General features: G+C 70.7%; 82 protein-coding genes, 1 tRNA gene and 3 pseudogenes. 44 read left to right on the plus strand and 42 right to left on the minus strand.

Annotated elements, in window-relative coordinates; translation table 11 throughout:
* Positions 1-112 precede the first annotated feature (112 nt).
* Positions 113-1,732: an ABC-F family ATP-binding cassette domain-containing protein gene (locus tag ABT137_RS39395; RefSeq protein ID WP_351716454.1), complete on the plus strand. Its 1,620-nt coding sequence runs from the start codon at positions 113-115 to the stop codon at positions 1,730-1,732.
* Positions 1,733-1,856: 124 nt separating this feature from the next.
* Positions 1,857-2,114: a DUF6158 family protein gene (locus ABT137_RS39400; RefSeq protein WP_351716456.1), complete on the plus strand. Its 258-nt coding sequence runs from the start codon at positions 1,857-1,859 to the stop codon at positions 2,112-2,114.
* Between the two features lie 48 nt (positions 2,115-2,162).
* Here ABT137_RS39400 and ABT137_RS39405 read toward each other — a convergent pair whose 3' ends face one another.
* Entirely contained in the window at positions 2,163-2,711 is a 549-nt protein-coding gene (locus ABT137_RS39405; RefSeq protein ID WP_351716458.1) for a type 1 glutamine amidotransferase domain-containing protein, read from the minus strand.
* Positions 2,712-2,792: 81 nt separating this feature from the next.
* Positions 2,793-3,173, minus strand: a complete 381-nt coding sequence (locus ABT137_RS39410; protein ID WP_351716460.1) for a DUF2795 domain-containing protein — start codon at positions 3,171-3,173, stop codon at positions 2,793-2,795.
* Between the two features lie 238 nt (positions 3,174-3,411).
* Between ABT137_RS39410 and ABT137_RS39415 the strand changes: the two genes are divergently transcribed.
* From ABT137_RS39415 to ABT137_RS39425, 3 genes are all read left to right on the plus strand, one after another.
* Complete coding sequence (locus ABT137_RS39415; RefSeq protein WP_351716462.1) at positions 3,412-4,635, plus strand: hypothetical protein; 1,224 nt, start codon at positions 3,412-3,414, stop codon at positions 4,633-4,635.
* Between the two features lie 98 nt (positions 4,636-4,733).
* Complete coding sequence (locus ABT137_RS39420) at positions 4,734-6,038, plus strand: aminotransferase class I/II-fold pyridoxal phosphate-dependent enzyme (RefSeq protein WP_351716464.1); 1,305 nt, start codon at positions 4,734-4,736, stop codon at positions 6,036-6,038.
* On the plus strand, positions 6,035-7,117 hold the full coding sequence (locus tag ABT137_RS39425; RefSeq protein WP_351716466.1) for an MBL fold metallo-hydrolase: 1,083 nt from the start codon (positions 6,035-6,037) through the stop codon (positions 7,115-7,117). The genes ABT137_RS39420 and ABT137_RS39425 overlap by 4 nt, the downstream gene beginning before the upstream one ends.
* 60 nt (positions 7,118-7,177) lie before the next feature.
* On the opposite strand, the gene ABT137_RS39430 is transcribed toward ABT137_RS39425, so the two are convergent.
* A complete protein-coding gene (locus ABT137_RS39430; protein ID WP_351716607.1) occupies positions 7,178-7,804 on the minus strand; it encodes a DedA family protein in 627 nt (208 codons plus the stop codon).
* Between the two features lie 14 nt (positions 7,805-7,818).
* Entirely contained in the window at positions 7,819-8,592 is a 774-nt protein-coding gene (locus ABT137_RS39435) for an MBL fold metallo-hydrolase (protein WP_351716468.1), read from the minus strand.
* 84 nt (positions 8,593-8,676) lie between these two features.
* Between ABT137_RS39435 and ABT137_RS39440 the strand changes: the two genes are divergently transcribed.
* The 6 genes from ABT137_RS39440 to dnaK all read left to right on the plus strand — a co-directional run bounded on the left by ABT137_RS39440 (position 8,677) and on the right by dnaK (position 16,984).
* Positions 8,677-9,108: a hypothetical protein gene (locus ABT137_RS39440; RefSeq protein WP_351716471.1), complete on the plus strand. Its 432-nt coding sequence runs from the start codon at positions 8,677-8,679 to the stop codon at positions 9,106-9,108.
* Between the two features lie 346 nt (positions 9,109-9,454).
* On the plus strand, positions 9,455-11,458 hold the full coding sequence (locus ABT137_RS39445; protein WP_351716609.1) for an alkaline phosphatase family protein: 2,004 nt from the start codon (positions 9,455-9,457) through the stop codon (positions 11,456-11,458).
* 184 nt (positions 11,459-11,642) lie between these two features.
* Positions 11,643-12,704: an ATP-binding protein gene (locus tag ABT137_RS39450; protein WP_351716473.1), complete on the plus strand. Its 1,062-nt coding sequence runs from the start codon at positions 11,643-11,645 to the stop codon at positions 12,702-12,704.
* Positions 12,701-14,497: a vWA domain-containing protein gene (locus tag ABT137_RS39455; RefSeq protein ID WP_351716475.1), complete on the plus strand. Its 1,797-nt coding sequence runs from the start codon at positions 12,701-12,703 to the stop codon at positions 14,495-14,497. Before ABT137_RS39450 ends, ABT137_RS39455 begins: the two co-directional genes overlap by 4 nt.
* A gap of 67 nt (positions 14,498-14,564) precedes the next feature.
* Positions 14,565-14,990: an OsmC family protein gene (locus ABT137_RS39460; protein WP_351716477.1), complete on the plus strand. Its 426-nt coding sequence runs from the start codon at positions 14,565-14,567 to the stop codon at positions 14,988-14,990.
* 140 nt (positions 14,991-15,130) lie between these two features.
* On the plus strand, positions 15,131-16,984 hold the full coding sequence (dnaK, locus tag ABT137_RS39465) for a molecular chaperone DnaK (RefSeq protein ID WP_351716478.1): 1,854 nt from the start codon (positions 15,131-15,133) through the stop codon (positions 16,982-16,984).
* Between the two features lie 98 nt (positions 16,985-17,082).
* Here dnaK and narI read toward each other — a convergent pair whose 3' ends face one another.
* From narI to ABT137_RS39495, 6 genes are all read right to left on the minus strand, one after another.
* Positions 17,083-17,805, minus strand: a complete 723-nt coding sequence (gene narI, locus ABT137_RS39470; RefSeq protein ID WP_351716480.1) for a respiratory nitrate reductase subunit gamma — start codon at positions 17,803-17,805, stop codon at positions 17,083-17,085.
* Positions 17,802-18,296: a nitrate reductase molybdenum cofactor assembly chaperone gene (gene narJ / locus ABT137_RS39475; protein WP_351716482.1), complete on the minus strand. Its 495-nt coding sequence runs from the start codon at positions 18,294-18,296 to the stop codon at positions 17,802-17,804. Before narJ ends, narI begins: the two co-directional genes overlap by 4 nt.
* Positions 18,296-19,900, minus strand: a complete 1,605-nt coding sequence (narH, locus tag ABT137_RS39480; RefSeq protein WP_351716484.1) for a nitrate reductase subunit beta — start codon at positions 19,898-19,900, stop codon at positions 18,296-18,298. Before narH ends, narJ begins: the two co-directional genes overlap by 1 nt.
* Positions 19,900-23,583, minus strand: coding sequence for a nitrate reductase subunit alpha (locus ABT137_RS39485; RefSeq protein ID WP_351716485.1), 3,684 nt, complete (start codon positions 23,581-23,583; stop codon positions 19,900-19,902). Before ABT137_RS39485 ends, narH begins: the two co-directional genes overlap by 1 nt.
* Positions 23,584-23,661: 78 nt before the next feature.
* Positions 23,662-24,477, minus strand: coding sequence for an SAM-dependent methyltransferase (locus ABT137_RS39490; protein ID WP_351716487.1), 816 nt, complete (start codon positions 24,475-24,477; stop codon positions 23,662-23,664).
* Positions 24,478-24,544: 67 nt separating this feature from the next.
* Positions 24,545-25,408: a Sco1979 family transcriptional regulator gene (locus ABT137_RS39495; protein ID WP_351716489.1), complete on the minus strand. Its 864-nt coding sequence runs from the start codon at positions 25,406-25,408 to the stop codon at positions 24,545-24,547.
* A 281-nt stretch (positions 25,409-25,689) separates the two neighbouring features.
* Here ABT137_RS39495 and ABT137_RS39500 point away from each other — a divergent pair, with 281 nt between their 5' ends.
* Together ABT137_RS39500 and ABT137_RS39505 are read left to right on the plus strand one after the other, a co-directional pair.
* Entirely contained in the window at positions 25,690-25,995 is a 306-nt protein-coding gene (locus ABT137_RS39500; protein WP_351716491.1) for a 4a-hydroxytetrahydrobiopterin dehydratase, read from the plus strand.
* A gap of 5 nt (positions 25,996-26,000) precedes the next feature.
* Complete coding sequence (locus ABT137_RS39505; RefSeq protein ID WP_351716493.1) at positions 26,001-26,822, plus strand: class I SAM-dependent methyltransferase; 822 nt, start codon at positions 26,001-26,003, stop codon at positions 26,820-26,822.
* Here ABT137_RS39505 and ABT137_RS39510 read toward each other — a convergent pair.
* Positions 26,800-27,183: pseudogene (locus tag ABT137_RS39510) on the minus strand (hypothetical protein); the annotation flags it as partial. The gene ABT137_RS39505 and the pseudogene ABT137_RS39510 sit on opposite strands and share 23 nt — an antisense overlap.
* On the opposite strand from ABT137_RS39510, the pseudogene ABT137_RS39515 reads away from it, so the two are divergent.
* Positions 27,183-27,290: pseudogene (locus ABT137_RS39515) on the plus strand (rhamnogalacturonan lyase family protein); the annotation flags it as partial. The pseudogenes ABT137_RS39510 and ABT137_RS39515 sit on opposite strands and share 1 nt — an antisense overlap.
* A gap of 69 nt (positions 27,291-27,359) precedes the next feature.
* Here ABT137_RS39515 and ABT137_RS39520 read toward each other — a convergent pair.
* From ABT137_RS39520 to ABT137_RS39535, 4 genes are all read right to left on the minus strand, one after another.
* The gene (locus ABT137_RS39520; protein WP_351716494.1) at positions 27,360-27,728 is read right to left on the minus strand and encodes a DUF2335 domain-containing protein; all 369 of its coding nucleotides are present in this window, start codon (positions 27,726-27,728) and stop codon (positions 27,360-27,362) included.
* Positions 27,725-29,629, minus strand: coding sequence for an NAD-binding protein (locus tag ABT137_RS39525; RefSeq protein WP_351716496.1), 1,905 nt, complete (start codon positions 29,627-29,629; stop codon positions 27,725-27,727). The genes ABT137_RS39520 and ABT137_RS39525 overlap by 4 nt, the downstream gene beginning before the upstream one ends.
* 95 nt (positions 29,630-29,724) lie before the next feature.
* Positions 29,725-32,379, minus strand: a complete 2,655-nt coding sequence (locus ABT137_RS39530; protein WP_351716498.1) for a cellulose binding domain-containing protein — start codon at positions 32,377-32,379, stop codon at positions 29,725-29,727.
* Positions 32,380-32,549: 170 nt separating this feature from the next.
* Positions 32,550-35,468, minus strand: coding sequence for a glycoside hydrolase family 48 protein (locus ABT137_RS39535; RefSeq protein ID WP_351716611.1), 2,919 nt, complete (start codon positions 35,466-35,468; stop codon positions 32,550-32,552).
* 279 nt (positions 35,469-35,747) lie between these two features.
* Here ABT137_RS39535 and ABT137_RS39540 point away from each other — a divergent pair, with 279 nt between their 5' ends.
* Positions 35,748-37,235 (plus strand): cellulose binding domain-containing protein, encoded by a 1,488-nt coding sequence (locus tag ABT137_RS39540; protein ID WP_351716501.1) that lies wholly within the window; start codon positions 35,748-35,750, stop codon positions 37,233-37,235.
* Between the two features lie 48 nt (positions 37,236-37,283).
* Entirely contained in the window at positions 37,284-39,005 is a 1,722-nt protein-coding gene (locus ABT137_RS39545) for a glycoside hydrolase family 6 protein (RefSeq protein WP_351716503.1), read from the plus strand.
* A gap of 90 nt (positions 39,006-39,095) precedes the next feature.
* Here the strand turns inward: ABT137_RS39545 and ABT137_RS39550 are convergent, their stop codons facing one another.
* On the minus strand, positions 39,096-39,908 hold the full coding sequence (locus ABT137_RS39550; RefSeq protein WP_351716505.1) for a phytanoyl-CoA dioxygenase family protein: 813 nt from the start codon (positions 39,906-39,908) through the stop codon (positions 39,096-39,098).
* A gap of 87 nt (positions 39,909-39,995) precedes the next feature.
* Between ABT137_RS39550 and ABT137_RS39555 the strand changes: the two genes are divergently transcribed.
* Positions 39,996-40,913 (plus strand): class I SAM-dependent methyltransferase, encoded by a 918-nt coding sequence (locus ABT137_RS39555; protein WP_351716507.1) that lies wholly within the window; start codon positions 39,996-39,998, stop codon positions 40,911-40,913.
* Between the two features lie 340 nt (positions 40,914-41,253).
* On the opposite strand, the gene ABT137_RS39560 is transcribed toward ABT137_RS39555, so the two are convergent.
* Positions 41,254-41,949 carry a glycoside hydrolase family 75 protein gene (locus ABT137_RS39560; protein ID WP_351716509.1) on the minus strand — a complete coding sequence of 232 codons (696 nt, stop codon included), beginning with the start codon at positions 41,947-41,949 and terminating at the stop codon, positions 41,254-41,256.
* Between the two features lie 227 nt (positions 41,950-42,176).
* Between ABT137_RS39560 and ABT137_RS39565 the strand changes: the two genes are divergently transcribed.
* On the plus strand, positions 42,177-42,788 hold the full coding sequence (locus ABT137_RS39565; protein ID WP_351716511.1) for a hypothetical protein: 612 nt from the start codon (positions 42,177-42,179) through the stop codon (positions 42,786-42,788).
* 155 nt (positions 42,789-42,943) lie between these two features.
* Here ABT137_RS39565 and ABT137_RS39570 read toward each other — a convergent pair whose 3' ends face one another.
* The gene (locus tag ABT137_RS39570) at positions 42,944-43,780 is read right to left on the minus strand and encodes an aldo/keto reductase (protein WP_351716513.1); all 837 of its coding nucleotides are present in this window, start codon (positions 43,778-43,780) and stop codon (positions 42,944-42,946) included.
* Between the two features lie 334 nt (positions 43,781-44,114).
* Here ABT137_RS39570 and ABT137_RS39575 point away from each other — a divergent pair, with 334 nt between their 5' ends.
* The 9 genes from ABT137_RS39575 to ABT137_RS39615 are packed head-to-tail and all read left to right on the plus strand — an operon-like array spanning position 44,115 to position 55,045.
* Positions 44,115-44,255, plus strand: coding sequence for a pyrroloquinoline quinone precursor peptide PqqA (locus tag ABT137_RS39575; RefSeq protein ID WP_351716515.1), 141 nt, complete (start codon positions 44,115-44,117; stop codon positions 44,253-44,255).
* A gap of 20 nt (positions 44,256-44,275) precedes the next feature.
* Positions 44,276-45,064, plus strand: coding sequence for a pyrroloquinoline-quinone synthase PqqC (pqqC, locus tag ABT137_RS39580; protein WP_351716517.1), 789 nt, complete (start codon positions 44,276-44,278; stop codon positions 45,062-45,064).
* A complete protein-coding gene (gene pqqD / locus ABT137_RS39585) occupies positions 45,061-45,315 on the plus strand; it encodes a pyrroloquinoline quinone biosynthesis peptide chaperone PqqD (RefSeq protein ID WP_351716518.1) in 255 nt (84 codons plus the stop codon). Before pqqC ends, pqqD begins: the two co-directional genes overlap by 4 nt.
* On the plus strand, positions 45,312-46,403 hold the full coding sequence (gene pqqE, locus ABT137_RS39590; RefSeq protein WP_351716520.1) for a pyrroloquinoline quinone biosynthesis protein PqqE: 1,092 nt from the start codon (positions 45,312-45,314) through the stop codon (positions 46,401-46,403). The genes pqqD and pqqE overlap by 4 nt, the downstream gene beginning before the upstream one ends.
* Positions 46,400-47,605 (plus strand): glycoside hydrolase family 88/105 protein, encoded by a 1,206-nt coding sequence (locus ABT137_RS39595; RefSeq protein WP_351716522.1) that lies wholly within the window; start codon positions 46,400-46,402, stop codon positions 47,603-47,605. The genes pqqE and ABT137_RS39595 overlap by 4 nt, the downstream gene beginning before the upstream one ends.
* Positions 47,602-48,390 (plus strand): Tat pathway signal sequence domain protein, encoded by a 789-nt coding sequence (locus tag ABT137_RS39600; protein ID WP_351716524.1) that lies wholly within the window; start codon positions 47,602-47,604, stop codon positions 48,388-48,390. Before ABT137_RS39595 ends, ABT137_RS39600 begins: the two co-directional genes overlap by 4 nt.
* Before the next feature lie 12 nt (positions 48,391-48,402).
* Positions 48,403-51,663: a glycosyl hydrolase family 28 protein gene (locus ABT137_RS39605; RefSeq protein ID WP_351716526.1), complete on the plus strand. Its 3,261-nt coding sequence runs from the start codon at positions 48,403-48,405 to the stop codon at positions 51,661-51,663.
* Positions 51,660-53,003, plus strand: coding sequence for a glycoside hydrolase family 27 protein (locus ABT137_RS39610; protein ID WP_351716528.1), 1,344 nt, complete (start codon positions 51,660-51,662; stop codon positions 53,001-53,003). Before ABT137_RS39605 ends, ABT137_RS39610 begins: the two co-directional genes overlap by 4 nt.
* Positions 53,004-53,014: 11 nt before the next feature.
* Positions 53,015-55,045: a PQQ-dependent sugar dehydrogenase gene (locus ABT137_RS39615; RefSeq protein WP_351716530.1), complete on the plus strand. Its 2,031-nt coding sequence runs from the start codon at positions 53,015-53,017 to the stop codon at positions 55,043-55,045.
* 7 nt (positions 55,046-55,052) lie between these two features.
* Here the strand turns inward: ABT137_RS39615 and ABT137_RS39620 are convergent, their stop codons facing one another.
* A complete protein-coding gene (locus tag ABT137_RS39620; RefSeq protein ID WP_351716532.1) occupies positions 55,053-56,879 on the minus strand; it encodes an AMP-dependent synthetase/ligase in 1,827 nt (608 codons plus the stop codon).
* Between the two features lie 394 nt (positions 56,880-57,273).
* On the opposite strand from ABT137_RS39620, the gene ABT137_RS39625 reads away from it, so the two are divergent.
* A complete protein-coding gene (locus ABT137_RS39625; protein WP_351716535.1) occupies positions 57,274-58,254 on the plus strand; it encodes an Lrp/AsnC family transcriptional regulator in 981 nt (326 codons plus the stop codon).
* A gap of 87 nt (positions 58,255-58,341) precedes the next feature.
* Here the strand turns inward: ABT137_RS39625 and ABT137_RS39630 are convergent, their stop codons facing one another.
* On the minus strand, positions 58,342-59,205 hold the full coding sequence (locus ABT137_RS39630) for a LysR substrate-binding domain-containing protein (RefSeq protein ID WP_351716537.1): 864 nt from the start codon (positions 59,203-59,205) through the stop codon (positions 58,342-58,344).
* A gap of 186 nt (positions 59,206-59,391) precedes the next feature.
* Here ABT137_RS39630 and ABT137_RS39635 point away from each other — a divergent pair, with 186 nt between their 5' ends.
* Together ABT137_RS39635 and ABT137_RS39640 are read left to right on the plus strand one after the other, a co-directional pair.
* Positions 59,392-60,414, plus strand: coding sequence for a bile acid:sodium symporter family protein (locus ABT137_RS39635; protein WP_351716613.1), 1,023 nt, complete (start codon positions 59,392-59,394; stop codon positions 60,412-60,414).
* Positions 60,415-60,531: 117 nt separating this feature from the next.
* Complete coding sequence (locus ABT137_RS39640; protein WP_351716539.1) at positions 60,532-61,059, plus strand: isochorismatase family protein; 528 nt, start codon at positions 60,532-60,534, stop codon at positions 61,057-61,059.
* Positions 61,060-61,071: 12 nt separating this feature from the next.
* Here ABT137_RS39640 and ABT137_RS39645 read toward each other — a convergent pair whose 3' ends face one another.
* A complete protein-coding gene (locus ABT137_RS39645) occupies positions 61,072-61,791 on the minus strand; it encodes an SDR family oxidoreductase (protein WP_351716541.1) in 720 nt (239 codons plus the stop codon).
* Between the two features lie 138 nt (positions 61,792-61,929).
* Between ABT137_RS39645 and ABT137_RS39650 the strand changes: the two genes are divergently transcribed.
* Positions 61,930-62,760: a LysR family transcriptional regulator gene (locus ABT137_RS39650; protein WP_351716543.1), complete on the plus strand. Its 831-nt coding sequence runs from the start codon at positions 61,930-61,932 to the stop codon at positions 62,758-62,760.
* A gap of 72 nt (positions 62,761-62,832) precedes the next feature.
* On the opposite strand, the gene fdhD is transcribed toward ABT137_RS39650, so the two are convergent.
* From fdhD to ABT137_RS39675, 5 genes are read right to left on the minus strand one after another with little or no spacing between them, the layout of a single operon-like run.
* Positions 62,833-63,681: a formate dehydrogenase accessory sulfurtransferase FdhD gene (fdhD, locus tag ABT137_RS39655; RefSeq protein WP_351716545.1), complete on the minus strand. Its 849-nt coding sequence runs from the start codon at positions 63,679-63,681 to the stop codon at positions 62,833-62,835.
* Positions 63,682-63,688: 7 nt separating this feature from the next.
* The gene (locus ABT137_RS39660; RefSeq protein WP_351716547.1) at positions 63,689-64,549 is read right to left on the minus strand and encodes a 2Fe-2S iron-sulfur cluster-binding protein; all 861 of its coding nucleotides are present in this window, start codon (positions 64,547-64,549) and stop codon (positions 63,689-63,691) included.
* Positions 64,546-66,363: an NADH-ubiquinone oxidoreductase-F iron-sulfur binding region domain-containing protein gene (locus ABT137_RS39665; protein WP_351716549.1), complete on the minus strand. Its 1,818-nt coding sequence runs from the start codon at positions 66,361-66,363 to the stop codon at positions 64,546-64,548. The genes ABT137_RS39660 and ABT137_RS39665 overlap by 4 nt, the downstream gene beginning before the upstream one ends.
* A gap of 4 nt (positions 66,364-66,367) precedes the next feature.
* Complete coding sequence (locus tag ABT137_RS39670) at positions 66,368-68,287, minus strand: molybdopterin oxidoreductase family protein (RefSeq protein WP_351716615.1); 1,920 nt, start codon at positions 68,285-68,287, stop codon at positions 66,368-66,370.
* A 5-nt stretch (positions 68,288-68,292) separates the two neighbouring features.
* On the minus strand, positions 68,293-69,264 hold the full coding sequence (locus ABT137_RS39675; protein ID WP_351716551.1) for a 2-dehydropantoate 2-reductase: 972 nt from the start codon (positions 69,262-69,264) through the stop codon (positions 68,293-68,295).
* Positions 69,265-69,503: 239 nt separating this feature from the next.
* Between ABT137_RS39675 and ABT137_RS39680 the strand changes: the two genes are divergently transcribed.
* The 4 genes from ABT137_RS39680 to ABT137_RS39695 all read left to right on the plus strand — a co-directional run bounded on the left by ABT137_RS39680 (position 69,504) and on the right by ABT137_RS39695 (position 72,844).
* Complete coding sequence (locus ABT137_RS39680) at positions 69,504-70,832, plus strand: OFA family MFS transporter (RefSeq protein WP_351716554.1); 1,329 nt, start codon at positions 69,504-69,506, stop codon at positions 70,830-70,832.
* On the plus strand, positions 70,807-70,941 hold the full coding sequence (locus ABT137_RS39685) for an MFS transporter small subunit (RefSeq protein WP_351716556.1): 135 nt from the start codon (positions 70,807-70,809) through the stop codon (positions 70,939-70,941). Before ABT137_RS39680 ends, ABT137_RS39685 begins: the two co-directional genes overlap by 26 nt.
* A 147-nt stretch (positions 70,942-71,088) precedes the next feature.
* Positions 71,089-72,036: a beta-ketoacyl-ACP synthase III gene (locus ABT137_RS39690; RefSeq protein WP_351716559.1), complete on the plus strand. Its 948-nt coding sequence runs from the start codon at positions 71,089-71,091 to the stop codon at positions 72,034-72,036.
* Positions 72,037-72,166: 130 nt separating this feature from the next.
* Entirely contained in the window at positions 72,167-72,844 is a 678-nt protein-coding gene (locus ABT137_RS39695; RefSeq protein ID WP_351716561.1) for a GntR family transcriptional regulator, read from the plus strand.
* A gap of 87 nt (positions 72,845-72,931) precedes the next feature.
* On the opposite strand, the gene ABT137_RS39700 is transcribed toward ABT137_RS39695, so the two are convergent.
* The 6 genes from ABT137_RS39700 to ABT137_RS39725 form a co-directional block, all read right to left on the minus strand.
* On the minus strand, positions 72,932-73,921 hold the full coding sequence (locus ABT137_RS39700; RefSeq protein ID WP_351716563.1) for a WD40 repeat domain-containing protein: 990 nt from the start codon (positions 73,919-73,921) through the stop codon (positions 72,932-72,934).
* A 104-nt stretch (positions 73,922-74,025) separates the two neighbouring features.
* Positions 74,026-74,409 (minus strand): VOC family protein, encoded by a 384-nt coding sequence (locus ABT137_RS39705; RefSeq protein WP_351716565.1) that lies wholly within the window; start codon positions 74,407-74,409, stop codon positions 74,026-74,028.
* A gap of 224 nt (positions 74,410-74,633) precedes the next feature.
* Positions 74,634-74,867 (minus strand): hypothetical protein, encoded by a 234-nt coding sequence (locus ABT137_RS39710; protein ID WP_351716567.1) that lies wholly within the window; start codon positions 74,865-74,867, stop codon positions 74,634-74,636.
* A 389-nt stretch (positions 74,868-75,256) separates the two neighbouring features.
* Positions 75,257-75,442 carry a hypothetical protein gene (locus ABT137_RS39715; RefSeq protein ID WP_351716569.1) on the minus strand — a complete coding sequence of 62 codons (186 nt, stop codon included), beginning with the start codon at positions 75,440-75,442 and terminating at the stop codon, positions 75,257-75,259.
* Entirely contained in the window at positions 75,439-75,681 is a 243-nt protein-coding gene (locus ABT137_RS39720; RefSeq protein WP_351716617.1) for a hypothetical protein, read from the minus strand. Before ABT137_RS39720 ends, ABT137_RS39715 begins: the two co-directional genes overlap by 4 nt.
* The gene (locus ABT137_RS39725; RefSeq protein ID WP_351716571.1) at positions 75,678-75,884 is read right to left on the minus strand and encodes a hypothetical protein; all 207 of its coding nucleotides are present in this window, start codon (positions 75,882-75,884) and stop codon (positions 75,678-75,680) included. The genes ABT137_RS39720 and ABT137_RS39725 overlap by 4 nt, the downstream gene beginning before the upstream one ends.
* Positions 75,885-76,057: 173 nt before the next feature.
* Between ABT137_RS39725 and ABT137_RS39730 the strand changes: the two genes are divergently transcribed.
* Entirely contained in the window at positions 76,058-76,813 is a 756-nt protein-coding gene (locus ABT137_RS39730; protein ID WP_351716573.1) for a DUF6879 family protein, read from the plus strand.
* A gap of 15 nt (positions 76,814-76,828) precedes the next feature.
* Positions 76,829-77,680: a helix-turn-helix domain-containing protein gene (locus tag ABT137_RS39735; RefSeq protein ID WP_351716576.1), complete on the plus strand. Its 852-nt coding sequence runs from the start codon at positions 76,829-76,831 to the stop codon at positions 77,678-77,680.
* A 437-nt stretch (positions 77,681-78,117) separates the two neighbouring features.
* On the opposite strand, the gene ABT137_RS39740 is transcribed toward ABT137_RS39735, so the two are convergent.
* The 6 genes from ABT137_RS39740 to ABT137_RS39765 all read right to left on the minus strand — a co-directional run bounded on the left by ABT137_RS39740 (position 78,118) and on the right by ABT137_RS39765 (position 87,020).
* Positions 78,118-78,315, minus strand: coding sequence for a hypothetical protein (locus ABT137_RS39740; protein WP_351716578.1), 198 nt, complete (start codon positions 78,313-78,315; stop codon positions 78,118-78,120).
* 714 nt (positions 78,316-79,029) lie between these two features.
* Complete coding sequence (locus ABT137_RS39745; RefSeq protein ID WP_351716580.1) at positions 79,030-80,427, minus strand: OFA family MFS transporter; 1,398 nt, start codon at positions 80,425-80,427, stop codon at positions 79,030-79,032.
* Between the two features lies 1 nt (position 80,428).
* Positions 80,429-81,817, minus strand: coding sequence for an OFA family MFS transporter (locus ABT137_RS39750; RefSeq protein ID WP_351716582.1), 1,389 nt, complete (start codon positions 81,815-81,817; stop codon positions 80,429-80,431).
* Positions 81,818-81,943: 126 nt separating this feature from the next.
* Complete coding sequence (locus ABT137_RS39755; RefSeq protein ID WP_351716583.1) at positions 81,944-84,088, minus strand: acetate--CoA ligase family protein; 2,145 nt, start codon at positions 84,086-84,088, stop codon at positions 81,944-81,946.
* A gap of 4 nt (positions 84,089-84,092) precedes the next feature.
* The gene (frc, locus tag ABT137_RS39760) at positions 84,093-85,325 is read right to left on the minus strand and encodes a formyl-CoA transferase (RefSeq protein ID WP_351716585.1); all 1,233 of its coding nucleotides are present in this window, start codon (positions 85,323-85,325) and stop codon (positions 84,093-84,095) included.
* Positions 85,326-85,337: 12 nt separating this feature from the next.
* A complete protein-coding gene (locus ABT137_RS39765) occupies positions 85,338-87,020 on the minus strand; it encodes a thiamine pyrophosphate-binding protein (protein ID WP_351716587.1) in 1,683 nt (560 codons plus the stop codon).
* A 143-nt stretch (positions 87,021-87,163) separates the two neighbouring features.
* Here ABT137_RS39765 and sucC point away from each other — a divergent pair, with 143 nt between their 5' ends.
* The 3 genes from sucC to ABT137_RS39780 are packed head-to-tail and all read left to right on the plus strand — an operon-like array spanning position 87,164 to position 90,761.
* Positions 87,164-88,294: an ADP-forming succinate--CoA ligase subunit beta gene (gene sucC / locus ABT137_RS39770; protein ID WP_351716589.1), complete on the plus strand. Its 1,131-nt coding sequence runs from the start codon at positions 87,164-87,166 to the stop codon at positions 88,292-88,294.
* 11 nt (positions 88,295-88,305) lie between these two features.
* Positions 88,306-89,223 (plus strand): succinate--CoA ligase subunit alpha, encoded by a 918-nt coding sequence (gene sucD / locus ABT137_RS39775; protein ID WP_351716591.1) that lies wholly within the window; start codon positions 88,306-88,308, stop codon positions 89,221-89,223.
* Positions 89,224-89,225: 2 nt separating this feature from the next.
* On the plus strand, positions 89,226-90,761 hold the full coding sequence (locus ABT137_RS39780) for an aldehyde dehydrogenase family protein (protein ID WP_351716593.1): 1,536 nt from the start codon (positions 89,226-89,228) through the stop codon (positions 90,759-90,761).
* On the opposite strand, the gene ABT137_RS39785 is transcribed toward ABT137_RS39780, so the two are convergent.
* Entirely contained in the window at positions 90,751-91,668 is a 918-nt protein-coding gene (locus ABT137_RS39785; protein WP_351716595.1) for an LLM class flavin-dependent oxidoreductase, read from the minus strand. The genes ABT137_RS39780 and ABT137_RS39785 overlap by 11 nt on opposite strands.
* Positions 91,669-91,729: 61 nt before the next feature.
* On the opposite strand from ABT137_RS39785, the gene ABT137_RS39790 reads away from it, so the two are divergent.
* Both ABT137_RS39790 and ABT137_RS39795 read left to right on the plus strand, forming a co-directional pair.
* Positions 91,730-92,155: a MarR family winged helix-turn-helix transcriptional regulator gene (locus ABT137_RS39790; protein ID WP_351716597.1), complete on the plus strand. Its 426-nt coding sequence runs from the start codon at positions 91,730-91,732 to the stop codon at positions 92,153-92,155.
* A 137-nt stretch (positions 92,156-92,292) separates the two neighbouring features.
* Positions 92,293-92,377 (plus strand) — tRNA-Leu (locus ABT137_RS39795).
* Between the two features lie 153 nt (positions 92,378-92,530).
* Here the strand turns inward: ABT137_RS39795 and ABT137_RS39800 are convergent.
* Positions 92,531-93,292, minus strand: coding sequence for a recombinase family protein (locus tag ABT137_RS39800; RefSeq protein ID WP_351716599.1), 762 nt, complete (start codon positions 93,290-93,292; stop codon positions 92,531-92,533).
* A 173-nt stretch (positions 93,293-93,465) separates the two neighbouring features.
* Between ABT137_RS39800 and ABT137_RS39805 the strand changes: the two genes are divergently transcribed.
* Positions 93,466-94,119 (plus strand): hypothetical protein, encoded by a 654-nt coding sequence (locus ABT137_RS39805; protein WP_351716601.1) that lies wholly within the window; start codon positions 93,466-93,468, stop codon positions 94,117-94,119.
* Positions 94,120-94,306: 187 nt separating this feature from the next.
* On the opposite strand, the gene ABT137_RS39810 is transcribed toward ABT137_RS39805, so the two are convergent.
* Together ABT137_RS39810 and ABT137_RS39815 are read right to left on the minus strand one after the other, a co-directional pair.
* Positions 94,307-95,548, minus strand: coding sequence for a cytochrome P450 family protein (locus tag ABT137_RS39810; RefSeq protein ID WP_351716603.1), 1,242 nt, complete (start codon positions 95,546-95,548; stop codon positions 94,307-94,309).
* Complete coding sequence (locus ABT137_RS39815; protein ID WP_351716605.1) at positions 95,545-95,766, minus strand: amidohydrolase family protein; 222 nt, start codon at positions 95,764-95,766, stop codon at positions 95,545-95,547. Before ABT137_RS39815 ends, ABT137_RS39810 begins: the two co-directional genes overlap by 4 nt.
* Positions 95,767-95,873: 107 nt before the next feature.
* Here ABT137_RS39815 and ABT137_RS39820 point away from each other — a divergent pair.
* Positions 95,874-95,943 (plus strand): annotated as a pseudogene (locus tag ABT137_RS39820) (LCP family glycopolymer transferase); the annotation flags it as partial.

Genomic DNA, 95,943 nt, shown 5'->3' on the forward strand with positions numbered 1-95,943 from the left:
CCCCTGAAAGGGGCGCGGGGAACTGCGCGACCAGCCCCCACCGGGCCGCAGCCGTAGAACCACTCGATAACGGTTTGCCCCATCGCGGGCACGGCACGCAGAATCCCTGACCATGGGACATCTGGAAGCCGCGCATCTCGAGTACTACCTCCCCGACGGGAGGGCGCTGCTCGGCGATGTGTCGTTCCGGGTGGGCGAGGGGGCCGCCGTCGCCCTCGTCGGACCCAACGGCGCCGGCAAGACCACCCTCCTTCGGCTGATCTCCGGCGAGCTGAAACCGCACGGCGGGACGGTGGCCGTGAGCGGCGGTCTCGGGGTGATGCGCCAGTTCGTGGGTTCCGTACGGGACGAGACGACCGTGCGTGACCTGCTGGTGTCCGTCGCACCGCCCGGGATCCGGGAGGCCGCGCAGGCCGTCGACAAGGCCGAGCACGCGATCATGACCGTCGACGACGAGGCGGCCCAGCTGCGGTACGCGCAGGCCCTCGCCGACTGGGCCGAGGTACGCGGCTACGAGCACGAGACGCTCTGGGACATGTGCACCACGGCCGCGCTCGGGGTGCCGTACGAGAAGGCCCAGTGGCGGCAGGTGCGCACCCTGTCCGGCGGTGAGCAGAAGCGGCTGGTGCTGGAGGCGCTGTTCCGGGGCACCGACGAGGTGCTGCTGCTCGACGAGCCGGACAACTACCTCGACGTGCCCGGCAAGCGCTGGCTGGAACAGCAGCTGAAGGAGACCCGCAAGACGGTTCTGTTCGTCTCCCACGACCGCGAACTCCTCTCCCGCTCCGCCGAGAAGATCGTCTCCGTGGAGCCCTCACCGACCGGCGCCGACGCCTGGGTGCACGGTGGCGGCTTCGCCACCTACCACGAGGCCCGGCGCGAACGCTTCGCCCGCTTCGAGGAGTTGCGCCGCCGCTGGGACGAGAAGCACGCCCAGCTGAAGAAGCTGGTACTGAGCCTCCGTCAGGCCGCCTCCATCTCACACGAGTTGGCGTCCCGGTACGCGGCCGCCCAGACCCGGCTGCGCAAGTTCGAGGAGGCCGGCCCGCCGCCCGAGCCGCCGCGCGAGCAGGACATCAGGATGCGGATCAAGGGCGGCCGTACCGGCGTACGGGCCGTGACCTGCGCGCAGCTCGAACTCACCGGCCTGATGAAACCCTTCGACCTGGAGGTCTTCTACGGCGAACGGGTCGCCGTCCTCGGCTCCAACGGCTCCGGCAAGTCGCACTTCCTGCGGCTGCTGGCCGGCGAGGACGTCGCGCACGCGGGGCAGTGGAAGCTGGGCGCGCGGGTGGTGCCCGGGCACTTCGCGCAGACCCACGCGCATCCCGAGCTGGAGGGCCGGACCCTCCTGGACATCCTGTGGACGGAGCACTCCCAGGACCGTGGCGCGGCGATGTCCCGGCTGCGCCGCTACGAACTCACCCAGCAGTCCGAGCAGAACTTCGACCGGTTGTCGGGCGGCCAGCAGGCCCGGTTCCAGATCCTGTTGCTGGAGCTGCAGGGTGTGACGGCACTGCTCCTGGACGAGCCGACCGACAACCTGGACCTGGAGTCGGCCGAGGCCCTCCAGGAGGGTCTGGAGGCCTTCGACGGCACGGTGCTCGCCGTCACCCACGACCGCTGGTTCGCCCGCTCCTTCGACCGCTATCTGGTCTTCGGCAGCGACGGCCGGGTCCGCGAGACCGCGGAGCCGGTGTGGGACGAGCGCCGGGTGGAGCGGGTGCGGTAGGGCGGCGGGGTGGAGGGCGGCGGGGTGGAGGCGGTGGCCCAGGGAGGCCCGCGCGCCCGGATGTTCGTACAGTGGAGGCAGGAATCCGGACCGCCGGGACCCACACGACGAGCGGGGTACCACCATGACCGGAGTAGACCCCAGCCGGCTGGACGACCAGCAGCTCATGAAGGAGCTGGAGACCATCCACCGGACGCGCCACGACACCCTGCTGTACGGCTCGAACGACGCGCTGCGGGCCCACAACGAGCGCATGGCCCAGCTGGAGGGCGAGTACCTGCGGCGCAACCCGCGCCGTCTCGTCGCCGCCGGCCGTACCCGGGAGGGCGCCCGGGAGCGGAACTGCGCCGAGACGGCGACGCCGGGCGCCACCGCGAGCTGAGGCCGTCGCCGATCGACTGCGCGGGGGCCCGGCCGGGGCATTGCGGTCTCAGCCGGCCGCCGTGGACTCGGCGAGCACGTCGAGGAAGGCCTCGCAGAACGCCTTGAGATCGTCCGGGTTACGGCTGGTGACCAGCTTGTTCGGGCCCCTGTCGCAGACCTCGACCTGCTCGTCGACCCAGGTGCCGCCCGCGTTGCGGATGTCGGTCCGCAGACTCGGCCAGGAGGTCAGCGTCCGGCCGCCCAGGACATCGGCCTCCACCAGCGTCCAGGGCGCGTGACAGATCGCCGCGACCGGCCGGCCGCCGTCGAAGAAGCCCTTCACGAACGTGACGGCCTTGTCGTCCGTTCGCAGGATGTCCGGGTTGGCCACCCCGCCCGGCAGCACGAGCGCCCCGAACGAGTCCGCCGACGCATCGCCGACCACCTCGTCCACCGGAAACGTCTCCGCCTTGTCCAGGTGGTCGAAGGCCTGGATCCGCCCCGGCTCCGTCGACACCAGCACCGGCTCGTGCCCGGCGTCGGAGACCGCCTTCCACGGCTCGGTCAGCTCCACCTGCTCGACGCCCTCGGGCGCGGCCAGAAACGCGATACGCATGATGCTCACTCCCTTCCGAGGCGCGCCGACGGACCGGGCGGCCCGTCGCGCGCGGCTTCGTCCGTTCTCTGCGCCCCCGGCTCACTCCCCGCCGGTCACCGCCTCGGCCAGCGCCAGCAGGCTGCCGTAGCGTGCCGAACGCGGCAGCCGGGAAACCCGCTCGACCAGCGTCTCGGGAGCGTTCTTGCGCCGCAACACGCCGGCCAGCTCCCGCGGCGCCGCGGGGAAGTCGTGCCGGGTCAGGGACCGGTACAACTCCAGCCGTACGCTCTCCGGTGCCGGCCGCCCACCGGTCCCCGCCACCATCGCACCGCGGTACACCTCCGGATCGTCCTCGGCCGGCGGCTCGGGGTCGGTCCACTCCTCGGTACGCGTCGGATGCCCGGACCTGAGCAGGCCCTGGAGCTCGTGCTTCATCTGGTCGTCCCGGTGCACGTTCAGCCGGTCACTGCCTCGCTGCATGTTCTCCCTCCAGGTACGTCAGGGGGTGCGGACCGCGTACCCCGGGGACACGGGGCCGACACGGGGATCCACCCGGGCGTTCCCGACACGCCGGAACCGGGCCGTGACGTCACCCGAAAGGCGGCGCGTGTCCCGCGAATGGGGCCCGGCCGCGCGCGGCGGGGCGGGGGCCGGGCTGTGATGGCTGCGGGGGTACGGGCCCCGTGCCTCCGAGTCGTCCGTGCAAGGAGTTCCTCCCATGCGCCGCACCGTTCGCACCCTGTCCGTCGCCGTCCTGGCGGGTGCCGGGTTCGGCGCCGCCGGCACAGCCGCCGCGGCCACCGGCCCCGCCGCCGGGATCAGCCCCGGCAGTGCCCGGCCGGGCACCGTCGTCACCGTCTCCGTGACCTGCGCTAAGGCCCTCGACGGGCGGGGCGGTGGGCAGGTGCCCGCGGCCATCGACGCCACGTCGTCGGCGTTCGCCGGGCGCACCGTACGGCTGGCCAGGGTCGAGCAGGAGAGCGGCCTCGTCTATCGGGGGACCGCCCGGGTCGTCTCCGGCGACCAGCCGGTGAGTTACACGGAGGGGGACGCGGCGGCGGGTGAGGTGGCCGGGGACGCGGCGGGCGCCGGGCGGGACGGTACCCGGACCGTCGACGGGACCTGCCCGGCGGCGAGCGGTCAGCAGGGACGGCCCTGGAGCACGCACCTGGCCGTCGCGGGGGGCGACGGCGGTACGGCTTCCGTGGGGGACGGCGGCACGTTCCTCCAGGGCGACGGTGGGGCGATGCCGCAGGTCGGCGGTGCGGCCGTGCCGCAGACCGGCAGCGGCGCGGCGCCCCAGGTGGACGGCGGCGCGGCGCCCCAGGTGGACGGCGGGACGGTCACCGGCGGGGACGGCGGGACGGTCACTGGCGGGGACGGCGGGACGGTCACTGGCGGGGACGACGGAACGGGCTTGCGCGGGGACGACGGCATGGTCGCCCGTGGTGACGAGGGCACGGCTCCTCGCGGTGACGCGGGCACCGGCGCCCGTGGTGACGAGGGCACCGGTGCCCGTGGGGACGCGGGCATCGCCGGCCGTGGGGACGACGGCACGGCCTCCCTCGGTGATCGCGGTGACGGTGACGCGGCTTCCCGCGGTGACGTCGGTGCCGTGGACCCTCGGGGAGAGGACGGTGACGTCTCTCACGGGTCTCACGGGAGCGGCGAGCGGCCCTGCTCCGGAGGGCAGCAGTCGTGCGGTGGCGGTGGCGGTGGCGCGCAGGAGTGCGGCGACGCCCGCGACGGTGACGGCTCCTGCGCCGCGGCGGGCGTGCAGCACGGGGTGGCGGCCGGGGACGGCGGCGCCTACAACACGTCCGTACCGGCGCTGGTCGCGGGCGGGATGCTGATCGCGGCGGCCTGCTGCGGCGCCGCGTACCGGCTGTGGGGCGGACGGCCGTACCGGCTGTGGGGCGGGAGGTCCGGCGCGGACGGGTGACCGGGCGGCCGCCGGGTACCCCGGAGCGACCACTCCGGCACCGTACGCACGACCCGGACCGGACAGCACACGGCACCACGGACTGCGCGGAGGCGGACATGCGGCGGACGGATCCCGAGGGCCACGGACCGGCGGCCGGCACCTCCCCGGAGGAGAACGCTCCCGCCTCGCCCGAAGGCCACGGGCCCGTCCGTTACGGGCCGCCCCTGCCCGACGACGGGCTGCCCGTCCTGCCCGAGCTCGCCGCCGTGCTGGCCGCCGCCGCGAACCGGGGCGCGGAGGAGCCCGTCGGCGGCGGACCGGCGCTGCTGGACGCGGCCCGCGGCTACTGGGAACGCCGTGGGCTGCCCGCCCCGCCCGACCGGGTGACCGCAGGACCCGGCGCCCCCGCCCTGCTGCTGGCGTTCACCGCAGCCCTCGGCGGCGACGTCCTGGTGCCGCGCCCCTGCGCCGCCTGGTGGGCGCCGTACGCCCGACTCCTCGGCCGGCCCGTCTTCCACGTGCCCACCCCGGCCGAGTCCGGCGGCGCCCCCGACCCGTACGCGCTGCTGGAGACCGTGCGCCGGGTCCGGGACGAGGGCGGCGACCCCCGGCTGCTCGTGCTCTCCGTCGCCGACGACCCCACCGCCACCGTCGCCCCGCCCGAACTGCTGCACGAGACCGTGGAGGCCGCGACCGGCGCGGGACTGCACCTGGTCAGCGACGAGACCTGGCGCGACACCCTGCACGCCCCGGACGCCACGGTGCTGCTCAGCCCCGCCGAGATGCTCCCGGACCGGGTCACCGTCGTCACCGACCTGGCCGGTGCCCTGCTGCCGGCCGGCTGGCCCGCCGCAGTCGCCCGGTTCCCGGAGGGCGCCACCGGCAGGGTCCTGCACGCGCGCGTGCTCGACATCCTCACGGCACTGGGCGCCCGCCTCGCCGGACCGGTCGCGGTCGCCGCGGGGTACGCGCTCGACGAGCCCGCGCCCGTCACCGCACGCCGCGAGGCCGTCGTACGGCTGCACGCGCGCGTGGCCGCCGCCGCGTACACCGCGGTCGTCGCCGGCGGTGCCCTGGCCCGGCCCCCGCAGGCCGGCCGTCACCTGTACGCCGACCTGGAACCGCTGCGCGCCGCGCTCGGCGTCCACGGGGTCGGCGACGCACAGGAGTTGGAGGACTTCCTCACCGCCCGGCTCGGCATGCCGGCGCCCGGCGGCCACCGCTTCGGCGACGACCTCGGCGCGCTGCGCGTCCGGCTCGCCACCGGCCCGCTGCTCGGCGGCACCGACGCGGAACGCCTGGAATGCCTCACGTCACCCGCACCGTTGGAACTGCCACACGTGCAACGCGCGTTGATGTCCTTGGGGTCGGTACTCGACGATCTCCGCGACGACGCTCAGCGATGGGAGCCTCCTCGATGACGCAGCAGACGCATGAGTCAGGGTCCACGACGACTGCCACCACGACGCCTGCCACGACGACCAGTGAAGCCGATACCGCTACCTGCACGCCGCCGTTCCCGCCGCTCGCCGCCCCCCGGCCGCTGGGCGAACTCCGGGTCTGGCCACGGACCTTCCACGACCGCCTGACCGCCCCGCTGCCCGGCCTCAAGGCCATGGCCCGGTTCGCCCGCGAGGGCTCCGTCCGCCCCGGCCGCGAGGGCCTCGCCGACGTCGGCCGGCTGCCCTGTGAACCCGGCCCGCTGCCCCGCGCGGACACCGACACCGTCGCCGTCACCTGGGCGGGACACGCCAGTTGGGTCGTCCGCCTCGGCGGTCTGACCGTCCTCACCGACCCGGTCTGGTCCCGCCGCATCCTCGGCACCCCCGCCCGCGTCACCCCGGTCGGTGTCCCCTGGGAGACGTTGCCGCGCGTCGACGCGGTCGTCATAAGCCACAACCACTACGACCACCTCGACGCCCCCACCCTGCGCCGTCTCCCGCGCGACACCCCGGTGTTCGTGCCGGCCGGGCTGGGCCGCTGGTTCCGGCGCCGCCGCTTCACCACCGTGACCGAGCTGGACTGGTGGGAGGCGGCCGAACTGTCCGGGGTCCGCTTCGACTTCGTCCCCGCCCACCACTGGTCCAAGCGCACCCTCACCGACACCTGCCACAGCCTCTGGGGCGGCTGGGTCCTCACCGCACCCGACGGCGGCCGCGTCTACTTCGCCGGTGACACGGGCTACGGCCACTGGTTCTCCCGCATCGGCCGCCGCTACCCCGGCATCGACCTCGCCCTGATGCCCATCGGTGCCTACGACCCCCGCTGGTGGCTCAGCGACGTCCACCTGGACCCGGAGGAGGCGGTACGGGCCACGGAGGACCTGAGGGCGAGGCGGATGGCCCCGATGCACTGGGGGACCTTCATCCTCTCGGCGGAACCGGTCCTGGAACCGCTGATGCGGGCACGGGCGGCTTGGGAGAGGGCGGGGCGGGAGCGGGAGGATCTGTGGGACCTGCCGGTGGGAGGTTCGAGGGTTCTGGAGCGGACTCTGTTCTGAGGCATCGTCGATCGGAGCGCCGCGACCGACCCTCACGCACCCGCGCCCCGCAACGCACCGTCACACGGCAGATCGAACCCGCCGCCACGCACTCGGCGCCACACTGATGACGACCGTCAGCCCCACCGCAGCCACCACCCCTTCCCACGGCTCCGGAAACAGCGACCCGCCCAGAATCCCGATCACCTGATACGTCACCGCCCACGCCAGACAGGCCGGCGCATTCCCCCGCGCGAACCGCCGCAAGGGCCACTCCGCCAGCAGACACGCCAGCATCACGGGAATGCGACCGGCCGGCACCAGCCGGGACAGCACCAGCACGGCAACCCCGTGCTCGGCCAACTTCCCCTGCGCCTGCTCCAGCCGCTCCTCCGGCGCCCGCGCCCGTATCGCCTCCAGCCACCGCGACCCGTTCTTCGACCGCAGCCCCCGCCGCCCCAGCCAGTACAGCGCCGCATCCCCCAGGAAGGCCGCCAGCGACGCCGTCACGAACACCAGCGCCAGCGCGAACGGCGCCGTCTGATGGAACGCCACCACCGCGGCCGAACTCACCAGCGCCCCCGTCGGTACCACCGGCACCAACGCCCCGATCAGCACCAGCAGGAACAGCGTCGGATACCCGATCGCCTGCCGCGTGGACTCGGTCGAGGTGGAGGTCGCCGCCGTGGAGCCGGCGGCGGCCGCCATGACCACCAGCAGCCTCACCGCGCGGCCTCCAGCCGCACGCTCTCCCCGTGGCCGAGCTTGTGCACCGCCACCTGCGGCGCGTACTCGGCCGCGAGGCGCACGAACTCGTCACCGGGCGCATGGAACTCGTGCGGCCGTACCCCGTCCATGCCGATCGGCCAGTACGTCCCGTAGTGCACCGGCACCGCGCTGCGCGGCGCCAGCCGCGCCAGTGCCCGCGCCGCCCGTCCGGCGTCCAGGTGGCCCTCCCCGAGGTACGGGCCCCAACCGCCGACCGGCAGCAGGGCCACGTCCACCGGCCCGACCGCCTCGGCCATCTCGTCGAACAGCCCGGTGTCTCCGGCGAAGTACGTCCGCGCCGCGCCCTCGACGACGTATCCCAGGGCGGGCGAGCGGTGCGGTCCGACGGGCAGCCGGCGGCCGTCGTGCCGTGCGGGTACGGCCCGTACGAGGAGGGGACCGACGGGTATCTCGTCCCCGGCCTCGACCTCGGTGATCAACAGCCGGCGGAGGCGCCGGAGCGCGGGGACCGCCCGTGGTGCGCCCCGGGGCACCAGCAGGCGCGTGCCCGGGGCGAGACCGGCGAGCGAGGGGACGTGCAGATGGTCCGCGTGCAGGTGGGAGACGAGCGCCAGGTCCGCGCGGCGGGCCTCGGGCGGTGGCGGGGCGCCCCGGCGGCGGCGCAGGTGCGCGAGCCGGCGCGCGAACAGAGGATCGGTGAGCAGGCGTATGCCCGAATCCTCGATCGTGCAGGTGGCGTGACCCCACCAGGTGATCTCCACCGGCACCTCTTTGCCTCCTTCGCGCGACTCCCCGAAGCCTACGTGCAGGAGTAGGGTCGGCGGCGAAACCCGGAGGTGAGGGGGGACGCCATGGGACAGGTGCGGGGTGCCTCCGGCGGGCTCGCGTTGGTGCGGGTGACCGCGATCGCGAGTCTGACGCCCCTGGAGGAACTGGAGATCGACCCCTTCCTGGTCGACTCCCGCAGCCAGCACGCGATGTGTGCGCGCTGGGCCGTGGAACACGGCTACGTCATCGCCCGCGAACTCCTGGTCCGCGGCCTGCGCCCCGACCACAGCGCCCTGTGGACCGGCGTCCGGCCCGGCCTCGACGTCTTCGTCGCCCCGAGCAGACGGGTCCTGGAGAGCGCGCTGTCGTCGGTCGAGGACTTCATGGCGGAGTGCGCGAGACGCGGGGTCCGGGTGGAGACGGTGGGCCGTGCGGAACCGCGCTACGACGCCCGGATGAAGGCCATGATCCACCGCAGGCTGTCCATGCCGACGGCGGGGTACGACGGGCGGTAGGGCCGGGGCCGTCGAGCAGCGGAGCTGTGCCCCGCCGGTCGGGCAGCCGCGGGCACGGCACCGCCGGACACCGCCGTCGTGGCGGGCCACCGCTGCGGCGGACTCGGAGAACCGACCCCGCACAGGCTCTTTGCGGGCATCGGCTCCCCTGCATCCGCCGCCACGGCGCCCAGCTCCCGCAGCCGTGTCCGGCGGTGCCGACCCCACCGTGACCGACCGCTTCCGGCCCGCCCGCATGTGACAGTGTTGGCGCGAGCAGACCCGCATCCGGCGCGGGTCGCGGACGTGAGGTCGGTGGGGCGTGCGGTGGCGGCGGGTCGTCAGTCAGGTCGGGCGGAGCGTCACGGTGTGGGCGGTGTCCACCGTCACCATGCTGGTCCTCGCCGGCATCCTGCCCGACTTCCAGCTCCAGTCACCCGACGGTGACAGCGCCACCCGCGTCGCCGTGACCGCCGCCCTCGGCGCCGGCGCCTTCGGTGTGCTCTCGGCCGTCGTCTGGCCCCTCCTCGTACGGCTGCTGCTGCTCGTGCCCGCCCTCGTCCTAGGCCTGCTGGTCTTCTTCCTCAACGGCTCCCTCCTTCTCGTCGCCCTGCGCATCAACCCCTCCGGGCAGAGCGAGGCCGCGCCGGAGACCGCCGTGATCGTGGCCGCCGTGATGTCCGCCGTCGCCTCCGCCACCGGCGGTGCCCTCGCCGTCCGCGACGACGACGCCTACGGCCACCGGCTCTCCCGGCTCGCCATCCGCCGCCGCAGATCCCACCCGCCCTGCCCGGCCACCCCCGGCACCGTCTTCCTCCAGCTCGACGGAGTCGGGCACGACGTCCTGACCGCCGCGGTCGCCAAGGGCCTGATGCCGACCGTCGCCGGATGGCTCGCCACCACCCACCGGCTCACCCCCTGGCGCACCGACTGGTCCAGCCAGACCGGCGCCAGCCAGCTCGGCATCCTGCACGGCTCCAATGTCGACGTCCCGGCCTTCCGCTGGTACGAGAAGGACAGCCGCGAGGTGATGGTCTGCAACCGGCCGACCAGCGCCGCCGAACTCCAGCGCCGGGCGGTCGAGCGCACCGCCGACGGGGGACTGCTCACCCTGGACGGCGCCAGCCGCGGCAACCTGTTCGGCGGCGGCGCCGACGAACAGGCCCTCGTCCTGTCGATAGCCACCCGCCGCCGCGGCCGGGAGAACCGTTCCCGCGCCGGTTACTTCGCGTACTTCGCGGACCCGGCCAACGCCGTCCGCACCGCGCTCTCCTTCTTCGCCGAGGTCGGCCGGGAGATCGGCCAGTCCACCGTGGCCCGGCTCCGCAAGCAGCGCCCGCGCGTCAGCCGCGGCGGCCTCTACCCCTTCGTCCGCGCCTTCGCGACCGTCGTGGAACGGGACGTCGTCGTCGCCGCCGTCATGGGCGACCTGCTCGTCGGCCGCACCGCCGTCTACGCCGACCTGGTCGCCTACGACGAGGTCGCCCACCACTCAGGCCCGCACAGCCGGGACGCCGAGAAGGTGCTGCAACGCCTGGACCGCGCCCTCGCCCTGATCGAGAAGGCCGCCGAACACGCCCCACGGCAGTACCGGATCGTCGTCCTGTCCGACCACGGCCAGAGCCCCGGAGAGACCTTCCACACCCGCTACGGCCTCGGCCTCGGCGACCTGGTCCGGGCCGGCTGCGGACTGCACGTGCCGCGCAAGGCCGAGCGAACCCACAGCGGTACGGAGGCGCGGGCCGCCGTCCGCGCGGCGCTGCGCAGGCCCGTCGAGGAGGGCGGCGAGAAGCACCGGCCGACGCGGGACTCGGAGCCGATCGTGCTCGCCTCCGGCAACCTCGGCCTGGTCTCCTTCCCGGACGTGCCGCACCGCATGACCAAGGAGGAGCTGGACGCCCGTCATCCCGCGCTGCTCACCACCCTCGCCAACCATCCCGGCATCGGGTTCCTGCTGGTGCGCAGCGAGGAGCACGGCGGGGTGGTGCTCGGCGCGTACGGCGCGGAGATCCCGCTCGACCGGCTCGACGGCCTCGCGGGGCCGCTGGCGGTCTTCGGGGCGGGCGCGGCCGACGCCGTACGGCGGACGCACTCCTTTCCGCACACCGCCGACATCATGGTCAACTCCTGGTACGACGCGGAGAGCGGCGAGGTGCTGGCGTTCGAGGAGCAGATCGGGTCGCACGGGGGGTTGGGGGGCGCTCAGGGGCGGCCGTTCCTGTTGTCGCCGGTCTGCGTCTCCGCTCCGGTGGGGGAGGGGGAGGAGCTTGCGGGGGCCGAGGCCGTGCATGGGGTGCTGCGGCGGTGGCTTCGGGAGGCGGACGGGCCGCAGGTTCCCTTGCCTGCGGAGGAGGGGGAGAGGGCCGCGTAGTTCGTTGGCTGCGGGCCGGTGGGGGGTGTTCGCGCCCGCGCGGCGGAGCCGAAAATCGATACAGCCCCGCGCCCCTCAAGGGGCGCTCCAGCTCGGCCCCGGATAAATCGGCTGCGTTCCTCTCGCTCCCGGCTCACACTGTTCGAGTCGCAAACCTCTCGAACACCCCCCAAGGAGCAGCCTCTTGCAGGCAGCCGTGACCGTCACGCCCTCCCGTATCCCCGAACTCCTCCTCGGACTCGCCACCGTCCGGCCCGTCTTCATCTGGGGCGCCCCCGGCATCGGGAAGTCCTCCCTGGTGCGGGAGTTCGCCGAATCGCTCGGGCTGGAGTGCGTGAGCCTGCTGGGTACGCAGCTCGCGCCCGAGGACCTGATCGGGGTTCCGCAGATCCGGGACGGGCGGTCGGTGTTCTGTCCGCCCGAGTCGATCGCCCGGGACGAGCCGTACTGCCTCTTCCTCGACGAGCTGAACGCGGCCACCCCCGATGTGCAGAAGGCGTTCTACTCGCTGATCCTCGACCGGCGCATCGGCACCTACGAGTTGCCCAAGGGGTCGATCGTCATCGGCGCCGGCAACCGGGCCACCGACAACGCCCTCGCCCGGCCCATCGCCTCCGCGCTCGTCAACCGGCTGGCCCACGTCCATCTGGAGGCCTCCGCGCACGACTGGCTCGCCTGGGCCGCGGCCAACGGCATCCACCCGTGGATCCTGGACCACCTCACCGACCGGCCCGACCACCTGTGGTCCAAGCCGCCGAAGACCGAGGAGCCCTTCTCCACCCCGCGCTCCTGGCACATGCTCTCCGACGCCCTGCACTCCTTCGGACGCGATCTGGACGAGGAGACGCTGAAGGTGCTGGCGCACGGCACGCTGACCCCTGCGCACGCCACCGCCTTCTGCGGATACGTCAAGATCGTGCGCAGCCGGTTCGGGATCGAGGCCATCCTGAAGGGGGACGCGGGCTGGCCGCCCCGGACCGAGGACCGCGACCTGCTCTACTACCTCGCCGAGTCGTTCCGGGGGCGGCTCGTCAAGGAACTGCCCGCCGACAAGGAGCACATGTCGGCGAACGGACGGCAGACCGCGTACCGCGCCAAGTCGCTGCTGGTGCAGCTCGCCGAGATCTCCGTCGAGGTCGCCCAGACCGTCATCGCCTCCGACGCCGACGGCAACCCGGTCCTGCCCGCCTGGTTCCTGATCGAGGCGGCCCGGGACATGCCCCGGCTGGTGGAGGCCCGGCGATGAGCCGGGCCGCCGCCCGCAAGAAGCAGGACCCGGCCGCAGAGAACTTCGCGGCCGGCGTCGAGCTGCTCCGGGCCAACCCCGCCCTGCGGGCGGTGGAGTTCACGATCTGCCGGCACGAGAAGTGTGAACTCGCCCCCCGGGAGGGGCTGGTGCGCGCGGACTCCGACGGGGTGCTGCACGCGCACGCCACCCGGCGGGCCGAACCCGCAGAGTGGGCCTGGGCGTTGGCGCACTGCACCATCCACCTCGGCTTCGGCCACCTGCCGGCCACCACCGGACCGCGTACCCAGCCCGACCGCTACGACCTCGCCGCCCGCTGCACCGTCGTCAACCGCTTCCTGGAGACCTTCCCGATCGGCGAGGCCCCCGACCACCTGCCCGCCTCCTACCCGGAGGGCGACGAGGAACGGCTCGCCGCCGGCTGGCGCCGGACCGGCGGCATTCCGACCGCGTACGAGCACGGTGGCACGAGCGGCGGTGAGCCCGACCAGCTCCTCCTCTCCTGGAACAAGTGGGCCGGCCAGGTCCCCGACTGGCAGGTCGGGTTCGCGCACGCGCTGACCCGCACCATGTCGCGGGCGATGGACCTGGCCGGCGGCCGCCGCACCTCCATGACCGGCCCGCCCACCCCGCTGCGCCCCTGGGAACAGGCACTGAGCTGGTTCGTCTCCTCGTACCCGCTGCTCGGCGGCATCGCGGCCGGCATCAAACTGGTCGCCGACGCCGAACTGGCCCGCGCCCACGACATCGCCGTCGCCGCGGTCAACCCCGAGGCCGGCGAGATCTACGTCAACCCGCTGCGGACCATGGACGACGAGGAGTGGCGGTTCGTCCTCGCCCACGAGATGCTGCACGCCGCCCTGCGCCACGGCGACCGCCTCGGCAGCCGCGACCCCTACCTCTTCAACATCGCCTGCGACTACGTCATCAACGGCTGGCTGGTCGAGATGCGCGTCGGCACCATGCCCGAAGGGCTGCTGTACGACGCCGAGTTGAAGGGGCTGTCGGCCGAGGAGGTGTACGACCGGATCGCCGTCGACCTGAGGAGGATGCGGCGGCTCGCCACGCTGCGCGGCAAGGGGCGCGGTGACGTGCTGGGCGCGCCGCTCGGGCCGCCCGGCGCGTATGTCGACCTCGACGAGTTCTACCGGCGCGGACTGTGCCAGGGGCTCGACCTGCACCAGACACAGGACCGGGGCCTGCTGCCCGGCGGCCTGGTCGAGGAGATCCGCGCACTCAGCCATCCGCCGCTGCCCTGGGACGCCCGACTGGCCCGGTGGTTCGACGAGTTCGTGCCGCGCCCGGAGGCCGTACGGTCGTACGCCCGCCCCTCGCGCCGGCAGTCGTCCACCCCGGACATCCCGCGCGCCGGCCGGTACTTCCCGCCCGAGGAGGTCGCCCGGTGCACCTTCGGCGTGGTCCTCGACACCTCCGGCTCCATGGACCGCACCCTGCTCGGCAAGGCCCTCGGCGCGATCGCCTCCTACGCCGAGGCCCGTGACGTACCGGCCGCGCGTGTCGTCTTCTGCGACGCGGCCCCGCACGACGCCGGCTACCTCCCGACCACCGAGATCGCCGGCCGGGTCCGGGTGCACGGCCGCGGCGGTACGGTCCTGCAGCCCGGCATCGACCTGCTCCAGCGCGCCGACGACTTTCCGCCCACCGCGCCGGTCCTCGTGATCACCGACGGCTGGTGCGACGTCCTGCGGGTGCGCCGCGAGCACGCCTATCTGATCCCGGACGGACGTCGCCTGCCGTTCACCCCCCGTGGGCCGGTCTTCCGGGTGCGGTGAGCCCTGATGTGATCGGATGGGGGCGAGCGAACCGGTTCATTCGCCTTCATCGCCGAAAGGAACAACCGTGGCTACCACGCGCACCGCACACACCGTCTGGGAAGGCAGCCTGACCGAGGGCAACGGTGTCATCACCTTCGACTCCTCCGGTATCGGCGAGCAGCCCGTCACGTGGGCCTCGCGCTCCCAGGAGGCGAACGGCAGGACCAGCCCCGAGGAGCTGATCGCGGCCGCCCACTCCAGCTGCTTCTCCATGGCGCTGTCGCACGCCCTGACCGGTGCCGGCACCCCGCCCACCAAGCTGGTCACCAACGCCGACGTCACCTTCCAGCCGGGCACCGGCATCACCGGCATCCACCTGACCGTCGAGGGCACCGTCCCCGGCCTGGACGCGGACGGCTTCGTCGCCGCCGCCGAGGACGCCAAGAAGAACTGCCCGGTCAGCCAGGCCCTGACCGGCACCACCATCACCCTGGACGCGAAGCTCGCCTGACCGCCGTACCCGCCGCGATGCCGCGCCCCCCTTCCGCGGGGGGCGCGGCATCGTCGTTTACGGGGTACCCGGCATTGACAACAGCTCGCTCAAGTTTTGTGCTGGAGTCGAGGAAGCGCCCGGGCGGAAAGGGGACGGACATGGCACGTGCGGTCGGTATCGACCTCGGTACGACGAACTCGGTGGTGGCCCTGCTGGAGGGCGGTGAGCCCACCGTCGTCGCCAATGCCGAGGGGGCGCGCACCACCCCGTCGGTCGTGGCCTTCGCGAAGAACGGCGACGTGCTGGTCGGCGAGGTCGCCAAGCGGCAGGCGGTGACCAACGTGGACCGCACCGCGCGCTCGGTCAAGCGGCACATGGGCGACGCGGCCTGGCGGTTCCCGGAGAGCGGGAGCGTCGACGGAACGCGCTTCCGGGCCCAGGAACTGTCGGCGCGGGTGCTGCAGAAGCTCAAGCGGGACACCGAGGCCTACCTCGGCGAGGACGTCACCGATGCGGTGATCACCGTACCCGCGTACTTCGACGACGCCCAGCGGCAGGCCACCAAGGAGGCCGGGGAGATCGCCGGCCTGAAGGTGCTGCGGATCATCAACGAGCCGACCGCCGCCGCGCTCGCCTACGGCCTGGACCGGGGCGAGGAGCAGACGGTCCTCGTCTTCGACCTCGGGGGCGGCACCTTCGACGTGTCGCTCCTGGAGATCGGCGACGGAGTGATCGAGGTGAAGGCCACCAACGGTGACACGCATCTGGGTGGCGACGACTGGGACCAGCGGATCGTCGAGCATCTCGTGAAGCGGTTCAAGGGGCAGTACGGCATCGACCTGAGCAACGACAAGATGGCCGTGCAGCGGCTGCGCGAGGGCGCCGAGAAGGCGAAGATCGAGCTGTCCTCGTCGACGGAGACGTCGATCAACCTGCCGTACATCACCGCCTCCGCGGAGGGGCCGCTCCACCTGGAGGAGAAGCTGACGCGGGCTCAGTTCCAGGAGCTCACGGCCGACTTGCTGGACCGCTGCAAGAAACCCTTCCACCAGGCCGTCAAGGACGCGGGCGTGCAGGTGTCGGTGATCGACCACGTCATCCTGGTCGGCGGCTCCACCCGGATGCCCGCCGTCACCGACCTGGTCCGCGAACTCACCGGCAAGGACCCGCACAAGGGCGTCAACCCGGACGAGGTGGTCGCGGTCGGCGCCGCCCTCCAGGCGGGTGTCATCCGCGGCGACGTCAAGGACGTGCTGCTGCTCGACGTCACCCCGCTGTCCCTGGGGATCGAGACCAAGGGCGGCATCATGACCAGGCTCATCGAGCGCAACACCACGATCCCCACCCGGCGTTCGGAGATCTTCACGACCGCGGCCGACAACCAGTCCTCCGTCGGCATCCAGGTCTACCAGGGCGAACGTGAGATCGCCGCGTACAACAAGAAGCTGGGCGTCTTCGACCTCACCGGCCTGCCGCCCGCACCGCGCGGGGTGCCGCAGATCGAGGTGGCCTTCGACATCGACGCGAACGGGATCATGCACGTCTCGGCGAAGGACCTGGCGACCGGCCGCGAGCAGAAGATGACCGTGACCGGCGGCTCCGCCCTCCCCAAGGACGACATCGACCGCATGATGCGGGAGGCCGAGCAGTACGCCGAGGAGGACCGCAAGCGCCGCGAGGCGGCGGAGACCCGGAACCAGGCCGAGCAGCTCGTCTACCAGACCGAGAAGTTCCTCCGGGAGAACGAGGAGCGGGTGCCGGGCGGCACGAAGACCGACGTGGAGGCGGCGATCACCGAGCTGAAGGCGCTGCTGGAGCGGGACGCCGACACCGGCGAGCTGCGGCAGGGGGTGGAGAAGCTGGCGACCGTGAGCCAGCAGATGGGGCAGGCCATGTACGCGAACGCCTCCGCCTCCGGCGGTTCGGCCGAGGAACAGCGGGCGCCGGAGGGCGAGGAGGAGGGTGTGGTGGACGCCGAGATCGTGGACGACGAGAGGGGTGCGGCTGGGTGAGGCACCGCCGGATTCCGCCGTCGTGGCTGAGCGCCGTTGCGGCGGAAAAAGGATTGGTCGCGGGCGGGGCAAGAGATTGGTTGCGGGCGGAGAAGAGATCAGTTGCGGGTGGTCTCCCAGCCCCGGCGTTCCGGGCGGGGGCCCAACTGCCTCGGGTCCCTCGACCGGTACACCACGTACGGGCGGAACAGGTACAGCACCGGGGCGCTGAACATGTGGACCAGGCGGGTGTAGGGGACCAGGGCGATGAGGAGCATGCCGATGACCGTGTGGATCCGGTAGAGGAGCGGGACGCCCGCCATCAGCGCCGTCTTCGGCTGGAGGGTGAAGAGGCTGCGGGCCCAGGGGGCGATCGTGGCGCGGTAGTCGTAGCCGTCGCCGGAGGTGTGGCTCAGCTTCGCGGTCATGCCCAGCACGATCGCGGCGACCAGGACCAGGTACATGACCTTGTCGTTCGTCGTCGTGGCGCGCAGGACCGGGGCCCGGGTGCGGCGCCGGTAGAGGAGGAGGGCCAGGCCGGCCACCGTGAGGACGCCCGCGAGCGTGCCGCCGTAGAGGGAGAACAGGTGGTACGTGTGCTCGCCGACACCGAGCGACCGCGTCCAGGACGCCGGGACGAACAGGCCGACGAGGTGGCCGGCCAGGACGAACAGGATGCCGTAGTGGAAGACGGGGGAGGCGATGTCCAGCAGCCTCGACTCGTAGACCTGGGAGGAGCGGCTGGTCCAGCCGTACTTGTCGTAGCGGTAGCGCCAGGCCAGTCCGGCGACGAGCAGGGCGCACGCGGTGTAGGGCAGGGCGCCCCACAGGAGGGTGGTCATGGGCGCACTCCGGTGGGCGCCGTCGGCAGGGTGGCGCAGACCGCGTCCAGGACGCAGGCGTACGGGGTGCCGAAGTCGGTCAGCCGGCAGCGGAGTTGTGACAGGCAGTCGCGGTGCTCGGTGAGCAGGTCGGTGTTGCCGGTGCGGGCCGTGAACTCCAGGACGGCGGGCAGGAAGTCCGGCAGCTCCTCGCCGGTGAACTCCATGCCGTACGCCTTGTAGATGTCCTGGAACCGGACCAGGGACATGCCCCGGCGGCGGGTGTCGCCGTCCCGCCACCAGCTGAGGTAGAGGCTGTGCCGGTTCTTGAAGTCGAAGACCTGCACGTAGTGCGCGGCCAGCTCCTGCGGTGGGGTCACCGTCGCGTGGTCGGTGAACTCCCGCAGTTGCGGGGCGGCTTCGCGCAGCAGCGGCAGCCGGGCGACGAAGTCGTCGTCCGGGTAGGTGAGACAGAGCGCCGCCGCCTGGTAGAACACCGCGTCCGAGGGCATCAGTCCTCCTTCGCCTCGTCGGGAGTGTCGGCGGTCTGCCGTCTGCGCAGACCGTGGAAGTTCTGCACCGACACCACAGGGAGCAGTTTCCGCCCCGAGTCCTGGCCGAAGGGGCCGTCGCCGCCCATGCCGGGGCCGCCGTCGAAGTCGAGGCTGCACCCGTCGGGCAGCGCCGACTCCTCCAGGCGGCGGGCGTCGCCGACGGCCGCCGTCGGGATCACGTACCGGTCCTCGTACTTGGCGATCGCCAGCAGCCGGTACATCGCCTCGATCTCCTCCGGCCGCATCCCGACCGCGGAGCCGACCGCCGGGTCCGGCTCCTCGCCCAGGTTGAGCGCCCGCATGTGGGAGCGCATCGCCGCGAGCTTCTCCAGGCAGGCGCGGACCGGGGCGGGGTCGCCCGCGGTGAACAGCTCGGCCAGGTAGGCGAGGGGAATGCGCAGGGTGTCGATCGCGGCGAACAGGTTGTCGGCGTCCTCGCCGTCGTGTCCGGTCTCGGAGAGCGCGTCCACGACGGGGGACAGCGGTGGGATGTACCAGACCATGGGCAGCGTGCGGTACTCCGGGTGCAGGGGCAGTGCCACCCGGTACCTGCTGATCAGCGCGTGGACCGGCGAGCGCCGGGCCGCCTCCGTCCAGTCGTCCGGGATGCCCGCCGCCGCGCAGGCCAGCCGCACCGCCGGGTCCTCCGGGTCGAGGAAGACGCCCAACTGGGCCTCGTACAGCGCCTTCTCGTCCTCGGTCTCGGCCGCCGCCGTCACCTTGTCGGCGTCGTAGAGGACCACCCCGAGGTAGCGCAGCCGGCCCACGCAGGTCTCCGAGCAGACCGTCGGCAGGCCGACCTCGATCCGCGGGTAGCACAGCGTGCACTTCTCGGCCTTGCCGGTGGCGTGGTTGAAGTAGACCTTCTTGTACGGGCATCCGGTCACGCACATCCGCCAGCCCCGGCACCGGTCCTGGTCGACCAGCACGATGCCGTCCTCGGTCCGCTTGTACATCGCCCCGGACGGACAGGAGGCCACGCACGACGGGTTGAGGCAGTGCTCGCAGATGCGGGGGAGGTAGAACATGAAGGTCTGCTCGAACTCGAACCTCACCTTGTCCGAGGCCTGTTGGCGGGCGCGTTCGATCATGGGGTCCAGGTCGCCGTGGGCGGGGGCGCCGGCCAGGTCGTCGTCCCAGTTCGCGGACCACTCGATCTTCATCGGCTTGCCGTCGAGCTGGGAGACCGGGCGGGCCACCGGGTAGTCGTCGCCGAGCGGGGCGTCGGTGAGGTTGCGGTACTCGTACGTCCAGGGCTCGTAGTAGTCCTTGATCTCCGGGAGCCTGGGGTTGGCGAAGATCCCGGCCAGCTTGTGCAGCCGGCCGCCGGCCTTGAGCTTCAGCGCGCCGCGCCGGTTCAGTTCCCAGCCGCCGCGCCACCTCTCCTGGTCCTCGTAGCGGCGCGGATAGCCCTGGCCCGGCCGGGTCTCGACGTTGTTGAACCAGACGTACTCCATGCCCCGCCGGTTGGTCCACGCCTGCTTGCAGGTGACCGAACAGGTGTGACAGCCGATGCACTTGTCGAGGTTCATGACCATCGCGATCTGGGCCATCGGGCGCATCAGTACTCGACCTCCTGGGCGCGGCGCCGGACGACCGTCACCTCGTCGCGCTGGTTGCCCGTCGGGCCCAGGTAGTTGAAGGCCCAGGACAGCTGGGCGTAACCGCCGATCAGGTGCGAGGGCTTGAGGATCAGCCGGGTGAGCGAGTTGTGGATGCCGCCGCGCATGCCGGTGGTCTCCGTCTTCGGGACGGCCACCGTGCGCTCCTGGGCGTGGTGCATGTAGACCGTGCCGGCCGGCATCCGGTGCGAGACGACCGCCCGCGCCACCACCACGCCGTTGCGGTTGACCGCCTCCACCCAGTCGTTGTCCCCGACCCCGATGGCGTCCGCGTCCTGCGGGGACATCCAGATGTTCTGGCCGCCCCGGGAGAGCGCGAGCATGAACAGGTTGTCCTGGTACTCGGAGTGGATCGACCACTTGCTGTGCGGGGTCAGGTAGCGAACCGTCACCTCCCGTTGTCCGTCCGGGCCGAGGCGCGGTTCGCCGAACAGTTTGTTCATGTCCAGCGGTGGCCGGTAGACGGGCAGCGCCTCGCCGAGTTCGTGCATCCAGTCGTGGTCGAGGAAGAAGTGCTGGCGCCCGGTGAGCGTGTGCCAGGGTTTGAGGTGCTCGGTGTTGAGGGTGAACGCCGTGTACCTGCGGCCGCCGGACTCGCTGCCCGACCACTCCGGCGAGGTGATCACCGGGACCGGCGCGGTCTGCGTGTCGGCGTACGTGATCCGCTTGCCCTCGTGCTCGGCGGCCAGGTGGGCCATCTCCTGCCCGGTGCGCTGCTCCAGGGTGCGGAACCCCTGGGTGGCGAGGCGGCCGTTGGTGGTGCCGGAGAGTGCCAGGATGGCGTTGGCCGCCTTCACCGCCGTGTCGAGGGCGGGCCGGTCCTGATATCCGGTGCCGTTCAACTCCCTCAGACGTACGACCTCTTGATCGGGTCTGAGGGTGATCCCCTTCGCGGGCAGACCCAGTTGCTCCACCAGCGGGCCGAGTGCCGAGAACCTGGCGCCGACCGCCGGGTAGTCCCGCTCGACCACGACCAGGTTCGGCATGGTCCGGCCGGGCACCGGCTCGCACTCCCCGCGCTTCCAGTCCCGCACCACCCCGCCGGGCTGGGCGGTCTCGCCCGGGGTGTCGTGCTGGAGCGGCGCCGCCACCAGGTCCCTGCGCACCCCGAGATGGCGCGCGGCCAGCTCGCTCAGCCGCTCGGCGAGCGCCTTGAAGGTGTCGAAGTCGGTGCGTGCCTGCCAGGGCGGGTCCACGGCCGGGGTGAAGGCGTGCACGTAGGGATGCATGTCGGTCGACGACAGGTCGTGCTTCTCGTACCAGGTGGCGGCCGGCAGGACGACGTCCGACAGCAGGGTGGAGGAGGTCTGCCGGAAGTCCAGGGAGAGCAGGAGGTCGAGTTTGCCCTCGGGCGCCTCGTCCCGCCAGGTCACGTCCCGGGGGCGCTGGTCCGGGGATGCCTCCTCGGCGCGCAGGGAGGAGTGCGTGCCGAGGAGGTGCTTGGTGAAGTACTCGGCGCCCTTCGCCGACGAGCCGAGGAGGTTGGCCCGCCAGAGGGTCAGGACGCGCGGCCAGTTCTCCGGGGCGTCCGGGTCCTCGCACGCGAACTTCAGGGTGCCCGCGCGGAGTTCGGCCACCGCCCTGGCCACGGGGTCGCCGGACACCTCGCCGAGTTCGAGGGGGTTGCGGTCGAAGGTCGGGTACGACGGCATCCAGCCCGAACGGGCCGACAGCGCGAGGCAGTCGGCGCCGGTCATCCCGGCGAACCTGCCCTCGCCGAGCGGCGAGGCGAGGACGTCGGCGCCGAACCGGTCGTAGCGCCACTGGTCGGTGTGGAGGAACCAGTAGGCCGTGCCGATCATCTGGCGCGGCGGCCGGGACCAGTCGTTGGCGGAGGCCAGGCAGGCCCAGCCGGTGACCGGGCGGCACTTCTCCTGGCCGACGTAGTGTGCCCAGCCGCCGCCGTTGCGGCCCTGGCAGCCGGTGAGCTGGAGCAGGGCCAGGAAGGCACGGTAGATGGTCTCGGAGTGGAACCAGTGGTTGGTGCCGGCGCCCATCAGGATCATGCAGCGGCCCTGGGAGCGCTCGGCGGTCCGGGCGAACTCCCGGGCGATCTTCACGCACCTGGCGGCCGGGACCGAGGTGTGCCGCTCCTGCCAGGCGGGGGTGCCCGGGGCGTCGGCGTCCTCGTAGTGGGTGGGCCAGCCGCCCGGCAGCCCGTGCCGCCACACGCCGTACTGGGCGAGCAGGAGGTCGTAGACGGTCGTCACCAGCGGGCCGTTCGCACCGCCGAGGCGGGTCGCCGGCACCCCGCGCCGCAGGACGTCCCCGCTGCCCTGCCCGTGTTCGCCGCCGTCGGTGTCGAAGCGCGGCAACAGCACCTCGACCCCGGCCGCCACCTCACTGCCGTACAGGGTCAACCGAGGTTCGATCGCGCCGAGTTCGAGGTTCCAGCGGCCCTTGCCGGGGTCCGTCCAGCGGAAGCCGAGGGAGCCGTTCGGGACGACGGCGCGGCCGGAGGCGGCGTCCAGGACGACCGTCTTCCACTCGGCGCCCTCGCCGTCCTGACCGAGGTCGGCGGCGCGCAGGAACTTGCCCGGCACGTACGCGCCGTCCCGCTCGGTGAGCGTCACCAGGAACGGCAGGTCGGTGAACCTCCGTACGTAGTCCGCGAAGAACGGGGTCTCGCGGTCGACGAAGAACTCCTTGAGGATCACGTGGCCCATCGCGAGGGCCAGCGCGCCGTCGGTGCCGGGGTGCGGGTGCAGCCACTCGTCGGCGAACTTGGCGCTGTCCGCGTAGTCGGGGGAGACGACCACGACCTTCTGGCCGCGGTAGCGGGCCTCCGCCATCCAGTGCGCGTCCGGGGTGCGGGTCACCGGGACGTTCGAGCCCCACATCATCAGATAGGCCGCGTCCCACCAGTCGCCCGACTCCGGCACGTCCGTCTGGTCGCCGAAGACCTGCGGCGAGGCCACCGGCAGGTCCGCGTACCAGTCGTAGAAGGAGAGCATCGGGGCGCCGATGAGGGAGTGGTAGCGGGCGCCGGCCGCGTGCGACACCATCGACATCGCCGGGATGGGGGAGAAGCCCGCGATACGGTCCGGGCCGTACGTCTTGATCGTGTGCACCTGCGCGGCGGCGACGATCTCCACCGCCTCGTCCCAACTCGCCCGTACCAGGCCGCCTTTCCCGCGCGCCTGCTGGTAACGGCGGCGGCGCCCGGGGTCGTTCTGGATGTCCGCCCAGGCCAGTACCGGGTCCGTGAGCCGCTGCTTCGCCTCCCGGTACATCTCCAGGAGCACGCCCCGGACGTACGGATGACGCACCCGGGTCGGCGAGTACGTGTACCAGGAGAACGCGGCGCCCCGCGGGCAGCCGCGGGGCTCGTACTCCGGGCGGTCGGGGCCGGCCGACGGGTAGTCCGTCTCCTGGGTCTCCCAGGTGATGATCCCGTCCTTGACGTACACCTTCCAGCGGCACGACCCGGTGCAGTTCACCCCGTGCGTGGAGCGCACCACCTTGTCGTGGCTCCAGCGGTCCCGGTAGAAGGCGTCCGCCTCCCGGCCGCCGCTCAGGGCCACACTGTGCAGATCGGGCGCGGGCGTACCGGGCCGGAAGAACCGGCCGGCGCTCAGCAGCGCCGCGCCCGGCTCCTTCGGTGGTGTCCGCGTGTCGGTCACGTCCGCTCCCTCGCTCGCCCTTTGCTTCGACGCTAGGGGCGGGCCGGGGAACGCACCTGTTCAGGGCACCCGGACGGGTCAGACCTTGCGGGCGACCCCGCCGTACACCGGCACGATGCCCTCCGCCTGGACGGCCACGTCCACCGGCTCCGGGCGCCAGCCGGAGACCGGGATCACCCCGGGGCCGAGCAGCTCCAGGCCGTCGAAGAAGCGGGAGAAGGCGGGCAGCGTGCGCGGGTGGAAGGGCGTCCCGCTGCGCCGGAAGTTCGCGGCCGCCTGCTCGACCGCCTCCGGGCTGAGGTCCGGGGTGACCTGGGAGAGGATCAGATGGCTGCCCGGGGCGAGCGCGTCGACGTACCTGCGCAGCAGGCCGTACACGTCGTCGCCGTCCGGGTCGTCGTCGAGGTAGTGGGTCAGCGCCACCAGCGACAGCGACACGGGCTCCTCGAAGTCCAGGCTCTCGGCGGCCCGGGCCAGCAGGGTGTCGACGTCCCGGACGTCCGCGTGCACGTACGCGGTGCTGCCCTCCTCCGTGCCCCGCAGCAGCGCCTCCGCGTGGCGCAGCACGATCGGGTCGTTGTCCGCGTACACCACCTTCGACTCCGCCGCCACACCCTGCGCCACCTGGTGCAGGTTCGGCTCGGTCGGGATGCCCGTGCCGATGTCCAGGAACTGCCGGATACCGGACTCGGCGACGGTCCGCACGGCCCGCTGCATGAACCGGCGGTTGGCACGCGCCCCGCGCAGCACGGTGCCGTCCACGGCGAGGATCCGCCGGGCCAGCTCCTCGTCCACCGGGTAGTTGTCCTTGCCGCCCAGCCACCAGTCGTACACCCGCGCCGGATGCGGCCGGCTCGTGTCGATCGAGGTCGGGGCGGGCTCGGGTGCGGTCACAGTCTGTGCTCCTCTGCTCAGGGTTTGTCGCGGTACTCCCGCTCAGGGTCTGTCGCGGTGCTCCCGCTCAGAGTTTGTCGCGGTACTCGCGCAGCAGGTCCTCGGTCCGCTGCGCCGAGGCCGCCCGGGCCGTCATGTGGTCCAGGACCTCCAGGTGCGCCCCGACCTCGTCGCGGGAGTCCAGGTACAGGGCGCCGGTCAGGTACTCGGTGAAGACCATGTCGGGCAGCTCCGGCTCGCCGAACCGGAACAGGGTGAACGGCGCGTACGTACCCGGGTGCGGGCCGCTCGCGAACTCGGCGAGCTGGAGGGTTATCCGGTCCCGTTCGATGTAGGCGAGGAGCTTGTCGACCTGGTCGCGCATCACCTCGGAGGGGCCGCTGACCGGGCGCCGCAGCACCGTCTCGTCCATGATCACCCACAGGTGGGGCGGATCGTCCTGCTCCAGCAGCCGCTGCCGGGTCATGCGCAGCGCCACATGCCGCTCCACGGCCGTGGGATCGCTGTGGCCGATCGTCCCGGCCTCCATCACGGCCCGCGCGTACGCCTCGGTCTGCAACAGGCCGGGGAGGAAGTGCGGCTCGTAGGAGCGGATGACCCGGGCGGCGCCCTCCAGGCTCACGTACAGGCTGAACCAGTCCGGCAGCACGTCGTGGAACCGCTGCCACCAGCCCGGCTGGTTGGCCTCCTCGGCCAGCCGCACGAACGCGGCCTGCTCCTCCTCGGCCACCCCGTACGTCTCCAGCAGCACCTGGAGGTACGGGATCTTCAGCGCGACCTCGGCCATCTCCATCCGCCGTACGGTCGCCTGGGCCACCCGCAGCACCCGCGCCGCCTCGTCCCGGCCCAGCCCGGCCGCCTCGCGCAGCTCCTGCAGCCGCTTGCCGAGCACGACCTGCCCCACTGTGGGCGCAGCACGCCGCTCACTCACGCCACGCCTCCCCTACGTGCCCAAGTACGGGGAGCAGTGTGTCACGCGATGCCGCGTCGCACACCTGGTCGAGGGAACTACTTCCGTCAACTTACCGACGAGTGTGAGTACTTGGCGGGACCGGGGCCGCGGGCAGGAACGTCCCGACGGCCGGCTCGGCGAAGTCGAAGTGCCGGGCCGGGGACCCGGACACGCGACCGTGCTCGCCGCCCGGAAGGCCTGTCCATGGCAGGCTGAACGCACGTACGTCACTCGCCGGTCCCCGGGAAGGAAGCCGCACCATGGCCGTCGCACCGCTGTCGCAGCAGGAGATCGAGGACCGGCTGGCCGAGCTGCCCGGCTGGTCGCTGGACGGCGACCGGCTCGCCCGCGCCTACCGACTCGACTCGCACTTCGCCGCCGTCGCCCTGGTCGTGCACATCGCCCGCATCCAGGACGAACTCGACCACCACTCCGACCTCACCCTCGGCTACAACACCGTCACCCTGACCGTGAACACCCACAGCGTGGGCGGCGCCGTCACGGCCAAGGACGTCGAACTCGCCCACAGGGTGGAGGACATCGCCCCAGGCCACGGCGCACACTGAGCCATGTGCTCGACTACGACAAGGAAGCCGGCGCCTACGACGCGACCCGTGGCGGCGAGGCCCGCGCCGAGGCGGCCGCGGACGCCGTCCTCGGCCTGATCCCCGACAGCATCGGCAGCATCGGCAGCGCCGGCGGTACGGAAGGCCTCGACCACCGCGATCGCCACGGCAGCCGCGATCGCCCCGGCCGTCTCCTCGACCTCGCCTGCGGCACCGGCATCGTCACCCGCCGGCTCGCCGCCGCCCGCCCCGGGCTCCAGGTGACCGGCGCGGACCGCGCACCCGGCATGGCCCGGATGGCGGCGGCCCGGCTGCCGGGATCGGTCCTGCTCGCCGACAGCCGTCGGCTGCCCTTCCGCGACGCCACGTTCGACGCCGTCACGACGGTCTGGCTGCTCCACCTCATCACGGACAGCACCGAGGTCCGCGGGATCGTCGCCGAGTGCGCGCGGGTGCTGCGGCCCGGTGGGGTGTACGTCACCACCGTCGACAAGGCCGCCGCGCACGACGTCGGCAGCGACATCGACGCCGTCCTCGCCGCCCGCCCGCGCCGCCCGGCATCCGACGCCGCCGCGGACGTGAGCGGGTACGCCCTGGCGAGCGGCCTGCTGCCCGCCGGACAGGCCGCCTTCACCGGCGTCGGCCAGGGCCGAAGCCCCCGCTCCACCCTTGCCGACCTGCGGCGCGGCTGGTTCACGATGCTCCCGCCCGACGACCCCGGCGCCGACGACTTCGCCGGCCGGCTGGCGGCCCTGCCCGACCAGGACCGCCGCCGCCCCGACCCCCGCTTCGCGGTACGGGCGTTCAGGAAACCGGCGGCCCGCTGAAGTCCATCGTCCAGTTGGCCACCCAGGTCTCCCCGCCGTCCACCGAGAACGCCTGCTCCCAGCGCGCGCCGGTGGGGGAGACCCCCGACCACACGAACCGCACCCGTACGTCCTTGCCCTCGTGCGTGTCGTCGCCGTAGAACTCCCCGCGGCCGCCGTCGAACCGTCCGACGACCGGCGGGAACAGCTTCCCGCTCCGGCTCGCCGCCCAGTTCAGCGACCACTGCCCGGTCTCCGGGTCGAAGAGCCGCAAGGTCACGCCCTTCGCGCCCAGATACGGCATGTCGATCTCGTCGACGTTGGCGGCGCCGTCGAACAGCGGCCGGCAGCGGCTGACGGCGGGGAACTCCACCCACGCGCTTCACCCGCCGCTGGACCTTCGACACCAACTCCTCCACCAACACCGGCAAGGGCCACGACGGCCAGGGCAACCACCAGCTGTCCGTCGCGGACGTCGACGGCGACGGCATGACCACGGCACCTCGACCGTCGGTGTACACGCCCTGAGCGGGAACCAGCGCGCGCCCGGTCCGCTCCTCAGCGGCCCGCGCTCCGGCGCACCACGGCCAGGCCGGTGGCGACGACCGACCCGCTGCCGAGCAGTCCCGCGCCCGCCGCGGCCTGACCGTGGTCGAGGAAGTACTTGGCGAGCCACAGACACCCCACCCCGATGAAGGCACCGACCGTGACACTCACCGCGTAGAAGACCAGACTCAGCACCTCGACCCGCCGGCGGTGATCGAACTCCCGCTCCACCTGGGCGAGCATGCGCTCGGCGCTGCCGGGGATGATCTGCTCCCAGCGCTCGGCCTGCTCCACCACGGGCAGTTGCCGCCAACCCGCCGGCCCACCGGCGGATTCCACCGGGGCGGCGGATCCCGTGGGGGTCTCGTCCTGCATGCTCATGCGTGCCGCCCGAGTCGCTCGGTGTGCTGGAACAGGCCGGTCGGCCAGGACAGCTGCGGTGCCGGTCCTGTCCCATCGGGATCAGGCGGAGCGCCCTGACCGTCGTCGGGTTCGGGCGGCGGGCCCAGGGCGGCGTACATCTCCGCCAACCGGGCCAGGACGAGCCGGTCGGGCGGCTCGGCAGCGGGGCGGGGCGGGCGCCGCCGCCGGGCCAGGGCCGCCGTGAGAGAGACCCAGGTCACGAGGAGCGTCACCGGCCACCACAGGCCACGCCCCGACGGCAGGAACTCCAGCACACACCAGAGCGCGGCGGCGAGCCCGAGCATGCCGAGGAAGAGACGGAGCGGCCTGGGCCGGGACGCCGGGACGGCACCTACCGCGGAGCGGTCCCGACCCGCGTCCGTCGCGGCCTGCTCCGACCGATCCGAAGCGGCCGTGGCCTCGGAGGGTTCCGGGACTTCGTCGGCGGCATCGCAGGACGAGCGGGCGCTGCCGTCTCCGAGCAGTTCCAGGACACCCTTGCGGGTGGCGATCACCAGCGCGCGCCTCGCCCCGGACGGCGGCTCGGCGGCCGGAGTCCACGACCAGGTGGCGTTCGACGGATCCCGGTCCCCGTTCAGGGCGACGACCCGCCACTTGCCGGGCCGGAACGCCCGGTCCAGGATCGATCGCGGCGCGTCACCGAAGTCGTCCACGTCGCGTTCCAGGAGCAGCAGCACACGCCGTCCCACAGGGACGGACCCGGCCGCGGTGGAGCCCGCCATGGCCGCCGCGAAGGACGGGGCCGCCAGCATCGGCATGTTGTAGGTGCGGAATTCCTCGGGCAGCGGACGCGGGCGGTCGTGGATCTCGTGGATCTCGTCGGACTCGCGGTCGTCGCGTGCCGCGACCCGAACCAGCGGCCGGCGGCCGTGGACCAACCAGGCCACGTCCATGTTCACGGCGTACCGGCCCGTCAGCGCGATGACCGCGGCACACTGGTCGACGCGTGCCGCCGCCAGCACCTCGGGCTGCCTGGCGTCGCCCACGATCACCGGCACCGACTGCAGTTCGGCGACGTCGAGACCGTCCGCCGACGGGTCGCTGTCCACGGCGACGACCTCAAGGCCGAGGGCGAGCAACTGCTCCAGCACACCCGTGCCGGTACGGCCGAGCCCGACGAGCACGACGTGGCCGTTCGAGGGGAGGTTCCCCCGGTGCGGTGGGCTCGAACGCAGTTCGACCACCGTCCGGTCGGGCGCGGCGGCCGCGACGACGGAGTCCGGTGGCAGCAGGGACACGTCTCCGGCGTCGTCGCGCAGGGCGATCGGTACGCTCGCGGAGCCCCTGTCCGGCGTCGGTTCGGCCGCCGGCCGCTCGGCGACGTAGACGGTGAACCCGGACGGTGCCGAGACGGCTCCGGAGATCCCGAAGAACCTCGTGACGATGTTGACGCCCGCCAGGTGCCAGGGCGCCAGCACGGTGTACGAGGCGGCTCCCGCGCGTGAGAGGCTCTCCTCCAGCACGGAGAACCAGGCCGTGCTCTCGCATCTGAGCACCAGTCTGATCCCGGGGTTCAGCCGCAGGGCCAGGAGCGCGATGGGCAGGACATCTCTGGGGTCGTCCATCAGTACGCCGAAGGCCGAGGCGGACTCCACACCGGCCTCGGTCATCTCCGCCGCCAGCGGATGGCCGTCGGCTTCCCGCGCCGCCCAGTCGGCGCCGTCCGTCCAGGCACCGGCTGCCCGCAGGCCGTGTCCCCGTTCGCGGTCGAAGGGGATGACCCGGACGTCCGCGGCGTAGACCTCTCTGAGGTGGTGCGCGGTCTGCCGGGTGAGCGCCCCGTTTCCGCAGAGGACCATGTGGCCCACGGACCTGGAGTGCTCCGGGGCCTCAAGAACGGACGGCATCGTCTGGACCACGACAGACTCCCCACGCGTCATGAGTGAACCGGGACCCATGATGGCCCATGGGAAGGGGGAGGGCGTGTGCCCGGTGCGGCACGCGCCCTCGGTCCTCAGGCCACCGCGCAGGTCTGGCCACCCAGTTCGAAGGCCGTGGGTCTGCCGTTCGAGCCGCTCCAGGTGCCCGTGAAGCCGAACGACACCGACGAGCCCGCTGCCACTGTGCCGTTCCAACTGACGTTCCTGGCCGTGACGGCCGCACCGGACTGGGTCCAGTCGGCATTCCACAGCTGGCCGATGGTCTGGCCGTTCGGGAAGGACCAGCCCAGAGACCAACCGTTCCACGCCGACGAGCCCGTGTTGGCGAGCTGGACGTCCGCCTGGAAGCCGCCCGTCCACTGGTTGGTGATCTTGTAGGCGATCGTGCAGGCGGCGGTCGGCGTCGGGTCCGTGCCGCCCCCGCCGTCGTCGCTGCCACCCGCGTCGCCGTAGATCACACCCCGGCCGTTGGTCGAGACGTACACCCGGCCGTACACCCGCGGGTCACCCGTGATGGCCGCGCCCGTCCAACCCCACTGGTGGGCGTCGTCGTTGATGCGGGTCCAGGTCGCGCCCCGGTCCGTGGAGCGGAAGATGCCGCGCACTCCGCCGATCTTCGCGCTGGTGTAGAGCGTCTGGTACGAGGCGCCCGGCGCCGCCTTGCCGAAGCCGATCGTGTCGGCCTGGTCGACGTTCGAGAGCTTGGTGAAGCTCGCGCCGCCGTCGGTGGAGTGCCAGAGGCCGTACGCGCTGTCGGTCGAGCCACCGGCCAGCCATACATCGCCCTTCGTTCCGGGCAGCGCCTTGAAGCGCACGCTGTCACCGCTCGGCAGACCCGTCGCGGCGGACGCCGTGAAGGTCGCCCCGCCGTCCGTACTCACGTAGAACTTGCCGGACTTGAAGCCGTAGAAGGTCCTGGGATCGACGCGGTCGGACTCGACGGTCGCGCCCGCCGGGATCCCGCTCGACGCCGACCAGGACGAGCCGAAGCCCGTCGTGTACTGCACGCCGGTACCGGCCGGGCTCCACACGAACCGGCTCCCGTCGGCGGCGGCCGCGACCGTGCCGCCCCCGCTCACCCCCGAAGGGTCCGTCCCCGCGAACCAGTTGGCCCCGTTGTCCGTCGAGAACGCGATGTGCGGGCCGGAGTCGAGATTTCCCACCCGGACCACCGTGTTCGGGTTGGACTCGGCGAAGTCCAGGCTGGTCGTGGTCGTGAAGGTGGGGGACGTATACATCATCGACGGGACCTTGGTGACGTCCGTGTGGCGGAAGCCGCCGATGTCACCGAGCGCGCTGAAGAGCTGGGCACCGCCGGACGGGGGAGCGGCCAGGTCGTCGACCGAGGTCTCCTCCAGGCCCTGCACCATCGGCTTGACCGTGAACTGGCCGCCGCTGTCCCACTTCGTCAGGTCCTCGGTGCCGTACAGCGTCGCCCCCGTCCCGTACATCATCCGGTCCGAGTCGAACGGGTCGATCTCCAGTGCCTCCGTCATCCACCCCAGTTTCGGGCTCTGTTCGGGCGGCGACGGGTTCGCGCCGAAGGCCAGCCAGGGGGAGGACGAGACGTCGATCGTGTAGCGGTTCGAGCGGTTCGGGTACGACGTGTAGTCCCAGGCCTTCGTCCAGGTCGCCCCGCTGTCCGTGGAGCGGAAGATCTGGGTGTCCGGCCACCAGGAGCTGTACGCCGTCGCCATCACCGTGCCGGGGTGCTGCCGGTCGACCGTCAGCCCGGAGAAACCGTAGTACGTGTCGGCCTCCGCGACCGGGCTGATGTCGGTCCAGGTGCCGGTCGCCGTCGCGTACCGCCACAGCTGCCCCTTGCCGCCGTCGTACGGGCCGCCCTTGTCGCTGTAGGCGAGATAGAGATAACCGTTCTTCGCGTCCAGCACGCCCTTGTGGGCGAGGTATCCGGTCGGCTGACCGGCGAGCCTCGTCCAGGTCGCGCCCGCGTCCGTCGAGCGGTACACCGCGTTGTCCTTGTCGGCGACCCCGACGTAGATCGTCTTCGTCGCCGTACCGGCCGTACCCGTCGACTCGTCGAAGGTGACCCACACGATGCCCTGGTTGTCGGAGGCGTAGCCGGTGGTGTCGGTCGGATCCTGCACGTAATTACCGACGTTGGGGAAGGTGGTCACCTGCGACCAGGTCACCCCGGAGTCCGTCGACCGCCACAGCCCCTTGCCGCTCGGCGCGCCCAGGTACAGCACGCTGTCCTTGTTCGGGTCGATCGCCAGCCGCTCGCCCATGCCCCGGCCGGGCATGTTGCCGCCCAGCTTGAACGGCAGGGCGGTCTTCTGCCAGCCGGCGCCCCGGTCGGAGGAGCGCAGCACGGCTCCGTTCGTCGGGTCCCAGCTGTTGGTGTACGTCCCGACGGCCGCGTACACCTTGTCCGGGTCGACGGAGTCGGAGGCGAGGCTGACGACGCCCGTGTGCCCCCACTCGTCCCAGCCGACCGAGTCCAGCAACGGTGTCCAGGTCTTCGTCGACTCCGACCAGCGGTAGGCACCGCCGATGTCGGTACGGGCGTAGGCGAGATTCTTCTCGCTGCGGTTGAAGACGATCCCGGGGACAAAACCGCCGCCGTCGATCCGGGCGTTGTGCCAGGTGTACGTGTCGGCGGCGAGCGTGACGTTCGCGGTTTCGTGGGCGGCGAGCGCGGGCGGGGTACCTGCGAGCAAGCCGGCGGCGAGGGCCATGACGGCGGTGAGGATGCGGGTTCTTCGCACGGGAGAAAGTCCTCTCTAGTAGGGGGGAAGAGCGGCCCCTAGTGCGGGTAGGGGCCGCCCACTGGAGCGCCCCGTCAGGGGCGCTGGGGGTACCCCCAGCCTTCGGCTGGGGGAGGAACTGCGCGACCAGCCACGACGAAACCCGCAGCCGACCACCGCAGTCACCGGAACTACTCCAGCAGCTCCGCATACGACCCCATGGCCAGCGCGATGTCCGCCTGAGCCCAGAACCGGTGATACGTGAACACAGGCGCGGCCCCGCCCGCCAGATAGCTCTGGATCTTCGACCACGCCGGATCGTTCTGGTAGAAGGACCGCAGCGAGGCGAACGTCGACGACGAGTTGATCGCGTCGCCGTTCGGCATCTTCCCGGTCCACCCGCTCGGGACGTACACACCGTCGTCGAAGCGGTTGTAGTCGGCCCGCGTCTCCGGCACCGCGATCCCCAGGCTGTCCTGGTAGTTGTTCCACATGCCGTCGAGCAGCGCCTTGGCCGTGGACTTCGCCGTCGCGTCACCGGACTTCGCGGCGTAGTACGTCAGCGTCTTCGCGTACGCGGCCGCCACGCCCACGTCGTTCGTGTAGTCGGAGACCGTGACGTGAAGTCCGCTGTTGGAGCCCGGATTCGACGCGTTCCAGGTGTCGGGCTGCCCCGACCACTGCAGCGTCGACGGGATCAGGTACGTGCCGTCGGGGTTGATCGTGGTCTTGGACAGCGCCCACGCCACCCACTTGTCGAGGATCGTCTTCGCCGTGGCGTTCCCGGTCTGCTGGTAGTACTCGGCGACCCGCTCCATCGACCAGGCCTGGAAACCGAACCACTGGTTGGACGGCGGGTCGTGGTACACCGGCTCCCAGTCGTAGTACATGCCGTAGAACGTCGACGTACCGGACGGCGGGCTCGCGTACCGCCCCTGCCAGCTGTTGGTCGCACCGCCCGCGATGGCACCCTCGGACGACTGCAGCCAGCGGTAGAACTCCAGCTGCCGGGTCAGGGACGTGCCCCAGTCCGTCGCGCCCGTGGCCGACTTGGGCTTCAGGTCGGCGTACGAGCTCAGCGCGTAGGCGGCCAGCGGGTTCTGGTAGCCGCCGTGCACATGGCTCGACCCGATCCGCCACGCCCAGCCCGCACTCGAATCGGTCGCTCCGCCCCACGCGTAGTACCAGGAGAGCAGATAGTCCGAGGCGTCCTTGCCGGTGCCGGCCGCGCAGGTCGTCGGGCCCACGCAGTTGCCGATTTTCTTGAAGTACTTGTCGTACATCGCGTAGCGGAGATAGTCGCCCATCTTCGCCGCCTTGCCCACGGTGGCGGAGACGTCGGCGCCCTTGCCCTGCTCCTTCGCCCACACGTCCGCCCAGTACGCGGCCTGCACCGCACGCGCGTCGGCGTCCGGGGCGTCCGTGTACTTCCACTGCTTGGCGTAGGACGAGTCACCCGTGAAGAGGTCCAAGTAGCCGTTCGTCCCGCCGTACTTGAAGGCGTCGCAGGTCGGCTGCGGAACCGTCTCCCACACCGACTCCTGCGGACCGCGCTGGAAGGTGTTGATGTAGGAGGGTCCTTCGGCCGTCGGGCCCGCCTCGCACCCGCCGCCCGGAGTGTCGCCGTAGCCGTAGACGTTGTCGACGTCCTGCAGCCAGTGCATGCCGTAGACGTCGTCCGTGCCGTACGCGCTCTTCAGCTCGGCTGCGATCGGGTCCGAGCCCACCGACACCGACGTGTCCAGCTTCGCCGGGTACTCGTTCGGGGTGTCCAGCTCGGGTGCGTACGTCGCCGGTTTGGACGCGTTGTAGAAGGAGTTGGTCGACTGGTCGGCGTGGGTCGGGATCATGTATTTCTCCATGAGGGCCCAGGCACCGTTGAACTTGGACCAGTCACCGGTGACCTTGCCGTACATGGCCTGCAGCCAGAGAAGGTAGCTGTACGCCTCCGACGTGGTCTCGTGGCCCTGGTCCGGGGCCTCGACGATCAGCGTCTCGACCGAGTGGTAGGGGATGCCCTCGGGGGAGAAGTAGCCGTTCGCCGGGTTGGTGATCCTCCCGTAGAGGTCCAGGAAGCGCGCGTCGTAGGCGTTCGACGCGGCCAGTTCGGTCACGGTGACCGTGGCGCCGGTGTGGCCGGTCGCCGACGCCGTGAAGGTCGCGGTGCCGGTGCCCGCGGAGTCCGCGGCCACGGTCACGTTCTGCGCGGTGCTCCAGTTGGACGGCGTGAACGTGAGCGACGATCCGGCGCTCACCGAGAGCCCGGTGTTGCCGGCCGTGCGGGCCACGGACACCGTCACGTTGGCGCTCGGCTGCTTCGACAGGCTCACGCCGAACGTGCCCGTCGCGCCCTGCTGGATGCCCAGCTGGGCCGGCGAGGCCACGACCGCGGGGCCCGAGGCGACCGTGATGCCGACCGGCGTCGAGGACGCGGACGCGCCCAGGCTGTCGTACGCCTTCGCCACCAAGGAATGACTGCCCACGGTCAAGCTGGAGACCGGGAGCGAGTACGGCGACGACGTGTCGGTGCCCAGCAGCGTGGTGTCGTCGTAGAACTCCACCTTGCCGATCGTCGCGCCGTCGGCCGCCGCCGCGGTCGCCGCCAGCGGGATCGCGTCGCCCTGCGTGTAGACCGCGCCCGCGCTCGGGCTGGTCAGCACGGCGATGGGCGGCTGGTGCGCACCGGCGCACGTCGTGCCGTTGATCGCGAAGCTCGTCGGGGCCGCGTTGCTGCCCGTGTACGAGAACTGGGCGCCGGTCGACACCGCCGCGCCGGCCGCGATCGTGCCGTTGTACGACGCGTTCTGCACGGTGACCGAGGTGCCGGACTGGGACCAGGAGCCGTTCCAGCCGCTGACCAGCTTCTGGTTGCCGGTGTACGCGTACGCCAGCGTCCAGCCGTTGATCGCGTCGGTGCCGCGGTTGGTGAGGGTGAGGTCGGCGGTGAAGCCGGTGCCCCAGTCGTTGGTCTTGTAGTCCACGCTGCACTGGACGGTCGCCGCCTGGGCGGGAGTCGTGCCCGTCGCGAGCATGGACAGTGGCAGGGCGAGGGCCGCGACGACGGCCGTCCACAACCGTCGCACGGCTCCGCGCCTCCGCCCGGGATGCAGGGCATATCCGGGTCGCATGTGCTGGTTCCTCCTTGCGCTTGCGGCTCGGGGAGAAGTCAAGGCTTGAACCAGTGGGAGCGCTCCCATAGTGGAGACGTGGCATGGTGCGGTCAAGGCCGTTGAAGAGTCGAAAAGATTCGACGGATCCCGCTGCGGAAAAGTCAAGCAACTCCCCTGTTCTTTGCCCGCACTTGGCGCTACCTTCCTTCGCACCAGTGGGAGCGATTCCGTTCAGTCGACGCGTCCGTCACGACGCGCCCGAGCTGCAAGGAGTCGCTCATGCGACACCCCCCGCGTTCAGTTCTTTTAGCCGTCACCGGTGCGGTCGCCCTCGTCGGGGCCGCACTGGTGCCGGTGGTGTCGGCGTCCGGCGCCACACCCGCGTGCACGGTCGAGTACGCGGTCACGAGTCAGTGGGACACGGGTTTCCAGGGCTCCGTGACCATCACCAACAACATGGCCGCCATGAGCAGTTGGAGCCTGAGCTTCGACTTCGCGAACGGCCAGAAGGTCACCCAGGGCTGGAGCGCCAAGTGGTCCCAGTCCGGTACGACGGTCACCGCCGCCAACGAGAGCTGGAACGGCTCCCTCGCCACCGGTGCGAGCGTCAGCGCCGGGTTCCTCGGCTCCTGGTCGGGGAGCAACGCCGTACCGACGGCGTTCAGGCTCAACGGCACGACGTGCAACGTCGATCCGGAGCCCACGCCCACACCTACGCCGACTCCCACGCCGACCGAGCCGCCCGCCGGCGGTACGGCCCCGGCCCTGCACGTCTCCGGCACCAAGCTCGTGGACGCGAGCGGAACGGCCCGTCGCCTGCTCGGGGTGAACCGCTCCGGCGGCGAGTTCATGTGCGTGCAGGGCTACGGCATCTGGGACGGCCCGGTGGACGACGCGGCGATCAAGGCGATCGCCGACTGGAAGGCCGACGCCGTCCGCATCCCCCTCAACGAGGAGTGCTGGCTCGGCCTGTCCAACGTCAAACCCGAGTACGCGGGCGCCAACTACATCAGCGCCGTGAAGGACCTGGTGGCCCGCGTCGAGTCGTACGGCCTCACACCGATCCTCGAACTCCACTGGTCCTACGGCCAGTACACCGGCAACTCGGCCGGCTGCTCCGACGTGCACGCCACCTGCCAGAAGCCGATGCCGGACGCGCAGTACAGCCCGTCCTTCTGGTCCTCGGTGGCAGGCACCTTCAAGGACGACCAGGCGGCCGTCTTCGACCTGTTCAACGAGCCCTACCCGGACCGGGCGACCTCGACGGCCGCCCAGGCCTGGCAGTGCTGGCGGGACGGCGGCACCTGCCCGGGGATCGGCTACGAGGTCGCCGGGATGCAGGACCTGGTGGACGGCATCCGCGGCGCCGGCGCCAGGAACGTCATCATGATCGGCGGGCTCGCGTACTCCAACGACCTCAGCCAGTGGCTGACGTACAAACCCAGCGACCCGGCCGGCAACCTCGTCGCCGCCTACCACGGCTACAACTTCAACACCTGTGCCAGTGAGAGCTGCTGGAACTCCACCCTCGCCCCGGTCGCGGCCCAGGTGCCGCTGGTCGCCGGGGAGATCGGCGAGAACACCTGCTCGCACGCGTTCGTCGACCAGGTCATGAAGTGGTTCGACGACCGCGGCCTCTCCTACCTGGGCTGGACCTGGAGCACCTGGGACTGCTCCGCCGGCCCGTCCCTGATCTCCGACTACAGCGGTACGCCGACGGCGTACGGCGTCGGGCTGCGCGACCACCTCAAGGCCGTCAATCCGTAAGCACGCCCACCGAAGAAGCACGCCTACCGAAGAAGAAGGAACCCGCTCATGAGTCGTACCAGAACAGCGGTTCTCGCCGCCCTGGCGCTCGTCGCCGGGGTGTCCGGGCCGGCGGTCGCCGTGACCCCGGCCGCCGAGGCGGCGATCTCCGCGATTCCCTGCACCGTCGACTACACGATCCAGAACGACTGGGGATCCGGCTTCACCGCCGCCGTCACCGTCACCAACAACTCGGCGGCGAAGTCGAGTTGGTCGGTGAAGTGGTCGTACGCCGGGAACCAGCAGGTGAGCAGTTACTGGAACACCAGGCTGACCCAGAGCGGCACCGCCGTCACCGCGAACAACGAGACCTACAACGGCACGCTGGCGACCGGCGGCTCGGTCAGCTTCGGCTTCAACGGGTCGTACAGCGGGACGAACGCGGTCCCGACCGCCTTCACCCTCGACGGCGTCACCTGCAATGTCGACGACGGCAGCGGCGGCGGAGGCGGCGGGGACAACGGAGGCGGCTCCGGGACCCGCGTCGACAACCCGTACTCCGGCGCCAAGGTGTACGTGAACCCGGAGTGGTCGGCGAAGGCCGCCGCCGAGACGGGCGGCAGCCGGATCTCCAACCAGCCCACCGGCGTGTGGCTCGACCGGATTGCCGCGATCAACGGCACCAGCACCAGCATGGGCCTGCGCGCGCATCTCGACGCGGCCCTGGCTCAGAAGGGCAGTGGCGAGGAAGTGGTCCAGCTGGTCGTCTACGACCTCCCCGGACGCGACTGCGCGGCCCTCGCGTCCAACGGCGAGCTCGGCCCGACGGAGATCGACAAGTACAAGACGCAGTTCATCGACCCGATCGCGGCGATCCTCTCCGACAGCAAGTACGCCTCGCTGCGGATCGTCACCACCATCGAGATCGACTCGCTGCCCAACCTGGTCACCAACACCGGCAGCCGGGCCACCGCCACCGCCAACTGCAACACCATGCTGGCCAACGGCAACTACGTGAAGGGCGTCGGCTACGCCGTCGCCAAGCTCGGCGCGATCCCCAACGTCTACAACTACCTCGACGCCGGCCACCACGGCTGGCTGGGCTGGGACGACAACTTCGCCCCGGCGGCCAACGTGTTCAAGCAGGCGGCCACCAGCGAGGGCGCGACCGTCGACGACGTGCAGGGCTTCATCACCAACACGGCCAACTACAGCGCCCTGAAGGAGAACAACTTCACCGTCAACGACACGGTGAACGGCACCTCCGTCCGCCAGTCCAAGTGGGTCGACTGGAACCGTTACGTCGACGAGCTGTCCTTCGCCCAGGCCTTCCGCACCGAACTGGTGTCGGTCGGCTTCAACTCCGGCATCGGCATGCTGATCGACACCTCCCGCAACGGCTGGGGCGGCAGCGCGCGGCCGACCGGGCCCGGCGCGACGACCAGCGTGGACACGTACGTCGACGGCGGCCGCTACGACCGCCGGATCCACGTCGGCAACTGGTGCAACCAGTCCGGAGCCGGCCTCGGAGAGCGCCCGCAGGCCGGCCCGGCCGCCGGGATCGACGCCTACGTCTGGATGAAGCCCCCGGGTGAGTCCGACGGTTCCAGCACCGCCATCCCGAACGACGAGGGCAAGGGCTTCGACCAGATGTGCGACCCGACGTACACGGGCAACGCGCGCAACGGCAACAACATGTCCGGCGCCCTGCCGAACGCGCCGCTGTCCGGGCACTGGTTCTCGGCACAGTTCCAGCAGCTGATGGCCAACGCGTATCCGCCGCTGTCGTGATGACCGGTTGAGCTGAACTCGACGCTGCGGGCCGTGTGTGGCTGGTCGCGCCCACGCGGCGGAGCCGCATGTCGAAACTGTCCCGCGCCCCTATGGGGCGCGGGACAGGCCCCGGCGGATCGCGTGCTCCACCGCCGAGTAGTCGCCGTCGGGGCGGTCCAGCTCGTAGGGGACGGCCGGCATCAACGGCGGCTGTGCCATGAAACGGGGGCGGGTGCCGTGGTTCGGCTGGGCCGCATGCACCAGGAAGGGATGGCAGAGGTAGACGTCGCCGGGGCGGCCGGTGGCGTGGGCGAGCGGGCGGTGGGCGGAGGCCTCGACGATCTTCGGGGCGATCTCCAGCATGGAGACGCCCTCCTCGCCGTACGGCTCCAGGACCGCGGGGACGTCGAGGTGCGAGCCGACCCGGATGCGGGTGGGCGCGTCCTGCTCGGTCACCTCGGAGAAGAGGAACAGCATCAACAGGGCACGATCGCGCGAGCGCAGGTTGGCGTAGTACCAACGGGACTCGACGCCCTCGGGGAGATAGCTGCCCTCGATGTGCCAGCCCGCGTCGTCCGGCTCCTCCGTGTGCGGGAACCGCAGCGGAAAACTGCCCAGCGAGTAGCGCGGCACCCAGCGGCCCTCGCCCACCAGCAGGTCGAACGCCGCATGCAGCACAGGGGAGTTGACGGCGGCCGCGAACGGGCCCTGCGCCATCCCCGCCACCCACACCACCGGGTCCGTCCAGGTGCCCGGATCCTCCGGGTCGTACCCTGTCTCCCGCCACAGCAGCCGGGCGCAGTCCTTGGCGACGCGCGGCGGGAAGGCGCCCTCGATCTTCACGAAACCGTTGGTCAGGAAGCGTGTCACCAGCTCGTCGTCCACCGGGCCATCGTGGACCGTCCGCCTTGCCGTCCGCATCCGGTTTTTTGCCGCACCGGCAACAGGACTGGCCTCCGGGCGGTGCGTCGTCGCACCCTGGCGGCACCCGGACGAGAGGCTGATCCCATGGCGCACGACCACCACCACACGGACACCCACAAGCACACCCACTCCCACGGCCACGACCACTCCCACTCGAACACCGACATCGACTGGGGCGAGATGGCCGGTCATCTGGAGTCGCAGGCGGAGCTCTTCGCGCCCCTGTACGAGAGCGCGCTGAGCTGGCTCGGCAAGGAGGTCACCGAGCCGGGGCTGATCGTCGACGTCGGCAGCGGGCCAGGGGTGGTGTCGTGTCTGTTCGCCGAGGTGTTCCCGGGTGCGCGGGTGCTGGCCGTGGACGGCAGCGAGCCGCTCCTCGACCGGGCCCGGGCCCGCGCCGAGCGGCTCGGCGTGGCCGACCGCTTCGGTGTGCTCGCCGGTGAACTCCCCGGTGTGCTGGACGAGTTGGACTACCCGGCAGACCTGCTGTGGGCCGGGCACAGCCTGCACCACCTCGGCGACCAGCGGGCCGCGCTCACCGCCTTCGCCGAGCGGCTGGCGCCCGGTGGCACGCTGGCCATCCTCGAAGGGGGCCTGCCCAGCCGCTTCCTGCCCCGCGACATCGGCATCGGCCGCCCCGGGCTCCAGGCCCGGCTGGACGCGCTGCAGGAGGAGTGGTTCGCGCAGATGCGCGCCGAACTGCCCGGCTCGGTCGCCGAGACCGAGGACTGGCCCACGCTGCTTTCCTCCGGCGGCCTCAAGTACGCCCGTACCCGCAGCTTCCTGCTCGACCTGCCCGCGCCCGCCTCCGACCGGGGCCGCGCCTACGCCGTCGAGATCTTCTCCCGCTTCCGCGACACCCTCACCGACGACCTCCACGCCGACGACCGCGCCACCCTGGACCGCCTCCTCGACCCGGCCGACCCGGCGAGCCTGCACCGCAGGTCCGACCTGTTCGTCCTCGGCGTCCGGACCGTGCACACGGCGGTACGGCCCGCCTGAGCGCTCCGCTGGAAGTGCCGCGATCTGCCGTGTGCCGTGTGCCGTGTGCCTGTGCCGTGTGCCGTGTGCCGTGTGCCGTCTGCCGTCTGCCGTCTGCCGTCTGCGGCGCCGTCGTGGCCGGTCGCGCAGTTCCTCCCCCAGCCTTCGGCCGGGGGTACCCCCAGCGCCTCTTCGGGGCGCTGCCGAACCGCAGCGGACTTCGCCGGACCCGCCCTGGCAGCGGCGCGCCGCCACGCTCTTCGTGACGAGCGCTCGAAGCGATCCGCCGGAGCGGCCCGGCACCGCGCGGTACCGGGCCGTCCGCCCTCCCCGGGCCGATGGCGGAGCGAAGGCGCCTCGGTCAGTTGTTCGCCAGGAACTGCTTGGCCAGCTGGTCGCCGAGGGTCACCGCCGCGCTGTGACTCTCTATGGGGGAGACCTTGGAGTTCTTGAACAGGATGTAGGTCACGCCGGAGTCGGCGCCGCCGGTCGCCGGGTCGGGGTCGATGCCGAGCGCCTTGGCGGTGGCGTACGAGGCCTCACCGATGATGTTCGTGGGGCCGGTGTCGCCGACCACCGCGTACTCGACCTTGTTGTTGTAGATCACGGCGACCACTCCGCCGCCCTTGATGCCGGCGCTGGAGTAGTTCCAGGTGCTGCTGGAGCTGGGGACCACGATGTACGGCAGCGACTCGGCCTTCAGCGGCTTGCCGTCGGACTGGTGGAACGCGGTGTCGTCCTGGTACCAGGGGTCGCGGTCCTCGTTGCAGTTGGTGGTGCGCTGCCCGTCGCAGTCGATGTCCATGTCGGCCTTCCAGAAGACCGCGCCGTTCTTGCCGCAGACGGGGATGGTGGCCGACGTCTCGTCGTCGGTCCGGTACTTGCCGTTGGAGATCTGGGAACAGGAGGTCACCTTGGCGAGCAGGTCCGCCGCGCTGACCGAGCCCTCCTGGGCGGACTTCGGGACGGCGGCGCCCGACGCGCTCGCGGGCAGCACTCCGGCGGCGAGCAGTGCGGCCCCGGAGGCCGCGGCAAGGGTCAGTGTTCGGATGCGCACTGTGGGGGGTCCCCTTCTGTTAGGAAAGTTTCCTGACCGGGTGTCGTACAAGGTGGACCCGGCTGCATGTCCGCGTCAACCCCTGGATGTCAACTCAGTGATTTCTTGCGCATTGCGGTGATATGACCCCCGGGGAACACTGGTGGGGCAGGACATTCCGGATATTTACGCAGGAGCCGTGCGGACGTTCGGCGGTGGCTCCGGTGGCTCCTGGAAGGCGAGGGGTCATGTTCGTACGCACGGTGTACGTCACCGGCGATCCGGCGAAGCTCGAGGCGGCCGTCAGGGCGCTGAACAGCGAGGGGCGCGAACTGCTGGAAGAACGTCCCGAGTACCGGGGCGCGGGCGTCTTCATCGACCGGGAGCTGGGCAAACTGCTCGCGGTGAGCTGGTGGGGCACCGAGGCGGCCCGGAGCAACAGCGACCAGGTCATGCGCGAGCGGCGCAGACCCATGCTGGAACCGTTCGCGGGCACCGTCGCCGTCGAGAACTACGAGGTCGCCGTCTTCCACCCCGTGCAGCCGCCGAGAACGGGCGGCGGCATGCGCTCCACCCGGGTGGAGTTCGACCCCGCCGACACGGACCTGTTCGCCGAGACCTTCCGCTCCTCGGCGATACCCCGGCTGGAAGCGCTGCCGGGCTTCGCCCAGTGCTCTCTGTTCGTCGACCGGCAGGGGGGCCGGGCCATGGTCGGCTCGGTCTTCGTCGACCGCGCCTCGATGGCCGCCTCACGCGCCGGCCAGGCCGCCGCCCGGCGCGCGGACGCCGCCAAGGCGCGCGTGACCGTGGTCGCCCTGGAGGAGTTCGAGGTCCTGCACGCGGACGTACGCCCCGACTGACCCGCCCCGCACGGGAGTCGCCCCGCACGGGAGTCGCCCCGCACGGGAGTCGCCCCGCACGGGATTCGGGGCACGCGAACGGCCGTCCCGGCGTGCGGACGGCGGAACGGCCGGGGTGGACCGGGCTCTCGCCCGGCCTGTGCCGCGGTTCTTGCTCAGCCCATGTCGAAGGTGGCCGGGTCCGGGCCGATGCGCCGGTCCTCGTTGAGCGCGCTGATCGCCGCGAGGTCCTCGGTGTCCAGGCTGAAGTCGAACACCTGGATGTTCTCCTTGATCCGGGACGGGGTCACGGACTTCGGGATCACGACGTTGCCGAGCTGGACGTGCCAGCGCAGCACGACCTGTGCCGGGGTGCGGTTGTGCTTCTGCGCGATCGCGACGATCGCCGGCACCTCCAGCAGGCCCTTGCCCGAGCCCAGCGGCGACCAGGCCTCGGTGGCGATGCCCTGCTCGTCGTGGAACTCCCGGGACGCGTGCTGCTGCAGGTGCGGGTGCAGTTCGATCTGGTTGACCGCGGGGATGACCGACGTCTCCTCGATCAGCCGTTCCAGGTGCTCCGGGAGGAAGTTGGAGACGCCGATCGCCTTGACGAGGCCGTCGGTCAGCAGCTGCTCGAACGCCTTGTACGAGTCGATGTACTTGCCCCGGGCCGGCAGCGGCCAGTGGATGAGGTACAGGTCCAGGTAGTCCAGACCCAGCTTCGCCAGCGACGCGTCGAAGGCACGCAGTGTGGCGTCGTACCCGTGGTCGGCGTTCCAGAGCTTGGTGGTGACGAAGATGTCCTCACGCGGTACGCCGGACGCGGCGATCGCCTTGCCGGTGCCCACTTCGTTGCCGTAGATCGCCGCTGTGTCGATGCTGCGGTACCCGGCCTCCAGCGCCGTGGCGACGGCGCGCTCGGCCTCGTCGTCCGGCACCTGCCACACGCCGAAGCCCAGCTGGGGCATCTCGACGCCGTTGTTGAGGATTTTCGGGGGGACCTTGCTGCTCACGAGCTCTCGATCCTTAGGTTGTCGACAGGTGGTACTCCCATCGTCAACGATCACCGGCCCCGCCGCATTCCTGACCGCGGAATCCGCTGGAACTGACCGGTGGGTCAGCCGTCGCCGGCGGAGATTGGCCGGAAATGCATCCGACGTTATGGGTCCGGACCATTGACCGCGGCCCGTTTCTGCCGAGACTCTGGTGCGCATCGTCGGACGTATCACTGAACCCGGTCCAGGGATGTGAACATCCCTGTGGGTTTCCCGATCGATCCCTGTGAACAGAGAAACCTCTCTCTGCGCTCTGAGACCCCCCAACCTCAGGAAAGCAGGTACCCACGCCATGAACGAGACGACCCCCGAGGACCGTCAGCCGGCACCCGCCGCCCCGCAGACATCGGATGAAAAGGTCTGGCGAAGCCCTGGTTACCAGGTCGTGGAGACCGCCCTGGAAGTGACCGGCTACGCCCTCGGCGACCGCTGATCCGCCCTGGACGGGCCGCCATGACCGTCACTGCCGCGGCCACCGCCGCCGCCACCGCCGCCACCGTCGGCCACGCCGGGACGGCCGCCGACCCCTGGCCGGTCGCGGAGTTCGCCGAACGGCTGCGTGCCGTCACCGCCGACCGCTACCACGACCGCCATCCCTTCAACCAGCGCATGCACCAAGGCGAGTTGACCCCGGCCGAACTGCGCCGCTGGATCACCAACCGCTTCCACTACCAGCGGCACATCCCCGTCAAGGACGCCCTGATCCTCGCCAAACTCGACCGGCCCGCACTGCGCCGTCCGTGGCTGCGCCGCATCGTCGACCACGACGGCACCGCCGACGGCGAGGGCGGCATCGAGCGCTGGCTGCGCCTCGGCGAGGCGGCCGGCGTCCCCCGCGAACAGTTGTGGGACGGCTCCCGGGTGCTGCCCGGGGTGCGCTTCGCGGTCGAGGGGTACGTCACCTTCTGCCGCCTGCGCCCAGCCCTGGACGCGGTCGCCGCCTCCCTCACCGAACTGTCCGCACCCGGTCTGATGCGCACCCGCATCACCGCCTTCGAACGCCACTATCCGTGGATCGACCCGGCCGGCCTCGCCTACTTCCGCACCCGCGTCGACCAGGGCGCCCGGGACGGCGCGGAGGCCCTCGCGCTGGTCCTGTCCTGGGCCCGCACCCGCGAGGAGCAGCACCGCGCCGTCGCCGCGCTCGCCTACAAGTGCGAGGTGCTGTGGGCGCTGCTGGACGCCGTGGACCGGGGGGACACCGGGGGTCGGGGCGGTGCCCGGGACGGAGGCGGGCCATGACCTGGCGGCCCGTCCTCGCCCGCACCGCCGTGCTGCGCCACGACCGGGTCCGCGGCACCGACCTGTTGCTGCTGCCCGAGCGCGTGGTCGTGCTGCACGGCCGGGCGGGCGGCGTGCTCCGGCTGTGCGACGGCAGCCGGGCGGTGGCCGAGATCGTCGCCGAACTGTCCGAGGCGTTCCCGGGCGCCCCGGTCGCGGCCGAGGTCCCGGAGTTCCTGACCGCGTTACGGAAGGAGGGATGGCTGCGATGACGACCGCGGAACCGGGTGGGCCGGCGCCGCCCTGGGCGCTGCTCGCCGAGCTCACCCATGCCTGTCCGCTGCGCTGCGGCTATTGTTCGAACCCGGTCCGACTGATCGGTCGGTCAGTGGAACTGGCGACCGGACAGTGGGCGGAGGTGTTCCGGCAGGCCGGTGAGCTGGGCGTCGTCCAGACCCATCTGTCCGGCGGCGAACCGCTGCTCAGGCGCGACCTGACCGACCTGGTCGCCGCCGCCGACACGGCCGGCCTGCACACCCAGCTCGTCACCAGCGGGGTCGGGCTGAGCGAGCGGCGACTGGCCGGGCTGGTCGGCGCCGGGCTGCGCGGGGTGCAGCTGTCCGTGCAGCACGCGGAGCCGACGGCCGCCGAACGCATCGCCGGTGCCCGTTCGTTCGCGGCCAAGGAGCGCGCGGCCCGGCTGATCCGGGCGGCAGGCCTGCCCTTCGGGCTGAACGTCGTCCTGCACCGGGGCAACCTGGACGCCGTCGAGGACCTGATCGCGCTCGGCGTGGCCTGGGGCGCGGACCGGATCGAGCTGGCCAACACCCAGTACCACGGCTGGGCGGCCCGCAACCGCGCCGCCCTGCTGCCGACGCCCGGACAGGTCGAGCGGGCCCGCGAGGCGGTCCTGCGCTGGCGCCGGCGCCTGGACGAACCGGAGTTGGTGTGGGTCGCCCCCGACCTCCTCACCGGCACCGCGAAACCCTGCATGGGCGGCTGGGGCCGGATCTCGCTCACCGTCACCCCCGACGGCACCGTCCTGCCCTGCCCGGCCGCCGCAACCCTGCCCGGCCTCGACCCGCCCAACGTCAGGGACCATCGACTCGCCTGGATCTGGCGGGAGTCGAAGGCCTTCAACGCCTACCGGGGCGAGTCCTGGATGCGCGAGCCCTGCCGCGGCTGCGCCCTGCGCAGCACCGATTTCGGCGGCTGTCGCTGCCAGGCGTACGCGCTCACCGGAGACGCCCGCAACACCGACCCGGCCTGCCGCCATGCCCCCGACCACCACCTCGTACCCCTGCGGCGGACCTCGGCTGCCGCCGTTCCCAGAGAAGCTCTTGCAGAAGGAGGACCATGAAACGCCTGCGAGCCGCCGTCGCGGCCGTCGCGCTCACCACCGCCACCGTGGCCGCGCTTCCCGCGGCCGTACCCCCGCCCGCCGTCGCCGCCGTACCCCCACCCGCGGCCGCCCCGGTCAGGCCGGCCGCCGCCACCGACTGGTCCACCGCGGTCGTCGACTCCACCATGGCCCGCTACACCCCGAGCACCATCGGCGGCTGGTCCTACCCGGTCGGCCTCTACCTCTACGGCCAGTACCTCACCTACCGGCGCACCCACGACGCCCGCTACCTCACCTACATCAAGAACTACGTCGACCGGTTCGTGAAGAGCGACGGCTCGATCGACCAGTCCTTCAACAGCCTGGACAGCATGCAGGCGGGCCGGCTCCTGGTGATCCTGCACCACGAGACCGGTCAGGACCGCTACCGCAAGGCGGCCAAGAAGATCCGCGACCGCCTCGACACCTATCCGCGCACGAGCGACGGCGGCTTCTGGCACGCCGACACCAGCAGCCGCGCCCATCAACTCTGGGCGGACGGCGTCTACATGGTGAACCCGTTCCTCGTCGAGTACGGCAGGGAGTTCGGCGACAGCGCGTACACCGACGACGAGGCGGCCAGGCAGCTCGCGGTCTACGGCGGTCACCTCCAGGTCGCGAACGGCCTGCTCAAGCATGCCTACGACGAGTCGAAGAGCGCCAGTTGGGCGGATCCACAGACCGGGCTCGCCCCCGAGCACTGGTGCCGGGCCGTCGGCTGGTACGCGATGGCCGTCGTCAACGTGCTGGACGCGATCCCGGCGAACCAGTCCCGCCGCCCGCAACTGCTCGGCATCTTCCAGAGGCTGGCGGCCGGCCTGGAGAAGTACCAGGATCCGGCGACCGGCCGCTGGTTCCAGGTGATCGACAAGGGCGGCCGGAGCGACGACTGGACCGAGACCTCCTGCTCCGGCATGTTCACCTACGCCCTTGCGCGCGGCGCCCAGCAGCACTACCTCGACCCGCACTTCGCGGACGTCGCCCGCCGTGGCTACCGGGGCGTGCTCGCCGAACTGTCCATCGGCGCGGACGGCCGTACCGACCTGGCCGACATCTCGATCGGCACCAACGTCGGCGACTACGCGTACTACGTGGCCCGTACCCGGGCCGTGAACGACTTCCACGGCCTCGGGGCCTTCCTGATCATGAACGAGCAACTGCGAGGTGATTCAGTGTCATGAGCACAACATCCAGAAGGGCGGTTCTCGGAGCCGCGTTCGCCGGAGCCGCCACGGCCGCCGTCGGTCTGCCCGCGACCCCCGCGCACGCGGCGTCCTGGCAGCTCAAGTGGCAGCCGTCGGCGAGCAGTGACGGCCTCGGCGCCTTCGAGACCGTCGAGGACGACCGCGCCGACTCCCACCCGGCCGGGCACCCGCACATCTACGCCACGGGGAACAACTGGCGCTTCACCATGCACACGGTCGACCGCGACACCTCGACCGACCGCCAGCGCCAGGAGGTCACCGGCCTGCGCACGGGTGCCGGCAGCTACCTCAAGTGGAACGAGGGCCAGATCTGGCGGGTGACGTACTCGATGTACATCCCGAGCTCCCTCAAGGCGACCACCACCTTCACGCACATCATGCAGATGAAGCAGCCCGGCACCGGCACCTCGCCGATCGTCGTGCAGTCGCTGCGGCGGGTGAACGGCAAGCAGACCATCGAGCTGAAGCTCGCGATCGACGACATCCTCGTCGGCCGCACCGACCTCGACCCGCTGCACGACACCTGGACCGACGTCGACTTCCAGATCAAGGTCGGCAACGGCTCGGCGGGTTCGGTCCGCTGGATCCTCAAGTCCGGCGGCGCCACCGTGATCGACGCCTCGAAGTCCGGCGTGGACACCTTCCTGGCCGACCGGGTCCGCCCGAAGTGGGGCATCTACCGCTCCCTCGGCGACACCTCGGGCTCCCTGCAGGACACCTACCTCCTGCTCACCAACCTCCGCGGCTACCAACAGGTGTGAGGAACCATCACCATGAAACCCCCCACCGTTCCACGGCGCAGTCCTGCCTCGATGCCACGGCACAGTGCTGCCGCGATCGTCCTCTTCGTCCTCGCCGTCGTCCTCGGCCTCTCCCACCCCGCGGCCCTCGCCGCGCCGCGGACCGCCGCGCCACGCGCCGGCGCCGTCTACGACGTCCGTGACTACGGCGCCAAGGGCGACGGCTCCAGCAACGACAGCCCGGCCATCGACAAGGCCGTCACGGCCGCGAACGCGGCGGGCGGCGGCACCGTCCGCTTCACCGCCGGCACCTACAAGTCCAAGAACACCATCCACATGAAGAGCCATGTGACGCTCCAGCTCGACAGGGGCGCCACCCTCCAGGGCTCCAGCGCGGACACCTACGACAAGGCCGAGTCCAACGCCTACGACGCCTACCAGGACTACGGTCACAGCCACTTCCACGACGCGATGATCTACGGCGACAGGCTGACCGACATCGGCTTCGTCGGCCAGGGCGTCATCGACGGCGCGGGCAACCTGATCACCGGCAACCCGAAGACCGGCGAGGCCGACAAGATCATCTCGTTGACCAGGTGCGACGGCCTCCGGATCGGCGACGGCCTCACCCTCCGCCGCGGCGGCCACTTCGCGGCTCTGATCAACGGCTGCAACGACGTGACGTCCGACCACCTGACCATCGACACCGCGGGCGACCGCGACGGCTGGAACGTCATCTCGACCACGAACGCCACGATCACCAACGCCCACATCGAGGCCAACGACGACGCCCTGGTCTTCAAGAGCGACTACGCTCTCGGCGCCAAGCTCGCCAACGGCCATGTCCGGGTGAGCGGTTCGTATCTGTCGGCCAAGTGCTGCAACGCCCTGATGTTCGGCTCCGAGACCTGCGGCGACTTCTCGGACTACCAGTTCGAGAACATCCGCATCGAGGGCGCCGACAAGTCCGGCCTCGGCATGGTCTCCATGGACGGCGCGAAGATCTCCGACGTCCACTACCGCGACATCACGATGACGAACGTCCACTCGCCGATCATGGAGAGGATCGGCACGCGAAAGCGATGCGGCAACAGCCCCGGTGTCGGATCGATCAGCGATGTCACGTACGACAACATCACCGCCACCGGCAACAGCCCCTCCTTCAGCCCGACCCTGTGGGGCGAGAGCGGTCACCGCATCAGCGGAGTGACCTTCACCAACGTCGACATCACGGTCCCCGGCGGCAACGGCACCATGTCCACCGGGGTGCCGAGCAACGACCCGAACGACTACAACCCCAAGGCCATCGGCACCCGCCCGGCCTACGGCTGGTACCTGCACAACGCCGACCACGTCCAGTTCACGGACAGCAGCGTGAAGTTCGCCGCGAACGACGGCCGTCCTGCGGTCATCGCCAACGCTGCAAGGGACCTGCGCCTCACCCGCTTCACCGCCCAGAAGGGCAGCGACTCCCCGTACGACGTCGGCCTCCAGGACGTCACGGGCGCCTGCCTGACGGACAGTCACACCAGCTCCGGCGGTGCGCTGCGCGTCTCCGGCGGCCAGGACTGCGGTGCGGCGACGCGGCCCCTCGACCTGGAGAACCCCCGCCAGGACTTCCTCCGCAACTCCGTCGGCGGGCTCTTCCTGCACTGGGGCGAGCGCACCGCGCCCGCCCACACCAGTTGCACCGCCTGGGAGAACGACGTCACGAACGGCGGCTGGACCCCGGACTACTGGGTGAAGGAGGCACAGAAGCTGCACACCCAGTACCTGGTCCTCGCCACCTTCCACAGCCGCCTCGGCTACGCTCGCCCCTGGCCGTCGAAGATCCCCGGCTCCTGCTCCACCCGCCGGGACTTCCTCGGCGAGCTGATCACCGCGGCCGAGGCCAAGGGCATGAAGGTCATCCTCTACATGACCAACGACCCCCAGTGGCACGACGAGGGCGGCCACGAGTGGCTCGACTCCGCTGCCTACTCCGCCTACAAGGGCAAGAACATCGACCTGACCACCAACGACGGCTTCGGGCAGTTCAGTTACGACAACTTCTTCGAGGTGATGGACCGCTACCCCGACCTCGGCGGCTTCTGGATCGACAACGACAACGCGTACTGGGAGAGCCACGACCTCTACCGGCAGATCTACGAGAAGCGCCCGAACTACACGCTCAGCAACAACAACGAGGACACGCCGATCATGGACATGATCAGCAATGAGCAGAAGACGGGGATGACACCGGCCTACGACTACCCGCAGGCCGTCTACACCGCCCAACCGCGCCTGACCGAGGCCGACTTCAAGCTGCCCTCGACCGGCGCGTGGTGGTACGACGGCTCCGACCCGTCCGTCGACCGGATGCTCACCCTCGGCCGCCTCGTCACCAACGCGGGCTCCTCGGTGAAGGCCCTGATGGCCGAAACCGCCCAGGTCAACGGCAAGTTCCCGGCGAACCAGGCCGCCTTCAACACCTTCGCGAACTCCTACCTCGACCCCATCTGGGAGTCCCTGCACGGCACCGAGGGCGGCGGCTACCTGTACGGCGGCCTCAAACCCGGCTTCTGGAACGACGGCGCCCACGGCGTGACGACGATCGCCAAGGACGACCCGGACCGCCAGTACGTCCACGTCCTGACCCCGCCGTCGACCAGCACCCTGCGCATCCGCGACAACGGCTACCGCATCGCCTCCGTGACGAACCTCCGTACCGGCAAGGCGGTCTCCTGGTCGCAGTCCGGCGGCGTGCTGACCCTGACCGGGCTCGGCGACTGGGACCCGTACGACACCGTCTTCAAGGTCACCACCGCCGGCCGCCAGGGCATCCTCTCCGGCGTCAAGGTGACCGCGAGCGCGGCGGCGAGCGGCCACGCCGGCTCGGCCGCCGGGGACGGCGACTACCTCACCTACTGGGACAACAACAAGACGCTCCCCGTGAACCTCACCTTCGACCTCGGCTCGGCGAAGAAGGTGCAGTACCTCGGCCTCAACCAGCGCGAGGACTCGGTCGCCTACGCCCGGTCGGACACCGAGCAGTCGGCGCGGATCAAGGACTACAAGGTGTACGTCAGCAACGACGGCACCACCTGGGGGAGCGCGGTCAAGTCCGGGCAGCTGCCCAGCCGGCGCGGCATCCAGGGCATCGACCTCACCGCCACCGCGGCCCGTTACGTCCGCCTGGAGGTGGACTCCACCTGGGCCGCCGCCACCGACACCACCCGCTACCAGCGACTGAGGATCGACGAGGCGTGGATCGGCACCGCCTACGCGACACCCGTCACCGGAGGACGCCCGTGACCAGGACCAGAAACCTCACCGTGGCGGCCGCCGCGCTGCTGGTCGCGGCAGCGGTGCCGCTCCTGCGCCCCGGCCACCCGGCCCCCGCCTCCGACAACGGCCAGGCGGTGCGGCCCGCGATGGGCTGGAGCAGCTGGAGCTATGTGCGCCGGTGGCCCACCCAGGCCAAGATCGAGGCCCAGGCCGACGCGCTCGCCGCGAGCGGCCTGAAGGACCACGGCTTCGTCCAGGTCAACCTCGACGACTTCTGGCAGAAGTGCGACGCGAACGGCTTCACCGTCGACTCCTACGGCCGCTGGGCCGTCGACACCGCCAAGTTCCCCGACGGCATCAAGGCCCTCGCGGACTACGTCCATGCCAAGGGCCTGAAGTTCGGCTTCTACGTCACGCCCGGCATCGCCAAGAACGCCGTCACCAAGAACACCCCGATCGAGGGCACCTCGTACCACGCGCAGGACATCGCGGACACCTCGAAGACCGAGAAGAACTACAACTGCAAGAACATGTACTACATCGACTACTCCAAGCCGGGCGCGCAGGAGTTCGTGAACTCCTGGGCGAAGCAGTTCGCCTCCTGGGGAGTCGACTACCTGAAGATCGACGGGGTGGGCAGCCAGGACATCCCCGACGTCCAGGCCTGGTCCAAGGCCCTGCGCGTCAGCGGCCGCCCCATCACCTTCGCGCTCTCCAACAACCTCGCGATCGCCGACGCCCCGACCTGGCGGTCCCTGGCCAACAGCTGGCGCACCCAGGGCGACGTCGAGTGCTACTGCGGGCCCGGCGACAACGGCAGCGGTTACCCGCTCACCGACTGGTCGCACGTCTCCGCCCGCTTCAACACGGCGGCGAGCTGGCAGCAGTACGCAGGACCCGGCGGCTGGAACGACCTGGACTCGCTGGAGATCGGCAACGGCGACCAGGTGGGCCTCACCGCCGACCAGCGGCGCTCCCACTTCACCCTCTGGGCGATGGCCGCCGCCCCGCTGCTCCTCGGCACCGACCTCACTCACCTCGACACGGTCGACAAGGCCATGCTCAGCAACGACCGGCTCATCGGCGTCGACCAGGACGGGGTGGCCGCGAAACGGATCGTGAACAGCGGCGTCAGGCAGGTCTGGAGCAAGAAGGAGAGCGACGGCCAGTACGTCGTGGCCCTCTTCAACACCGGCACCTCCGGCAGTTCCACGGTGAGCGTGGACTGGTCCCAGGTCGGCTTCACCGGCTCCGGGGACGTCACCGACCTGTGGTCCGGCTCCCACAAGGGCACCGTCGCCACCACCTACAGCGCGACCCTGCGTCCGGGCGAGACCCGGCTGATCCGCGTCCGGCCGCTCGGCTGAGGAGGACCGTCATGACACCCAGAACCCTGCTGGCCCGCGCCCTGCCGCTGGCCCTCGCCCTCCCGCTGGTCACCCTGCTGCCGGGGACCGCGCGGGCGGCCACCGACTACCAGGCCGAGGACGCGACGATCTCCCAGGGCACCGTCGCCACCAACCACACCGGGTACACCGGCACCGGTTTCGTCGACTACACCAACATCAAGGGCTCGTACGTGGAGTTCACGGTGAGCGCCGCCGGCGCCGGCACCGCCGCGCTCACCCTGCGCTTCGCCAACGGCACCGACACCGACCGGCCGCTGGACATCTCCGTGGGCGGCACCGTCGTCGCCTCCGGCGTCTCCTTCCCGGCCACCGCCGACTGGAACACCTGGGCGACCAAGACGGTGAACGTCCCGCTGACCGCGGGCAGCAACAAGATCCGCGCCACCGCCACCACCGCGAACGGCGGCCCCAACCTGGACCGGATCAGCATCGGCACGGCGGCCGACACCCAGGCCCCGACCCGCCCCGGCCAGCCGTCCTGCTCCGGCATCGGCGAGGACGCGCTCACCCTCGCCTGGGGCGCCGCCACCGACAACGTGGGCGTGACGGCGTACGACCTCTACGAGCACGGCAACAAGATCGGTGAGGCGTCCGGGAGTTCGACCTCGAAAACCCTCACCGGGCTCGCCCCGAACACCACCTACGACCTCACCGTCATCGCCCGCGACGCGGCCGGCAACACCTCGCCGGCCAGTCCCGTCGTCGACTGCACGACCGAGCCGAGCAGCGACAGCACCCCGCCCACCGCCCCCGGCACCCTGTCCGCGACCGGCATCACCGCGAACACCGCCGACCTCTCCTGGGGCGCGTCCACCGACGACCGGGCGGTGACCGCGTACGACATCCGCAGCGGGACCACCGTCTACAAGACGGTCACGAGCGGTACGACCACCACCCTCACCGGCCTCGCCTGCGACAGCCCGTACACCCTGGACGTCGTCGCCAGGGACGCGGCCGGGAACGTCTCCCCGCCGAGCAACGCCGTCACCTTCACCACCAAGGCCTGCGCCACCGACGGTGGGGTCCCCTCCTCCATCGCCACGCTCTCCAGCGGCTGGACCATCCCCTGGGGCACCTACTGGATGCCCGACGGCAAGACCGCGCTGGTCACCGAGCGGGACGACTTCCGGGTCTGGAAGGTGACCAAGGACGGCACCCGGACCCAGGTCGGGACCGTCCCGAACGCCGTCACCACCAACGGCGAGGGCGGCCTGCTCGGCGTCGCCGTCGACCCCAAGTGGGAGACGAACCACTACGTCTACTTCATGCACACCGCCGACGAGGGCAACCGGGTCGTGCGCATGACCTACGACGGCAGCACGCTCGGCGACTACAAGATCCTGCTCCAGGGCATCAAGAAGAACCGCTACCACAACGGCGGCCGGCTCCTCTTCGGCCCCGACGGCTACCTCTACGTCTCGACAGGGGAGGCCCAGACACCGGACCTGGCGCAGGACAAGAACTCCCTCAACGGCAAGATCCTGCGGATGACGACCGACGGCAAGCCGGCCCCCGGCAACCCCTTCGGCAACTACGTCTACAGCCTCGGCCACCGCAACCCGCAGGGCCTCGCCTTCGACCGCAACGGGCGGCTCTGGGAAGCCGAGTTCGGCAACAGCTCCAAGGACGAGCTCAACCTGATCAAGCCGGGCGCCAACTACGGCTGGCCGACCTGCGAGGGCACCTGCTCGGTCGCCGGGATGACCAACCCCAAGGCCACCTGGAACGTCTCCGAGGCCTCCCCGAGCGGCATCGCCATCGTCCGCAACGTCGTCTACATGGCCTCGCTGCGCGGCGAACGGCTCTGGCGCATCCCGATCAACGGCGACTCCGAGAGCGTGGGCACCCCGACGGCGTACTACGTGGGAACCTACGGCCGGCTGCGGACCGTGACCAAGGTGCCGGGCGCCGACCAGCTGTGGCTGTCCACCACCAACTGCGACAACAACGGCAACGAACCGGACGGATCCGACAAGATCTTCCGCGTCAGCATCAGTTGACGGGGTATCAGGCCCGGTAGAGCGCGTCGACCTCGTTGGCGTAGGCGTTCTCGATCGCCTTGCGCTTCAGCTTCAACGACGGGGTCAGCAGCCCGTGTTCCTCGGTGAACGGCTGGGCGAGGATACGGAACGTACGGATCGACTCGGCCTGCGAGACCAGGGTGTTGGCGGCCACCACCGCGCGCCGCACCTCGGTCTCCAGGTCGGCGTCCCGCACCAGCTGGGCCGCCGACATCTGGGGCTTGCCGCGCATCTGCAGCCAGTGGTCCACCGCCTCGGTGTCGAGGGTGACCAGGGCGGCGATGTAGGGGCGGTCGTTGCCGACGACGATGCACTGGTTGACCAGCGGATGGTCGCGGACCCGCTCCTCCAGGACACCGGGGGAGACGCTCTTGCCGCCGGAGGTCACCAGGATCTCCTTCTTGCGGCCCGTGATCGTCAGATAGCCGTCCTCGTCCAGGGAGCCCAGGTCGCCGGTGGCCAGCCAGCCGTCGTGCAGGGTGGCGTCGGTGGCCTTCTGGTTGTTGAGATAGCCCTGGAAGACATGGCCGCCGTGCAGCCAGACCTCCCCGTCGTCCGCGATGTGCACGGTGGAGCCCGGGACGGCCTGGCCGACCGTGCCGTACCGGGTGCGCTCGGGCGGGTTGGCGGTCGCCGCCGCCGTCGACTCGGTCAGGCCGTAGCCCTCGTAGATCTGCACACCCGCGCCGGCGAAGAACAGGCCGAGCCGGCGGTCCATCGCCGAGCCGCCGGACATGGCGTTGCGGATCCGGCCGCCCATCGCCGCCCGCACCTTGCCGTAGACGAGCTTGTCGAAGAGCTGGTGCTGCATGCGCAGCGACGCCGACGGACCGGGCCCGGTGCCCCACGCCTTCGCCTCGACGGCGTCCGCGTACTTCACCGCGATCTCGACCGCCTTCTCGAACGGCCCGCCCTTGCCCTCCTTCTCCGCCTTGCGCCGCGCCGCGTTGAACACCTTCTCGAAGATGTACGGCACGGCCAGGATGAACGTCGGCCGGAACGCGGCCAGGTCGGGCAGGAGCGCGGCCGCGTGCAGCTGCGGCTGGTGACCGAAGCGGACCCCGTGCCGGATCGCCGCCACCTCCACCATGCGGCCGAAGACGTGCGCGAGCGGCAGGAAGAGCAGGGTGGAGACCTCCTCGCCCTTCTTCGCGCGGAACACCGACTCCCAGCGGGCGACGACCGTGTCCGCCTCGTACATGAAGTTCCCGTGCGACAGGACACAGCCCTTGGGGCGGCCCGTGGTGCCCGAGGTGTAGATGATCGTGGCCACCGAGTCGGGCGTGACCGCCTGCCGGTGCCGGTGCACCACCTCGTCCTCGAGGTGCGCGCCCGCGTCGTACAGCTCCTGCACCGCGCCCTCGTCCAGCTGCCACAGCTGGCGCAGCTGCGGCAGCCGGTCGATGACGGTGGCGATCGTCATCGCGTGGTCCTCGTGCTCCACGATCGCCGCCGTGCACTCGGCGTCGTACAGCATCCAGAAGCACTGCTCCGCCGACGAGGTCGGATAGACCGGCACCACCTGGGCGCCGATCGTCCACAGCGCGAAGTCGAACAGCGTCCACTCGTACCGGGTGCGGGACATGATCGCGACCCGGTCGCCGAACCGGATGCCACGGGCGAGCAGCCCCTTGGCGAGGGCGAGGACCTCGTCGCGGAACTCGGCGGCGGTCACATCACGCCACTGGCCCAGCTCGTCCTTGCGGCCCAGCGCGACGTGCAGCGGGTCCGTCTGGGCATGCTCGAACACGCTGTCGGCCAGACCACCGACCGGCGGTGCCGACGCCAACGGCGGGTTGGTGAACTCGCGCAAACCCCGCTCCCCGCTCCTCGCTCCACAGTGACGGTAGTAGTGACACTCCGCACAGCGCCGTGAAAGCTACCCCACCGGCAGACCGTTCGGGAGGGGGTGCGAAAACGAGCATTGCTCTCGTATGACCTCGCTCACGTCTGGAAAATACGCCCACATCGGGAAGGGGCGGACAGAATCCTTACGGTTCAGTAAGTTCCGGCTCCGTAATCTCCACGGAATCTGTACGACCCGATTACGGCCCCCGGCCGGTTACCCGCCGGTCAGGGGCGGGGTGCCGCAGCCCCCTACGAAGACAGCGCCGGGGTGGCCGATTTCGTCACTCCGTGCGTCCCGGCGCGCGTACGGTTCGGGGCGATGAGAACCGGCCATGCGGCGGAACCCGACGGGAGTGGCCATGCTGGAGCTGGAATCCGACACGCTGGATCCGTTGGACGTGCAACTGCTCAGCGCGCTGGAGGTCGACGGCCGCGCCTCCTTCAGCCGGATCGCGGCCGTGCTCGGCGTCTCCGACCAGACGATCGCCCGCCGTTACCGGCGGCTGTGCGCCGAGGCCGGGCTGCGGGTCGTCGCGGTCCGGGACCCCGAGCGGCTCGGACAGGACCAGTGGATGCTCCGGCTGCGCTGTGCGCCCGACGGCGCCACCGTCATCGCCGACGCGCTCGCCAAGCGCCCCGACACCGCCTGGATCGGGCTGGCCTCCGGTGGCACGGAGATCGCCTGCATGACCCGGCCGCGTCATCCCGGCGACCACGACGACCTGCTGCTCGGCAAGCTGCCGCGGACCCCGAGCGTGGTGGAGATCCGGGCGCAGCAGCTCCTGCACCGGTTCTACGGGGGACCGACCGGGTGGGTGCGGAAGTTCCGGGCGCTGTCCGCGGAACAGGCGGCGGCGCTGCGGCCGTCGCCGCCGGAAGCGGATGGGCCCGCGCGGCTGGAGTCCGAGGACGCGCCGCTGCTCGCGGCGCTGGAACGGGACGGACGGGCGACGTATCCGGAATTGCAGCGGGCAACGGGGCGGTCCGAGTCCTCGGTGAAGCGGCGGCTGGCCGCGCTGATCGGCTCCGGGGCGGTGTACATCGACGTGGAGTACCGGTCCGAGGTGCTGGGATTCTCGAGGTCCGCGGTGTTGTGGATCACCACCACGCCGGCCGCGATGCACTCCGTGGGGCAGGCGCTGGCGGCCCATGACGAGGTGGCGTTTGCTGCGGCTACCGCCGGGCCGTCGCATGTCGTGGTGACGGCGGTGCTGCGGGACACGGCCCACCTGTACGCGTACCTGAGCGGGCCGGTGGGGCGGCTGGAGGGGGTGCAGCACGTGGAGGCCATGCCGTTTTTGCGGAGGGTGAAGCAGTTGACGTATGCGGGGTCGTATTGAGAGTGCTGACCGGTGGGGGTCGATCGCGCCCACGCGGCGGCAGCCTCACATCGAATACAGGCCCGCGCCCCTTTCGGGGCGCTGCAGCTAGGGGCGTCTCAAGCGGGCTCCGCTGGTCAGGATTGCTGCCGCCAAGGCATCTGCCGCTGTCTGTGCCGGTGATCGTCTCGGGCCGTGCACCAGGACGAAGTCGACCTTGCCCAGTTCCGGCAGACCGGCCCGGTCCGGAACCCGGAACAGGCCCGGGGGGATCAGGCCCTTCGAATGGGCCATCACGCCCAGGCCGGCCTGGGCGGCCGCGAGCAGGCCGTTGAGGCTGCCGCTCGTGCAGACGATGCGCCAGTCGCGGCCCTGGCGCTCCAGCGCCTCCAGGGCCAGGGCGCGGGTGATGCCCGGCGGGGGATAGACGATCAGCGGGACCGGGCGGGCGGGGTCCAGGCGGAGCCGTTCCGCGCCGATCCACACCAGGTCGTCGTGCCAGACCAGCTCGCCCAGCGGGTCCTCGGCGCGCCGCTTGGCCAGGACCAGGTCCAGCTTCCCGGCGGCCAGCTGCTCGTGCAGGGTGCCCGAGAGCTCCACCGTCAGTTCGAGGTCGACCTCGGGGTGATCGTGGCGGAAGCCCTCCAGGATCTCCGGCAGCCGGGTGAGGACGAAGTCCTCCGACGCGCCGAAGCGGAGCCGGCCGCGGACCCGGGTACCCGTGAAGAAGGCCGCCGCCTGCTCGTGCACCTCCAGGATCCGGCGGGCGAACCCGAGCATCGCCTCGCCGTCCTCGGTCAGCTCCACGGAGTGCGTGTCCCGGGAGAACAACTGACGGCCGGCCGCGTCCTCCAGACGGCGCACATGCTGGCTCACCGTGGACTGGCGCAGCCCGAGCCGCCGGGCGGCCTGGGTGAAGCTGAGCGTCTGGGCCACCGCCAGGAAGGTGCGCAGCTGCGAAGGGTCATACACTCGAACATGTTATCGCGGAACGCGATGGCAGTGAGAGTGGTATACGGGATTCCCGATCAAGTGTCGGAGGAGGACGATGGAGGGGGCCGTTCCGGCCCCGGCGAGGACCCGGCCGTATCCGCCGGCACGACACCCTGACCGACCCGCAAGTGGAGCACCGTGAAACGCCTGAGCTGGCCCAGTTGGATGCCGATCGACCCGTACGTCCTGCTGTTGCTCGGGACGGTATGCCTCGCCGCGCTCCTTCCGGCCCGGGACACGGCCGCCGACGTGGCCTCCGGCGCCTCCACGGCCGCGATCGCCTTCCTCTTCTTCCTCTACGGCGCCCGCCTGTCCACCCGTGAGGCCGTCGACGGGCTGCGGCACTGGCGGCTTCACGTCACGGTCCTCGTCTGCACCTTCGTGATCTTCCCGGTGCTCGGCATCGCGGCTCGCGGTCTGGTGCCGGTCCTGCTCACCCATCCGCTCTACCAGGGCTTCCTCTTCCTGACCCTGGTGCCCTCCACCATCCAGTCGTCGATCGCCTTCACCTCCATCGCCCGCGGCAACGTGCCCGCCGCGATCTGTGCCGGGTCCTTCTCCTCGCTGATCGGCATCGTCCTCACCCCGTTGCTCGCCGCCGCGCTGCTCGGCAACAGCGGGGGCGGCTTCTCCGCCGACTCGATCGTGAAGATCGTGCTCCAGCTGCTGGTGCCGTTCGTCGCCGGGCAGCTGCTGCGCCGGTGGATCGGGGACTTCATCGCCCGGCACAAGAGGATCCTCGGCCTCGTCGACCGCGGCTCCATCCTGCTCGTCGTCTACACCGCGTTCAGCGAGGGCATGGTCCGGGGCATCTGGCACCAGGTCAGCGCGGTCCGGCTGGCCGGGCTCCTCGCCGTCGAGGCCGTCCTGCTCGCCGTGATGCTCCTGCTGACCTGGTACGGCGCCAAGGCGCTCGGCTTCGGGCGCGGGGACCGCATCGCCATCCAGTTCGCCGGGTCGAAGAAGTCCCTCGCTTCCGGGCTGCCCATGGCCAGCGTCCTCTTCGGCGCCCACGCCTCGCTGGCCGTGCTGCCGCTGATGCTCTTCCACCAGATGCAGCTCATGGTGTGCGCGGTGATCGCCAAGCGCCGCGCCCACGACCCCGAGGTCCAGGAAGCGGCCGAACCCCCGGCCGCCCCGGCGGCGGAGTCACGGCCCGCGGTCGGCACCGGGCCGCTCCGCCGCTGAGCCGCGGCCGTGGCTCAGCGGCACACGCCCCGCCGTCGGCTGCCGAACCCGACCAGTTCACGGGCCTGTTGATCCGGATTTCCGGTACGGACGGCTCATGACGGCTAACGTTCCGTCATGACCGCACCCCTGGCGCTCGATCCGGCGCACACGGCCCTCGTCCTCGTCGACCTGATGGACCGCATCGTCGCGCTGCCCCTGGAGCCCCGCAAGGGCACCGAAGTCCTGCACACCGCCGAGGAACTGGCCCACTCCTTCCGCGCCGTCGGCGCGCCCGTGGTGCTGATCCGCGTCGAGCGGCCCTCCCTCGCCGAGCAGCCGCCGGGCAGCGGACTCGTCGCCGGACTCAGGAAGGAAGGGGACCTGGAGATCGTCAAACGGACGATCGGCGGCTTCCAGGGCACGGAACTCGACGCCCGGCTGCGCCGGCTCGGCGTCACCCGGCTGGTGTTCGGCGGCATCGCCACCAACCTCGGCGTCGAGTCCACCGCCCGCGCCGCCGCCGACCTCGGCTACGACCTGGTCTTCGTCGAGGACGCCATGGCCGCCCTCACCGGCCCCGAGCACGAGGCGTCCGTCCGGCTCGACTTCCCGCGCCTCGGCACGGTCGTCACCGCCGCCGACGTCCGCCTCGGCCCCGCCTGACCGCCCGGTCGCTCAGACCAGCGTCCCGCCGCCGTCCACGACCACCACCGACCCGGTGCTGTACCCCCCACGCATCAGGTACAGGTACGCCTCCGCCACATCCGCCGGCTCGCCCATCCGCCCCACCGGCAGCGACTCGGCGGACGACCGGAACAGCTCCTCCCGGACCGTCTCCGGCAGCTCCCGCCACAGCTCGGTCCGCACCACGCCCGGCGAGACCACGTTGACCCGCAGCGGCGCCAGCTCCACCGCCAGCGCCCGGGTCAGCGACTCCATCGCCCCGCACAGCGCCGACGCGACGCTCGATCCGGGCAGCGGCCGGCGCCCCGCCGTTCCCGTGGTCAGCACCACCGACCCGCCCGGCCGGACCGACCCGGCGCCGTACTTCACCGCCGCGTACGCACCCCACAGCCGGGTGTCCAGGAAGCCCCGGGCCGTCGCGACGTCCGTCTCGGCCACTGTCTCCAGCAGGAGCGAGTCACCGGCCGTGTACACCAGGTGGTCGTACGCCCCGATCCGTGCGAAGAAGGCGCGCACCGCGTCCTCGTCCGTGGCGTCGAGCACCTGCCCCTCGGCGCCCTCCGGCAGCACCTTCAGCGCCGCGTCGACACTCTCCTGCCGGCGCGAGGCGACGAGCACCCGCGCGCCCTCCCGTGCCGCGCCCTCGGCGACCGCGAGCCCGATACCCGACGTACCCCCGATGACGACGACACGCTGTCCCTGCAGACCCATGGCTGATCCCTTTCCAAGCCGGTGTTCCGTCCCGTTCGGACACCTCCAGCCTGCGGTCCCGCTCCATCGGCCGTCCAAGACCTCTTTCGGCGGTGGCGATACCCTGAAGACATCGCCACCCGGGAAGGAGCCGCGGTCATGGACCTGGATCTGCGCAAGGTCCGCTACTTCGCGGCGGTCGCCGAACTCCTCCACTTCGGCCGGGCGGCGGAACGGCTGCACATCGCCCAGCCCGTGCTGAGCCGTCAGATCCGCGCCTTGGAGAAGGACTTGGGGGCCGAGCTGTTCGTACGGGACAGCCACGGCGTGACCCTGACCGACGCGGGCCGCCAACTCCTCGAAGACGCACGGCAGTTGCTGGCCATCGCCGACGGAACCCGGCGCCGGGTCGTGCAGGCCGCACGGGGCCGGCGGCGCCTCGTCGTCGGCTTCCGGGCCGGTGTCGTGGTCACCGAGGCGCTGCGGGCCTTCACCGCGGGCCACCCGGACGTCGAGGTGCGCGCCTGCCGGGTCGAGTGGGACGACCAGGAGCAGCTGATCCTCGACGGCACCGTCGACATCGCCTACGTACGGCTTCCGGTCCGCGAGGAGGGGCTCGAACTGCGGCCCCTGTACAGCGAGCCCCGCGTGGCCATGCTCCCGGACCGGCACCGGCTCGCCGGGAAGCAGGAGATCTCCCTCTCGGACCTCGACGGCGAGCAGTGGCTGCGCTACAACGACCCCCGGCCCGGCGACCTGCCACTGCGCACCATCGAAGAGAAGTTCGAGTGCGTGGCCGCCGGCACCGCCATCACGATGGTGCCGCGTTCGGCCGCCGAACAGTACTCCCGCCCCGACATCGTCTACGTCCCGGTCGTCGACGCCGAACCCGACCGGGTGCTGCTGGCCTGGGCGGCCGGCCGCCGCTCCGCGCTGGTCGCCGCGTTCGCCGAGGCCGCGGCGCGCGTCGGGGCGCCGGGTTCCGGCTGAGGCGGGGCCCCTGCGGCGCAGGGGGCGCTCCCCGCCGGTCGGGGCCCCGCCGCCGTGCCGCGGGGAACCGGGTCAGCCCTGGGCGGCCGCGGCCCGCAGGGCGATACGGTCCTCGCCCGCGTACACGTTCATGTTGCTGCCGCGCAGGAAACCGACCAGGGTCAGCCCGGTCTCCGCCGCCAGGTCCACCGCCAGCGAGGACGGCGCCGAGACCGCCGCGAGCATCGGGATGCCCGCCATCACGGCCTTCTGCGCCAGCTCGAAGGAGGCCCGCCCGGAGACCAGCAGGATCGTCCGGGACAGCGGCAGGTCGCCGTTCTGCAGGGCCCGGCCGACCAGCTTGTCCACCGCGTTGTGCCGGCCCACGTCCTCGCGGATGTCCAGCAGCTCACCGTCCTCCGTGAACAGGGCCGCCGCGTGCAGCCCCCCGGTCCGGTCGAAGACCCGCTGCGACGCGCGGAGCCGGTCGGGGAGGCTCGCGAGCAGCTCGGGCTCCACCCGGACCGGGGGAGTGTCGGCTATCGGCCAGCGGGCCGTCGTACGCACCGCGTCGAGGCTCGCCTTGCCGCACAGCCCGCAGGACGAGGACGTGTAGACGTTCCGCTCCAGGGTGAAGTCGGGCAGCTTGACGCCCGGCGTGGTCCGCACGTCGACCACGTTGTAGGTGTTGGAGCCGTCGACGGTGGCGCCCGCGCAGTACACGATGTTCTGCAGGTCGCCGGCGGCCGCCAGCACCCCCTCGCTCACCAGGAACCCGGCCGCCAGCGCGAAGTCGTCGCCGGGGGTGCGCATGGTGATGGCGAGGGGTTTCCCGTTGAGTCTGATCTCCAGCGGTTCCTCGGCGACGAGCGTGTCCGGCCGGGCGGAGACCGCTCCGTCGCGGATGCGGATGACCTTGCGTCGTTCCGTGACTCGTCCCATGGTCTGATCAGCCCCGGTTCTGTACGTGCTGGTAGCCGAAACGGCCCTTGATGCAGAGGTTGCCGTGGGTCACCGGGTTGTCGTGCGGCGAGGTGACCTTCACTATCTCATTGTCCTGCACGTGGAGCGTGAGGTTGCAGCCCACGCCGCAGTACGCGCACACGGTGGTCGTCTCCGTCTGCCGCGCCTCGTCCCAGGTACCCGCCGCCCGCATGTCGAACTCCGACTTGAACGACAGCGCCCCGGTCGGACACACCTCCACACAGTTCCCGCAGTAGACACAGGCCGAGTCGGTCAGCGGGGCGTCGTGCTCGACGGCGATCCGGGCGTCGAAGCCGCGCCCGGCGACAGAGATCGCGAAGCTGTTCTGCCACTGGTCGCCGCAGGCGTCGACGCATTTGTAGCAGAGGATGCACTTGTCGTAGTCGCGCACGTACAGATCGTTGTCGACCCTGGGCTCCTCGTTCAGGCGGGCCGCGTCGGGGCCGAAGCGGTCCGGTTTCGCCTCGTACTCCTTGATCCACTCGGCGGCACGCGGGGTCGTCGACAGGTCCACCGACGAGGCCAGCAGCTCCAGGACGATCCTGCGGCTGTGCCGGACGCGTTCGCTGCCGGTGCGGACCACCATCCCGGGCTCGGCCTTCCGGGAGCAGGCGGGTACGAGGGTCCGTGCCCCCTCCACCTCCACCACGCACACCCGGCAGGCGTTCTTCGGGCGCAGCGTGTCGCCCTCGCACAGGGTCGGCACGTCCTTCCCGGCCGCCCGGCAGGCGTCCAGGATCGTCGAGCCCTCCGGGACCCGCGCCTCTTCGCCGTCGATGGTGAACTCCAGCAGCCGGCGCGGGATCCCCAGCGGTGTCACGGTCATTCGTACGCCCCCAGACGGTCGATGGCGGATTCCACGGCGTTCCACGCGGTCTGGCCGAGACCGCAGATCGAGGCGTCCCGCATCGCCCGGCCCACCTCGCGCAGCAGCGCGACGTCCCCGGCCGCGTCGGCGCCGGTGCGCGCGACGATCCGGTGCAGCGCCTCCTCCTGCCGGACCGTGCCGACCCGGCAGGGCACGCACTGCCCGCAGGACTCGTCCCGGAAGAACTGGGCGATCCGGAGCAGGAGTTGCGGGAGCGGCACGGTGTCGTCGAAGGCCATGACCACACCCGAGCCGAGCGTGGTGCCCGCTTCCCGGGTGCCCTCGAAGGTGAGCGGGATGGCGAGTTCGTCCGGCCGTACGAAGCCGCCCGCGGCGCCGCCGAGCAGGACCGCCCGCACGTTCTCCCGCACCCCGGCCAGTTGGAGGAGTTCGCCGAGCGTGGCGCCGAAGGGGAGTTCGTAGATGCCGGGGTGGGCCACGCTCCCCGACACGCAGAAGAGCTTCGGGCCGGTGGACTTCGCCGTCCCGATCGCCGCGTACGCCGGGGCGCCCATGGTCAGGATCGGCAGGACGTTGACCAGCGTCTCCACGTTGTTCTCGACCGTCGGCTTCCCGAACAGCCCCTTCTCCACCGGGAACGGCGGCTTCGAGCGCGGCTCGCCCCGGTACCCCTCGATGGAGTTGAACAGGGCCGTCTCCTCACCGCAGATGTACGCCCCGGCGCCGCGCCGGATCTCGATGTCGAAGGCGAAGCCCTGCCCGAGAATGTCGTCGCCGAGGAAGCCCCGGGCGCGGGCCTGGTCGATCGCGTGCTGCAAACGGCGGGTCGCTCGCGGGTACTCGCCGCGGAGGTAGACGAAGCCCCGGTGCGCGCCGATCGCGTACGCCGCGATCGTCATCGCCTCCACCAGGGAGTACGGATCGCCCTCCATGATCACGCGGTCCTTGAAGGTGCCCGGCTCCGATTCGTCGGCGTTGCAGACCAGGTAGTGCGGGTGGTCGGGCTGGGACGCCGTGGCCTGCCACTTGCGGCCGGTGGGGAAGGCGGCGCCGCCGCGCCCGACCAGGCCCGAGTCGGTGACCTCGCGGATGACCCCGGCGGGGCCGAGCCCGAAGGCGAGCCGCAGGGCGGTGTAGCCGCCGTTCGCCCGGTAGTCGTCGAGCGAGGCCGGGTCGACCACGCCCACCCGCCGCAACAGGGTCAGCCCGTCCTGCCCCGCCTGGGGTACGGCCGTCGCGGCCGGCGGCTCCTCCGGCACCGAGTCGGGCGCGGTGGCCGCGAGGACGGCCGTCCCGACCGTCGCCGGGGCCGCCACCGCCGTACGCACCGGATCCCCGGCCCGGATCGCGAGGGCCGCCGGGGCCCGCTCGCACAGGCCCAGACAGGGGCTGCGCTCGACGTGCACCCCGGGACCGAGGCCCGCCTCCACCCCGGCGCACAGTGCGGCCGCCCCGGCCGCCGTGCACGCCAGGTCCGTGCAGACGTGCAGGACGGTCGCCGGGCGGGGCCTGACGGAGAACATCGCGTAGAAGGTGGCGACCCCGTAGGCCTCGGCAGGGGGGACGGTCAGGCGGCGGCAGAGGTAGCCGAGGGCGCCCTCGCTGATCCAGCCGATCCGGTCGTTGATCGCGTGCAGCCCCGGCAGCAGCAGGTCGCGGCGGTCCCGGGCCTCCCGGCCGCCGCGCGCCCACCGCAGATCCGCGTCGGAACGGTCGGCGCCCTCCCAGGAGGACTCCGGAGGGCCCAACAGGGCGTCGACGGCGGCCCGTTCGTCGTCCGTCGGTTTGCTGTCGCCGAAGTGCAGGTCCACTTGGTCACCTCACGATGGTCGCGACCGGGAGCTTCTCGATACGGATCGCCGACGCCTTGAACTCCGCCGTCCCCGCGATCGGGCAGTTCGCCTCGATCGTCAGCTGGTTGGTGTCCACCTCGTCGGGAAAGTGCATGGTCATGAAGGCGAGCCCGGGGCGCAGCGCCGTGTCGACCCAGACCGGCGCCACCACCGCGCCCCGCCGCGAGGACACCCGGACCTCCTCGCCGACGACCACCCCGAACCGCTCGGCGTCCTCCGGGCACAGCTCGATGTACTCGCCGCGCCGCAGCGGGGAGGCGTAACCGCCGCTCTGCACCCCGGTGTTGTAGGAGTCGAGGCGTCGTCCGGTGGTGAGCCGGATCGGGTAGTCCTCGTCGGTGAGGTCGACCGGCGGATCGTGCCGGACCAGCCCGAACGGTGCCGGCATCCCGCGCTTCGCCGGGTCCGTCTCCCACAACCGGCCGTGCAGGTACGTCGGTTCGAGGCGCTCGGTGCTCGGGCACGGCCACTGGATGCCCTGGTGCTCGACGAGCCGGTCGTACGTCATCCCGTAGTGGTCGGGAGAGACGGAGCGGAGTTCGTTCCAGACGGCCTCCGCGTCCTGGTACTTCCAGTCGTGGCCGAGCCGGGCCGCCAGCTCGCAGAGGATGTCGATGTCCTCGCGGGCCTCGCCGGGCGGGGTGACCGCACGGCGGACCCGCTGCACCCGGCGCTCGCTGTTGGTGGTCGTGCCCTCGGTCTCCGCCCAGCCGGCGGTCGCGGGCAGCACCACGTCCGCCAGCTCCGCCGTCTTCGTGAGGAAGATGTCCTGGACGACCAGGAAGTCGAGCGCCCGCAGCCGCCGTACCGCCTGCTCGCTGTCGGCCTCCGACTGGGCCGGGTTCTCGCCGATGCAGTAGACGGCCTTGAGCGTGCCCTCCTCCATCGCCTCGAACATCTCGGTCAGGTTCAGCCCGTAGTGCGGCTGGATGACCGTGTCCCAGGCCGACTCGAACTTGAGCCGGCTCTCCGGGTCGAGGATGTCCTGGAAGCCGGGCAGGCGGTTGGGGATCGCGCCCATGTCACCGCCGCCCTGCACGTTGTTCTGGCCGCGCAGCGGCTGCAACCCGGCGCCCCAGCGGCCCACCTGACCGGTGAGCAGGGAGAGGTTGATCAGGGCGCGGACGTTGTCGGTGCCGTTGTGGTGCTCGGTGATGCCGAGGGTCCAGCACAGCTGGGCGCGCTCGGCGCGGGCGTAGGCGTGCGCCAACTCCCGTATCGCACGCGCCGGTACGCCCGTCACCTTCTCGGCGAGGGACAGCGTCCACGGCTCGACGAGCGCCTTGTACGCCTCGAAGCCGGAGGTCGCCCGCTCGACGAACGCCTCGTTGACCAGCCCCGCGTGGATGATCTCCCGGCCGATCGCGTGCGCCATCGCTATGTCGGTGCCGACGTTCAGCCCGAGCCAGCTCTCCGCCCACTCGGCGGTGGAGGTGCGGCGCGGGTCGACGGCGTACATCCGGGCGCCGTTCCTGATCCCCTTCAGCACGTGCTGGAAGAAGATCGGGTGCGCGAAGCGGGCGTTGGAGCCCCACATCACGATGACGTCGGTGTGCTCGATCTCCTCGTACGAGGAGGTGCCGCCGCCGGAGCCGAAGGCCGCCGAGAGACCGGCGACGCTCGGGGCGTGACACGTCCGGTTGCAGGAGTCGACGTTGTTGGTGCCCATCACCACCCGGGCGAACTTCTGGGCCACGTAGTTCATCTCGTTGGTGGCGCGGGCGCAGGAGAACATCCCGAACGCGTCGCGGTTGCGCTCCAGGCCGCGGGCCGCGCGGTCCAGGGCCTCCTCCCAGCTCGCCTGCCGGAACGGCTCGTCGCGGGAGTCCCGGATCAGGGGGTGGGTGAGCCGGGTGTAGGTCTTCGGCTGCCTGTTCCTCATGCGGCTCATGCGGCACTCCTCAGCGCGAGCAGGTCCGAGATGGCGTGCACGGTGCGCAGGGTGGGCACCTGCACGCCGGTGATCTCCGCCAGCTCGACGACGGCCGCGAGCAGGACGTCGAGTTCCAGCGGCTTGCCGCGCTCCAGGTCCTGGAGCGTGGAGGTGCGGTGGTCGCCGACCTTCTCGGCGCCCGCCAGCCGGCGTTCGATGGAGACCCCGACCTCGCAGCCGAGCGCCTCGGCGACGTCGAGCGTCTCGCGCATCATGATCTCGATGACCCGCCGGGTGCCGCCGTGCAGGCACATCTGCCGCATCGTGGCGCGGGCCAGCGCGCTGATCGGGTTGAAGGAGATGTTGCCGAGCAGCTTGAGCCAGATGTCGTTGCGCAGGTCGGGCTCGACCGGGCACTTCAGCCCGCCGGTCTGCATGGCCTCGCTGAACCGCAGACAGCGCTTGGACACGCTGCGGTCGGGCTCGCCGACCGAGAACCTGGTGCCCTCCAAGTGCCGTACCACGCCGGGGGCTTCCAGTTCGGTGGCCGCGTACACCACGCAGCCGATGGCGCGTTCGGGGGCGAGCACGGCGCTGACGGTGCCGTCCGGGTCGACGCTCTCGACGCGGTGGCCGTCGTAGGGGCCGCCGTGCCGGTGGAAGTACCACCAGGGGATGCCGTTCTGGGCGGCGACCACCGCCGTCCGCTCGTGCAGCAGCGGCTCGACCAGCGGCCCGCACGCCGCGTACGAGTTGGCCTTCAGGCCCAGGAAGACGTAGTCGACCGGGCCGACCTCGGCCGGGTCGTCGGTGGCGTGGGCGTGCGCGGTGAAGTCGCCGCGCGGGCTGAGCACCCGTACTCCGTACTGCCTCATGGCCGCCAGATGGGGTCCACGGGCGATGAGATGCACGTCGGCGCCCGCACGGTGGAGCGCGGCACCGACGTAGGCGCCGATCGCACCGGCGCCGAGGACTGCGACTTTCACGGAACACTCCGTTCGGTTTGAGGGATACCGCGGAGGTGGCCTCGGGGGAGACCGGGTTGTGTCCGGATCGTGTGAAGCATCGGCCGAATCATGTCGACGAAATATTGTCTACAGTATGGAGTCGACGGCGACAAGGGTTCGGACGGCGACCGTTCGGCGCATTCTGGATACCGTTCAACGCATACGATCGAGTCCTCGGGTTCTCAACCACCCTGGCGGGGCCCTACCGTTCGGGATTCATGAGCAGCCCCCCTGTAGCACCGCCGGGCTGGAGCCGCTGGCTCGTCCCGCCCGCCGCCCTCTCCGTCCATCTCTCCATCGGCCAGGCCTACGCCTGGAGCGTGTTCAAGCCGCCGCTCGAATCCGCGCTGAACCTGAGCGGCACCGAAAGCGCGCTGCCCTTCCAGCTCGCGATCGTGATGCTCGGTCTGTCGGCCGCGTTCGGCGGCACCCTCGTCGAGCGCAACGGACCGCGCTGGGCCATGATGGTGGCCCTGATCTGCTTCTCCTCCGGCTTCCTGATCTCCGCACTCGGCGCCGAGACCAAGCAGTTCTGGCTGATCGTCCTCGGCTACGGCTTCGTCGGCGGCATCGGCCTCGGCATCGGCTACATCTCGCCGGTCTCCACGCTGATCAAGTGGTTCCCGGACCGGCCCGGCATGGCCACCGGCATCGCCATCATGGGCTTCGGCGGCGGCGCGCTGATCGCCTCGCCCTGGTCCGCGCAGATGCTCTCCTCCTTCGGAAGTGACAACGATGGCATCGCCCTCGCCTTCCTGGTGCACGGGCTGTCGTACGCCGTCTTCATGACCCTCGGCGTGCTGCTGATCCGGGTCCCGCGCACCGAGAAGCCGGTCCTGGACGCGCCGAGCGCCTTCGAGGGCGTGCAGGTCTCCGCGAACAGCGCGATCCGCACCCCGCAGTTCTGGTGCCTGTGGGTCGTGCTCTGCATGAACGTGACCGCGGGCATCGGCATCCTGGAGAAGGCCGCCCCGATGATCACGGACTTCTTCGCCGACAGCTCGACCCCGGTGTCGGTGTCCGCGGCGGCCGGGTTCGTCGCCCTGCTGTCCGCCGCCAACATGGCGGGCCGGATCGGCTGGTCGTCCACCTCCGACCTGATCGGCCGCAAGAACATCTACCGCGTCTATCTGGGCGTGGGCGCCGTGATGTACCTGCTCATCGCCCTGTTCGGGGACTCGTCGAAACCCCTGTTCATCCTCTGCGCCCTGGTGATCCTCTCCTTCTACGGCGGCGGCTTCGCGACCGTCCCCGCCTACCTGAAGGACCTCTTCGGCACCTACCAGGTCGGCGCCATCCACGGCCGGCTGCTCACCGCCTGGTCGCTGGCCGGTGTGCTCGGGCCGCTGATCGTCAACTGGATCGCCGACCACCAGAAGGACGCCGGCAAGCACGGCTCCGACCTGTACACGCTGTCCTTCGGCATCATGATCGGGCTGCTCGTCGTCGGGTTCGTCGCCAACGAGCTGGTCCGCCCCGTCCATGTCCGCCACCACATCCCCGCCCCGAGGGAGGCCGTCGATGTCGAACGAGAGCAGCCGGCCTGAGCCGGACCGCCGCTGGCTGATCGCCGTCGCCTGGACCTGGGTGGGCGCGCCGTTCGCCTACGGGGTGTACGAACTCGTGCAGAAAGCGACACAGCTGTTCAACGGGTGAGCCGGGAGAATGGTCGGGCGTCCGAGGGTCTGCAAGAAGCCGACAACTCGGGTGCCCGTTTCCTGTGGCCTCACGTGCCGTCGTACCCGTGAGTCACTGAACAGACTGGTGGACCCACACCGAGGCAACGAGGGGGCTCCACCACCCATGAACGGCTCGCGCATCGCCGCCGTCGGCCACTACCAGCCCGCCAGGGTACTCACCAACGAGGACCTGGCGGGCATGGTCGACACCAGTGACGAGTGGATCCGCAGCCGGGTGGGCATCAACACCCGGCACATCGCGGGCCCCGACGAACCCGTCGACGAACTGGCCGCACACGCCGCGGCCAAGGCCCTCGCCGCGGCCGGCCTCACCCCCGCGGACATCGACCTGGTGCTGGTCGCCACCTCCACCGCGATCGACCGTTCCCCGAACACCGCCGCGCGCGTCGCCGCCCGCCTGGGCATCCCGCAGCCCGCCGCGATGGACGTCAACGTCGTGTGCGCCGGTTTCACCCACGCGCTCGCCACCGCCGACCACACCGTCCGGGCGGGCGCCGCCACCCGGGCGCTCGTCATCGGCGCCGACAAGATGTCCGAGGTGACGGACTGGACCGACCGTACGACGTGCGTCCTGGTCGGCGACGGGGCGGGCGCGGCCGTGGTCGAGGCGTGCGGTCCGGGCGAGGAGCCCGGGATCGGGCCGGTCCTCTGGGGTTCCGTCCCCGAGATGAGCCACGCCGTACGGATCGAGGGCACCCCGCCCCGGTTCGCGCAGGAGGGGCAGAGCGTCTACCGCTGGGCCACCACCCAGCTGCCGCCCATCGCCCGGCGCGCCTGCGAGAAGGCCGGGGTGGCACCCGCCGACCTCGCGGCCGTCGTCCTGCACCAGGCCAACCTGCGGATCATCGAGCCCCTCGCGCAGAAGATCGGCGCGGTCGACGCGGTCGTCGCGCGGGATGTCACCGAGTCCGGGAACACGTCGGCGGCGAGCATCCCGCTGGCCCTTTCCAAGCTGGTCGAGCAGGGGCGTGTCTCCGGCGGCGACCCGATCCTGCTGTTCGGCTTCGGCGGCAACCTGTCCTATGCCGGGCAGGTCGTGCGCTGTCCCTGAGAGCGCGTTCTGCGGTGTGACGTGGTCAACTCCCGCTTCCTCTGGCAGCTGTGCGCCGTAGACTGTAGACGAAAGACAATCGATACTGAGTGTCGCCGCTCGTCACGGGTGTCTGCCGAAGGGGGACCCGATGTTGTCAGCCGGACTGCCGCAGGGCGCGGTGCCCAAGCTCGAACGCCCCGGACCGCTCCGCGACCGCGTCTACGAGGCGCTGCTGGAACTCATCACCACCCGTGCCCTCCAGCCCGGCCAGCACCTCGTCGAGAGCGAACTCGCCGGCCACCTCGGCGTGTCCAGGCAGCCGGTGCGCGAGGCGCTCCAGCGGCTGAACACCGAGGGCTGGGTGGACCTGCGGCCCGCCCAGGGCGCGTTCGTCCACGAGCCGACGGAGGACGAGGCCGACCAACTCCTCACCGTCCGCACGCTCCTTGAGGCGGAGGCGGCACGGCTGGCGGCGGCCAACGCGGGCAGCGCGGGAGTGGCCGCCCTCGAATCCCTGTGCGCCGAGGGCGAGAAGGCGGTCGCCGCGGACGACGTGGACACGGCCGTCGCCCTGAACGCCGCGTTCCACGCCAAGATCATGGACCTGGCCGGCAACGCGGTCCTCGCCGAACTCGCCGCCCAGGTGGACCGCCGGGTCCGCTGGTACTACACCCCGGTGGCCCGCCAGCGCGGCCACCAGTCCTGGATCGAGCACCGTGAGTTGATCGCGGCGATCACGGCCCGGGACGAGCAGCTGGCGACCCGCCTGATGCGCGAGCACACGGAGCACACCCGGCGGTCGTACCACGAGCGGGCCACGTCCTGACCCGGGCCGGGTGACGGCGGGGCGCGTCTGTTTTTACGGGTCGGCGTTTACAGGCCGGCTTTCGCAGGTCGGCGTTTATAGGTCGCCTCACGGCAGCGTGATGAGAGCGATGCTCTCTGCCGTCACGACGGCCAGCCGGGTGCCGTCGGGGTGGAGGGCGGCGACGGGGGTGGGAACGCGCCGGTAGCCGAAGCAGGTCGGTTTGACGGGCACGGCGACCTCGGGCCACTCCGCGACGATGCGCCCAGTGGCCGTGTCGAGCAGCCGCGGGTGGCCGAGGAACGAGATCACCTGGTCACCACGGGGCAGCAACAGCACCCCCGGCTCGGCATCGGCGACGGGGCTGCGGTGGAGCCAGCGCCCCTCGGACACGGACCACACCCCGAGGTGGCGCGGGGGCAGCCCGGCCGTCTCCTCCTCGTCGCACTCGTCAGCCCCCGTCGCCAGCACCAGCTGGTCGGCGTCGAGCCAGCAGCCTGCCGTCACCTCGCCGTTCATGACCGTCGCCGTCGGCAGCAGACCCTCGCCGTCCAGGGTGCCGGGGTCGTTGAGCGCGAGCGCGGTGTCGTAGACCAGGGCCATCCCGAAGGGCTGCCAGACCCAGCCGACCGAGAGCAGGTAGCGACCGTCCGGGCTCAGGGCGAGCCTGGCGTGGAAGACGTCCTCCGGCTCCCGCCCACCGGCGGTCAGCCGCTCGCCGCTCGCCGCGTCCTCGATCTGGAGCACGTTGTACTCGTCCGGGCAGTGCACGACGACCTCGCGTCCGTCGCCCAACCTGCCGAGGGCGAGCGGGTAGTCGTAGTTCGGCGCCCGGTAGTAGCTGCGGTTCAGCTCCCGTACGACCTGTTCGCCTTCGAGCAACGCGGCCTTGGTGCCGCGCTCCTGGTACACGGCGGAGTATCGCCCGGAGGCCGAGACGGTCCCCGCGTCGAACGGAAAGCTCCACATGTAGGGCGCCGGGCGCGCCACCCCGTCCGGGCCCCAGCGCCGCCCGCCCCCGGTCGCGGAAACCAGTTCGTCGCCGTCCCACACCAGCGACTTCGGCGGCGACTTCACCGGTATCGACTCCACGGTCACGATGACCACCCCCGTCCGGAGAACCTCGGGCAGGCCTCCCGCCGGGAATCTACGGGACCCTGCGCAGTCAGCGCGTACGAATTTCGCGGGTCCTGTTCCTCCTCCTACCTGTCGTCCCGGCACAGACAGAAGGGGTGACCGGCGGGATCGAACAGCACCCGTACGTGGTCCTGCGGCTGATCCGGTGCGAGTGCCGCTCCCATGGCGACGGCCTCGGCCACCGCCCTGTCCAGGTCGGCCACCTGGAAGTCGAGGTGCATCATCGTGCGCTGCTCACCGTCGACCGGCGGCCAGGTGGGCGGCCGGTAGCCGGCGGCCTCCTGGAAGACGATGTACACGGCTCCCTGGGGCGGGGCGACGACAGCCGTCCCGGGCTCCTCGTGCACGATCGGCCACTCCAGCAGTTCCGCGTAGAAGCGGGCCAGGAGTGCGGGGTCCGGTGCCTCGACGGCTGTTCCCCACCACATGCCGGTTGTTCGCGATCGCATGGTTGAACCTAGCGCGGTGCCGCGGGTCCTGCGTTGAACAGACCGACGAGCCGCTGGTCATTGGCGTGCGCGGTCCCATTGCGGGGGGAGCACCAGTTCTTCCTCGATCCCCTTCAGGGTCTGGCTGGCGGCCTAGTCACTCCCGTGAGCCGCGCCCCGGACGTCCTCCACGGCCGTCCGGGGCGCTCTCGTGTCTGGCGGTCCCTGGTGCCCCCGGTGGCCTCTCAGCCCCTCCGGATGCCCGTCCCACCCCACGACGGCCTATGCGGCAGCGGGCGGCTCCTGATCACCGCCGAGGGCGGCAGTTCAGGCTTCTTGAAGCGTTCCCATGCGTCACGGGCCTTCCCGGCGGACTCGATCGCATCCGGGACCTGGTCCAGCAGCCCCTTCACAGCGAAGAGCAGCACGGAAGCCACGCCAGCGATGGCGAGAATGATGATGATGGCGGCGCCGTCCACCGATCCTTACCTTCCCTGTCATGGGCCGGATCGGGTGCGCAGGCAGCCTCGATCCGAACCCTTCGGTTCGGACCGAGACACCCGCGCCGACGTGTGCGCAAATGTTCTCGGTGTTTTGGGGTTGGTAGCCCCAGGGGTTGTGAAGCGCAGAGGCAGTGGCTGTCCTGCTGGTCACCGACTCACGTCATCCGGAGTACACCGCGTTCGCAGCTTGGCGTACTCCAGTCGAGGAATGAGAGACAGGTTGCGTGCTCCGGCGACATGCCGGATCTCCACGATCCCTGAAGGTAGCACAATGTGATGGCCTGGATGCGCCATAGCAACTGAGCCCCACCCCGGTCGAATTGGGGTGGGGCTCAGGGGCTGGTCAGGGCGTAGGTGAGGGGGCGTCACCTGGGGGAGCTGTAGCAGTGGTGGGAGCAGGTGCAGCGAGGTATGAGCAGGATGCCCCGGCCGTGGGGGAGGGAGATGTCCCGGGTCTGGCGGCACTCCTGGTGCAGCTTCCAGTAACCCGGCCGCTGAGCGAGGGCGCATTCCGCGGACATGGTCGAGGTGTCCTCGGTGGGGGCGGTCACGGGAAGATGCCGCTGCTGCTGAACGAGTTCATGGCGCGGGTCCGCTCGGCCACGGCCCGCAAGCGCTCCTCGTCCGTGGCGCGCCGGACGTGAGCGGGGTCGGCGTCCCACTCGCGCCCTCCGGCCACCGGCCGCAGCTGGACGTACGGCCCTTCCCGGCCCATGACGTACCCGAGCTGGTCGCGGGCGGTGTCGATGACCAGGGTGCCGGCTGGCGCTTCCTGTTCCTCGGCGGTCACTCGCGGATGCCCTTCTGGAGCGCCCTCGCGAGGCGTACGGCGACGTCGGCGCGTACCCGTCCCAGCTCGATCAGCTGAAGTCCGGGCGACGCCGGGTCGCCCCTGAGCGAGGGGAAGACGATCCCCGCGCCGTCCAGGGCGGCTCTGAGAGCCTCCACCACCGCCTGCGTATCAGTGACGTCCTGCGTCTTCTTCGGTGCCATGAACCGGACGCTAGGCCTGGGCAGTTGGCCGGTACTACACTGTTTTCTCGATTTTTCTCGTGCTACTCATTGCCTGTCTCGATTTTTCTCACGAAGGTGGCTGGACGCTGTAGCCCCAGGCTCCGGCCCTGGTGATGCTGGTGTGATCGGTCCCCACTGAAAGGACGCTGGTCATGACCCGACGACTGCGCTTCAACGGCACTGGCAGCGGCGAGGGCGGCTGTCCCGCCGTGCACGAAGACCTGGACTCGGGCGAGATCATCGTGCACGGGCCCAGGCTCACCGACCCTGCCGCCATTGCCCAGCTCCAGCACCTGGGAGCGGACGAGATTCCGATCGTGGTCCCGCGCAACACGCTGGTCGACTTCGGTCCGAAGGAGCGCGACCCCGAGCGACGCATCATCGGCCTGGACCAGTTCGGCAGGCTCTTCGAGAAGTTCCAGCACTCGGCCTGGCACCTGGAGATGCGACGCCGGTACGCGGCCGACGAGCTGACCGACACCTGGGCCCAGTTCGTCCGGGGCGAGGAGCCGACGTGGGACCTGGACACCCCGTGGAGCCGCACCATCCGCGCGAAGACCGACGATGGCGCGTACGTCGGCCGGGTCCGGATCGTCGACAACCCTCCGACCACCGGCCAGCTGTACCTCCTGGCGTACGGCGATAAGAATGCGGCGCTGGGGGAGGACGCTCGCAGCATGTGGCGCGAGGACGCCCAGCGGGCCAACCTCCCCGACGAAGACTTCTGGGTCTTCGACTCGCAGCTCGTCGCGGTCCTCAACTTCGATGACGCGGACAACCTCACGGGCGCCGAGCTGATCACGGAACCGGCGGCCGTCAACCAGTACAACCGGCTGCGGGACGTTGCGCAGCACTACTCCGTCCCGTACAAGCAGTTCGCGGCGAACATGGCCGCGAAGGAGGCGTAGAGCAGGTGTGGCCCGGTGAGCACGGACTATCAGCAGGCCCGCGAGACCCTCGGTGCACGCCTGAGGGAGCTGCGGTTCTCGGCCCCTGAGGGCCGTCTCACCGGCACTGCTCTCGCCCGACGGCTCGGCTGGCCCAGCTCCAAGGTCTCGAAGCTGGAGCTGGGCAAGCAGACCGCCACCCCCGAGGACCTCCAGGCCTGGGCCGAGGCGTGCGGCCAGCCTGCCGCGTACGACGAGCTGCGCGCCCGGCTGGCGGGGTTCGAGTCGCACATACGGTCGTGGCGTCGGCAGCTGGTCGGCGGCCACAAGCCGGTGCAGGACGCCCACAACGAGGCACAGGCCAGCGCGAAGGTGCTGCGGGCCTGGGAGTCCTCGTGGATCGTCGGCGTTCTGCAGACCCCTGACTACGCCCGCGCCGTCCTCACCCGGTCGGCCGAACTCCACCAGTCGCCGCGTGACATCGAGGCCGCCGTACGGTCCCGTATGAAGCGCCAAGAGCTGCTGTACGCCGGGGGCCGCCGGTACCACATCCTGTTGTGGGAGCCCGTCCTCCGTTCGTTGATCTGCCCGCCCTCGGTCCTCACTGCTCAGCTCGACCGGCTCATGGGCGTCATCAACATGGACACCGTGGAGCTGGGCATCGTGCCGCTTACGGCGTCACTGAAGGCTCCGCCCAGTCTGGGCTTCTGGCTCTACGACGACCGCCAGGTGGTCACCGAGACCTGGCACGCGGAGCTTTGGCTGGACGACTCCGACTCCGTCGCCCTTTACCTCCGAACCTGGCGCACCCTCCGTGAGTCCGCCGTCTACGGCGCGGACGCCCACAACGTCATCAACTCGGCCCGCCGCGCCCTCAACCCTCTTTGAGGCCTGTGCGCAGACGTGATCCGAAAACACCGAAGGGGCGCCCCGTACAAAAACGGGGCGCCCCTTCTCGATACACCGTTCACTCAGCTGAAGCCGTATGGAGCCAACCAACAATGGTGCTTACGGTTGACATTACGATTTCAGTAACCTTCATGCCAACCTCCAGCCTGCTATTTGAAATTGTGCGCTTAGCGCGCGAACCACGGGTGTTGCTCTTACGGAGTGTGCGAATGACCTTGGAAAACTCGATAGAGTGCCAAATTGCCAAGCCAACCGTAAGCGTGATTGCCGGAATCGAACCGGCTTCAGCGACAGCTCAATGGACGGGGTGAGGGTCAAAGCTAGCACGGGTGACCGCATTTGGCGATGAGTCACCAAAGCCCGCAAGCCAGCGGCGAAGTCCCGGGGTGTCGGCTGCACTCTGGGACTTCCGCGCGTCACAGCACCTTCAAGGCCTTCAGCACCGCCAGGCACAGCAGCATGCAGCCCCCGAAGGAGCCCCCGCCGTACAGAACAGCCTGACCTGCAGGGGTGCCAGGCATGTGGTTCAGCCAGGCGGCTGCCATACCGACGTTGGTGGAGAAGGAGGCGCAGCTGAAGATGATCAGCGCCCTTACACCGAGAGAGGGGTTCAAGAGTCCGACTTACCTTCCTGGCGATCGGACTGTGGCACGCAGCTCTCAGCCGGACCGCCACGTGATGTACGTGAGGTCTTGCTGAGGCCGTGCCGACGATAAGGCTCTCGGTGCCTTGCCAGGGCGCTTCTGAACGATGCTCCGTTTTGGATAGTTCTTCCACATCAAGCATCCCGAGGGAGACGGCCTCGCGATGCCGGGCGGGGTTCCTGCCGCCCTTTCATTCCACTGCGATTCAGTCCGAACTGGTCCATCAACTGTAGATAGCCAGCTACTTAACTTCACGGAGCTGTCGGGCACTCCGCTCGCTTCACAGACAACCGTACCTGAAGCTAAGGGCGTTGAGTGACCAGACGCCCACGGTGGGTGCTCCCGGGGCCCGTCCGGGGGCCACGGCCCCACGCCCCGCCCGGCCACGAGAGGCCGCCGGAGACCCCACGGAAGACCGGGACGGGCCCACCGCTGGCCGGGGTACGTGCGTACGACGGCGGTCAGCTCCTGGGCGTCCGCCGGCACTCACACCGTTTCTGCCGCTCTCGTCGGTGGGCCGGTCCCGGATATCTCAGGCTGTCCGTCGAGGTCTTCCGCCTTCCGGACCGGGAACAGCATTGTCCGAGCCGGCGGCGAAGGCCGTCTCCGGAATCGGCTGAGTCCCGGACCCGGGTCCGGGACTCAGCACCGGGAGGACCTCGACCTGAGGCTCCCCGGAAACCGTCAGGTAGCCGTCTGTGCCTGTGCCGCCCCCACCTTCGTGGTCACCCCCCGCCCCGGCTGCCGCAACAGCAGCGCCACCCCCGCCGCCAGCATCGAGATGCCGCCGGCCAGGGCGTACGCGCCGTTGTAGCCCCAGGCGCCGACCACCATGGAGCCGAGGCCGCCGCCGAAGAGGCCGCTGATGAGTTTGCCGCTGTAGACGAGGCCGTAGTTGGTGGCGTTGTAGTTCTCGCCGAAGTAGTCCGGGGTGAGGGCGGCGAAGAGCGGGTAGAAGGCGCCGCCGCCGAAGCCGGAGAGGAAGGCGAAGAACAGGAAGAGCCATTCGCTCTTGATGTCACCGGCCCAGATCACGCCGAACTGGGCGAGGCCGAGGACGACGATCACGAAGACGAGGGTCGGTTTGCGGCCGAGGCGGTCGGAGAGCCAGCCGACCACACCGCGGCCTATGCCGTTGATGACCGCCATCACGCCCATGGAGGAGGCCGCGACCAGCGGGCCGAAGCCGACGTCCTTCGCGAAGTCCACCTGGAACGAGATGCCGAAGATCGAGACGCCCGCTGTCATGACGATGGAGATCCACATCAGGGGGAGCATGCCCGTGCGGATCGCCTCCTTCGGCGTGAACTGGCGTACCGCGGGCGGGTTCTTGGCGAGGGCCGCGCCGGTCCTGGTGTCGGTCGCGTGCGTGAGCGGGTCGACGTCGGCCGGCCACCAGTTCTTCGGCGGGTCCTTGAAGAAGAACGCGGTGACCAGGACGACGACCATCACGTAGGCGCCGATCAGGTCCAGGACGCGGTGGTAGTTGGCCGTGTCGAAGGCGTAGTTGAAGATGAAGATGAACGGGAGCGAGCCGTAGGCGAAGCCGCCGTTCACGAACCCCGTGCGGGCGCCCCGGCGTTCGGGGAACCACTTGCCGACCATGTTGATGCAGGTCGCGTAGACCAGGCCGGAGCCGAGGCCGCCGATCACGCCGAAGCCTATGATCGCCAGCCAGATCTCGCTGATGTGGGAGAGGGCCAGGAAGCCGATCAGGCACATCACGGAGCCGGTGTACATCGCCCGGCGGGCCGTGAGGATGCCCTTCTCGCGCAGCCAGCCCGCCGGGAAGGCGATGCCGGCCTGGAAGAACACCCAGATGCTCAGGATCCAGAAGGTGTTGGACTGCGTCCAGCCGTGCGCGTGGGAGAGGGTGTCCTCCGCGGAGCCGTACGCGTACTCGAAGACGCTGATGGCCATCATGGCGATCCACGGCAGGTACACCATGATGTTGCGGGAGTGGCCGAGGATGTCCCGGTCGGTCTCCCCGATCCGGTACACCCGGCCGCGCGCGTCCGTGACCTCGCGGTACGGACGCCGGCCGGCGTCGGTGCTGTTCGTGGCTACAGGGTCTGCCGTCATGTCACGCCATCTCCTCGCCGAGCGGATGCGGGTTGGGGACGATGCGCCGGGCGCTGGGCCTGCCCGGTGCCTTGAGGAAGAGGGCCAGCACTGCGGAGGCCAGACCGACGGAGCCCGCGAGCACGAACGCGCCGTGGTAGTCCCACTCACCGACGACGACCGCGCCCAGACCGGAGCCCACCAGACCGGAGATCAGCTTGGAGCTGTAGACCATTCCGTAGTTGGTGGCGTTGTTGTTCTCACCGAAGTAGTCCGCCGTCATGGCCGCGAAGAGCGGGAAGATCGCCCCGCCGCCGAACCCGGAGACCATGGAGCAGAACAGGAAGAACGGCATGCTGTGCATCTGGCCGGAGACCAGCACGCCGAACTGCGCGGTGCCGAGCACGATGCACACGATGATGAGCGTGTTGCGGCGGCCGTACCGGTCGGAGATCCAGCCGATGACGCCGCGCCCGGTGCCGTTGACGATCGCCTTCAGGGACATGGCCGTGGCCACGATCCCGCCCGCGAACCCCATGTCCTTGCCGAACGGCACCTGGAAGGCGATGCCGAAGATATTGATCCCGGCCGTGCAGAGCAGACAGAACCACATCATCCACAGGACGGGCGTACGGGCTGCCTCCTTGGGTGTGTACTGCTTGATCGCCGGCGGGTTCTTCTCCAACGCCCGCCGTATCCTGGGATCCTGAGTCGCCTTCAGCGGGTCGACGTGCGGCGGCCACCAGTTCTTCGGCGGGTCCTTGAAGAACCAGCCGGCCGACGCCACCACCAGACACAGCCCGATGCCGACCGAGGAGAGCAGGACCTTGTAGTTGCTCAGGTCGAGGACCGAGGTGAACAGGAACACGAACGGCACCGACCCGTAGGCGAAACCGCCGTTCACGAAGCCCGTCTTGCCGCCCTTGCGCTCCGGATACCACTTGCCGACCATGTTCACGCAGGTCGCATAGACAAGACCGGCGCCGATGCCGCTGCACATGCCGAAGCCGAGATAGGCGACGACCAGGTTCGGCGCGAACGCCAGCGACACGTAGCCCAGCAGCGTGCCCACCGCGCCGATCAGCATGGCCGTACGGGCGGGGAGCCGACCGCTCTCCCGCAGCTGCCCGGCCGGGAAGGCCACGGCCGCCTGGAAGAAAACCCAGACGCCCATCAGCCAGAAGATGTGCCCGCTGCTCCACAGATGCGCCTCGTGCAGCGTGTCCTCCGCCGACGTGAACGCGTACTCGGCGGAGCTGATGCCCATCATGCCCACCCAGGGCAGGATGACCATCCACTTGCGTGTGCGGCCCATCAGATCGACATCGCGTTCGCCGATCCGGTACATGCGGCCGTTGCGGTCCGTCACCTCCCTGAAAGGGACGGACGCCGATAGATCGATGGATGACATGTTCGCTCAGCACCCCTTGCGTCGAAAGCTCTGGCCAGCGCCCCCTGTCCAATGCCTTTCGTGCGCGCACGGGTCCCGGGGCCGGCCGGGGACGCGCTCCGCCGGCCGGCCCCTTCCTCGGCTACGTCATGACCCGCCCCCCAACAGTCCGGCCGCCCGCGCCCAGCGGTACTTGGCGCCGAGCACGGCCACCGGCCGTTCGGTCGTGTACGGGTACGCCACGACCCCCCGCTCGTACAGGTACTGGCAGGCCTCCTCGACCTCGACGTCCCCCGCGAGCGAGGCGACGACCGGCTTCTCGATGCCCCGCTCCCGGAACTCCGCGACCACCCGCGCGGTCAGCTCCGCGAACACCATCGGCGGGGTGACGATGGTGTGCCAGTAGCCGAGGACGAGCGCGTGGATCCGCGGGTCCTCCAGGCCCAGCCGGATCGTCGCCTCGTACGTCGACGGCGGCTCGCCGCCCGTGATGTCCACCGGGTTGCCGGCGGCGCCGAACGGCGGGATGAAGCGGCGGAACGCCTCGTCCAGGTCCGGCGGGATCTCCATCAGGGTCAGCCCGTTGTCGGTGATCGCGTCGGACAGCAGGACACCGCTGCCGCCCGCACCGGTGATGATCACGACGTTGTCGCCCTGCGGGGGCGGCAGCACCGGCAGGCCGCGCGCGTACTCCAGCATGTCGTTCAGGCCCGGCGCCCGGATGACGCCCGCCTGCCGCAGGATGTCGTCGTACACCGCGTCGTCGCCCGCGAGCGCGCCGGTGTGCGAACCGGCCGCCTTGGCACCGGCCGCCGTACGGCCCGCCTTGAGGACCACGACCGGCTTCTTCGGTACGGTCGCCCGCGCCGCCTCGACGAAGGCGCGGCCGTCCTTCAGGTCCTCCAGGTGCATCGCGATGCACTCGGTGTGCGGGTCCTCGCCGAACCAGGTCAGCAGGTCGTCCTCGTCCAGGTCCGACTTGTTGCCGAGGCCGACGATCGCCGACACACCCGTCTTCGTGGTGCGCGCGAAGCCCAGGATCGCCATGCCGATCCCGCCCGACTGGGACGTCAGCGCCACGCCGCCCTTCACGTCGTACGGAGTGCAGAACGTGGCGCACAGGTCCTGCCAGGTGGAGTAGTAGCCGTAGATGTTCGGGCCGAGCAGCCGGATGCCGTACCGCTCGCCGATCGCGACGATCTCCTCCTGGAGCTCGTGCTCACCGGTCTCCGCGAAACCGGACGGGATCAGGACGGCGTTGGGGATCTTCTTCCGGCCCACCTCCTCCAGCGCCGCTGCCACGAACTTGGCGGGGATGGCGAAGACGGCCACATCCACCTCACCGGGAACGTCCGTGACACTCTTGTACGCCTTGCGGCCCAGAATGTCATCGGCCTTGGGGTTCACCGGATGGATCTCCCCGGCGAAGCCGCCGTCCACGAGGTTGCGCATCACCGAGTTGCCGATCTTGCCCTGCTCGTTGGAGGCGCCGATCACGGCGACCGAGCGGGGCTGCATCAGCCGGCGCATGGAGGTGAGGATCTCGTCGCGGGTGTACTTCTTGCGCTCCGGCGGCTGCTTCTCCGCGAGGATGATCCGGATGTCGGCGGCGACCGCGCCTTCCGGCGTGGCGATCACCGGGTTGAGGTCCACCTCGGCGATCTCCGGGAAGTCCGCGACCAGTTGGGAGACCCGGCGGATCTGCTCGGCGACCGCCCACCGGTCCACCCCGGCCTGCCCGCGCACCCCGCGCAGCACCTCGGCCGCCTCGATGGAGTCCAGCATCGACAGCGCCTCGTCGGCGGAGACGGGCGCGAGCCGGAAGGTCACGTCCTTCAGCACCTCGACCAGCACCCCGCCGAGCCCGAAGGCGACGACCTTCCCGAAGGTGGGGTCGGTGACCGCGCCGACGATCACCTCCGTGCCCTTCGGCAGCAGTTCCTGGACCTGGACGCCCTCGATGCGCGCATCGGCGTTGTAGGCCTTGGCGTTCTCGACGATCCGGTGGAAGGCCGCCCGCACGTCCGCCGCGCCCTCCACCCCGACGACGACCCCGCCCGCGTCGGTCTTGTGCAGGATGTCCGGCGACACGATCTTCATGACCACCGCTCCGGCGAAGCGTGCCGCGTACGCCACCGCCTCGTCGACGTCGGTGGCCAGCTCCTCGCCCGGTACGGCGATCCCGTACGCGTCGGCGACCACCTTGCCCTCCGGCGCCGTGAGTGCCGTACGGCCCTTCGCGCGCACGGAGTCGAGGAGCTCGCGGACCCGCAGCTCCCGGTCCTCTGCCATCACGTCAGATCACTCCGTTCGACTTGAGCAGGCGCAACTCTTCGTCGCCGAGGCCGAGTTCGCCGATGTAGACCGCTTCGTTGTGCTCGCCGAGCAGCGGCGAACCGGTGACGTCGACCGGGGAGTCGGAGAGCTTGAGCGGGCTGCCGACGGTGACGAACTCGCCGCGCTCGGGGTGCGGGACGGTCACCACCATCTCGTTGGCGACCAGCGACTCGTCCTCGATGATCTCCTTGGTGGAGAGGATCGGCCCGCACGGGATGTTGTGGGCGTTGAGCTTCTCCAGTACCTCCCACTTGGGGAGTGTCGAGGACCACTCCTCGATCAGCTGGAACATCTTGTTGAGCTTGGGCAGGCGGGACTCCGGGGTCGCCCACTCGGGGTCGTCCGCGAGCTCCGGCCGGCCGATCAGCTGGGTGATCGGCTGCCAGCCGACGGGCTGCACGATGACGTACACGTAGTCGTTCGGGCCGCCCGGCGCGCACTTGACCGCCCAGCCGGGCTGGCCGCCGCCGGAGGCGTTGCCGGAGCGCGGCACCTCGTCGCCGAAGTCCTCGTTCGGGTACTCGGCCAGCCGGCCGTGGGCGAGCCGCTGCTGGTCGCGCAGCTTCACCCGGCACAGGTTGAGCACGGCGTGCTGCATGGCGACGTTGACACGCTGGCCGCGGCCGGTGTGCTCCCGCTGGAAGAGTGCCGCCAGTATTCCGGCTACTGCATGCACTCCGGTGCCCGAGTCACCGATCTGCGCGCCCGTGGCCAGCGGCGGCCCGTCCTCGAAGCCGGTGGTGGCCATCGACCCGCCCATCGCCTGGGCGACGACCTCGTACGCCTTGAAGTTGGTGTACGGGCCGTCCCCGAACCCCTTGATGGAGGCGTAGACGATCCGGGGGTTGATCTCCTTGATGCGGTCCCAGGTGAACCCCATCCGGTCGACCGCGCCGGGACCGAAGTTCTCCACCATCACGTCCGAGCGGCGGATCAGCTCGGTGAGGAGTTCCTTGCCGCGCTCGGTCTTGGTGTTGAGGGTGATGCTCCGCTTGTTGCAGTTGAGCATCGTGAAGTAGAGGGAGTCGACGTCCGGGAGGTCGCGCAGCTGCTTGCGCGTGATGTCACCGGTCGGCGCCTCCAGCTTGACCACGTCCGCGCCGAGCCAGGCGAGCAGCTGGGTGGCGGAGGGGCCCGACTGGACGTGGGTCATGTCGAGGACGCGAATGCCCTCAAGTGCCTTGGCGGTCATGGGCGTTCCACCTCACTTGTACATGGTCTGGTTCATGGTTCCGGGGGCGTACGCGTCCGGGTCGACCCAGACGTTGATCAGCGACGGCCTGCCCGACTCCCGGGCCCGGCGCAGGGCGGGGCCGATGTCGGCGGGGTCGCGGACCTCCTCGCCGTAACCGCCCAGCATCTGGGCGAACTTGTCGTAGTGGACGTCGCCGAGGGTGTTGCCGACCCGCTCGCGCTCCTTGCCGTACTTGGCGGCCTGGCCGTAACGGATCTGGTTCATCGAGGAGTTGTTGCCGACGATCCCGACGAAGGGGAGGTCGTAGCGGACCAGGGTCTCGAAGTCCCAGCCGGTGAGCGAGAAGGCGCCGTCGCCGAAGAGGGCGACCACCTCCTTGTCGGGGCGGGCCTGCTTGGCGGCGAGCACGAAGGGGACGCCGACGCCGAGGGTGCCGAGCGGGCCGGGGTCCATCCAGTGACCAGGCGACTTGGGCTGCACGACCTGACCGGAGAAGGTGACGATGTCGCCGCCGTCGCCGATGTAGATCGAGTCCTCGGTGAGGAAGTCGTTGATCTCGCTGACCAGGCGGTACGGGTGGATGGGCGAGGCGTCCGACCGCAGGCTGGGCAGCCGCTTCTCCAGCGCGGTCTGCTCGGCGGCCCGCAGCTCGTCGAGCCACTCCTTGCGCTGGGAGGCCCCGCCGTTGACGCGCCCCGAGGCCGCCTCGGTCACGGACTTCAGGACCAGCCCCGCGTCCCCGACGATCCCGAGGTCGATGTCCCGGTTCTTGCCGACCGTGCGGTAGTCGAGGTCGATCTGGACGACGGTCGCGGTGGGGGAGAGGCGCTTGCCGTAGCCCATGCGGAAGTCGAAGGGCGTGCCGACGATCACGATGACGTCGGCGTTGGAGAACGCGTACCGGCGGGACAGCTGGAAGTGGTGCGGGTCGCCGGGCGGCAGGGTGCCGCGGCCCGCGCCGTTCATGTACGCCGGGATGTTGAGGGTCCGTACCAGCTCGATGGCGTCCGCGGTGCCGCGGGTCGTCCAGACCTGGCTGCCGAGCAGGATGGCCGGCTTCTCGGCGTGCACGAGCAGGTCGGCCAGCTTCTCGATCGCCTCGGGGTCGCCGGCCGAGCGGGTGGAGGCCCGGTAGGCGCCCGCCTTGGGTATGCGGGCCTTCGCGGCCGGGACCTTGGCGTCGAGGACGTCCCGGGGTATCTCCAGGAACGAGGGGCCGGGCGCGCCGTGGTAGCACTCCCGGAACGCCATGGAGACCATGTCGGCGGCGCGCGCGGTGTCCGGGACGGTTGCCGCGAACTTGGTGATCGGCGTCATCATGTCCACGTGCGGCAGGTCCTGCAGGGACCCCATCTTGTGCTGGGTGAGCGCGCCCTGGCCGCCGATCAGCAGCATCGGGGACTCCGCGCGGAAGGCGTTGGCGACCCCGGTGACGGCGTCGGTCGTACCCGGCCCCGCGGTGACGACCGCGCAGCCCGGCTTGCCGGTGATGCGCGCGTAGCCGTCGGCGGCGTGGGCGGCCACCTGCTCGTGACGGACGTCGACGACTTCTATGCCCTCGTCGACGCAGCCGTCGTAGATGTCGATGATGTGGCCGCCGCACAGGGTGTAGATGCGGTCGACCCCCTCGGCCTTCAGCGCCTTGGCAACGAGATGACCACCGGAAATCACGTCCTGGGTGTCGTCGGGCATGGCGAAGTCCTGTCCCTTCGTAGGGGGTTGGAACGCTCTCTCGTACATTGCATACAGTCGACGAATACTGTATGAACCTTGTTATCCCGCATCCGGTGGGTGGTGTCCAGGGGGCGTGCGGCACTTTTAAGACAGGAGCCGAAATGGACCTGTACGAACACCAGGCAAGGGAACTCTTCGAAGATCACGGCATCGTGGTGCCGAGGGCGGAGGTCACCGACTCGCCCAAGGAGGCCCGGGAGATCGCCCGCCGGCTCGGCGGCAGGGTCGTCGTGAAGGCGCAGGTCAAGACCGGTGGCCGGGGCAAGGCGGGCGGCGTGAAGCTCGCCGCCGACCCGGCCGCGGCGGAGCTCACGGCACGTCAGATTCTCGGCATGGACATCAAGGGGCACACGGTCGGCAAGGTGATGCTGGCCCAACCCGTCGACATCGACAGCGAGTTCTACGTCTCCTACGTCCTCGACCGGGCGGCCGGCGGCTTCCTCGCGATCGCCTCCGCCGAGGGCGGCATGGAGATCGAGGAGGTGGCCGCGACCCGGCCGGAGGCGGTGGCCCGGGTCCGCATCGACCCCGCGGTCGGCGTCACCTCCGCCAAGGCCCAGGAGATCGCCGCGGCCGCCGGACTGCCGCCGCAGACCGTCGACGTCCTCGTACGGCTCTGGCAGGTCCTGGTCCGTGAGGACGCGCTGCTCGTCGAGGTGAACCCGCTCGTGCGCACCGAAGAGGGCCGGATCCTGGCCCTCGACGGCAAGGTCACCCTTGACGACAACGCCCGCTTCCGGCAGTCCCGTTGGGGCGCGGAGGAGGGCGAGCACCCCGACCCGCTGGAGGCGGCGGCCGCCGCGAAGGGGCTCAACTACGTCAAGCTCGACGGCGAGGTCGGCATCATCGGCAACGGCGCGGGCCTGGTGATGTCCACCCTGGACGTGGTGGCCGGCTGCGGCGCACGGCCCGCCAACTTCCTGGACATCGGCGGCGGCGCGTCCGCCCAGATCATGGCCGACGGACTCTCGGTGATCCTGTCCGACCCGTCGGTGAAGTCGGTCTTCGTCAACGTCTTCGGCGGGATCACGGCGTGCGACACGGTCGCCGACGGCATCGTCCGCGCCCTGGAGACCGTCCGGCTGACCAAGCCGCTGGTGGTCCGCCTCGACGGCAACAACGCGGCCCGCGGCCGGGCGATCCTCGACGGCCGCGCGCACCCCCTGGTCGAACAGGCCACCACCATGGACGGCGCCGCCCGCCGCGCCGCCGAACTCGCCACCACCGCCTGAGGAGTTCTGTCATGGCGATCTACCTCACCAAGGAGAGCAAGGTCCTCGTCCAGGGCATGACCGGTGGCGAGGGCATGAAGCACACCCGGCGGATGCTCGCCGCCGGGACCGACGTCGTCGGCGGGGTCAACCCGCGCAAGGCCGGCCAGACCGTCGACTTCGACGTCCCCCAGGGCCTTGAGGGCCTGGCAGGTGCCCCCAGTACCGTCCCGGTCTTCGGCACCGTCGCCGAGGGCATGGCGGCCACCGGCGCCGACGTCACCGTCGTCTTCGTGCCGCCCGCCTTCGCCAAGGCGGCGGTGCTGGAGGCGGCCGACGCCGGCATCGGCCTCGCGGTGGTGATCACCGAGGGCATACCGGTCCACGACTCGGTGGCCTTCACGTCGTACGCCAAGCGGAACGGCACCCGGATCATCGGGCCCAACTGCCCGGGCCTGATCACCCCCGGCCAGTCCAACGCGGGCATCATCCCCGCCGACATCACCAAGCCCGGCCGCATCGGTCTCGTCTCCAAGTCGGGCACGCTGACCTACCAACTCATGTACGAACTGCGGGACATCGGCTTCTCCACCTGCGTGGGCATCGGCGGCGACCCGGTCGTCGGAACGAGCCACATCGACTGCCTGGCCGCCTTCCAGGAGGACCCCGACACCGAACTCGTCGTCCTCATCGGGGAGATCGGCGGCGACGCGGAGGAGCGGGCCGCCGCCTACATCCGGGAGCACGTCACCAAGCCGGTCGTCGGCTACATCGCAGGGTTCACCGCACCCGAGGGCCGCACCATGGGCCACGCGGGCGCCATCGTCTCCGGTTCGGCCGGCACCGCGCGGGCCAAGCAGGAGGCGCTGGAGGCGGTCGGGGTGCGGGTGGGGAGCACGCCGACCGAGACCGCCCGGCTGGTGCTCGAGCTCCTGGAAGCCGGGGGTTGATCATGGTCCTTGTCTGCAAGCCCGGCACCGGCTGGGACGACGCCTGGGCGCGCTGTCTCGCCCTCGCCCCCGAGGCCTTCCGGGACGACCGCGTCCTCAACCTCTGGGCCGCCGCGTGGCGGCCCGACGGCCGCCCGCTGCCCGCGACCAGCCCCGTCGACGGCAGCCCGATCGCCGGTGCCCCGCGCCTGGACCGGGACACCGCCCGCAGGGCCGTCCGCGCCTGCCTCGACCAGCACCGCGCGTGGCGGCACGTACCGCTGGAGGAACGCCGGGCCAGGGTGGCCGCCACCCTGGACGCCCTGACCGAACACCGCGAACTCCTCGCCCTGCTGCTCGTCTGGGAGATCGGCAAGCCCTGGCGGCTGGCCCAGGCGGACGTGGACCGGGCGATCGACGGGGTGCGCTGGTACGTCGACGGCATCGGGCCGATGCTCGCGGGGCGGGGCCCACTGGACGGGCCGGTGTCCAACATCGCCAGCTGGAACTACCCGATGAGCGTGCTCGTTCACGCGGTACTGGTCCAGGCTCTGGCGGGCAACGCGGTGGTGGCGAAGACCCCGACCGACGGCGGAGTCGCCTGTCTCACCCTGGCCTGCGCACTGGCCGCCCGGGAGGGCCTGCCGGTGACGCTGCTCAGCGGCAGCGGGGGCGAGCTGTCGGAGGCGCTGGTCCGGGCGCCCGAGATCGGCTGCGTCTCCTTCGTCGGCGGCCGGGACACGGGGGCGGCGGTGGCCACGGCCGTCACCGACCTCGGCAAGCGGCACGTACTCGAACAGGAGGGACTCAACACCTGGGGCATCTGGAACTTCACCGACTGGGCCGCGTTCACCGCCGTCGTCCCCAAGCTCTTCGACTACGGCAAGCAGCGCTGCACCGCGTACCCGCGCTTCGTCGTCCAGCGCGAGCTGTTCGACGAGTTCCTCACGGCCTACCTCCCGGCGGTGCGCCGGCTCCGGATCGGCCACCCGCTCGCGGTCGCCGACCCCGTCGACCCGCTCCCCGAGCTGGACTTCGGCCCGTTGATCAACGCGGCGAAGGCCAAGGACCTGACCGACCAGGTGGCCGAGGCGGTCGACCGCGGCGCCGTCCCTCTGCACCGCGGCAGCCCGGCCGACGCCCGCTTCCTGCCCGGCCAGGACACGTCGTCGTACGTCCACCCGGTCACCCTCCTCAACCCACCCCCGTCCTCACCCCTCCACCACGCGGAACCCTTCGGCCCGGTCGACACGATCGTCCTGGTCGACACCGAGGCCGAACTGCTGGCCGCGATGAACGCCTCCAACGGCGCGCTGGTCGCCACGCTCTCCACCGACGACGAGGCCACCTTCGCGCGCCTGGCCCCACAGATCCGCGCCTTCAAGGTCGGCCACGGAAAGCCACGCTCCCGCGGCGACCGCGACGAGCTCTTCGGCGGCTTCGGCGCGTCCTGGCGGGGCGCCTTCGTCGGCGGGGAGCTGCTGGTACGGGCGGTGACCCGGGGCCCGGCGGGGGAGCGGCTGCCGGGGAACTTCCCGGAGTACCAGCTCATGCCCTGACGGCACCGAGCACAGGGACGATGACCTCCTCGGCGAGCCTGCGGACCACCCCCTGCGGATAGGGGCGCGGCAGGCTCAGCACGATGTGGTCCATCCCGGCGTGGACCAGGGCGGTGACCGTGGCACGGGTCGCCGCCGGGTCGTCGTACGACACCAGGACCTGGACCGAGCGGACGATCTCCGCCGGATCCCGGCCCAGGTCGACGCAGTGCGCGTCCAGCACCCGGGCGCGTTCGCCGACGAACTCCACGGTGTTGTGCGGCGGCCCGGGCACGTTCCAGACGTCGGCGTGCTCGGCGGCCAGCCGCAGCAGGCGGTTGCCCCAGCCGCCGATCAGCAGCGGGGGACCCGGGTGCTGCACCGGCCCGGGTTCGTTCCGCGTCCCCGTGAGCCGGTAGTACTCGCCCTCGAAGTCGAAGACGTCCCGGGTCCACATCAGCTTCAGGATCCGTACCGTCTCCGCGAGCCGGGCGATGCCCTCGGCGGGCGGCACGAGCGTGAGGCCGTACGCCGCGTACTCCGCGACCGCCGGATTCTCGCCCGGGATCCCGCCGGCCCCGGGCGGCTGGTGCGTCCCGCCGACGCCCAGCCCCAGCACCAGCCGGCCGCCCGAGACCACGTCCACGGTGGACGCCATCTTGCCGAGGAGCGCGGGCGGCCGGATCCGGTTGCTGGTCACCAGCAGCCCGAGGCGCAGCCGCTCGGTCTGCGCGGCCAGCGCGGCGAGCAGTGTCCAGCCCTCGTGGACGGCTCCGTCCTTCGGCCCCGCCACGGGCAGCAGATGGTCCCAGAGCCAGGCGTCCGAGATCTCGGGTATCGCGTCGGCTTCCTGCCAGACGCGGCGGATGTCGTCGTAGGGGACGTGCATGGGTGTCGTCTTGATGCCGAAACGCACGGTCGTCGTCATGGCCGTCAGCGTATTAGATCGTCAGCTCTACTGACGATCAGTTTTGGATATCATCCACGACATGGTCAGTGATCCCCTCGAATCCCGGCTGGGCTACCTGCTCAAGCACGTCCAGGCCGAGCTGTCGCGGACATCGGCCGAGGTGCTCGCGCCGTACGGCATGGACGGGCATGAACTGGCGGTGCTGGTCGTCCTCGCCGGGGCCGAACCGCTGTCGCAGATCGAGGTGGCAGGGCGGCTGGGGGTGGACCGCACGACGATGGTGGCGCTCCTCGACGGGCTGGAGCGGCGCGGGCTGGTCGAGCGCCGGCGGAGCCCGCAGGACCGGCGGCGCAACATCGTCGAACTGACCGATGCCGGGCGCGAGCGGATGGGGCGGGCCGAGGTGGCCCGACTGGCGGCCGAGCGGCGGTTTCTCGCGCCGCTGGACGATCAGACGGCCGCGACGCTGGTCCGGGCTCTGCGTGCGCTGCTGCCCGAGCGGTAGCGAGCTGGGCACGCACGGTGAGGGGGCGCCCACCTGCGGATATGCCGACGGAAACGCAGGTGAAAGGCACTCCGAAAGCTTGGTATTGTTGTCCATGTCGCCGCGGGGAACACCCCCGGTCAGGCGGCAGACACCTAGTCCGGGTGGCGGAATGGCAGACGCGCTAGCTTGAGGTGCTAGTGCCCTTTATCGGGCGTGGGGGTTCAAGTCCCCCCTCGGACACTCGCTATAGCGATACGCGGACGAAGGCCTCGACCTAACGGTTGTGGCCTTACCTGCGTGTGCGTAACTGATCGTGATCCCGAGGGCTTCGTAGAGTGGGCCTTTTTCTCTGCGTCGACGGTCTGCATGCGTTGTGCGATGTCTCCGAGTCTCTCAGTGATCTCCCGGATCTGGTCGGCGCTGAGCTGCCGCGCTGGCTTGGGCGAGGGCGGTGAGGGTGGCGGCGAGCCGGTCGGGGGCGAAGGCTTTCGCGATCCATCGGTCCAGAGCCCGGCACACCACGTCCTCCCGGAGGTAGACGGTCCGGGGGTGATCCAGGCCGGGGTGGAGGGACTGTTCCTGTTCCTTGAACTCGCAGCGGTAGTAGACGGTGTTGCGGATCGTCGCGGGCTGCGTCTTTCGGCCGCACGTCTCGCATCGCACCCGCCCGGGCAGTGCGTACGTCGGTTGCCCCTGCGGTTGTCGTCCGGGGCGTTCGAGGCGCTGCGGCGTGCGGGCACACTGCTGGCGGATCTTCTTGACGGTGTCGAAGAGCTGGGTGGTGACGATCGCCTCGTGAGCGGCGTCGTTGGACCGTACCCACTGTTCAGCCGGGTTGTGTGTCATGCGGGTGCGGTGGCCGAGGGTGACGTCGTCGACGTCGTAGAGGTGTTCCTCCTTGCGCTGCTTGTTCCAGATCTCATAGCCGGTGTAGCGGGGGTTGATGAGGATCGCTCTGACGGCTCCGGCCTGCCATGCGGTCTTCTTGCGGTGGGGGCTGCGGTGGGGTCGGGTTCCAGGCGGTGGATCCGCTGTCCCGTCGCGGCCCGCAGGGGCGGTATCAAGTCGATCCGCGGGTTCCATCTGCGGGTCTACAGCGAAAGCGGCACCAAATTGGGCGACTTCGACCTGGGCAGCAACGCCGATGAAGGTCATTACGACGAACGTACCCATACCTACTATTCGTCGAACGGGTGCTCCTCCTGAACCGCCTGCCGCTGTCTGACCTGAGGCTGTAATTCGGGACAGGGGCGGATGCGTACCGTGAAGGCGTGTCCGCCCGTGTCCCTGTCCGAAAGGCACGTTCCTTGTCCTCGACGCTCTATCGAGTGCGTGAATCCTTTCCCGACGCGCCGGGCGCGTTGACGCGGGCGCGGGCGATCATGCGCGACCTGGCCGAGTGGACTGCCCCTCCGTGGCCCCGAGTGAACGACATCACGACCGCGGAGCAATTTGCGTACGCACTCGGCACCTTCGCCACCGCCCGGTTCGGTGCGGACCGCGAACCCCACGGCGTGCCGTTTCTGAACGAACTGCGGCGCCGCGGTGTCGTCACCCTCGATGCGGAGCAGTTGAAGTCCTACATCTCAGGCGACGTGCGGCTCCGCCCCGACCTGGTCGATCTCTGGCCCCTTCCCGAAGGAGTGAGCCTCGTTCTGGCCACGACCCCGCCCTTCGGCGCCCCCGGCAGTGAGCCCGAGGACGACGCTACCGAAGACGAACTGGACCGGATGGTCTCCGTGCTCGGGCCGCTGTCCCTGGACGTCAGATGGGACTGCGCCTGGCGCGGTCTGCCCGAGTTCAAGGACTGCGGTGTGCTGCTCTGCCTGAACAGCGTCTGGGTGTCGCAGCACGTCGAGCCGTCCCCGGGCGAGTTCGGTGTCTGGGTCTCCCTCGGCCCCCGCGTCGCCTGGACGCCTGAGGGCCAAACCTGGGTGGGCGACTCCGGACTCCCACTGGGCGAACCCCAAACGGGCTGGTGACCCGGACGTCCGGATCCTCCGGCGATCAAGCAGCGCTACTCCTACGGAACCGCCCGCCTCCGCTCGACATCAGGCGGCAATCCGAGACAGGGCGATCTGCGGCTCAAAGGAGCCCGTTCGACAGCGCGGGATGTCGATCTCGACCGGGCTGCCATCGGTGAGCACGGACAGGCTCCCTGTGCGTCGGTCACCCGTCAGGATCGAGCACGACCGGAAGCTCCGCGAGGCCGCGGAAGGCCGGGAAGGGAACCTCCAGCCACCGTGTTTCGGCGCGAGGGTCGGCCAAGGTCATCCTCGGGAACCGGTCGAACAGGGCGGTGAGCGTCAGCTGCATCTCCAGCCGGGCCAGCGGGGCTCCCAGGCAGTAGTGGCTGCCGTGCCCGAACCCCAGATGCGCGTCCTGCGCGTTGCCCGGACGCATCACGTTCAACTCGTCCGGGGCGTCGAACTTCAGCGGATCGCGGTTGGCCGAACTGAGCGCGACCTGGACCAGGGCGCCCTTGGGAATCCGGGTCCCGCCGTACTCCACGTCCTCGGTCGCGTAGCGGAACGTCGCGCTCTCCACGGAGCCGTCGTAGCGCACCAGTTCCTCGACCGCGGCACGCATCAGCTCCCCGTTCTCCCGCACGGCGCGCAGCTGTCCGGGATGGGACAGGAGGTGATGCACGGCGTTGCCGATCAGGTACGCGGTCGTCTTGTGACCCGCGAACATCAGCAGGAACGCCGTGGAGACCAGCTCGTTCTCGGTCAGGCCGCCGTCATCGTCCCGGACCGCGGTGAGCGCGCTCAGGAGATCGTCACCCGGACGCTTCCGCTTGGCGGCGATGAGATCCGAGAAGTACGCGTGCAGTTCCTCCTCCGCCTTCTGCTGGGCCTTCTTGGCCTCCTCGTCGAAGCCGTTCTGCGCCACCGCGGAGGACAGATTCTGCAGCCGCGACCGTTCCTGGGGCGGTACACCGAGCAGATCGCAGATCACGATGATCGGTAGCGGGAACGCGAAGACCGGCAACAGGTCGAAGGGCTCCCGGGGCGGGCACTCGTCGAGCAGGCCCCGGACGATGTCCTGGATCTTCGGCCGGAGAGCCTCCACCCGCCGTGGGGTGAACGCGGAGCTGACCAGCTTGCGCAGCCGGGTGTGCTTGGGTGCGTCGGAGTTGAGCATGTTGTCGTCCAGCGCGACGGACGAGTCACCGAAGATCCTCCGGTAGGCGTCCATGGCCCCGTACATGTCCTTGCTCAACCGCGGATCCGCCAGGGCGGCCCGCGCGTCCTCGTACCGGGTGATCAGGTACGTCTCGTTGCCGTGTGGCGGTCTCATGGGGCAGACCGGGGCCGCGCCGCGGAGATGGGCGTAGACCGTATGGGGGTCCCGCCGGAACTCCGGGGTGCAGCGTTCAGCCGCGGTGACGGCCTCTTGCGTGGTGGTCACGGACGACTCCTGAGGTCGAAGAGAGCCTCGGCGTTGCCACCGAGGACGAGCTGCTGCGACGCCCTGTCGACCGGCAGCTTCTCGATCATGCGGATCTGCTCCTCCAGCGGCACGGCCAGCGGTGGTGAGTCGGTACCGAACAGCATCCGCTCGGGACCCAGCACCTCCGCGTTCAGGCTCAGATGCGCCGAACTGAACGGGCTCGTGTCGACGTACATGCGCTGCAGGGCCGCTGCCGGGTCGACCGCCGGTCCCTGGGCAGCCGACTTGGTCGGGGCCGCCTCGGGCCGGCCGGAGGGCGGTGCGCCCCCGGCCCAGTGCCGGGGTAGACCACTACGTGGAGATCGGCTTCGCCGGCTTCGCGGACATCGTGGACGCGGTCGGCGGCGTCACGA

The sequence above is a fragment of the Streptomyces sp. NPDC001980 genome (assembly GCF_040296885.1).
Taxonomy (GTDB): Bacteria; Actinomycetota; Actinomycetes; order Streptomycetales; family Streptomycetaceae; genus Streptomyces.

What these genes read in the sequence shown, in the direction of transcription:
- ABT137_RS39395 (WP_351716454.1), top strand. Translation starts at nt 113, where the DNA reads ATGGGACATCTGGAAGCCGCGCATCTCGAGTACTACCTCCCCGACGGG.
- ABT137_RS39400 (WP_351716456.1), top strand. Translation starts at nt 1,857, where the DNA reads ATGACCGGAGTAGACCCCAGCCGGCTGGACGACCAGCAGCTCATGAAG.
- ABT137_RS39405 (WP_351716458.1), bottom strand. Translation starts at nt 2,711, where the DNA reads ATGCGTATCGCGTTTCTGGCCGCGCCCGAGGGCGTCGAGCAGGTGGAG.
- ABT137_RS39410 (WP_351716460.1), bottom strand. Translation starts at nt 3,173, where the DNA reads ATGCAGCGAGGCAGTGACCGGCTGAACGTGCACCGGGACGACCAGATG.
- ABT137_RS39415 (WP_351716462.1), top strand. Translation starts at nt 3,412, where the DNA reads ATGCGCCGCACCGTTCGCACCCTGTCCGTCGCCGTCCTGGCGGGTGCC.
- ABT137_RS39420 (WP_351716464.1), top strand. Translation starts at nt 4,734, where the DNA reads ATGCGGCGGACGGATCCCGAGGGCCACGGACCGGCGGCCGGCACCTCC.
- ABT137_RS39425 (WP_351716466.1), top strand. Translation starts at nt 6,035, where the DNA reads ATGACGCAGCAGACGCATGAGTCAGGGTCCACGACGACTGCCACCACG.
- ABT137_RS39430 (WP_351716607.1), bottom strand. Translation starts at nt 7,804, where the DNA reads ATGGCGGCCGCCGCCGGCTCCACGGCGGCGACCTCCACCTCGACCGAG.
- ABT137_RS39440 (WP_351716471.1), top strand. Translation starts at nt 8,677, where the DNA reads ATGGGACAGGTGCGGGGTGCCTCCGGCGGGCTCGCGTTGGTGCGGGTG.
- ABT137_RS39455 (WP_351716475.1), top strand. Translation starts at nt 12,701, where the DNA reads ATGAGCCGGGCCGCCGCCCGCAAGAAGCAGGACCCGGCCGCAGAGAAC.
- dnaK (WP_351716478.1), top strand. Translation starts at nt 15,131, where the DNA reads ATGGCACGTGCGGTCGGTATCGACCTCGGTACGACGAACTCGGTGGTG.
- narI (WP_351716480.1), bottom strand. Translation starts at nt 17,805, where the DNA reads ATGACCACCCTCCTGTGGGGCGCCCTGCCCTACACCGCGTGCGCCCTG.
- narJ (WP_351716482.1), bottom strand. Translation starts at nt 18,296, where the DNA reads ATGCCCTCGGACGCGGTGTTCTACCAGGCGGCGGCGCTCTGTCTCACC.
- narH (WP_351716484.1), bottom strand. Translation starts at nt 19,900, where the DNA reads ATGCGCCCGATGGCCCAGATCGCGATGGTCATGAACCTCGACAAGTGC.
- ABT137_RS39500 (WP_351716491.1), top strand. Translation starts at nt 25,690, where the DNA reads ATGGCCGTCGCACCGCTGTCGCAGCAGGAGATCGAGGACCGGCTGGCC.
- ABT137_RS39520 (WP_351716494.1), bottom strand. Translation starts at nt 27,728, where the DNA reads ATGAGCATGCAGGACGAGACCCCCACGGGATCCGCCGCCCCGGTGGAA.
- ABT137_RS39540 (WP_351716501.1), top strand. Translation starts at nt 35,748, where the DNA reads ATGCGACACCCCCCGCGTTCAGTTCTTTTAGCCGTCACCGGTGCGGTC.
- ABT137_RS39545 (WP_351716503.1), top strand. Translation starts at nt 37,284, where the DNA reads ATGAGTCGTACCAGAACAGCGGTTCTCGCCGCCCTGGCGCTCGTCGCC.
- ABT137_RS39550 (WP_351716505.1), bottom strand. Translation starts at nt 39,908, where the DNA reads ATGCGGACGGCAAGGCGGACGGTCCACGATGGCCCGGTGGACGACGAG.
- ABT137_RS39555 (WP_351716507.1), top strand. Translation starts at nt 39,996, where the DNA reads ATGGCGCACGACCACCACCACACGGACACCCACAAGCACACCCACTCC.
- ABT137_RS39565 (WP_351716511.1), top strand. Translation starts at nt 42,177, where the DNA reads ATGTTCGTACGCACGGTGTACGTCACCGGCGATCCGGCGAAGCTCGAG.
- ABT137_RS39575 (WP_351716515.1), top strand. Translation starts at nt 44,115, where the DNA reads ATGAACGAGACGACCCCCGAGGACCGTCAGCCGGCACCCGCCGCCCCG.
- pqqC (WP_351716517.1), top strand. Translation starts at nt 44,276, where the DNA reads ATGACCGTCACTGCCGCGGCCACCGCCGCCGCCACCGCCGCCACCGTC.
- pqqD (WP_351716518.1), top strand. Translation starts at nt 45,061, where the DNA reads ATGACCTGGCGGCCCGTCCTCGCCCGCACCGCCGTGCTGCGCCACGAC.
- pqqE (WP_351716520.1), top strand. Translation starts at nt 45,312, where the DNA reads ATGACGACCGCGGAACCGGGTGGGCCGGCGCCGCCCTGGGCGCTGCTC.
- ABT137_RS39595 (WP_351716522.1), top strand. Translation starts at nt 46,400, where the DNA reads ATGAAACGCCTGCGAGCCGCCGTCGCGGCCGTCGCGCTCACCACCGCC.
- ABT137_RS39600 (WP_351716524.1), top strand. Translation starts at nt 47,602, where the DNA reads ATGAGCACAACATCCAGAAGGGCGGTTCTCGGAGCCGCGTTCGCCGGA.
- ABT137_RS39605 (WP_351716526.1), top strand. Translation starts at nt 48,403, where the DNA reads ATGAAACCCCCCACCGTTCCACGGCGCAGTCCTGCCTCGATGCCACGG.
- ABT137_RS39615 (WP_351716530.1), top strand. Translation starts at nt 53,015, where the DNA reads ATGACACCCAGAACCCTGCTGGCCCGCGCCCTGCCGCTGGCCCTCGCC.
- ABT137_RS39625 (WP_351716535.1), top strand. Translation starts at nt 57,274, where the DNA reads ATGCTGGAGCTGGAATCCGACACGCTGGATCCGTTGGACGTGCAACTG.
- ABT137_RS39635 (WP_351716613.1), top strand. Translation starts at nt 59,392, where the DNA reads ATGCCGATCGACCCGTACGTCCTGCTGTTGCTCGGGACGGTATGCCTC.
- ABT137_RS39640 (WP_351716539.1), top strand. Translation starts at nt 60,532, where the DNA reads ATGACCGCACCCCTGGCGCTCGATCCGGCGCACACGGCCCTCGTCCTC.
- ABT137_RS39645 (WP_351716541.1), bottom strand. Translation starts at nt 61,791, where the DNA reads ATGGGTCTGCAGGGACAGCGTGTCGTCGTCATCGGGGGTACGTCGGGT.
- ABT137_RS39650 (WP_351716543.1), top strand. Translation starts at nt 61,930, where the DNA reads ATGGACCTGGATCTGCGCAAGGTCCGCTACTTCGCGGCGGTCGCCGAA.
- fdhD (WP_351716545.1), bottom strand. Translation starts at nt 63,681, where the DNA reads ATGGGACGAGTCACGGAACGACGCAAGGTCATCCGCATCCGCGACGGA.
- ABT137_RS39660 (WP_351716547.1), bottom strand. Translation starts at nt 64,549, where the DNA reads ATGACCGTGACACCGCTGGGGATCCCGCGCCGGCTGCTGGAGTTCACC.
- ABT137_RS39670 (WP_351716615.1), bottom strand. Translation starts at nt 68,287, where the DNA reads ATGAGGAACAGGCAGCCGAAGACCTACACCCGGCTCACCCACCCCCTG.
- ABT137_RS39680 (WP_351716554.1), top strand. Translation starts at nt 69,504, where the DNA reads ATGAGCAGCCCCCCTGTAGCACCGCCGGGCTGGAGCCGCTGGCTCGTC.
- ABT137_RS39685 (WP_351716556.1), top strand. Translation starts at nt 70,807, where the DNA reads ATGTCGAACGAGAGCAGCCGGCCTGAGCCGGACCGCCGCTGGCTGATC.
- ABT137_RS39690 (WP_351716559.1), top strand. Translation starts at nt 71,089, where the DNA reads ATGAACGGCTCGCGCATCGCCGCCGTCGGCCACTACCAGCCCGCCAGG.
- ABT137_RS39695 (WP_351716561.1), top strand. Translation starts at nt 72,167, where the DNA reads ATGTTGTCAGCCGGACTGCCGCAGGGCGCGGTGCCCAAGCTCGAACGC.
- ABT137_RS39705 (WP_351716565.1), bottom strand. Translation starts at nt 74,409, where the DNA reads ATGCGATCGCGAACAACCGGCATGTGGTGGGGAACAGCCGTCGAGGCA.
- ABT137_RS39725 (WP_351716571.1), bottom strand. Translation starts at nt 75,884, where the DNA reads ATGGCACCGAAGAAGACGCAGGACGTCACTGATACGCAGGCGGTGGTG.
- ABT137_RS39730 (WP_351716573.1), top strand. Translation starts at nt 76,058, where the DNA reads ATGACCCGACGACTGCGCTTCAACGGCACTGGCAGCGGCGAGGGCGGC.
- ABT137_RS39745 (WP_351716580.1), bottom strand. Translation starts at nt 80,427, where the DNA reads ATGACGGCAGACCCTGTAGCCACGAACAGCACCGACGCCGGCCGGCGT.
- ABT137_RS39750 (WP_351716582.1), bottom strand. Translation starts at nt 81,817, where the DNA reads ATGTCATCCATCGATCTATCGGCGTCCGTCCCTTTCAGGGAGGTGACG.
- ABT137_RS39755 (WP_351716583.1), bottom strand. Translation starts at nt 84,088, where the DNA reads ATGGCAGAGGACCGGGAGCTGCGGGTCCGCGAGCTCCTCGACTCCGTG.
- frc (WP_351716585.1), bottom strand. Translation starts at nt 85,325, where the DNA reads ATGACCGCCAAGGCACTTGAGGGCATTCGCGTCCTCGACATGACCCAC.
- ABT137_RS39765 (WP_351716587.1), bottom strand. Translation starts at nt 87,020, where the DNA reads ATGCCCGACGACACCCAGGACGTGATTTCCGGTGGTCATCTCGTTGCC.
- sucC (WP_351716589.1), top strand. Translation starts at nt 87,164, where the DNA reads ATGGACCTGTACGAACACCAGGCAAGGGAACTCTTCGAAGATCACGGC.
- sucD (WP_351716591.1), top strand. Translation starts at nt 88,306, where the DNA reads ATGGCGATCTACCTCACCAAGGAGAGCAAGGTCCTCGTCCAGGGCATG.
- ABT137_RS39780 (WP_351716593.1), top strand. Translation starts at nt 89,226, where the DNA reads ATGGTCCTTGTCTGCAAGCCCGGCACCGGCTGGGACGACGCCTGGGCG.
- ABT137_RS39785 (WP_351716595.1), bottom strand. Translation starts at nt 91,668, where the DNA reads ATGACGACGACCGTGCGTTTCGGCATCAAGACGACACCCATGCACGTC.
- ABT137_RS39790 (WP_351716597.1), top strand. Translation starts at nt 91,730, where the DNA reads ATGGTCAGTGATCCCCTCGAATCCCGGCTGGGCTACCTGCTCAAGCAC.
- ABT137_RS39800 (WP_351716599.1), bottom strand. Translation starts at nt 93,292, where the DNA reads ATGACCTTCATCGGCGTTGCTGCCCAGGTCGAAGTCGCCCAATTTGGT.
- ABT137_RS39815 (WP_351716605.1), bottom strand. Translation starts at nt 95,766, where the DNA reads ATGTACGTCGACACGAGCCCGTTCAGTTCGGCGCATCTGAGCCTGAAC.